General features: G+C 71.3%; 118 protein-coding genes, 3 tRNA genes and 1 pseudogene (2 of these 122 cut by a window edge). 63 read left to right on the top strand and 59 right to left on the bottom strand.

What is annotated here, in order from left to right; genetic code table 11:
* Positions 1–1,019 carry the 5' portion of an aldo/keto reductase gene (locus HD593_RS57895; RefSeq protein ID WP_185111316.1) on the bottom strand. The gene continues 31 nt to the left of window position 1, outside the view, so only the first 1,019 of its 1,050 coding nucleotides appear in the window; it begins with the start codon at positions 1,017–1,019; its stop codon lies beyond the left edge, outside the window.
* A 49-nt stretch (positions 1,020–1,068) separates the two neighbouring features.
* Between HD593_RS57895 and HD593_RS57890 the strand changes: the two genes are divergently transcribed.
* The 5 genes from HD593_RS57890 to HD593_RS57870 are packed head-to-tail and all read left to right on the top strand — an operon-like array spanning position 1,069 to position 4,061.
* Entirely contained in the window at positions 1,069–1,464 is a 396-nt protein-coding gene (locus tag HD593_RS57890; RefSeq protein WP_185111315.1) for a MerR family transcriptional regulator, read from the top strand.
* A gap of 10 nt (positions 1,465–1,474) precedes the next feature.
* Positions 1,475–2,368: a hypothetical protein gene (locus tag HD593_RS57885; RefSeq protein WP_185111314.1), complete on the top strand. Its 894-nt coding sequence runs from the start codon at positions 1,475–1,477 to the stop codon at positions 2,366–2,368.
* A gap of 46 nt (positions 2,369–2,414) precedes the next feature.
* A complete protein-coding gene (locus tag HD593_RS57880) occupies positions 2,415–2,771 on the top strand; it encodes a nuclear transport factor 2 family protein (RefSeq protein WP_185111313.1) in 357 nt (118 codons plus the stop codon).
* Positions 2,772–2,790: 19 nt separating this feature from the next.
* A complete protein-coding gene (locus tag HD593_RS57875; RefSeq protein ID WP_185111312.1) occupies positions 2,791–3,609 on the top strand; it encodes an alpha/beta fold hydrolase in 819 nt (272 codons plus the stop codon).
* Positions 3,588–4,061, top strand: a complete 474-nt coding sequence (locus tag HD593_RS57870; RefSeq protein WP_185111311.1) for a GbsR/MarR family transcriptional regulator — start codon at positions 3,588–3,590, stop codon at positions 4,059–4,061. The genes HD593_RS57875 and HD593_RS57870 overlap by 22 nt, the downstream gene beginning before the upstream one ends.
* A 38-nt stretch (positions 4,062–4,099) precedes the next feature.
* Here the strand turns inward: HD593_RS57870 and HD593_RS57865 are convergent, their stop codons facing one another.
* A complete protein-coding gene (locus HD593_RS57865) occupies positions 4,100–4,861 on the bottom strand; it encodes an SDR family NAD(P)-dependent oxidoreductase (protein WP_312904411.1) in 762 nt (253 codons plus the stop codon).
* A 57-nt stretch (positions 4,862–4,918) separates the two neighbouring features.
* On the opposite strand from HD593_RS57865, the gene HD593_RS57860 reads away from it, so the two are divergent.
* Complete coding sequence (locus tag HD593_RS57860) at positions 4,919–5,272, top strand: ArsR/SmtB family transcription factor (RefSeq protein WP_185111309.1); 354 nt, start codon at positions 4,919–4,921, stop codon at positions 5,270–5,272.
* A 51-nt stretch (positions 5,273–5,323) separates the two neighbouring features.
* Here the strand turns inward: HD593_RS57860 and HD593_RS57855 are convergent, their stop codons facing one another.
* From HD593_RS57855 to HD593_RS57840, 4 genes are all read right to left on the bottom strand, one after another.
* Positions 5,324–5,887 (bottom strand): carboxymuconolactone decarboxylase family protein, encoded by a 564-nt coding sequence (locus HD593_RS57855; protein WP_221525456.1) that lies wholly within the window; start codon positions 5,885–5,887, stop codon positions 5,324–5,326.
* Complete coding sequence (locus HD593_RS57850) at positions 5,884–6,483, bottom strand: TetR/AcrR family transcriptional regulator (protein ID WP_185111308.1); 600 nt, start codon at positions 6,481–6,483, stop codon at positions 5,884–5,886. Before HD593_RS57850 ends, HD593_RS57855 begins: the two co-directional genes overlap by 4 nt.
* Positions 6,484–6,559: 76 nt before the next feature.
* Positions 6,560–7,318, bottom strand: a complete 759-nt coding sequence (locus HD593_RS57845) for a class I SAM-dependent methyltransferase (RefSeq protein ID WP_185111307.1) — start codon at positions 7,316–7,318, stop codon at positions 6,560–6,562.
* Positions 7,319–7,326: 8 nt separating this feature from the next.
* On the bottom strand, positions 7,327–7,941 hold the full coding sequence (locus HD593_RS57840; RefSeq protein WP_185111306.1) for a TetR/AcrR family transcriptional regulator: 615 nt from the start codon (positions 7,939–7,941) through the stop codon (positions 7,327–7,329).
* Between the two features lie 82 nt (positions 7,942–8,023).
* Between HD593_RS57840 and HD593_RS57835 the strand changes: the two genes are divergently transcribed.
* Positions 8,024–9,175: a DUF418 domain-containing protein gene (locus tag HD593_RS57835; protein ID WP_185111305.1), complete on the top strand. Its 1,152-nt coding sequence runs from the start codon at positions 8,024–8,026 to the stop codon at positions 9,173–9,175.
* A 75-nt stretch (positions 9,176–9,250) separates the two neighbouring features.
* A complete protein-coding gene (locus tag HD593_RS57830) occupies positions 9,251–9,961 on the top strand; it encodes a hypothetical protein (RefSeq protein WP_185111304.1) in 711 nt (236 codons plus the stop codon).
* Positions 9,962–10,215: 254 nt separating this feature from the next.
* Here the strand turns inward: HD593_RS57830 and HD593_RS57825 are convergent, their stop codons facing one another.
* Together HD593_RS57825 and HD593_RS57820 are read right to left on the bottom strand one after the other, a co-directional pair.
* Positions 10,216–10,674: a GbsR/MarR family transcriptional regulator gene (locus tag HD593_RS57825; protein WP_185111303.1), complete on the bottom strand. Its 459-nt coding sequence runs from the start codon at positions 10,672–10,674 to the stop codon at positions 10,216–10,218.
* Between the two features lie 23 nt (positions 10,675–10,697).
* A complete protein-coding gene (locus HD593_RS57820) occupies positions 10,698–11,339 on the bottom strand; it encodes an FMN-binding negative transcriptional regulator (protein ID WP_185111302.1) in 642 nt (213 codons plus the stop codon).
* 35 nt (positions 11,340–11,374) lie between these two features.
* Between HD593_RS57820 and HD593_RS57815 the strand changes: the two genes are divergently transcribed.
* Positions 11,375–12,703, top strand: coding sequence for an aminotransferase class I/II-fold pyridoxal phosphate-dependent enzyme (locus tag HD593_RS57815; RefSeq protein WP_185111301.1), 1,329 nt, complete (start codon positions 11,375–11,377; stop codon positions 12,701–12,703).
* Positions 12,704–12,876: 173 nt separating this feature from the next.
* On the opposite strand, the gene HD593_RS57810 is transcribed toward HD593_RS57815, so the two are convergent.
* The 4 genes from HD593_RS57810 to HD593_RS57795 all read right to left on the bottom strand — a co-directional run bounded on the left by HD593_RS57810 (position 12,877) and on the right by HD593_RS57795 (position 16,679).
* Entirely contained in the window at positions 12,877–14,079 is a 1,203-nt protein-coding gene (locus HD593_RS57810) for a Dyp-type peroxidase (RefSeq protein WP_312904410.1), read from the bottom strand.
* Positions 14,076–14,612, bottom strand: coding sequence for a copper chaperone PCu(A)C (locus HD593_RS57805; RefSeq protein ID WP_185111300.1), 537 nt, complete (start codon positions 14,610–14,612; stop codon positions 14,076–14,078). Before HD593_RS57805 ends, HD593_RS57810 begins: the two co-directional genes overlap by 4 nt.
* A 97-nt stretch (positions 14,613–14,709) precedes the next feature.
* Complete coding sequence (locus tag HD593_RS57800) at positions 14,710–15,246, bottom strand: MFS transporter (RefSeq protein WP_185111299.1); 537 nt, start codon at positions 15,244–15,246, stop codon at positions 14,710–14,712.
* Between the two features lie 62 nt (positions 15,247–15,308).
* Complete coding sequence (locus HD593_RS57795) at positions 15,309–16,679, bottom strand: MFS transporter (RefSeq protein ID WP_185111298.1); 1,371 nt, start codon at positions 16,677–16,679, stop codon at positions 15,309–15,311.
* 135 nt (positions 16,680–16,814) lie between these two features.
* Here HD593_RS57795 and HD593_RS57790 point away from each other — a divergent pair, with 135 nt between their 5' ends.
* A complete protein-coding gene (locus HD593_RS57790; protein ID WP_185111297.1) occupies positions 16,815–17,534 on the top strand; it encodes a hypothetical protein in 720 nt (239 codons plus the stop codon).
* A gap of 5 nt (positions 17,535–17,539) precedes the next feature.
* Here HD593_RS57790 and HD593_RS57785 read toward each other — a convergent pair whose 3' ends face one another.
* The 3 genes from HD593_RS57785 to HD593_RS64920 are packed head-to-tail and all read right to left on the bottom strand — an operon-like array spanning position 17,540 to position 23,567.
* The gene (locus tag HD593_RS57785; protein ID WP_185111296.1) at positions 17,540–20,119 is read right to left on the bottom strand and encodes a LuxR C-terminal-related transcriptional regulator; all 2,580 of its coding nucleotides are present in this window, start codon (positions 20,117–20,119) and stop codon (positions 17,540–17,542) included.
* 50 nt (positions 20,120–20,169) lie between these two features.
* Positions 20,170–20,331: a hypothetical protein gene (locus HD593_RS57780; RefSeq protein WP_185111295.1), complete on the bottom strand. Its 162-nt coding sequence runs from the start codon at positions 20,329–20,331 to the stop codon at positions 20,170–20,172.
* A 35-nt stretch (positions 20,332–20,366) separates the two neighbouring features.
* Positions 20,367–23,567 carry an AfsR/SARP family transcriptional regulator gene (locus tag HD593_RS64920; protein ID WP_185111294.1) on the bottom strand — a complete coding sequence of 1,067 codons (3,201 nt, stop codon included), beginning with the start codon at positions 23,565–23,567 and terminating at the stop codon, positions 20,367–20,369.
* Between the two features lie 108 nt (positions 23,568–23,675).
* Between HD593_RS64920 and HD593_RS57770 the strand changes: the two genes are divergently transcribed.
* Complete coding sequence (locus HD593_RS57770) at positions 23,676–24,194, top strand: universal stress protein (RefSeq protein ID WP_221525454.1); 519 nt, start codon at positions 23,676–23,678, stop codon at positions 24,192–24,194.
* Here the strand turns inward: HD593_RS57770 and pdxR are convergent.
* Positions 24,150–25,538, bottom strand: a complete 1,389-nt coding sequence (gene pdxR, locus HD593_RS57765; RefSeq protein WP_185111292.1) for a MocR-like pyridoxine biosynthesis transcription factor PdxR — start codon at positions 25,536–25,538, stop codon at positions 24,150–24,152. The genes HD593_RS57770 and pdxR overlap by 45 nt on opposite strands.
* A gap of 67 nt (positions 25,539–25,605) precedes the next feature.
* Between pdxR and HD593_RS57760 the strand changes: the two genes are divergently transcribed.
* Positions 25,606–26,040, top strand: a complete 435-nt coding sequence (locus HD593_RS57760) for a carboxymuconolactone decarboxylase family protein (protein ID WP_185111291.1) — start codon at positions 25,606–25,608, stop codon at positions 26,038–26,040.
* 27 nt (positions 26,041–26,067) lie between these two features.
* Positions 26,068–27,087 (top strand): annotated as a pseudogene (locus HD593_RS57755) (MFS transporter); the annotation flags it as partial.
* Positions 27,088–27,213: 126 nt separating this feature from the next.
* On the opposite strand, the gene HD593_RS57750 reads toward HD593_RS57755, so the two are convergent.
* From HD593_RS57750 to HD593_RS57740, 3 genes are read right to left on the bottom strand one after another with little or no spacing between them, the layout of a single operon-like run.
* Positions 27,214–29,424 carry a heavy metal translocating P-type ATPase gene (locus HD593_RS57750; protein WP_185111290.1) on the bottom strand — a complete coding sequence of 737 codons (2,211 nt, stop codon included), beginning with the start codon at positions 29,422–29,424 and terminating at the stop codon, positions 27,214–27,216.
* Between the two features lie 25 nt (positions 29,425–29,449).
* Positions 29,450–30,361, bottom strand: coding sequence for a hypothetical protein (locus HD593_RS57745; RefSeq protein WP_185111289.1), 912 nt, complete (start codon positions 30,359–30,361; stop codon positions 29,450–29,452).
* The gene (locus tag HD593_RS57740; RefSeq protein ID WP_185111288.1) at positions 30,358–30,570 is read right to left on the bottom strand and encodes a heavy-metal-associated domain-containing protein; all 213 of its coding nucleotides are present in this window, start codon (positions 30,568–30,570) and stop codon (positions 30,358–30,360) included. The genes HD593_RS57745 and HD593_RS57740 overlap by 4 nt, the downstream gene beginning before the upstream one ends.
* 446 nt (positions 30,571–31,016) lie before the next feature.
* Here HD593_RS57740 and HD593_RS63085 point away from each other — a divergent pair, with 446 nt between their 5' ends.
* The 3 genes from HD593_RS63085 to HD593_RS57730 all read left to right on the top strand — a co-directional run bounded on the left by HD593_RS63085 (position 31,017) and on the right by HD593_RS57730 (position 31,971).
* Positions 31,017–31,136, top strand: a complete 120-nt coding sequence (locus HD593_RS63085; RefSeq protein ID WP_020542320.1) for a DLW-39 family protein — start codon at positions 31,017–31,019, stop codon at positions 31,134–31,136.
* Positions 31,137–31,151: 15 nt separating this feature from the next.
* Positions 31,152–31,880, top strand: coding sequence for an HAD-IA family hydrolase (locus HD593_RS57735; RefSeq protein WP_185111287.1), 729 nt, complete (start codon positions 31,152–31,154; stop codon positions 31,878–31,880).
* Positions 31,881–31,895: 15 nt separating this feature from the next.
* Positions 31,896–31,971 (top strand) — tRNA-Ala (locus HD593_RS57730).
* A 171-nt stretch (positions 31,972–32,142) separates the two neighbouring features.
* Here HD593_RS57730 and HD593_RS57725 read toward each other — a convergent pair.
* The gene (locus HD593_RS57725) at positions 32,143–32,685 is read right to left on the bottom strand and encodes a site-specific integrase (protein WP_185111286.1); all 543 of its coding nucleotides are present in this window, start codon (positions 32,683–32,685) and stop codon (positions 32,143–32,145) included.
* 310 nt (positions 32,686–32,995) lie between these two features.
* On the opposite strand from HD593_RS57725, the gene HD593_RS57720 reads away from it, so the two are divergent.
* Entirely contained in the window at positions 32,996–33,607 is a 612-nt protein-coding gene (locus HD593_RS57720) for a hypothetical protein (RefSeq protein ID WP_185111285.1), read from the top strand.
* Between the two features lie 81 nt (positions 33,608–33,688).
* Positions 33,689–33,801, top strand: a tRNA-OTHER gene (locus tag HD593_RS57715).
* 425 nt (positions 33,802–34,226) lie between these two features.
* Here the strand turns inward: HD593_RS57715 and HD593_RS57710 are convergent.
* Entirely contained in the window at positions 34,227–34,862 is a 636-nt protein-coding gene (locus HD593_RS57710) for an SMI1/KNR4 family protein (RefSeq protein WP_221525453.1), read from the bottom strand.
* 353 nt (positions 34,863–35,215) lie between these two features.
* On the opposite strand from HD593_RS57710, the gene HD593_RS57705 reads away from it, so the two are divergent.
* A complete protein-coding gene (locus HD593_RS57705; RefSeq protein ID WP_185111283.1) occupies positions 35,216–35,617 on the top strand; it encodes a DUF5655 domain-containing protein in 402 nt (133 codons plus the stop codon).
* A 256-nt stretch (positions 35,618–35,873) separates the two neighbouring features.
* Here HD593_RS57705 and HD593_RS57700 read toward each other — a convergent pair whose 3' ends face one another.
* Complete coding sequence (locus tag HD593_RS57700; RefSeq protein WP_221525452.1) at positions 35,874–36,584, bottom strand: DUF4240 domain-containing protein; 711 nt, start codon at positions 36,582–36,584, stop codon at positions 35,874–35,876.
* Between the two features lie 237 nt (positions 36,585–36,821).
* On the opposite strand from HD593_RS57700, the gene HD593_RS57695 reads away from it, so the two are divergent.
* The gene (locus HD593_RS57695) at positions 36,822–38,234 is read left to right on the top strand and encodes a hypothetical protein (RefSeq protein ID WP_185111282.1); all 1,413 of its coding nucleotides are present in this window, start codon (positions 36,822–36,824) and stop codon (positions 38,232–38,234) included.
* A 17-nt stretch (positions 38,235–38,251) separates the two neighbouring features.
* Here HD593_RS57695 and HD593_RS57690 read toward each other — a convergent pair whose 3' ends face one another.
* The 5 genes from HD593_RS57690 to HD593_RS57670 form a co-directional block, all read right to left on the bottom strand.
* Positions 38,252–38,623 (bottom strand): hypothetical protein, encoded by a 372-nt coding sequence (locus HD593_RS57690; RefSeq protein WP_185111281.1) that lies wholly within the window; start codon positions 38,621–38,623, stop codon positions 38,252–38,254.
* A complete protein-coding gene (locus tag HD593_RS57685; protein WP_185111280.1) occupies positions 38,620–39,141 on the bottom strand; it encodes a hypothetical protein in 522 nt (173 codons plus the stop codon). Before HD593_RS57685 ends, HD593_RS57690 begins: the two co-directional genes overlap by 4 nt.
* A 47-nt stretch (positions 39,142–39,188) precedes the next feature.
* Positions 39,189–39,986, bottom strand: coding sequence for a MerR family transcriptional regulator (locus tag HD593_RS57680; protein WP_246547305.1), 798 nt, complete (start codon positions 39,984–39,986; stop codon positions 39,189–39,191).
* 22 nt (positions 39,987–40,008) lie between these two features.
* On the bottom strand, positions 40,009–40,773 hold the full coding sequence (locus tag HD593_RS57675) for an alpha/beta fold hydrolase (RefSeq protein WP_185111279.1): 765 nt from the start codon (positions 40,771–40,773) through the stop codon (positions 40,009–40,011).
* 220 nt (positions 40,774–40,993) lie between these two features.
* The gene (locus HD593_RS57670) at positions 40,994–41,161 is read right to left on the bottom strand and encodes a hypothetical protein (protein WP_185111278.1); all 168 of its coding nucleotides are present in this window, start codon (positions 41,159–41,161) and stop codon (positions 40,994–40,996) included.
* 150 nt (positions 41,162–41,311) lie between these two features.
* Here HD593_RS57670 and HD593_RS57665 point away from each other — a divergent pair, with 150 nt between their 5' ends.
* Together HD593_RS57665 and HD593_RS57660 are read left to right on the top strand one after the other, a co-directional pair.
* A complete protein-coding gene (locus tag HD593_RS57665; RefSeq protein WP_185111277.1) occupies positions 41,312–41,899 on the top strand; it encodes an RNA polymerase sigma factor in 588 nt (195 codons plus the stop codon).
* The gene (locus HD593_RS57660) at positions 41,896–42,960 is read left to right on the top strand and encodes a CU044_5270 family protein (RefSeq protein WP_185111276.1); all 1,065 of its coding nucleotides are present in this window, start codon (positions 41,896–41,898) and stop codon (positions 42,958–42,960) included. Before HD593_RS57665 ends, HD593_RS57660 begins: the two co-directional genes overlap by 4 nt.
* A gap of 61 nt (positions 42,961–43,021) precedes the next feature.
* Here the strand turns inward: HD593_RS57660 and HD593_RS57655 are convergent, their stop codons facing one another.
* Entirely contained in the window at positions 43,022–43,417 is a 396-nt protein-coding gene (locus HD593_RS57655; protein ID WP_185111275.1) for a hypothetical protein, read from the bottom strand.
* A 61-nt stretch (positions 43,418–43,478) separates the two neighbouring features.
* Entirely contained in the window at positions 43,479–44,582 is a 1,104-nt protein-coding gene (locus HD593_RS57650) for an ArsR/SmtB family transcription factor (RefSeq protein WP_185111274.1), read from the bottom strand.
* Between the two features lie 71 nt (positions 44,583–44,653).
* Here HD593_RS57650 and HD593_RS57645 point away from each other — a divergent pair, with 71 nt between their 5' ends.
* Positions 44,654–45,844 carry an MFS transporter gene (locus HD593_RS57645; protein WP_185111273.1) on the top strand — a complete coding sequence of 397 codons (1,191 nt, stop codon included), beginning with the start codon at positions 44,654–44,656 and terminating at the stop codon, positions 45,842–45,844.
* Positions 45,845–45,907: 63 nt separating this feature from the next.
* Here HD593_RS57645 and HD593_RS57640 read toward each other — a convergent pair whose 3' ends face one another.
* The gene (locus HD593_RS57640) at positions 45,908–46,075 is read right to left on the bottom strand and encodes a hypothetical protein (protein ID WP_221525450.1); all 168 of its coding nucleotides are present in this window, start codon (positions 46,073–46,075) and stop codon (positions 45,908–45,910) included.
* A gap of 51 nt (positions 46,076–46,126) precedes the next feature.
* On the opposite strand from HD593_RS57640, the gene HD593_RS57635 reads away from it, so the two are divergent.
* The 5 genes from HD593_RS57635 (at position 46,127) to HD593_RS57615 (ending at position 50,682) form a co-directional block, all read left to right on the top strand.
* Entirely contained in the window at positions 46,127–46,594 is a 468-nt protein-coding gene (locus HD593_RS57635) for a hypothetical protein (protein ID WP_185111272.1), read from the top strand.
* 60 nt (positions 46,595–46,654) lie between these two features.
* Positions 46,655–47,356 carry a vWA domain-containing protein gene (locus tag HD593_RS57630; protein WP_185111271.1) on the top strand — a complete coding sequence of 234 codons (702 nt, stop codon included), beginning with the start codon at positions 46,655–46,657 and terminating at the stop codon, positions 47,354–47,356.
* Positions 47,357–47,439: 83 nt separating this feature from the next.
* Positions 47,440–48,435, top strand: coding sequence for a protein phosphatase 2C domain-containing protein (locus HD593_RS57625; RefSeq protein WP_185111270.1), 996 nt, complete (start codon positions 47,440–47,442; stop codon positions 48,433–48,435).
* 18 nt (positions 48,436–48,453) lie between these two features.
* Entirely contained in the window at positions 48,454–49,491 is a 1,038-nt protein-coding gene (locus HD593_RS57620) for a protein kinase family protein (RefSeq protein ID WP_185111269.1), read from the top strand.
* A complete protein-coding gene (locus HD593_RS57615) occupies positions 49,492–50,682 on the top strand; it encodes an FHA domain-containing serine/threonine-protein kinase (protein ID WP_185111268.1) in 1,191 nt (396 codons plus the stop codon).
* On the opposite strand, the gene HD593_RS57610 is transcribed toward HD593_RS57615, so the two are convergent.
* Positions 50,672–52,171 carry a type 1 periplasmic-binding domain-containing protein gene (locus tag HD593_RS57610; RefSeq protein ID WP_185111267.1) on the bottom strand — a complete coding sequence of 500 codons (1,500 nt, stop codon included), beginning with the start codon at positions 52,169–52,171 and terminating at the stop codon, positions 50,672–50,674. The two genes, HD593_RS57615 and HD593_RS57610, sit on opposite strands and share 11 nt — an antisense overlap.
* 227 nt (positions 52,172–52,398) lie before the next feature.
* On the opposite strand from HD593_RS57610, the gene HD593_RS63080 reads away from it, so the two are divergent.
* Both HD593_RS63080 and HD593_RS63075 read left to right on the top strand, forming a co-directional pair.
* Positions 52,399–53,079 (top strand): hypothetical protein, encoded by a 681-nt coding sequence (locus HD593_RS63080; protein WP_185111266.1) that lies wholly within the window; start codon positions 52,399–52,401, stop codon positions 53,077–53,079.
* A gap of 158 nt (positions 53,080–53,237) precedes the next feature.
* Positions 53,238–53,699 carry a GNAT family N-acetyltransferase gene (locus tag HD593_RS63075; protein ID WP_185111265.1) on the top strand — a complete coding sequence of 154 codons (462 nt, stop codon included), beginning with the start codon at positions 53,238–53,240 and terminating at the stop codon, positions 53,697–53,699.
* On the opposite strand, the gene sigJ is transcribed toward HD593_RS63075, so the two are convergent.
* Positions 53,656–54,564, bottom strand: a complete 909-nt coding sequence (sigJ, locus tag HD593_RS57595; protein ID WP_185111264.1) for an RNA polymerase sigma factor SigJ — start codon at positions 54,562–54,564, stop codon at positions 53,656–53,658. The two genes, HD593_RS63075 and sigJ, sit on opposite strands and share 44 nt — an antisense overlap.
* Before the next feature lie 144 nt (positions 54,565–54,708).
* On the opposite strand from sigJ, the gene wrbA reads away from it, so the two are divergent.
* Positions 54,709–55,317 (top strand): NAD(P)H:quinone oxidoreductase, encoded by a 609-nt coding sequence (gene wrbA, locus HD593_RS57590; protein ID WP_185111263.1) that lies wholly within the window; start codon positions 54,709–54,711, stop codon positions 55,315–55,317.
* A gap of 127 nt (positions 55,318–55,444) precedes the next feature.
* A complete protein-coding gene (locus HD593_RS57585; protein WP_185111262.1) occupies positions 55,445–56,419 on the top strand; it encodes a TAXI family TRAP transporter solute-binding subunit in 975 nt (324 codons plus the stop codon).
* Positions 56,420–56,451: 32 nt separating this feature from the next.
* Here HD593_RS57585 and HD593_RS57580 read toward each other — a convergent pair whose 3' ends face one another.
* Together HD593_RS57580 and HD593_RS57575 are read right to left on the bottom strand one after the other, a co-directional pair.
* Positions 56,452–57,846 carry a sensor histidine kinase gene (locus tag HD593_RS57580; protein ID WP_185111261.1) on the bottom strand — a complete coding sequence of 465 codons (1,395 nt, stop codon included), beginning with the start codon at positions 57,844–57,846 and terminating at the stop codon, positions 56,452–56,454.
* A gap of 6 nt (positions 57,847–57,852) precedes the next feature.
* A complete protein-coding gene (locus HD593_RS57575; RefSeq protein ID WP_185111260.1) occupies positions 57,853–58,536 on the bottom strand; it encodes a response regulator transcription factor in 684 nt (227 codons plus the stop codon).
* Positions 58,537–58,711: 175 nt separating this feature from the next.
* On the opposite strand from HD593_RS57575, the gene HD593_RS57570 reads away from it, so the two are divergent.
* From HD593_RS57570 to HD593_RS57550, 5 genes are all read left to right on the top strand, one after another.
* On the top strand, positions 58,712–59,740 hold the full coding sequence (locus HD593_RS57570) for a tripartite tricarboxylate transporter substrate-binding protein (RefSeq protein WP_185111259.1): 1,029 nt from the start codon (positions 58,712–58,714) through the stop codon (positions 59,738–59,740).
* Position 59,741: 1 nt separating this feature from the next.
* Positions 59,742–60,203, top strand: coding sequence for a tripartite tricarboxylate transporter TctB family protein (locus tag HD593_RS57565; protein ID WP_185111258.1), 462 nt, complete (start codon positions 59,742–59,744; stop codon positions 60,201–60,203).
* Positions 60,204–60,226: 23 nt separating this feature from the next.
* Positions 60,227–61,732, top strand: coding sequence for a tripartite tricarboxylate transporter permease (locus tag HD593_RS57560; protein WP_185111257.1), 1,506 nt, complete (start codon positions 60,227–60,229; stop codon positions 61,730–61,732).
* Between the two features lie 265 nt (positions 61,733–61,997).
* Positions 61,998–62,138, top strand: coding sequence for a hypothetical protein (locus HD593_RS57555; RefSeq protein WP_185111256.1), 141 nt, complete (start codon positions 61,998–62,000; stop codon positions 62,136–62,138).
* Positions 62,139–62,186: 48 nt separating this feature from the next.
* Positions 62,187–63,062, top strand: coding sequence for an NAD(P)-dependent oxidoreductase (locus HD593_RS57550; RefSeq protein WP_185111255.1), 876 nt, complete (start codon positions 62,187–62,189; stop codon positions 63,060–63,062).
* Positions 63,063–63,502: 440 nt separating this feature from the next.
* Here HD593_RS57550 and katG read toward each other — a convergent pair whose 3' ends face one another.
* Together katG and HD593_RS57535 are read right to left on the bottom strand one after the other, a co-directional pair.
* Positions 63,503–65,737, bottom strand: a complete 2,235-nt coding sequence (katG, locus tag HD593_RS57540) for a catalase/peroxidase HPI (protein WP_185111253.1) — start codon at positions 65,735–65,737, stop codon at positions 63,503–63,505.
* A 31-nt stretch (positions 65,738–65,768) separates the two neighbouring features.
* A complete protein-coding gene (locus HD593_RS57535) occupies positions 65,769–66,206 on the bottom strand; it encodes a Fur family transcriptional regulator (RefSeq protein ID WP_185111252.1) in 438 nt (145 codons plus the stop codon).
* 217 nt (positions 66,207–66,423) lie between these two features.
* Here HD593_RS57535 and HD593_RS57530 point away from each other — a divergent pair, with 217 nt between their 5' ends.
* Complete coding sequence (locus HD593_RS57530) at positions 66,424–67,446, top strand: protein kinase family protein (RefSeq protein WP_185111251.1); 1,023 nt, start codon at positions 66,424–66,426, stop codon at positions 67,444–67,446.
* Positions 67,447–67,449: 3 nt separating this feature from the next.
* On the opposite strand, the gene HD593_RS57525 is transcribed toward HD593_RS57530, so the two are convergent.
* Together HD593_RS57525 and HD593_RS57520 are read right to left on the bottom strand one after the other, a co-directional pair.
* On the bottom strand, positions 67,450–67,782 hold the full coding sequence (locus HD593_RS57525; protein WP_185111250.1) for a branched-chain amino acid transporter permease: 333 nt from the start codon (positions 67,780–67,782) through the stop codon (positions 67,450–67,452).
* Positions 67,783–67,789: 7 nt separating this feature from the next.
* Positions 67,790–68,572, bottom strand: coding sequence for an AzlC family ABC transporter permease (locus HD593_RS57520; RefSeq protein ID WP_185111249.1), 783 nt, complete (start codon positions 68,570–68,572; stop codon positions 67,790–67,792).
* A 63-nt stretch (positions 68,573–68,635) separates the two neighbouring features.
* Between HD593_RS57520 and HD593_RS57515 the strand changes: the two genes are divergently transcribed.
* From HD593_RS57515 to HD593_RS57495, 5 genes are all read left to right on the top strand, one after another.
* Complete coding sequence (locus HD593_RS57515) at positions 68,636–69,088, top strand: Lrp/AsnC family transcriptional regulator (RefSeq protein WP_185111248.1); 453 nt, start codon at positions 68,636–68,638, stop codon at positions 69,086–69,088.
* A 66-nt stretch (positions 69,089–69,154) separates the two neighbouring features.
* Positions 69,155–69,358, top strand: coding sequence for a hypothetical protein (locus HD593_RS57510; protein WP_185111247.1), 204 nt, complete (start codon positions 69,155–69,157; stop codon positions 69,356–69,358).
* Positions 69,359–69,361: 3 nt separating this feature from the next.
* Positions 69,362–70,600, top strand: a complete 1,239-nt coding sequence (locus tag HD593_RS57505) for a cytochrome ubiquinol oxidase subunit I (protein ID WP_185111246.1) — start codon at positions 69,362–69,364, stop codon at positions 70,598–70,600.
* Positions 70,600–71,538, top strand: coding sequence for a cytochrome d ubiquinol oxidase subunit II (locus tag HD593_RS57500; RefSeq protein ID WP_185111245.1), 939 nt, complete (start codon positions 70,600–70,602; stop codon positions 71,536–71,538). The genes HD593_RS57505 and HD593_RS57500 overlap by 1 nt, the downstream gene beginning before the upstream one ends.
* Positions 71,539–71,609: 71 nt before the next feature.
* Positions 71,610–72,065 (top strand): DUF5946 family protein, encoded by a 456-nt coding sequence (locus tag HD593_RS57495; protein WP_185111244.1) that lies wholly within the window; start codon positions 71,610–71,612, stop codon positions 72,063–72,065.
* Here the strand turns inward: HD593_RS57495 and HD593_RS57490 are convergent.
* A complete protein-coding gene (locus HD593_RS57490; protein WP_185111243.1) occupies positions 72,025–72,630 on the bottom strand; it encodes a TetR/AcrR family transcriptional regulator in 606 nt (201 codons plus the stop codon). The two genes, HD593_RS57495 and HD593_RS57490, sit on opposite strands and share 41 nt — an antisense overlap.
* Before the next feature lie 89 nt (positions 72,631–72,719).
* Between HD593_RS57490 and HD593_RS57485 the strand changes: the two genes are divergently transcribed.
* The 3 genes from HD593_RS57485 to HD593_RS57475 all read left to right on the top strand — a co-directional run bounded on the left by HD593_RS57485 (position 72,720) and on the right by HD593_RS57475 (position 74,743).
* Positions 72,720–73,508, top strand: a complete 789-nt coding sequence (locus HD593_RS57485) for an SGNH/GDSL hydrolase family protein (RefSeq protein ID WP_185111242.1) — start codon at positions 72,720–72,722, stop codon at positions 73,506–73,508.
* Entirely contained in the window at positions 73,505–74,227 is a 723-nt protein-coding gene (locus HD593_RS57480) for a hypothetical protein (protein WP_185111241.1), read from the top strand. The genes HD593_RS57485 and HD593_RS57480 overlap by 4 nt, the downstream gene beginning before the upstream one ends.
* Before the next feature lie 69 nt (positions 74,228–74,296).
* Entirely contained in the window at positions 74,297–74,743 is a 447-nt protein-coding gene (locus HD593_RS57475; RefSeq protein ID WP_185111240.1) for a protein-tyrosine phosphatase family protein, read from the top strand.
* Positions 74,744–74,875: 132 nt separating this feature from the next.
* Here the strand turns inward: HD593_RS57475 and HD593_RS57470 are convergent, their stop codons facing one another.
* From HD593_RS57470 to HD593_RS57460, 3 genes are read right to left on the bottom strand one after another with little or no spacing between them, the layout of a single operon-like run.
* On the bottom strand, positions 74,876–75,142 hold the full coding sequence (locus tag HD593_RS57470) for a hypothetical protein (RefSeq protein WP_185111239.1): 267 nt from the start codon (positions 75,140–75,142) through the stop codon (positions 74,876–74,878).
* Entirely contained in the window at positions 75,142–75,474 is a 333-nt protein-coding gene (locus HD593_RS57465; protein ID WP_185111238.1) for an ArsR/SmtB family transcription factor, read from the bottom strand. Before HD593_RS57465 ends, HD593_RS57470 begins: the two co-directional genes overlap by 1 nt.
* A gap of 46 nt (positions 75,475–75,520) precedes the next feature.
* Positions 75,521–76,849, bottom strand: coding sequence for a hypothetical protein (locus tag HD593_RS57460; protein ID WP_185111237.1), 1,329 nt, complete (start codon positions 76,847–76,849; stop codon positions 75,521–75,523).
* Between the two features lie 159 nt (positions 76,850–77,008).
* Here HD593_RS57460 and HD593_RS57455 point away from each other — a divergent pair, with 159 nt between their 5' ends.
* From HD593_RS57455 to HD593_RS57435, 5 genes are all read left to right on the top strand, one after another.
* The gene (locus tag HD593_RS57455; protein ID WP_185111236.1) at positions 77,009–78,811 is read left to right on the top strand and encodes a flavin-containing monooxygenase; all 1,803 of its coding nucleotides are present in this window, start codon (positions 77,009–77,011) and stop codon (positions 78,809–78,811) included.
* Positions 78,812–78,823: 12 nt separating this feature from the next.
* Complete coding sequence (locus HD593_RS57450; protein WP_185111235.1) at positions 78,824–79,267, top strand: hypothetical protein; 444 nt, start codon at positions 78,824–78,826, stop codon at positions 79,265–79,267.
* Between the two features lie 76 nt (positions 79,268–79,343).
* Positions 79,344–79,811, top strand: coding sequence for a hypothetical protein (locus HD593_RS57445; protein ID WP_185111234.1), 468 nt, complete (start codon positions 79,344–79,346; stop codon positions 79,809–79,811).
* Positions 79,812–79,874: 63 nt separating this feature from the next.
* Positions 79,875–81,038, top strand: a complete 1,164-nt coding sequence (locus tag HD593_RS57440) for a sensor histidine kinase (RefSeq protein WP_185111233.1) — start codon at positions 79,875–79,877, stop codon at positions 81,036–81,038.
* Between the two features lie 22 nt (positions 81,039–81,060).
* Positions 81,061–81,702 carry a response regulator transcription factor gene (locus tag HD593_RS57435; RefSeq protein WP_312904409.1) on the top strand — a complete coding sequence of 214 codons (642 nt, stop codon included), beginning with the start codon at positions 81,061–81,063 and terminating at the stop codon, positions 81,700–81,702.
* Here HD593_RS57435 and HD593_RS57430 read toward each other — a convergent pair whose 3' ends face one another.
* Positions 81,703–82,134, bottom strand: a complete 432-nt coding sequence (locus HD593_RS57430; RefSeq protein WP_185111232.1) for a VOC family protein — start codon at positions 82,132–82,134, stop codon at positions 81,703–81,705.
* Between the two features lie 44 nt (positions 82,135–82,178).
* Between HD593_RS57430 and HD593_RS57425 the strand changes: the two genes are divergently transcribed.
* Together HD593_RS57425 and HD593_RS57420 are read left to right on the top strand one after the other, a co-directional pair.
* Entirely contained in the window at positions 82,179–82,973 is a 795-nt protein-coding gene (locus HD593_RS57425) for an MBL fold metallo-hydrolase (protein WP_185111231.1), read from the top strand.
* Between the two features lie 9 nt (positions 82,974–82,982).
* Entirely contained in the window at positions 82,983–83,975 is a 993-nt protein-coding gene (locus tag HD593_RS57420; protein ID WP_185111230.1) for a GNAT family N-acetyltransferase, read from the top strand.
* Here the strand turns inward: HD593_RS57420 and HD593_RS57415 are convergent.
* Complete coding sequence (locus HD593_RS57415) at positions 83,919–85,325, bottom strand: sensor histidine kinase (protein ID WP_221525448.1); 1,407 nt, start codon at positions 85,323–85,325, stop codon at positions 83,919–83,921. The genes HD593_RS57420 and HD593_RS57415 overlap by 57 nt on opposite strands.
* Entirely contained in the window at positions 85,322–85,993 is a 672-nt protein-coding gene (locus HD593_RS57410) for a response regulator transcription factor (protein ID WP_185111229.1), read from the bottom strand. The genes HD593_RS57415 and HD593_RS57410 overlap by 4 nt, the downstream gene beginning before the upstream one ends.
* Positions 85,994–86,117: 124 nt before the next feature.
* Between HD593_RS57410 and HD593_RS57405 the strand changes: the two genes are divergently transcribed.
* Complete coding sequence (locus tag HD593_RS57405) at positions 86,118–86,588, top strand: hypothetical protein (protein WP_185111228.1); 471 nt, start codon at positions 86,118–86,120, stop codon at positions 86,586–86,588.
* Between the two features lie 28 nt (positions 86,589–86,616).
* Here the strand turns inward: HD593_RS57405 and HD593_RS57400 are convergent, their stop codons facing one another.
* Positions 86,617–87,693, bottom strand: coding sequence for an Rv3169 family protein (locus tag HD593_RS57400; RefSeq protein ID WP_185111227.1), 1,077 nt, complete (start codon positions 87,691–87,693; stop codon positions 86,617–86,619).
* 108 nt (positions 87,694–87,801) lie between these two features.
* Positions 87,802–88,239, bottom strand: a complete 438-nt coding sequence (locus HD593_RS57395; RefSeq protein WP_185111226.1) for a YtxH domain-containing protein — start codon at positions 88,237–88,239, stop codon at positions 87,802–87,804.
* A gap of 222 nt (positions 88,240–88,461) precedes the next feature.
* Here HD593_RS57395 and HD593_RS57390 point away from each other — a divergent pair, with 222 nt between their 5' ends.
* Both HD593_RS57390 and HD593_RS57385 read left to right on the top strand, forming a co-directional pair.
* A complete protein-coding gene (locus HD593_RS57390; RefSeq protein ID WP_185111225.1) occupies positions 88,462–88,998 on the top strand; it encodes a peptidylprolyl isomerase in 537 nt (178 codons plus the stop codon).
* Positions 88,999–89,089: 91 nt separating this feature from the next.
* Positions 89,090–89,956 carry a rhomboid family intramembrane serine protease gene (locus HD593_RS57385; RefSeq protein ID WP_185111224.1) on the top strand — a complete coding sequence of 289 codons (867 nt, stop codon included), beginning with the start codon at positions 89,090–89,092 and terminating at the stop codon, positions 89,954–89,956.
* 34 nt (positions 89,957–89,990) lie between these two features.
* Here HD593_RS57385 and HD593_RS57380 read toward each other — a convergent pair whose 3' ends face one another.
* A complete protein-coding gene (locus HD593_RS57380) occupies positions 89,991–90,236 on the bottom strand; it encodes a cell division protein CrgA (RefSeq protein ID WP_185111223.1) in 246 nt (81 codons plus the stop codon).
* Positions 90,237–90,381: 145 nt separating this feature from the next.
* On the opposite strand from HD593_RS57380, the gene HD593_RS57375 reads away from it, so the two are divergent.
* The 3 genes from HD593_RS57375 to HD593_RS57365 are packed head-to-tail and all read left to right on the top strand — an operon-like array spanning position 90,382 to position 91,722.
* Positions 90,382–90,993 (top strand): class E sortase, encoded by a 612-nt coding sequence (locus tag HD593_RS57375; RefSeq protein ID WP_185111222.1) that lies wholly within the window; start codon positions 90,382–90,384, stop codon positions 90,991–90,993.
* Between the two features lies 1 nt (position 90,994).
* Entirely contained in the window at positions 90,995–91,153 is a 159-nt protein-coding gene (locus tag HD593_RS57370; protein ID WP_185111221.1) for a hypothetical protein, read from the top strand.
* Positions 91,150–91,722: an anthranilate synthase component II gene (locus tag HD593_RS57365; protein WP_185111220.1), complete on the top strand. Its 573-nt coding sequence runs from the start codon at positions 91,150–91,152 to the stop codon at positions 91,720–91,722. The genes HD593_RS57370 and HD593_RS57365 overlap by 4 nt, the downstream gene beginning before the upstream one ends.
* 163 nt (positions 91,723–91,885) lie before the next feature.
* Here the strand turns inward: HD593_RS57365 and pknB are convergent, their stop codons facing one another.
* From pknB to HD593_RS57330, 7 genes are all read right to left on the bottom strand, one after another.
* A complete protein-coding gene (gene pknB, locus HD593_RS57360) occupies positions 91,886–93,745 on the bottom strand; it encodes a Stk1 family PASTA domain-containing Ser/Thr kinase (protein ID WP_185111219.1) in 1,860 nt (619 codons plus the stop codon).
* 83 nt (positions 93,746–93,828) lie between these two features.
* Positions 93,829–95,190: a serine/threonine-protein kinase gene (locus HD593_RS57355; RefSeq protein ID WP_185111218.1), complete on the bottom strand. Its 1,362-nt coding sequence runs from the start codon at positions 95,188–95,190 to the stop codon at positions 93,829–93,831.
* A 21-nt stretch (positions 95,191–95,211) separates the two neighbouring features.
* Positions 95,212–96,675, bottom strand: coding sequence for a peptidoglycan D,D-transpeptidase FtsI family protein (locus HD593_RS57350; protein ID WP_185111217.1), 1,464 nt, complete (start codon positions 96,673–96,675; stop codon positions 95,212–95,214).
* The gene (locus HD593_RS57345; protein WP_185111216.1) at positions 96,672–98,051 is read right to left on the bottom strand and encodes an FtsW/RodA/SpoVE family cell cycle protein; all 1,380 of its coding nucleotides are present in this window, start codon (positions 98,049–98,051) and stop codon (positions 96,672–96,674) included. Before HD593_RS57345 ends, HD593_RS57350 begins: the two co-directional genes overlap by 4 nt.
* Positions 98,052–99,356 (bottom strand): Stp1/IreP family PP2C-type Ser/Thr phosphatase, encoded by a 1,305-nt coding sequence (locus HD593_RS57340; protein ID WP_185111215.1) that lies wholly within the window; start codon positions 99,354–99,356, stop codon positions 98,052–98,054.
* Positions 99,353–99,823 carry an FHA domain-containing protein FhaB/FipA gene (locus tag HD593_RS57335; RefSeq protein WP_080044005.1) on the bottom strand — a complete coding sequence of 157 codons (471 nt, stop codon included), beginning with the start codon at positions 99,821–99,823 and terminating at the stop codon, positions 99,353–99,355. Before HD593_RS57335 ends, HD593_RS57340 begins: the two co-directional genes overlap by 4 nt.
* 17 nt (positions 99,824–99,840) lie before the next feature.
* Entirely contained in the window at positions 99,841–100,581 is a 741-nt protein-coding gene (locus HD593_RS57330; RefSeq protein WP_185111214.1) for an FhaA domain-containing protein, read from the bottom strand.
* A gap of 199 nt (positions 100,582–100,780) precedes the next feature.
* Between HD593_RS57330 and HD593_RS57325 the strand changes: the two genes are divergently transcribed.
* Positions 100,781–100,863 (top strand) — tRNA-Leu (locus HD593_RS57325).
* A 231-nt stretch (positions 100,864–101,094) separates the two neighbouring features.
* Here the strand turns inward: HD593_RS57325 and HD593_RS57320 are convergent.
* Both HD593_RS57320 and HD593_RS57315 read right to left on the bottom strand, forming a co-directional pair.
* Positions 101,095–102,099 (bottom strand): hemolysin family protein, encoded by a 1,005-nt coding sequence (locus HD593_RS57320; RefSeq protein WP_312904408.1) that lies wholly within the window; start codon positions 102,097–102,099, stop codon positions 101,095–101,097.
* Positions 102,100–102,101: 2 nt separating this feature from the next.
* Positions 102,102–103,451, bottom strand: a complete 1,350-nt coding sequence (locus tag HD593_RS57315; protein ID WP_185111212.1) for a hemolysin family protein — start codon at positions 103,449–103,451, stop codon at positions 102,102–102,104.
* A gap of 244 nt (positions 103,452–103,695) precedes the next feature.
* Here HD593_RS57315 and HD593_RS57310 point away from each other — a divergent pair, with 244 nt between their 5' ends.
* Positions 103,696–104,988 carry an LCP family protein gene (locus tag HD593_RS57310; protein ID WP_312904407.1) on the top strand — a complete coding sequence of 431 codons (1,293 nt, stop codon included), beginning with the start codon at positions 103,696–103,698 and terminating at the stop codon, positions 104,986–104,988.
* Between the two features lie 7 nt (positions 104,989–104,995).
* Here the strand turns inward: HD593_RS57310 and HD593_RS57305 are convergent, their stop codons facing one another.
* Positions 104,996–105,661: a GOLPH3/VPS74 family protein gene (locus HD593_RS57305; RefSeq protein WP_185111211.1), complete on the bottom strand. Its 666-nt coding sequence runs from the start codon at positions 105,659–105,661 to the stop codon at positions 104,996–104,998.
* A gap of 24 nt (positions 105,662–105,685) precedes the next feature.
* On the opposite strand from HD593_RS57305, the gene HD593_RS57300 reads away from it, so the two are divergent.
* Positions 105,686–106,291: a TenA family protein gene (locus tag HD593_RS57300; RefSeq protein ID WP_185111210.1), complete on the top strand. Its 606-nt coding sequence runs from the start codon at positions 105,686–105,688 to the stop codon at positions 106,289–106,291.
* 29 nt (positions 106,292–106,320) lie between these two features.
* Positions 106,321–107,199, top strand: a complete 879-nt coding sequence (locus HD593_RS57295; RefSeq protein WP_185111209.1) for an Fpg/Nei family DNA glycosylase — start codon at positions 106,321–106,323, stop codon at positions 107,197–107,199.
* Here the strand turns inward: HD593_RS57295 and HD593_RS57290 are convergent.
* A protein-coding gene (locus HD593_RS57290) for an MFS transporter (RefSeq protein ID WP_246547301.1) crosses the window boundary here: on the bottom strand, positions 107,192–108,307 show its 3' portion. It continues 255 nt past the right edge of the window; the window shows 1,116 of its 1,371 coding nt (coding positions 256–1,371); its start codon lies beyond the right edge, outside the window — the gene reads right to left on this strand; it ends in the stop codon at positions 107,192–107,194. The genes HD593_RS57295 and HD593_RS57290 overlap by 8 nt on opposite strands.

The following is a 108,307-nucleotide window of genomic DNA, read 5'->3' as shown; positions in this document are numbered from 1 at the left end:
CGGCGCAGGGCAGGGTCGGTCAGCGGGGCGGGGCTCCAGAGGCCGACGGGGTGGTAGACGTTGGTGCCTGGCGGCACGAGCTCGTCGATCCGGTCGAGCACGGCGTCGTCCAGCACCAGGGAGGAGCCCTTCAGCAGGCCGTCCAGCTGCTCCATCGTGCGCGGGCCGAGGATGACCGAGGTGACCGCCGGGTGTGCGGCGGCGAAGGCGACGGCGAGCGCCGGGAGGGTGCAGCCGAGCTCGTCCGCCAGTTTCACCAGCTCCTCGACGATCTCCAGCTTGGCCGCGTTCACCGGGATGGCGGGGTCGAACCGTTCAGGGGCGCGGGCGGCGCGGCCCTGTGACAGGTCGACCTGCTGCCCCTTGCGGTAGCGGCCGGTCAGGAATCCCCAGCCCAGCGGGCTGTAGGTGAGCACGCCCATGCCGAGGCGCTGCGCGGTGGGCAGGACGTCGCCCTCGATGCCGCGGGCCAGGATGTTGTACGGCGGCTGCTCGGTGCGGAACCGGTACAGGCCGCGCTGCCGGGCCACGTGGTAGGCCTCGACGGTCTCGTGCGCGGGGAAGGCAGAGCTGCCGAAGGCGCGGATCTTGCCCTGCCGTACCAGGTCGGTCAGGGCGGAGAGGGTCTCCTCGATGTCGGTCCGGTAGTCGGGGCGGTGGATCTGGTAGAGGTCGATCCAGTCGGTGCGCAGCCGCTTGAGACTCGCCTCGACCTCGCGCATGATCCAGCGCCGCGAGTTGCCGCCGCGGTTGGGGCCCTCCCCCATCTGGAAGTGCACCTTGGTCGAGAGCACCACCTCGTCGCGCCGGCCCTGCAGCGCCTTGCCCACGATCTCCTCGGACTCGCCCGCCGAGTACATGTCGGCGGTGTCGACGAAGTTGATGCCGTGGTCGAGAGCGGCGTGGATGATGCGGATGCTGTCGTCGTGGTCGGGGTTGCCCGCCGAGCCGAACATCATGGTGCCGAGGCAGTGGGTGCTGACCTCGATGCCGGTGCCGCCGAGGATGCGATATCTCATACTTCAGGAACCTAGAATCTAGAGCGGACTCTAAGTCAAACTGGGCGACATGTCGGGTCTGAGTATCGGCCAGGTCGCCGAGCGCACCGGGCTCAGCGTGCACACCCTCCGGTTCTACGAGCGGGAGGGGCTGCTGGCCCAGCCGGTACGGCGGGGCACCGCGGGCCACCGGATCTACGACGAGGGCGATGTCGACTGGCTGGGCGTGTGCATCCGCCTGCGAGCCTCCGGCATGCCCCTGACCGACATCCGGCGCTACACCGAGCTCGTCAGGGCGGGGCAGGGCAACGAGGTGGAGCGGCTGGAGGTGCTGCGCGAGCATCGGGAACGGGTGCTCGCGCAGATGCACGAGCTCGGCGAGTGCCTCAAGCTGATCACCCACAAGGTGGCCATTTACGAGGGCAGGCTGGGTCTGCGGGACCACGTCCCGGACTGCGCGCCCTGAGACTGTGGTGGTGCTGGAAGCTCTGGAGACGGTCGGCTGGGGTGGCCTCCACCACGCGTACGGCCCGGCCGCCGACGTGCCCGGCCAGCTCAGAGCACTTTCGTCGGCGGACACCGGGGAACGGCACCAGGCTCATTACCAGCTGCGCGGGAACGTCTACCACCAGGGAACCCGGTGGCAGGCCAGCTGTCATGTCATCCCGTTCCTGGCCGAGCTGGTGGACGATCCGGCAACCCCTGATCGGGCGGCCGTGCTGGACCTGCTCCGCATCGTCGCGCTCGGAGATCGGGACGACACCCATCTGCCCTTCAGGCCCGGCCGGGAGTTCGCCCGGGCCGAGAACGTGACCCGCGCCGACGTGGCGGCGGTCGTGGACTGGCTTCATGGCGATGGTGACGGCGACGAGCCCGAGAGCTGCGATGCGGTCGCGGTGTCCTGGGACCGCGACGCCTATCTCGCGGCGGCCGCGATCAGCGGTCGGTTCGCCGCCTGGACCGGGGATGGTGACCCGGTGGTCGCCGCGGGAGCGGCCGAGCTGCTGGCCTGGTTCCCGGCCACGCCGCCCGTGGTCTCGTGCCTGGTGGAGATGTCCGCGGCCGAGGGGCGCGAGGTGGCGCGTGCGAGCGCGAATCTCAGCCTCGGTTATCTCGTCCCGGACGAGCCTGCCGTCGATGGCCGGTTGGCGGCGTTGCTCGACGCCGGGGCCTTCGGTGTCCGGCTCACCGCGGCCGTCGCTCTCGCGCTCCGGCTCGGCGATCGGATTCCCGAGGCCGGGCTCGGGATCCTCGCCGAGGCTCGCGACCACGCCGATGAGATCGACGCGGCCGCGTTCCCGGTGCCCTGGGATCGATCGTTGCTCGGCTTCGCCGCCCTGGCGCTCTACCGGATCGGGCTGTCCCCCTAGCACCGGTCTCCGATGAGTTTTGGCTGCTCGTCCGGTCCAAGAGGTCATGAACACATCCAAGACTCCTGCCGAGATCGCCGTCGCGTTCATCGAGGCCTTCGGCCGCCGCGATCTGACCGCCGTGTCGCTCCACCTCGCCGAGGACATCGTCTTCGAGAGCCCGCGAGGCACCATCGAAGGAGCTTCCGCCGTCGTCGAGGCGATCGGGCAGTTCGCCGAGGTGGTCGCCGCGGTGAAGATCCTCTCTGTGCTGGGGAACGGCGAGGAAGCGATGATCATGTACGACATGGTGACCGGGCCGTTCGGGACGTTGCGGGCCGCCGATCACCTCGCGGTCCGAGACGGCAGGATCATCTCTGATCGGCTCGTGTTCGACACGTACGAACTCCGCAAGGCCACCTAGATTTTACTATATTTAGAATATGGTGAATTTGTCCGGCAAGCTCTCTGTCCGTGGGTGCGACCTGCGGTACGCCGACAGCGGGGGCGACGGCGTACCGGTGGTGTTCTCCCACGGAGCCGGGGCCGACCACGTGATGTTCGAGGCCCAATGGGAGCACCTGCGGGGCCTGGGGTGTCGCGTCGTCGCCTGGGACCTGCGCGGCCACGGCCTGTCGCGTCCGGCCGGGGTCCCGTTCACCGCCGAGCAGGCGATGGCGGACCTGTACGCGCTGATCGGCCACCTGGGGCTGGACCGGCCGGTGCTGGTGGGGCAGTCGCTCGGCGGCAATCTCGGCCAGGCCGTCGTCCGGCGGCAGCCCGGCCTCGCCCGGGCCCTGATCGTCATCGGGGCGACGCCGAACACGGCAGCGCTGTCCTGGAGGGAACGGCTGCTGGTGAAGGCCGCGGCGCCGATGTTGTCGGTGATGCCGGCCAAGGATCTTCCGCGGCTGATGGCCGAAGCCTCCGCGGTCACCCCGGAGGCGCGGGCGGACGCCCGGCGGGCCTTCGGCCAGGTGCCGAAGAGGGAGTTCGTCCAGGTGTGGCGGGCCACCGCCGGCTTCCTCTCCCCCGATCCCGCCTACCGCACGCCGGTGCCGCTGTGCCTGATCCGCGGCGAACGGGACGGCACCGGCAACATCGCCTCCGCCATGCCCCGGTGGGCCGCGGCCGAAGGCGTCGAGGAGGTCGTCATCCCCGGCGCCGGTCATATCGCCAACCAGGACGACCCGCGGGCCGTCAACGAGGCGATCGAGGCGTTCCTGCGTACGATCCCGGCATGGAAGCAAGCAGGGCGATGAGCGGGCGGGAGGCGTTCATCACCTCGGTCGGCGACCTGCTCGCCGCGTGGAACCTTCCGCACGCGACCGGGCGCGTCTACGGGCTGCTGCTCCTCAGCGAGGAGCCGATCTCGCTCGACACGATCGCCGCCGAGCTCGGGCTGAGCAAGGGGGCTGTGAGCACCGCGGTACGGCAGCTCGCTTCCTGGGGTCTGGCCAAGGTGATGCCGCAGCCTGGTAGCCGGCGGTTGCTCATCGAGGCGACGGGAGGGATCGAGTCGCTGCTGGAGGCCAGCCAGGCCCGGGCCAGGACCCTGATCGCCGCTCTGCGTGAGGGGCAGGATCTGGTGGATGCCGGGCCCGCGCGGGAGCGGCTGCACGAGGTGATCGGGTTGTTCGCCGGGTATGTCGAGGTCGGGAGCCAGTTGCTCAGCAGCTACCGCAGGCAGCGAGCCGAGGACTCGGCGACCTGACGGAGCGGCGTGCGTTGTAGATCGCTTGCGTGCCTGGGTCAGGTGAGTTCCAGGCCGCCGTCGATGGTGAGGACCTGGCCGGTGAGCCAGGTGGCGGCGGGGTCGGCGAGGTGGACGATCCAGGCGGCCACCTCCTCCGGGGTGCCGCGGCGGCCCAGGGGGATGCAGTCGGTCTCCTCCTGCTTGATCTGCTCGACGACGTCCTCCGGCAGGCCGGCGGCGGTCAGGGCCTCGCTCTCGGTGGGGCCGGGGGCCAGGGCGTTGACGCGGATGCCGTCGGCGGCCAGCTCCAGGGCCCAGCTGCGGGTGAGCTGTTCGAGAGCGGCCTTGGAGGCGGCGTAGTGGGCGGCGCCGGGCAGCGGGCGGTGGCCGTACGTGCTGGAGACGTTCACGATCGTGCCGCGACCGGCGCGCAGGTGCGGCAGCGCGGCCCTGGCGAGCAGGCTGGGGGCGGTGACGTTGAGCGCCAGGAGGTCGGCGACGCGCTGGGCGTCGGTGTCGGCCAGCGGCATGACGGCGGTGGCGCCGGCGTTGTTGACCAGGACGTCGAGGCGGCCCCAGCGGTCGGTCGCCGCGTCGACCACCGCCTGCGGGGTGCCGTCGCCGGTGATGTCGGCGGGGAGGACGGCGATGCCGGGGTGCTCGGCGGCGGTGTCCCTCAGGGCCTCGGCGCGGCGGCCCACGGCGAGCACGTGGGCTCCCGCGTGGGCGAGGGCGAGTGCGGTGGCGCGGCCGATCCCGGATCCTGCGCCGGTCACGATCGCGACCTGGTCCTGTAGTCGGGTGGGCGGGGTGGTCACGGCGGGACCTTCCTTCGTTCGATGTTCGTGAAACATCGAACAAGCTACCATGGGGAAATGAGGCAGGCACATCACCCCGAAGTGGGCGAGTTCACGCTGACCGGGGTGATGTCCGCCCTCAGCGATCCGATCCGGGTCGGAGTGGTGCGGGTGCTGGCCGACGGGCGTGAGCGCGGTTGGGGCGATCTGCAGGCGCCGGTGGCCAAGTCCACGCTCAGCCATCATCTGCGGGTGTTGCGTGATGCCGGGCTGACGCGTACCCGGCAGGAGGGCACCCGCTGCTTCGTGACCTTGCGGCGGCAGGAGCTGCGGGTGCGCTTCCCGGGGCTGCTGGAGGCGGTGCTGGCCGCGGCCGAGGACGAGGACGTCGGCCACCAGGTGAGCGTGAAGGACACCGCGCCACCGGCCTGAACGTGCGGCGCGATCAGGCCGGCTGAGCGGGCGGGCTGGGTGTGGGGCCGATCAGGCGAGCTGGTCGGGAGTCCATTCCTGGCCCTGCCAGGCCGGGTCCAGCGGGGTGTGGGCGAGGTGATTGGTGTAGTTCGACAGGGTTTTCATCCCGACGCCGAGCACGATGTCCAGCACGTGGCGGCGCGTGTAGCCGGCCGCGAGGAACGCCTCCAGCTCCGCGTCGTCCACCCATCCGCGCCGGGCCACCATCTGCTGCGTGAGCCGCCTGGCGGCCTCGAGAGCGGGGTCGGGGAGCGGCTTGCCCGTCCGCAGGGCCTCGACCACCTCGGCCGGTACGCGGGCACGCAACGCCAGGGTGGAGTGCGCGGCCACGCAGTACTCGCACCCGTTCTCCACGCTGGCGGTGATCCACACGACGTGCTTGGCCGGCCCGGGCAGCGAGGACCTGCCGAACTGCTCGGCCAGCGCGTTGTACCCGGCCAGCAACTCGGGGGATTCGGCCATCACGCCGTTCAGTGTGGTTACGAAGCCCATGCGCTTCTTGGCCGCTTCCAGCATCGGCCGGGCCGCCTCGGGGGCGTCGCTCTCGTCGTACACGCGGAAATCGATCATCATCTCTCCTCGGGGTGGGTGAAGCCGTCCAGTACGGCGCGCACGCCCGCCAGCAGGTCCTCGGCCCCGGCGCCGGCGCGGGAGCGCAGGTTGACCCCGTACGCCAGCAGCGCCAGCGTCTCGGAGCAGGCCCCCAGGTCCAGGCCGGGCCGTACCTGGCCGCGATTCCGCGCCGCCTCCAGCGCGGCATGCATCGCCGCCCGCAGCTCGGTGTGGTGGGCGTCCAGGACCTGCTGGATCTCGGGGATCGTGCGGGCGGCGCCGGTGTGGGTGTTGGTGACCAGGCAGCCCCAGCGGGCGTGCTCGCCGGTGCAGCGCGCCGCCACCAGCCGTTCGAAGAAGCCGGTGACGGCGGGCAGGCCGCGATCGTCGGCGGCCAGCGCGGCGAACACCGGGCGCGACTGCCGCTCCAGGTAGCGGCGCAGCGCGGCGGCCTGCAGCCGCTCCTTGCCGCCGAAGGTGGCGTACAGGCTGGACCGGCTCAGGCCGGTGGCCTGCACGACGTCGGCGATGCCGGTGACGTCGGCGCCGCGCTTCCAGAACAGGCGTACCACCTGGTCCAGTGCGGCGTCGGGATCGAAGTGCTTGACGTCGGGCATCAGCCCTCCTCCTATCCTGGAACGACTGTTCCAAGATAAGGGTACGCGGTGCGAAAGGGCAATCTCCGGCGGACGACTACCGGCTCGGCTTTCGCCGGGCGAGGGTGAGGTCGGTGACGAAGGACATCTCCACGCCGTCGCCCAGCACCGCGCCCAGCTCCCGCAGCACGGGCTCCTGGCGCTCGGGAGGCAGGATCCGGTAGGCGGAGATGGTGCGCACCAGGTCGAGGTAGCGGTCCGCGGTGTACCACTCCGTGCGGGAGTAGGAGCGTTCGTCCAGATCGGTGAAGCGCGGGTCGCCGGTCAGCAGGTGCTGGACCTCCTCGTTCCTGACCGGCGTGTCCTGGTGCAGGCTGTAGCTGGACAGGCCGTGGCGGTGGTCCACCTCGGAGAGGGCCGCCCGCAGGTCGGGGTCGGTGATGAGGTAGTGGTTCCAGAAGAGGGCGAGCGCGCCTGACGGGGCCAGCGCCTCGTACGCGAGGTCCCAGCGGCGCTCCGGGTCCACCCAGTGCCAGGCCTGGGCCGAGTACAGGAGGGTGAAGCGCCGGTCGGGGACGTAGTCCTCGAAGATCCCGCTCCACACCCGGACGCCGGGGCAGTTCGCCGCGAGTGCCGCGGCCATTCTGGGGTCGGGTTCGACGCAGGTCAGGTCCACGCCGCGGGCGGCGAAGGCGGCCGTGGCCTTGCCCGTTCCCGCCCCGACCTCCAGCGCCGGGCCGGCGGGGGCGTAGTTCAGGATGTCGGTGACGAGCCGGTCGGGGTAGCCGGGCCTGGCCGACTCGTACAGGTCGACCGCCTGGCCGAACACGACACTTCGCTCACGATCGACAGCCATGGCGCGATTCAATCACGCCCGGGATCGAAGCCTGGGCCGAGGCCGAGCGCGGGCAGGATCGCCTGGTCGACGATCGCTGCGAGGTAGTCGTCGCTCGGCGGTGTCCCGGCGTCGATCAGGTGCTTGGTGACCAGGGCCTCGCCGATGTCGGTGACGACCGGGGTGAGCAGGGTGGCGGGGAAGTGCCCGCGGTCGGCGTAGTGCTCCAGCACGGTGCGGGTGAACGTGCCGCCGCGGCTGGCGAAGACCCGTTCGAACAGGGCCTCCGACATCAGCGCGACGCTCTTCGGATCGGTGAGGATGGCCGAGACGGCGCGGCCCGCCGGGCTGAAGGCCCACTCCACCATGAGCCGCAGGGAGCGGATCAGGTCGCCGCGCAGGTCGGTGGCCCCCGGCGTGGGCTCCTCGACCGGGTGCTGGTGGTAGAGCGCGTCGAGCAGCACCTCGATCGGGTCCGACCAGCGGCGGTACAGCGTGCTGCGGGGGGTGGCCGCGCGCCGGGCGATGCCGTCCATGGTCAGCCGTCCCGCGCCGACCTCCACCACCTCTTCGAGCGCGGCGTCGTGGATGGCCTTGATCAGCTCTTCGCCCCGCCGGCGTGTCCGGGTGTTGCGGTCGTCCATATCCGCCCCTTGTTTAGCTACGCGGGTGTATTTTACCGTGGAGATTAGCTACAGTCGTGTATCTAGATTCGAGGGGACAGCCATGTCCATCGCTCCACCGGCTCCTGTTCATGGGGCCACTCCCGTCGCCCGGCGCGCGCTCGCGCCGGATCTCGCGCGCGGGCTGATGCTGCTGCTCATCGCGCTGGCGCACGCGCACATGTACCTGTCGGGTCACCCGGCCGGATTCCGCGGGTACGCGCTCGACGGCGGCGTGCTCGACCGGCTGGTCGCCGGGGTGCAGATCCTGCTGGTGGACGGGCGGGCGCTGCCCATGTTCGCCGCCCTGTTCGGCTACGGCCTGGTGCAACTCGCCAACCGGCAGCTCGCCACGGGCAGGAGCTGGCCGCAGGTACGCGCGGTGCTTCGGCGGCGGAGCCTGTGGTTGCTGGTGTTCGGGTTCTGCCACGCGCTGCTGCTGTTCTTCGGGGACATCCTCGGGGCGTACGGGCTGATCGGGCTCGTGCTCGTCGGGTTCGTCCGGCGCGAGGACCGGGTGGTGCTGCGGGCGGCCGTCGTGGGGCTGGTGCTGCATGTCGTGGTGCTGGCCGGCTTCGGGCTGCTCACGATCTCGGCGCCCAAGGGCGACACGCCCGCGGCGATGGCAGATCCGGTCGAGGCGCTGGTGATGCGGCTCATCGGGTGGTCCGGGATGACACCCACCTACTTCGCCGCCAGCGTGGTGCCCGCGTTCCTGTTCGGCATCTGGGCGGCGCGGCGCCGCGTGCTGGAGGAGCCTGCCGCGTACCGGCCGCTGCTCGTACGGGTCGCCACCCTGGGCACCGGGGTGGCCGTGGCCGGCGGGTTGCCGTTGATGCTGGTCGACACCCGGCTCTGGGAGCCGTCGGACCTGGTGGCGGTGTCGCTGTACGCGCTGCACAGCGTGACCGGCATCGCGGGCGGGCTCGCGTACGCGGCGATCATCGGGCTCCTCGCCGGGCGCCTGACCTCCGGCCCGGTCGTGAGGGCGCTCGCCGCGTGTGGTCAGTGGTCGCTGACCTGCTACCTCCTCCAGTCGGTGATCTTCGTGGCGGTGTTCGCGCCGTACGCGGGAGGGCTCGGCACCCGCGTCGGCGACGCGGCGGCGTCGGGAATCGCCGTGGTGACGTGGCTGGTCACCGTGGTGCTCGCGGCGTTGCTGGCGCCGCGCAGGGGGCCGGCCGAGGCCGCGCTGCGCCGCCTCACGTACGGGTGAACGTTCGAGGATTTTTGATGTGAGCCGGCGGGGCACGCGGGCGGCGCTACGGTGCTGCCGGTGATGAACCAGAGGATGAGGGCACGGTCCGTCGCCGTCGTGGGGGCGGCGGCGGTCACGGTGCTTGCGGGGCTGACGGCGCCCGCACAGGCGGCGGAGAACTACGGCCAGTACTCCCGGTTCGCCGAGCGCAGCGCCGGGCAGCACTGGGCGGACGGGCAGGCGGCCGGGCAGTGGACGTGGAAGCCGCTGTCGTCCACGACGTCCGAGATCAGCTGGGGCGACCCGAAGAGCTGGCCGCCGGACTACGCGGAGAAGTTCGTCAGGAGCGGCGACTGGCTGATGCTGGACGGGTGGCGGGACAACGGGACGTACTACACCGTCAGGGTCACCAAGGAGCAGATCGGTGACGGCAAGTGTGGAAATCTCCAGACGTTCGCCACCTCGGGGCGGCAGCACTACGTGAAGTGGAGCATTCCTCCCCAGGGGTACTGCCTGAAGGCGTGGGGGACGATCACCGAGCAGTCCTCGGGCAAGGTCGTCGACTTCGGGCACACCCAGATCTGGTCGCCGCCCGCGCCCTGCTCGAACGGGTACCTGGGCGGCCAGACCTGCATCAAGCAGTGGGAGTCGTGGTGGGACAACAACGGCAGCCCCGGCGAGCCGATCACCAGGAGGCTGGAGCGCGACCAGTACCTCGCGCGCGGCAAGGGCATGGCGTTCAAGATCCATCAGTACTTCCCCAAGGAGTGGAAGTCCGAGGCGCGGTCGTACTGGAACTGGTGAGTTCATCCACAGGCTGTGGGCTGTGGGCCGTGACCTGTTGACAGGGGTTCCGCGGTTGCGCGACAGAGGTGCCGAAGGTGTGGTATGAGTCGCCGGGCAGGGCCTGCTAGTAGGGCCTTGACCTGGTGAAACGCCTGTGAGCGGGCGTGCCGGGCGCGGGGGCCGCCCGTACCACGGGCGGCGCCTGTGCGGTGGTGGATTGCCGAAGAGTTATCCACAGGATGAGCGGGTTGTCCACAGGTTGTGAACAAGGCTCAGGTCGCGGCCTGATCTCCGAGCACCTCGGTCAGCGCCGCGATCGAACACCTGGCCGAACGGATGCGCGCCGCCCGCGTCTCGTCGGCCCAGCCCAGCTTCAGCCCCTCGGCCACCAGCTCGTCGAACGCGGTGAACGCGGCCAGCTTCTGCCGGATGACCTTCGACCAGGCGTCGTCCTCGATCTCGTAGTAGACGTTCCGCTCCCCCGGCCTGCGGAACCGGCGGATGAGCCTGATGGACGTCAGGAGCTGCAGATTCGTCGTCAGGGACGCGCGGCTCGCGCCGATGGCGCCGGCGATGTCGCCCGCGGTCTGCGCCGGCGGGTGGCAGGTCATCAGCCAGCCCAGGATGCGGCCGGAGATCGGCGCGAGCCCCCACTCCTCGGAGACGAACGTCGCCACCCGCTCGACCCAGGCGAGCACCTGCTCGCGATCGGGGCCGTCCTGCGCTGTCACACGACCACCTTAACCAGCGGTTTTCAGGCGCCCACCGCGGACTCCGCGGCGGCGCTGCGCCGGCGCTGCTGGGACAGGGCGCCGGCGTCGCCGGGCAGGCCGCGCTCGGCCAGCCCGCGCGCGACCCGCTCGCGCAGCTTCGCCGGGCGGTGGCCGTCGTACTTGAACTTGGCCCGTACCTCCTCCACCCGCAGCCGCAGCCCTCTGATCGCCGACAGGTTCCTGCGGTACGGCCCCGCGTCGGCGGCCACCACGCCGTGGTCGCCCCCCGGCTGGTGGTGGGCGAGCTGGCGGCGCAGGATCTCGGCCTTGCCCTCGCCGTCGTCCACGATCTCGGCCAGGCACACGAGCTGGACCGCGGCGTAGTAGCTGGTCGGCACGCCGGTCTCGGGGGAGTCGGAGCGCCAGGAGGTGGGGATGTAGGCGTAGTCGTCGTGCACGCTCACCACGGCCACCGGGTTGGCCTCCAGCGCCGCCCAGATCGGGTTGGGCCTGGCCAGGTGGAGCAGGACCTCGGCGTCCCCGTCGTAGAGGAAGTGCGTCGGCACCACCACGGGCGGCGCGCCGGCCACGCCGTTGACCGCGATCTGGCCGAAGTCACGGGTACGCAGCCAGCTCCGCCACTCCTCGTCGTCCAGAGCGGCGTCCCATGGATGGATAAGCACACTGACCACCTTTGTATTAGTACATAATGTATTTTGTGCTAGAAAAGTACACGATCGCGGGTGGGACGGCCAGCGAGATAGCGGCGGGCGTCGAGGCCGCCGTGTCCGAAGGGCGGCTGCCACCGGGGGCGGCGCTGCCGCCGGTACGCGAGGTGGCGGCGAGTGCCGGAGTCAGCCCGGGGACGGCGGCGGCCGCGTACCGGCTGCTGCGCGAACGCGGCGTCATCGAGACGGCGGGGCGGCGGGGGACCAGGGTCAGGGCGCGGCCGGCCAGCACGTTCCGCGAGGAGATCAGGATCGAGGTGCCGCCGGGCGTGCGTGACCTGGCCAAGGGCAACCCCGACCCCCGGTTGCTGCCGCCGCTGCACGACGCGCTGGCCGCCGCCGCCAGGGCGCACGCGGAGCGGCCCGCCATGTACGGGACCGGCGACGACGAGGAGCTGCTCGCGCTGGCCGGGCAGCGGCTGCGGGCCGACGGCGTGCCGGCCGCACCGCTGGCGATCACCTCCGGCACCCTCGACGCGGTCGAACGCGTGCTCACCGCCCACCTGCGACCGGGCGACGCGATCGCGGTCGAGGACCCGGGGTGGACGGCCCTGCTCGACCTGGTCGCCGTCCTCGGGCTGCGGCCGGTGCCGATGCGGCTCGACGACGAGGGGCCGCTGCCGGAGGAGCTCGCGCGGGCGTTGCGGGCCGGTGCGCGGGCCGTGGTGATCACCGCGCGCGCCCAGAACCCGACCGGCGCCGCCGTCTCCGCCGCACGCGCCGCCGAGCTGCGGGGGTTGCTGGGGGAGCACCCGGAGGTGCTGCTGGTCGAGGACGACCACGGGGCCGGGTTCGTGGACCTGCCGCTGCATCCGCTGGCCGGGGTCACGAGCCGCTGGATCCTCGTCCGCTCCACGGCCAAGTCGCTCGGGCCCGACCTGCGCCTGGCCCCGGTCACCGGCGATCCGGTCACGCTCGACCGGCTGCGCGGGCGGCAGCGGCTGGCCGCCGGGTGGGTGAGCCACCTGCTGCAACATGCCGTCGCCCACCTCTGGCGGACGAACGCGGCGGATCCGGCGGCCGTCGCCGCGTCGTACGCGCTGCGCAGGGACGGCCTGGTCGCGGCGCTGGCCGTGCGCGGCATTCCCGCGCACGGCCGCAGCGGCCTGAACGTGTGGATCCCCGTCGCCGACGAGTCCACCGCCATCACCCGGCTGCTGTCACGCGGCTGGGCCTGCGCGCCGGGCGCCCGCAACCGCCTCGGCTCGCCGCCCGCGCTGCGCCTGACCATCTCCTCGCTGGACGCGACGGAGATCGAGCCGCTCGCCGCCGACCTGGCCGCCGCCCTGCACCCGGCCCCGACCGGCCGCTACGGCTGACCTCCCGGGCCGGCGTGCTTGCTCCCGCCCGCGCCTGCCGGAGCGGGCGGCCTGGTAGGTGCGGGCGCAAGGATCGATCCGGCCGGAGGGGGGGCCTGGTAGGTGCGGCGCAACGGTCGACCTGGCCGGAGCGGTTGCCGTTTCCTGACCCCGGCCGGAGCGGTCGAGTCGGGTCAGCCCAGGAGCTCCTCCCCGATCCAGCCGCCGGGCGCGCACCCCGGCGGGATGGCGAAGACGGCCGAGCCGATGGCTGTGATCCACTCGTTGAGCAGGTCCCCCTCGGCCAGCATGCGCTGCACGGGCACGAACTGCCCGGCCACGTCCGCCTGGTAGGAGGCGAACAGCAGCCCCGAGTCCGACTCGCCCTCCGGTGACAGCCCCCCGTCGTAGTTGTACGGCCGCCGCAGCAGCCGCAGCGCGGGATCGGCCACGTGGGCCCGCCGGATGTGGGCGAACTCGGAGATCACCGGGAACCCGAGCCGGTTCTTCCTGGCGTAGTCGGCCGCGTCGGTCTCGGCCGAGCCGGTGAGCGGCGCCCCGCTGTCCAGCCGCCGCCCGATCGTGAACTCCCTGGCCACCCGGTCGGCGGCGTCCCACGTCTCCAGCTTCATCCGGATCCTGCGCAGCACCATGGTGGTGCCGCCGCGCAGCGGGCCCGCGCCGATCCACACCGCCCTGTCGAGGTCGGTGGCGTTCACCGTGCCCTCGATCTGGCCCATCAGGTTGCGCCGGTTCGTGCTGCGGAAGCCGCGTTGCGTCCACCGTACGCGGGCGAACGACCGCGCGTCCTTCACGATCATCCGTACGGCGTGCGCGACCGTCACGGTGTCGTCGGCGCAGATCTGGACGAGCAGGTCGCCCCCGCTCCACCGCTTCTCCAGCCGGTCCGTCGAGAACGCCGGCAGCTCCTTCACCGGCGAGTCCACCCCGGCCGCCTCGAACAACCCCTGCCCGAACCCGAACGTGATCGTGAGCCGGGCCGGGTTCGCGGCGAGCTCCGGCTCGGTGTCGGCGAGCGCTGGGCGGCCCTGGGTGAGGCGGGCCGCGTCGTCGGTGAGGAGCTGGAGCAGCCGGAGGACCGCCTCCTTGCGGGTGCCCTTCACCAGGTCGAAGCCGAGGAACACCGCGTGGGCCTGGGGCGCCGTGGCCACGCCCGCCTGGTGCGCGCCGTGGAACGGCTCGACCGCCGCGAGCTCCCCGCGTTCGGTTCCGCCACGTGCGGTTCCGTCGCGTTCCGCCCCGCCATGTTCCGTCCCGCCGCGTTCCGTCCCGCTGGGTTCCGCATCACGGCGTTCTGTCTCGCGGCGCACGAGGGCGCCGGCCGCCGTGGCGGCTGTGGCGGCGCCCCCGGCGAGCAGCCCTCTGCGGCTGATCACTTGTGCCCCGGCTGGTAGTCCTCCTCGCCACCGGCGAAGTCCTTGCCGATGGCGGTGAACTCCAGCGGCTCGCCGCCCTGCACCTGGAGCGTGAACGGGATCCTGGCACCCGGCTTCACCTCCTCGGTGACGCCCATCAGCATGATGTGGTCGCCGCCGGGCTGGAGCTGGTGGGTGCCGCGGGCGGGCACGACGAACCCGCCCTGCTTGGGCCGCATGACCATCTTGCCGCCGTCCTCGACCACCTCGTGCAGCTCGATGGTGGGGGACAGCGGCGAGGTGCCGGACGTGACTGTGACCGGTGCGTCGGTGTTGTTGACCAGCGTGCCGAACGCGGCGGTCATCCCCTCCTTGGTGGTCTTGACCCAGGGATCGGTGATGGTCAGCCCGGCGGCGGGCGTACTGGCAGGCGGGGTGGTGGCCGCCGCGACGGCGGCGGTGCCGGTGGCGGCGGGTTCGGGGGAGGAGGTGCCGCCACAGGCGGTCAGCGCCACGAAGGCGGACGCGAGCACGAGGGCATGACGAACGTACATGGTGGGTTGGCCTTTCTCCGCCCGGCGTGCCGAAGCAGCCCCTGCCGGGCGGCGGGGGTCGTCTGAAAAGGGGAAGACGTCTCGCCCGACCCGGAGGTCAGGCGGCGATGGCCCGCGGCGGGCCCCTCCCGCTGACGACGTGCCGCAGCACGGCCGAGCGCAGCACGGGCGGCTCGGTCGTACACAGGGCTGTGGAGAAAGGTGTGGTGAGCAGCGGCAGCCAGATGACCAGCAGCCGTACGGCCAGCCGGCGCAGCAGTGCCCAGAGGGCGGCCTCGCCCCGCGCCAGCCACAACGCGGTCATCCCGACCGCCAGGCCGTGCGCGACCAGCATGCCCAGGCCGGGAACCAGCCCCGAGTGGAGGTGACCGGCCAGCGCGCCCGGCGAGGCGGCATGGGACAGCGAGAACAGCAGGTGCAGGATCACCTGTAATCCGGCGAGCAGCGGCAGGATCGCCGCGAGCGACCGCTCGCGCCCCGACAGCGGGTACGCCGCCGCGAACGCCAGCCCCAGCGCCGCCGCCATGGCCGGCACCGGCACGGAAGCGCCGCCGAGCACGTGCGCCGCCACGCCCAGCCCGAGACACACCACGGCGAACACCGCGGTGCGGGCGAGACGGAACGGCAGCGTCACCCGCCTAGCATTCCACGCCACCCCGCCGCCCGGCACACCCGATCGGCCGGTGCGGCCGTGCTTCACGTGAAACTGCTCCTGGCCGCGCGCCTCTCGCGATCGGCACCGTGCGCCGGCCGGCGGGTCGCCGAGTGGGCCAGCACGCCCAGCGACGCCACGACCAGCACCGCGAGCCCGGCCCGCGCCGCCGCGTCCCACCCGCCGTCCAGAGCCGCGAAGAACACCGCCCCGGTGACCGTCCCGCCGAGCACTCCCCCGGCCTCCTGTACGGTCCCGAGCACCCCGGCCGCCGCGGCCGACCGCTCAGCACGTACGGCAGCCAGGACGGACGAGAGCAGCGGCGACATCAACCACCCCATCCCGGCCCCCGTCACCAGCAGCGCCAGCCCCAGCGGCAACGGCCCCGCACCCACAGCGTGATGCACCAGCACCAGCCCCGCGACCAGCACCGGCGCCCCGAACCGCCAGGGACGCAGCGAGGCCGCGAAGAAGCCGGCGTTCAGCGCCGTGCACACGGCCGCGGCGGCCAGCGGTGGCAAGCCCAGCCCGTCCTGCAAGTACAGGGCGAGCACGAACGACAACCCCGCCGACGTGCCGAACAGCAGCCCCACCGCCACCAGCCCCCAGGCGAACCCCTGCTCCCTGAACACCCCCAGATCCAGCAACGGCACCCGCCCCCGGGCCGCCAGCCGTCGCTGCCGCCACCCGAACGCCCCCAGCAGCAGCGGCGCGGCGGCCAGGCACGCCCACGTCCACCCGGGCCACCCCTGCTCCCGCCCCTCGGCCAGCGGCAGCACCACGGCCACCAGCCCGCCCGCGACCAGCGCCGCCCCGCCGAGGTCGAGGCCGCGGGGGAGCGGCGACGGCGTGGCGCGGGGGAGCAGGCGGCCGGTCAGGGCCAGGGCGGCCAGGCAGATCGGTACGTTGACCAGGAAGCAGGCCCGCCAGCCCAGCCCCATCGGATCGGCGGCCACCACCAGCCCGCCGATCACCTGGCCGCTCAGCCCGGCCAGGCCGACGGCGGTGCCGTACCAGGCGAAGGCTCTGGCACGCGCGGCCCCCCGGTACAGCAGGCCGAGCAGGGCCAGGACCTGCGGCGCGAGGAGCGCGGCGGCCACGCCCTGGGCGACCCTGGCCGCCACCAGCACGGACGTGCCGGTGGCCAGCCCGCACCCGGCCGAGGCCACGGTGAACAGTGCCAGCCCTGCGGCGAACAGCCGCCGGTGCCCGTACAGGTCGCCGAGCCGCCCGGAGACGACGAGCCCCGCCGCGTACGCCAGGCCGTACCCGGCGATCACGAGCTGTACCGCGGCGTCGTCCGCGCCGAGGTCGGCGCGGATGGAGGGGACGGCCAGGTTCGCGACGTAGAAGTCGAGCGTGGTCACGAACACCGCGACCAGCAGCACGGGCAGAGCGGCCCAGCGGGTGGACATGTGACTCCAGGAAGAGGAAGGCGAGAGGGGGCGGCGAGAAGAACACCGCCGCGCGCCGGACGGTTGACCTCACCCTGGAGCCGGGCCGTTACGATTCCCTGCGGATCCGCTATGGACCACCCCATAATCAACGCAATGCCGAAATTTCAGGACCTGTCGGAATTCGCGGCGGCCATCGCCCCGGTCATCGGCGCCGCCCAGGTCAACGTGCACGCCTCGGCCGCCAGAGCCGTCGCCGAACTCGCCGAGACCTCGGCCATCACCCCCGGCCTGCTCTCCGACCTGCGCTTCACGCTCCCCCTCCGCCCCCTGACCCGCGACGCCCTGGCCGTCATCGACCGCTACGGCGACGCCGCGGCCCGCGAACGCGACCTTCAGGAGCACCTGCGCCAGCGAACCCTGTCCGAGGACGGCGACGGCACGATCCGGCTGACGGACAGGGGCCTGGAGTTCGTCCACAGGCTGTACGACGTGCACGCCGCCACGGCCGAACGCGTCTGGGCGGCCCACGACCTGCCGGGCCTGGCCGGGCTCGTGGACCGGGTGCTCCAGGCGGCCGAGCGGCTGCCGGGCGGGGCGCTGGAGCTGGTGGCGCCGCCGTACGAGCCGGAGGGGGCGCCACCGGGGCTGCTGCTGTTCAACCGGCTCGCCGTCGTCCGCTACCACCGCGCCGACGCGCACGCCGCCGCCTGGCGGGCGGCGGGCCTGTCCGCGGCCGGGATCGTCGGCCTGCCGGACGGCCCGCTGCGCACCGGCATCGAGGCGGAGACGAACCTGCGGGCGTCCGCGCCGTACGGGGCCCTGACCGCCGGGGAACGGGAGACCCTGTACGACGAACTCCTCAAACTGGTCTGAATCCGCTACAACGCCTCCAGCAGGCGGCTCACCTGGGTGCGGTCGTTCACGCCGAGCTTGTCGTAGGCGGCCTGAAGGTGGTTCGCCGCCGTCCGCCTGGACAGCGTCAGCCGCTCGGCGATCTCCCTGTTCGTCAGCCCGGCCGCGGCGAGCTGCAGGATCTCCCGCTGCCGCGGAGTCAGCCCGGGCGTGGCCAGCTCGACCAGCGCCGGAGTCGAGACGCCCGTGCAGAGCCTGGCCAGCGCGCCCGCCCGGGCCCGCGCGCTCCTGGCCAGCCGCCCCCGGCCCGCGTCGTGGTGGGCGGCCGCCTCGTGCGCGGTGGCCTCGGCCGCGTACAGCACCATGCCGAGCCGCTCGTACTCCTCCGCCACCGCCCGCAACGCGACCGGATCGCCCAGCGCCCGCTCGTGCCGGGCCAGCAGCCGCACCAGCGGCCCCTCCACCTCCCCGGCCAGCTCGCCCAGCCCGGGGGCACGCTCGCCGAGCCGGACCAGGTCGTGCAGCGCGAACATCAGGTTGCCGCCCAGCTCGTGCCGCCGCGCGTGCGAGGCGGCCACCCGGCACAGCCGCACGGCCTCGTCCAGGTCGCCGCCCGCCGCCGCCACCCAGACCGCCGCGTGCAGCACGTGCTGCCGGGTGAAGGCCCACCGGGCGGCCAGCTCCCCGGCGTCCGCCAGCGACTCCCTGGCCTCGTCCAGCCGGCCGAGCAGCGCCAGCGCGTGCGCGTGCTCGGCCACCACCCGCCCCAGGTACGGCTCCCCCGCCGGCAGCCTGGCCATGTCGTCCCTGCACCAGCGCACCGCCCCGGCGGCGTCGCCGCGCAGCCTGGCCGCCATCGCCCGGTAGGCGCCGAACCCGGTCACCGACAGCTCCGCGGCGGGCAGCTCCATGCCGCGCCCGGCGGTCCGCGCCGCCTCCTCCAGCCGCCCGGAGAACGTCCGCGCGGCGCACTGCGCGTCCAGGAACGTGGGCAGCGCGTGCGGGGCGAGCTCCCGCCAGTCCTCGACGGTGGCCATCGTCCGCTCGGCCACGGCCAGGGCACGTTCGGTGCGGCCCGCGTACGCGTCCACCCACGCCTCCAGGGACGCCCCGTGCGCCGCGCCCCGCAACGTGCCGGGCGTGCACGCCCTGGCCAGCGCGAGTGCCCGCGCCGCGCCGGTCAGCCGCCCGGCCATGCAGTCGGTGACGGCGCGGTAGACGTACGCCTCCTGCCGCCACGCCGGGCCGGTGAGCGTGGCGATGGCCGTGTCGAGCACGTGGCACGCCTCCGCGTCGGCGCCCGCCCAGGCCAGGCTCACGCCCAGGCTGTAGGCGTGCTGGGCGCGCTCGCTCTCGGTCACCGCGTCCCGCGCGGCCTCCCGCAGCGCGGTCACCGCGGAGTCGGCGTCGCCGAGGACCATGAGCACCTCGCCGAGCACCGCGACCGCGGCCACGCCCGCCCCCGCGTCGATCGCGGCCCTGGCCAGCCGCGCGGCCAGCCGGGGGTCCTGCCTGCCCCAGGCCAGCTTGGCGGCCGAGGTCAGCACCGCCGGGTCGGTGACCGAGCCGCTGTCCAGCCGCCACACGGCGGCCCGCAGCTCGTCCTCGCGCCGCCGCAGCCCCGTGGCCTCCAGCGCCTCCGCCAGCATGCGCAGCCGCCGCCGCGCCCGCAGCGTGCCGCAGCCCAAGCGGACCACCTCGCCGTAGAGCGGGTGCCCGAGCCGCAGGTGGTCGCGCCGGCCGTCGTCCACGGTCACGATCAGGCCGCGGGACTCGACCCGTTCGACAGCGCCGGCCGAGGTCAGCTCGGCCAGCAGCGCCGCGCCCAGCGGCTCGCCGAACGCCACCAGCTCCAGTACCTCGCGCTCGTCCCCGTCCAGGTGGCCGATCCGGTCGCCCACCAGCTCGCGCAGCCGGGTCGTCACGGACAGCTCGCCGCGCCAGCGCCACAGGCCGTCCCGCTCGGCCAGGCAGCCCGAGGTGCGTCCCGCGTGCACGACCTCCCGCAGGTACAGCAGGTTGCCCTCGCTGACCCTGGCCAGATGCCGTACGGTCTCCGCCGCGACCTCGCCGCCGAGCGCCCCCGCCAGCACCTCGCCCACCTCAGCCACCGTCAGCGGCGGCAGCTCGATGCGCGGCAGCAGCTCGTCCTTCCACAGCGCGACCACCGGATCCGGCTGCGCCTCCCCCGACCTGACCGTCACCAGCAGCCGCGCCTCCCCCTTGGCGGCCAGGTAGTGCACCAGCGCCGCCGACGCCGGGTCGAGCCGGTGCGCGTCGTCCACGCTCACCAGCAGCTCCCTGCGCCGGGCCAGATCACGCAGGTGGCGTGCGGCCCAGCGCAGCAGGTTCTCGCCGGTACGCGGCGGCCCCGTCAGGACGTGCGCGAACGCCCCGAACGGGATCATCGACGCCGTCTCCGTCCCCAGCGCGTGCACGACCACGCACCCCTGCTGCCCGGCCAGCGCGTGCGCCGCCAGCCGGCTCTTGCCGACGCCCGCCGCGCCGGCGATCATCATGCCCGCCCCCGACCGCAGCGCCTCGCGCACGGCCGTGAGCGGCCCCCCTCGCCCGACGAACGGCCAACCGCTCCCCTGCTCGCCCATCGTGCCTCCTCTCCGTGCACTCATGGTGGCGATGAGGATTCGCGCGAGGTTCAGGCCGGATCACGCTTCAGCCCGGCGGCGGACAGCAGCAGGTCGATGACGGCTTCCGAGCCGCTGAACGGCACCGGTTCGCCCCCTACCTCTTCGAGCAGCCCGCGGAGCTGGCCGCCTGACTGCTCGGGCTCGACCAGCCGGACGATGACCGTTCTCATCCGAGCACGATCTCCCCGCCCGGTTCAGGTCTGGTTCAGGTCGGGTAGGGCGCGGGCTCGACCTCCAGCTCGCGCATCAGCTCCGCGTAGAGCCGGTACCGCCGGCGGGCGTCCCCCCTGCGGCCGGCCAGGTCGAGCACGCGTACCAGGCCGAGGTGGGCCCGCTCGTCGTAGCGGTCGCGCTCCAGCAGCCGCAGCCAGTAGCGGGCGGCTTCGTCATGGCGCCGCTCGCCGGCCCGCGCCTCCGCCAGCCTGGCCGCCGCCTGCACGTACGCCAGCCTGAGCTGCTCGCGCAGGCCCACCGCCCAGTCCGCGTACGGGTCCTCCTCGCAGAACTCGCCGCCGTACGCGCTCTCGGCCGCCGCCCACCGCGCCAGCGCCTCGGCCTGCCTGCCCGCCTGCTCCAGCCGTACGGCCTGGCCCACCAGCTCCATGAAGGACTCGACGTCGACCTCGACGTTGGACAGCTCCAGCCGCAGCGCGCCCTCGTCCGACACCACGAACTCGTCGGCCGGCCAGGCGTGCCCCGGATCCAGCACGGCACGCAGCGTGGAGACCATGACGTTCAGCCGCCGCAGTCCGACCGCCTCGTCCTCCTGCTCCGGCCAGAGGATCTCGACCAGGCGCTCCCTGCCGATCGCGCCGCCCCTGCGGCTGACCAGGATCTTCAGCAGGTCACGCGCCTTGCGCGACTGCCACGCCGTACGCGGGACGGGTGCCGAGCCGCGCAGCACCCGGAACGTTCCCATCGTCTCCACCACGAGCTTCGCCCCGCGCGGGGGACCGGCGCGGGCCACGAGGGCGTCGATCCGGTCGTCCAGCGCCCGGCAGCCGATCGTGTGCATGCGCTCGCGGACCTCGGCGGCCACCTCGCCACCGGTCGCCGGGTCGGCCAGGGCGGCCCTGACCAGCTCGGCCCTGGCCCGGCCGATCGGGTCGCCGACCGCCGCCCACCTGCGTACCGCCTCGTCGGCGAGCTTGGCGTCGCCGTCCAGCTCGGCGCGGAGCTCGGCGACGGCGGCCAGGGCGGCGTGGTCCCTGCGGCCGGCCGCCACCGGCTCGGTCTCGTCGAGCAGCGTCCTGGCGCGCTCGTGCTCGCCCGCGGCCAGTGCGACCCGGGCGGCGGCGACTCTGGCGGCCACCCCGGTGATGCCCTCGACATGTTCCAGGGCCCGCGCCGCGACCCGCGTGGCCTCCTCGGGGTCCTCGGCCGCCAGCAGCTCGGCGAGCCCGTTGAGCGCCTGCGACAGCGCCTGCACCTCGCCCGTCGGCTCGGACGCCGCGATGACCTGCCGGTAGAGCGCGGCGGCCGCCGCACGGTCGCCGCGCAGGGCGTGCACTGCGGCCAGCCGGTTCAGGCCGGCGCCGGTCAGCCTGGAGCCCATCGCCTCCCACCTGGCCGCCGCGTCCGCCGCCTCGGCCGCGGCCTCCTCCAGGCGGCCCAGGCCGATCAGGGCCTTGGCGCGGTTGGAGATGTTCAGGGCGGCGAAGGGGGCGAACGCCACCAGGTCCGACAGCCGGCCGGCGATCTCCGTCTCCGCCAGCGCCTCGGCGTACGCGGCCTCGTCCAGGTGGCGGGACGCCCGGTTCGCGTGGATGCGGATGAGCTGCACCAGGTCGCCGGCCCGCTCGGCGTAGGCCAGGGCACGCAGGTAGTAGGCGTCGTTGGCGCGGCGGTCGCCGTCGAGCGCGGCCAGCATGGCCAGGACCGTGTTCGCCATGGCCAGGGCGCTCGCGTCGCCGAGGCTCCTGGCCTGCTCCAGCGCCCGGTCCGCGAGCTCGGCGCAGGCCGCGCGGTCGCCCTTCAGCCAGTACACCGAGGCCATGGACGCGGCGCACATGGCGGCGTCTGCGGGCGGCAGGCCGTACGCGTGGCCCCGCTCGTACATGGGCAGGGCCAGGTCGAACTCGCCGCGCATGTGGTCGATGAAGGCCAGGCGCCTGGCCACGGCCGCGTCGAACCCCGGCCCCGCGGCGGCCTCGGCGAGCAGCTCGCGGGCGCGGGTCCAGTGGCCGCGGTTCTGCTCGGCGATGCCCGCCAGCTTGAGCATCGGGGGCGTGCGCCTGGCGGGCTCGGGTAACAGCTCCAGCGCGGCGAGCACGTCGCCGCGCTCGGCCAGCAGCGGGCCGTGCGCGTCGAGCAGCGTCGCGGCCAGGCCGGCGTGCGCGGTCGCGACGGCCGCGCGCAGGGCCAGCTCGGGGCGGTCGTGCTCGACGTACCAGCGGGCGGCGACCGCCGCCACGTCGTGGGCCTCGTGCCGGTCCAGGGGCAGGTGCCTGGCCAGGGTGGTGCAGGCGGTCGAGGTGAGCCGGTGGCCGCCGGGCTCGGCCGGTTCGAGGAACAGGCCCCGGCTCGCGAGCGCGTCCGGCGTGTCGGGTGGCGCGCCGAGCGTGGCGGCCAGGCCGGACGTCAGCACCGGCAGCACGGTGGCGGCGCGCAGCAGCTCGCGCATGGCCGCCGGCAGGTCCTTGAACGCGGCGAGCGTGAGGCGCTCGAGCGTGGCCGAGTTCGCCGTCAGGCCGGCCACGGTGCCCCGCCAGGTGGCCGGGTCCTCGCGGGCCAGCGCGTCGAGCGCCGCCTGCACGGCCGCCGGCCAGCCGCCGCACGTACGGTGCAGCTCGGCGGCGACGTCCGCGCCCGCCTCGCCCAGCAGCTCGCGGGCCCAGGCGGCGGTCTCGTCCGGGGTCAGCGCGAGGTCGCCGGCGTCGAGGTCGAGCACCTCGTGGTCCTGGCGCAGCCGGGCGGTGGGGAACGGCAGCGGCGCCCGCGACGCCGTCACCAGGTGCAGGTGCCGGGGTGCCACGCGGACCAGCGTCTCCACGTACCGCACGGGACCGGCCGCGCCCGCGATCGCCTCGATCCCGTCGAACACCAGCACCAGCCCCCGCCGCAACCGCGCGGCCAGCGCCTCGGCCAGCGCGCTCGCCAGCGCCGCCGCCCTTGACGGCTCGTCGGCGTCGGGCCCGAGCGGGGCCGCGGCGGCCGTCACCAGGTCGGCGGGCAGGCCGGGCACCTTCGCCGACAGCGCCGCGGCCACCGTGCCCGCCAGCGTGGGCAGGTCGCGGTCGGCGGGCCCGAGCCGGTGCAGCACCGCACCCACGGCCTGGCCCCAGCCGGCCAGCGCGGTGGACTTCCCGTAGCCCGTGGTCGCCACGAGGCAGGTGAGCCTGTGCGTCAGCGCCCCGTCGAGCCGCCGGTCGAGGGCGGGACGGGGGCGCACCCACCCGCGTTCCACCCCCGCATGCTATGCCCGCATTCGGAAGGGACTCCAGAGTTCGCAAAGTGCCACCTCCCGGTAACCAGCCGGGTGGCGCACTATGGTCGTACTTCGACAGGAGGCACCGTGGAACAGGATCTGCCCGGCGGTGCGCGGCTGATCGTGGGGGTCGACGAATCCCCGGCCGCGCGCTGGGCGCTGGCCTGGGCCATCGGCGCGGCCAGGCTGCACCGGATGGCTCTCGTGGCCGTGCACGTCAGTCGCGCCCCCGTTCATCCCTTCCCCGAGGCGCTGCCCGTGCAGCACGCGGTCAGGGTGGGCGAGGAGGCGCGCTGCACCGAGGTGATCACGAGCGTGTTCGAGGACGTCGCGGGCGGGGTGCCCGACGACGTGACCACGTTCGCGGTGGGCCGGGTCGGCGATCCCGGCTATCACCTCGTCGACCTGGCGCGGGAGGGAGACCTGCTCGTGCTCGGGCGGGGGCGCCGCGGCCTGCTCAGCCGCATCTTCCTGCCCTCGACCAGCATGTACTGCGCGCGGCACGCCCGCACGACCGTCGTGATCGTGCAGCAGCCCTCGCCACCCGACGACCCCGAGCTGTCAGGGGAGCGGGGCCGCCGGTTCTGGAGCCGCCGACATCCGTGATCTGAGCAGGCGCAGCCCTTCCGGGATGGCGTCCCTGCCGATCGCGCCGTAACCCAGCACCAGGCCCCGCTGCGGCGGGCTCTCGCCGCAGTACGCCTCCAGGTGCTCCACCGCGAGGCCGGGCGTGGCCCGTACGGACGCGCCCAGCGCGCACAGGTGCAGCCCCGCCGTGGACGGCACCAGCCGCACGCGCTCGTCCGCGTCCAGCGCCTCGGCGATCAGCGCGTGCCTGGCGGCGTACTCGCGGGTGGCCTTCCTGATGTGCCTGGCCAGCAGGCCCTCGTCGATGAAGCGGGCCAGCGCCGCCTGCGTCGGCACCTCACCGTGCCAGTCGGACAGGTACCTGGCCGCGGCCAGCGCCGGCGCCAGCGAGGCGGGCGCCACCAGGAACCCCAGCCTGAGCATGGGCAGCAGCGTCTTGGAGAACGAGCCCACGTAGATGACGCGCCCGGCCCTGTCCAGACTCTGCAGCGGCTCCAGCGGGCGCTCGCCGAAGCGGAACTCGCTGTCGTAGTCGTCCTCGATCACCACCGCCCTGCGGCGTTCGGCCCAGGCGAGCAGGGCGGCGCGGCGGGCCAGCGACATCGGCGTGCCCAGCGGGAACTGGTGCGACGGCGTCACGTACACGACCTTGGCCGCGCCGGGGATGGCCCGGACGTCGATGCCCTCCGCGTCCACCGGCACGCCCGCGACCCGCGCGCCGAGCGAGCGGAACAGCAGGCGGGCCGGGGGATAGCCGGGCTCCTCGACGGCCACGACCGTGCCCGGCTCGATCAGGACCCGGCCGATGAGGTCCAGCGCCTGCTGGGCGCCGTTCGTGATCAGCACGTCGGACGGGCTCGCGTGCACCGAGCGGCTCAGGCCGATGTGGCGGGAGATGGCCGCGCGCAGGGGCTCGTGCCCGGCGGGGTCGGCGTAACCGGCGACGCTCGTGCGCAGCTCCCGGGCCACCAGCCGGCGCCAGGTGTCCATGGGGAACAGGCGGGCGTCTGGGACGCCGACGCGGAAGTCGTACCGGGCAGGGGCCATCCTCGGCGGCGGCGCCAGGTCCTGCCAGAGCAGGCGCGGGCGTACGACGCCCTTCGGCGCGGCCCGCCCCCTGACCGGCTCTTTTGACACGAACGTGCCCGCCCCCGCCCGCCCCACCAGGAACCCGTCGGCGACCAGGCGGTCGTAGGCGAGGGCGACCGTGTTCCTGGACAGGTCGAGGCGGCGGGCCAGCTCCCTGGTCGGGGGGAGGCGCTCGCCCTGCCTGAGTCGGCCGTCGAGGATCGCGTCGAGAAGCTGACGGTAGACCTGTGCGGCCAGGTCACGGCGGCTGTCGAGGCTGATGTGAACGTCCATCTTGGCCCAATCATCTTGCCGGAAATTGGAGCTTATCCCGGGACAAGTTCGGGACGAGGATGAGCCCATGACCGAACGGATGAATCTCGGCGCGCTGGCGGGACCCGCGTACCAGGCGATGGCCGGCCTGGACGCGTTCGCCGCGCGCAGCACGCTGCCCAAGCCGCTGCTGGAGCTGGTACGGCTGCGGGCCAGCCAGATCAACGGCTGCGTGTACTGCGTGGACCTGCACAGCTCGGACGCCAAGGCGGCGGGGGAGAGCGACACCCGGCTGCACGCCGTCGCCGTGTGGCGCGAGGCGCCCTTCTTCGACGAACGGGAGCGGGCCGCGCTGGCCTTCACCGAGGCGGCCACGCGGCTGTCCACCCACGACGTCACGGACGAGGTGTGGGCGGCGGCCGCCGGGTGCTTCACGGAGGAGGAACTGGCGGCGCTGGTGGTGGCCGTGGCCGCGATCAACGCCTGGAACCGGATGGGCGTCGCCACCCGGATGACGCCCTGAAATTCCGCCACATCAGGAAGGTGCATCATGAAATATCGGCGGATCCTGGCACATGCGCAGCTGGTCAGTTCCATCGGGGACGGCGTCTACCTCGTCACCTCCGCGTTCTACTTCTCCGGCATCGTCGGCCTCTCTGCCGCCGAGATCGGGCTCGGCCTCACGCTGGGCTGGGGCGTCGGCTCCGTCGCCGGCGTACCGCTCGGCCACCTCGCCGACCGGCGCGGCCCGCGCGGCGTCGCGGTGCTGCTCGCGATCGCGACCGCCGTCGCGGTCGCCGGCTTCCTGCTCGCCCGCTCGTTCGCCGCGTTCGCCCTGGTCGCCTGCCTGTACGGCACCGCGCAGACCGGCCTGTCCGCCGCCCGCCAGGCCCTGCTCGCCGCCCTGATCCCGCCCGCCGAGCGCACCCGCGTACGGGCGGCACTCCAGGCCACCCTGAACGGCGGGCTGGCCACCGGCGCGGCGCTGGGCGGGCTCGCCCTGTCCCTCGGCACCCGGGAGGGGTATCTGGCGGTGTTCGCGCTCGACGCGCTGACCTTCCTGACCGCCGCCGCCTGGTTGCTGCGCCTGCCTGCCGTACGGCCCGCGCCCGCGCCTGCCGGGCCCCGGCTGGCAGTCCTGCGGGACCGGCCCTACGCGCTCGTCACGCTGATCAACGCGGTGATGCTGTTCTACATGCCGCTGCTCAGCGTGGTCGTGCCGCTGTGGGTGGCCTCCCGTACCGGCGCGCCCACCTGGGTGGTCTCCGTCCTGCTGCTGATCAACACCGGTGGCGTGGTGCTCTTCCAGGTACGCGTGGCCAGGCGGGTGAAGGGACTGCGGGACGCCTCGGCGGCGATGCGGCGGGCCGGGCTGCTGATGTTGCTGGCCTGCGCGGTGTTCGCGCTCAGCCCGTACGGGTGGGTGTTCCTGCTGGTGGCGGCGGCCTTGCTGGTGGCGGGGGAGATGCTGCTGGCCTCGGGGGGCTGGGAGATCGGGTTCACGCTGGCGCCCGACGATCGGCAGGGGCAGTACCAGGCCTTCTTCGGCACCGGGGTGGCGGTGGCCAGGATGCTCGGACCGGTCGTGCTCACGGCGCTCGTCCTCGGCGGCGGGACGCTGGGCTGGCTGGTGGTGGGCGGGATGTTCGTGACGGCCGGCGCCGTGATGGCGCCGGCCGTCAGGTGGGCCAGGGTTTCACGTGAAGCGGCGCAGGCGGAGGCTGTTGGTGACCACGAACACGCTGGAGAACGCCATCGCCGCACCCGCGATCATCGGGTTCAGCAGGCCGAGTGCGGCCAGCGGCAGCGCGGCCACGTTGTAGGCGAACGCCCAGAACAGGTTGCCCTTGATCGTCGATAGCGTGCGCCGGGACAGCCGGATCGCGTCCGCCGCCACCCGCAGGTCCCCGCGGACCAGGGTCAGGTCGCCGGCCTCGATCGCGGCGTCGGTGCCGGTGCCCATGGCCAGGCCCAGGTCCGCCTGGGCCAGCGCGGCGGCGTCGTTCACGCCGTCGCCGACCATGGCGACCACCTTGCCTTCGCCCTGCAGCTTCTTGACCACGTCCACCTTGTCGGCGGGCAGCACCTCGGCGATCACCTCATCGATGCCCACCTCGGCGGCGACGCTCTTGGCCACGGCTTCGTTGTCGCCGGTCAGCAGCACCGGGGTCAGGCCCAGGGTCCGGAGCCGGGTGATGGCCTGGCGGCTGGTGGGCTTGACCACGTCCGCCACCACCAGCACCGCACGCGCCTGCCCGTCCCAGCCGACCGCGACCGCGGTGCGGCCGGCCTCCTGCTCGGCCTGGAGTGCCCGCTGCAGGTTCTCCGGCAGGTGCTGCGACCACTCCTGCAGCAGCCGGGGGCGGCCGACCAGCACCGCGTGCCCGTCCACGATGCCCTGCACCCCGAGCCCTTCGACGTTGGCGAAGTCTTCGACGGTGGCTGTCGAGCGGGCCTCGCGGGCGATGGCCTGGGCGATCGGGTGCTCCGAGGCGTGCTCCAGCGCCCCGGCCAGCCTGAGCACCTGCTCGCGGGTCTCCCCCTCGGCCAGGTGCACGCCGGTCAGCGTCATCTTGCCCTCGGTGACCGTGCCGGTCTTGTCCAGCACCACGGTGTCGATCCGGCGGGTGGACTCCAGTACCTCCGGCCCCTTGATCAGGATGCCCAGCTGGGCGCCGCGGCCGGTGCCGACCAGCAACGCGGTCGGCGTGGCCAATCCCAGCGCGCACGGGCAGGCGATGATCAGCACCGCCACCGCCGCGGTGAACGCCGCTCCAGCCCCGTCCCCGCTGCCCAGCCAGAACCCCAGCGTGCCCACCGCCAGGGCGATCACGATCGGCACGAAGATGCCGGAGATCCGGTCGGCCAGCCGCTGCACCTGCGCCTTGCCGGTCTGCGCCTCCTCCACCAGCCGGGCCATCTGCGCCAGCTGGGTGTCCGCGCCGACCCGGCTGGCCCGCACGATCAACCGGCCGCCCGCGTTCACCGTCGCCCCGGTGACCGGATCGCCCGGGCGTACTTCGACCGGTACCGATTCGCCGGTCAGCATCGAGGCGTCCACCGCCGAGGTGCCCTCCTCGATCACCCCGTCGGTGGCGATCTTCTCACCCGGCCGGACGACGAACCGATCGCCGCTCTTGAGCTGCTCGACCGGGATGCGCCGGCCGCCGGCCAGCTCCACGTCCTTGGCGCCCAGCTCCATCAACGCTCGCAGCGCCGCCCCGGCCCGCCGCTTGGAGCGCGCCTCGAAGTACCGCCCGGCCAGGATGAACGCGGTCACCCCCGCCGCCGCCTCCAGATAGATGTTGCCCGACCCGTCGCTGCGCTCGATGGTGAACACGAACGGGTGCGTCATGCCCGGCGTGCCCGCCGTGCCGAAGAACAACGCCCACAGCGACCAGCCCAGCGCGGCGATGGTGCCCAGCGAGATCAGCGTGTCCATGGTGGCCGTGCCGTGCCGCAGGTTCGTCCAGGCCGCCTGGTGGAACGGCCAGCCCGCGTACACCACCACCGGCGCGGCCAGCACCAGCGACAACCACTGCCAGTTCGTGAACTGCAGCGGCGGCACCATCGCCATCGCGATCACCGGCACGGCCAGCACCACCGAGGTGATGAGGCGGTTGCGCAGCGGCCTGAGTTCGTCCTCCGGCTCATCCAGCACCGGCGCCGTCGTCCGGGGCAGCTCGGCCGTGTACCCGGCCTTCTCCACCTCGGCGATCAACAGCTCCGGGGCCACGCCCTCGGGAAAGGTGACCTTCGCCTTCTCCGTCGCGTAGTTGACCGTCGCCGTCACACCGTCCAGCTTGTTCAGCTTGCGCTCGATCCGGTTCGCGCAGGACGCGCACGTCATGCCGCCGATCGTGAGTTCGACGGCTCTGTCCTCGGTGGCTCCGCTCAGGGAAGACATCACCTCTCCTTTCTTCAGCGGGTTCTCAGTGGCTGTGGTCGTGGGTCGCGGAGGGGGCGTGCCCGTCCGACAGGGTGGCCGTCGCGGTGAAGCTCGCCGTGCGGACCTTGCCCTCGTGCTTGAAGTCCAGGAACAGACGGTAGTCGCCGCGGCTGGGCGCCTCGGCGTAGAACGTGATCTCGGGCCCCGCCTGCTCGCTCTCCTCCGGGTGTACGTGCAGGTAGGCCAGGTCGCCTGCACGCAGGGCCACCAGGTGACCGTACGCCCCAAGGTAGGGCTCCAGGTCGGTGACCGGCTCTCCGTCCTTGCTGACCGTCAGCGTGAGCTTGCTGGACCTGCCGGGGACCAGGTCGCCGGCCAGGTTGACCGTGTAGTCGTCGACGGCCGCCGTACGGCTGACGTGGGGCAGCGGCTCAGGCCGGTAGTCGCCCGCGGCCTGCAGGTCCGCGCCGAGCGTGAGCTTCTTCCCGCCCGCGGGGACGAAGTCGGCGAACGCCCGGTACGCGCCCGCCTTCGGCAGCGTCAGCTTGACCGACCAGGTGCCGTCGGGGGTCAGGTCGGGGTGGAGGTGCTGGAAGCTCGTCAGGTCGCGGGAGGCGACGATGAAGTGCAGCTTCTTGTCGTGCTCGACCTGGTAGTCGGTGACCGGCTGGCCGTCGGGGCCGATCACGGTGAACTGGAAGTCGGTCGGAACCCCGGTCGTGAGCGAGGTGATCGGGTTGAGTGTGTAGCCGTCCTGCGACACTTGGAGCCCCCCGGGGGTATTGCTGGTCTGGCTTGGCTGAGTGGTGGTGGTGTGGTCGTCGCCCGTGTGGCCTTGGTCGTGTGGGGTGTCGGTCGCTGCGGGCGGGTCCACCACCTGGCCCACGCCCAGGGCGCCGCCGAAGATGACGGCCAGGCCCAGGGCGTACGAGCCGAGTTTGGCGGCGGTGTTCATGATCTGCCCGCCAGCTCGTAGCCGGCCTCTTCCACCGCGGAGGCGATCCTCGCGCGGTCGATCGGGCTCTCGCTGGCTACGGTCAGCAGGCCGGTGGCCAGGTCCACCTCGACGCTCGTGACGCCGGTGACCTCGCCGACCTCCTCCTTGACCGAGCTCACGCAGTGGCCGCAGGTCATGCCGTTCACGGTGTAGGTGGTGGTGGTCATCGCCGTCTCCTTCTTCTGCATCGAGTCCAACGCCGTACCCCCCTAGGGTATCTGTGAGATTCGGGTCACTTATGGATACGGATGGCGGGCGTCCGGCGGCTTGCCTCGCTTTCCGGCATCCCTGGGGAGCGCTCGGAACCATATATACCCCCCAGGGGTATGTCAAGCTGTGGATGCGGCGCTCCTCTTCAGAACGTGCCCGGGCCTGGAGCCTTCGAGCCCGGCTGCCCCTGCAGACCCCTGGACACGCTTCACACCACCGGGAACTCCCTGCGCATCCGGGCTGGATATTTGGCATGATCGAGCTGTTGTCCCAGATGGGCCACACATTCGGCCCATCTGGTCAGTGCACGACACAGGGACCGCAGCCATACCTTGCTAGGCTGCTTGTCAACCGTTGGGTCTCACCCCGGCAGGTGAGGCCGTCGAAGAAGTGGGGTCACACCGTGAAGAAGCTGCTCGTTCTGGCGCTGATCGCCCTCGGGGGGTTGCTGATCTGGCGTAAGGTGCAGGCCGACCGCGCAGAGCTCGATCTCTGGACCGAGGCGACCGGCAGCGAGAACTAACCGACCGGCGAGGCGATGAGTGACGTCGTCCCCATCAAGCTGGCGTGCCTGGACCTGGCAGGCACCACAGTCGGTGACATCGCCATGGTCGAGCGCGCCTTCGCCGAGGCGATCGCGACCCAAGGCATAGTGCCCGGGACCGGAGCGTACGCGCGTGCCATGGTTCACGTGCACCGGTCCCGGGGCTGCCCCAAGATCGATGTCTTCCGTGGGATCTTCCCCGGCAACGAGGCCCAGGCCCAGGCGGCGAACCTGACGTTCGAACGCTCCTACGAGGGAGCGCTGGAGCGGGCAGGTCTCGTCCCCATGCCCGGAGTCCTGGAGGTCCTCGACAAGCTCCGCGGCACCGGCATCAAGCTGGCCCTGATCACCGGCTTCAGCCGCACCACCCTGAGCCGCATCCTGAGCGTCCTCGGCTGGCACGACAAGATCGACCTGGCCATCTCCCCCGAAGACGCCGGCGGCCGCGGCCGCCCCTGGCCCGACATGGTCCTCCACGCCGTACTCCGGCTGGAAGTGCCCGACGTACGCCAGGTGGCCGTCATCGGAGACTCGGAGAGCGACATGCTCTGCGGCAAGCGAGCCGGGGCCTCGATCGTGGCGGGGGTCATGACGGGCGTACACAGCCGGGAACGCCTGCTGAAGGGCGGGGCCACCCACATCCTCGACTCGATCGCGGACTTCCCGAACTTGATCCTGAGCGACGACCTTGGCACGACGCAGGTAGCTTCCTCGGCCCGGTAAGCTATCTTCGTCGAAGGGGCCTTAGCTCAGTTGGCAGAGCGCCTGCTTTGCAAGCAGGAAGTCAGGAGTTCGAATCTCCTAGGCTCCACCAGCTAAAACACCCCGTCACTGATCATGTGACGGGGTGTTCGTGCCATTCACGTGCCATTAGCTCGCGGGCACCAGCGCTCCCGCCATACCGTCGTCATCATCATCCTTCTTCGCCTTCTTCTGCTCTGCCTCCACATGGGCGCTGAGAGCGTCGGCGATCTTCTGGTCGGCGTCACGGGTCGCGTGCTGGTAGATGAGTGCGGCCCGGTCGCTGTCGTGCCCCCATCCGCGCCTTCAGGTCGGCAAGGCTCGCCCCTGACTGCACCGCCAGGGTGTTACCGGTGTGGCGGAGATCGTGGAAGTGCAGCCCCTGCACGCCCATCTCCTTGAGCGCGTCAGCCCACTTGGACTCGCGGCGGAAGTTGCTCCCTCGAAGGAACGCCCCGCGCTTGCCGAGGAACACGAAGGCGTCTTCGGCCTCGTCAACGTACGCCGCCAGGTGTTCGACGAGGACCGGGACGATCACCGAGGGGATGCTGACGGTTCGCCGCCCAGCCTTCGACTTCAGCGGCCCCAGCCGCATCTCGCCGTTGTCGAGTTCGAGGAGCTGTTCCCGTACCCGGACTGTACGGGTCTGAAGGTCGATGCTGGACCGCCGCAGCGCCGTCACCTCACCCCAGCGCAGACTAGCGAAGGTGGTCAGCAGGACCATGGCGCGGAAGCGGCGGTCTGCCATCCGGTCGGCCAGCTCGAAGACCTGGGAGACGGTGAGCACCGGGCGTGCGGCCTGGGGGCCGGTCCCGGACGGCGGCGGGACACCGGACCGGGCACCGCACGCGAGCCTCGCCGTACCAACCGAACGCTCCGACCGGGGTTGCCACGCCGCCGCACAGACGCAGCCCTACGATCGCCACTGCATGGCTGGACGCCGCACGTGCTTGGGGGCGATCGACGATGCAGGGTTCGTTCCTCACCCTGGCTCACCGAGCAACGTGGCTGATCTCGGTTCGGCGGCGGACGGTACGCGGATGCGCAAAGATCTTTGAGCGTGGCCCATGGCGGTGTCAGCCTGAGAGGAAACGTCCGTGATCGACTCAACCTACAGTCAGTGGTTTCGCCTGCACACTCAGCTGGTCGTCGACTTGACGTGGTGTTCTGCCACCAAGATTGACGACGTCCTGGCTGCGTATGGCATCTCACCCGAGAGCACTCAGCCGGCGCGCTTCCTCGCAGACGACGTCGACATGCTCATCGGGCGCCTCGGTAAGGGCACCGTCATCATGGACTACCGCGTCGATTCTGTCACCGAGGGTGCTCTTCCCATTCTGGCGCAGTACGGCCCCTGTCTGAGCGCTGTATGGATCGATGAAGCCCCAGCCTTGATCTCTTATCGGACGGAAAGCGGCCTGGTGGTCAAGTTCGACATGCTGGACTGGAGCTGGTATCCAATTCCTGATCTCGCCAGCGTCGAGCAATGGGTCGCCGCCAGCCCCGCGGGTCGGGAGACCTGGGAGAACAGTTGTGGTCTCGCCACGCTCATCACCGCCGAAGCGCTATGCCAGGCTGTGGTCGACGACGAATGGATGCGATCCGTACACACTGGCGTCACCTCACCGGGTCCACTGGGGGAGGAGATGCCGTCAGCCCCACGCTCTCTCAGCTCGATCATCGAAAAATACGGTGACCGCACACCGTAGAACAGAGGTCCGGCAGAACAGACCCCGTGTCCACACACGTGATCGCCGTGCCATTAGCGTGCCATTAAGGGCGGTCAACAGGGGTCAGTCACGGTCACGGGCGGACTGCCTGCCGCCCAGGTCAAGGCCGTAGTCCTCGAAGATCAGACCGATTTGCAAGCAGGAAGTCAGGAGTTCGAATCTCCTAGGCTCCACCCTGAGGGGGTGCGGGTAGGTGGGCCGCAGCTCACCCACCCGTTGCCCGTTTGAGTGGTTGCCTGTTGTGGCCCGCCCCGGTGGGCCTCGCTCTCGCTCGGGCTGTCTTCCTGGGCGCGCCTTCGGCGCGCGAAAGGTCTTCCCGTGCGGCGCTTCGCGCAAGAAGAGCTCAGGCGCCTTCATTGAGGCGCCTGCGGCGCACCCCCGCGCCTACGGCGCCATCGGAGCTGCGCGTCGCTTGACCATTCAACCGGCGCGAGAGGTTCGTTCCGAGGTGCGGTAGCCCCTGGCGATCCGGATTTCCATGGCTTCGCTTCCTGTATTCGGCTCTTGGCACAGGCGTGGGTGAAGCTGCGCCAGAAGTTGGATGGTCCGATCAGCCGGCCACTGGGGGCGAAACGGCACGCCCACGTGCCCGAGGGCATCAACGTGAGTACTGCATTCTCAGCTCGTCCATTGCGAGGTCCCAAAATGACCTGTAACGGTGAGCGCCGGGCAGCCATGGTGCGAGATACCAGGCTTCCCACTCACCTTCAGCGGTGCGGACGCAGGGATTGAGGAGCGCCACTCCGTCATCCCAGTATCCGATCAGAAGGGTGTCGGGTACGTACTCCCCTCTGTAACGGATGGAGTCCTGCTCCAGTCCATAGACGAAGTAGAGCTCGTCGGGCACGCTCCATGAGTTCACGGGCTTGGGTTCTGACCAGCTCTTGGCGATCGAGGGGTCGACGTCACGGAGCCAGCCGACTTCTTTGGCACGCAGCAAGCAGCAGTCATCGGCGTTGCCCCGCCCGTTGGCGACCAGGAGAAACTGCCGGTAACTCGGCGGCAGCTCCACATCTAACCGCTCTTCAAGCTCGCGGACCTCTGCTTCGGTAGCCGGAGGATACAGATCGCCGAGCGGGCTGACCGGCTGGTGAGCAGAACTTTGGGTCTCCGCATGTCTTGCAGGGAAGCGTTCAGACCATGCGTACTGGGGACTCATGGCGAGGAAGATATCTCGATTCGAGCGGCTTCTGCGCTGTGCGGCACAACGCATGTGCCGGGCCTCCGCGATCATGAGGTGCTCTTTGGGGGGCCGCGTGGTTTCCGCACCTCGGGCTGGGGCCCCGCGGTACGGGTCCACTCGCCATCGGATGATGGGGCGGGCCGCCGACCAGAGTCCTGTGTACAGCAACACCATCTCGCACGATCACACCCCACTGGGTGGCACCGACTACGTGAACAGGGCGACGACTTCTCTACACCGTGACCGGCTCCCGCTTGCAAGCAGGAAGTCAGGAGTTCGGATCTCCTAGGCTCCACGCGGGCCGGGAGCGCGCCGGCGATCTTCTCATCCGCGTCTTGGGTCGCGTGCTGGTATGCAGGTATGTGCTCCGCAAAGTGTCGTTTCCGTCTGCTACGTTCCGCCCCATGGACGAGAAGACATGGACGATTGACGATCACCTTGCAGGTAAGCCCGACAGCTCCGTAGCGCTCTACCACGAGTTCATCAGGTTGGTTGAGGCGTGCGGACCCTTCGCCTACGCAGTCTCGAAGAGCATGGTCACCGTTAAGGGGAAACGTCGAGGGTTCGCGGGAGCAAGGCCGGACGCTCGCGGACTCCGAGGTTACTTCGACGTCCAACGAATAGTAGGCGAAGATGCACGCATCACCAATATTTCGCCGTACACGAAACGGCTATACGTTCATGCCTTCCGGATCTCTGATCTGGCGGAGCTTGACGACGAGTTTGCTGGCTGGATCCGCGAAGCCTACGACGTCGGCCAAGGTGCACATCTGGGAGCTCGTGAGAACAAAACTGGGCTTACCTGAACGATCTCGGATAGCATGAAGCGGTGCGACCCTGCAATGTGAAGCCCGTTAGGACGCCATCGAAGATGGTTTTCGGACTTGGATCAGAAGGTGCATACTCGTCCAGGCGCCTTACGGCGAGCAAAGACCCGCTTTGAAGCTTTCTAACCTGCCGCGAGGTCGGGCTCTTCTAAAAATCCCGCGCCCGATACCGGGCGGGCGGTCGACCGCAAGTCGCGAGCCATCGTTCAATACCGGCGAGTCAGTGTGCGTGGCTTCAACCGGCCGGTGGTAGGAAGAGTGCCGACAGGCGGGGCAAGCGCTGACGCATCTGGGCGTCGTCGTCGAAGTCGAAGTCTTCCCCCATGTCGTCCCCTGCGGCCTGCTCCACCGCTTCCATGCGAACCTCCAAGGCCTCATAGAAGGCGTCGACATCGCCATCGGTGTGCCGGTCGTAGGCGGCGCCGGCCGCAATTCCGAGGTCTTCATAGAAGATGGCATCAAGGTCGCCTTGAGCTGCGGCTTCTATGACGACCGGATGGTCGGCCAGGCTGTCGGGGGACTGTGCCGCCTTCTCGAACCAGGAACGGCCCAATGCGACCAACCCTGCCCGGAAGTCGCTGAAGCTGTCATCCGAGCACCCGCCACCGATCAGATAAGCGGCAGCCCAGACATCCCACCGATGGACTGCATCCTGTACCTCATCGAACCGCATCTGGAAATCGAGAATCTCGTCCATCGTGAGGACTGCAAGCCGATCAACGAGTGCCTCATGGGTAGGCTTCGCATCCGTGCGGGCGGATTCGACGATGCTCCAGAATTCGTCCAGGTTCACGTGGACACTCTGCCAGAGCAGGCTGTCAAAAATTCGGACCGCAATACTCCACGCCGCAGGTGCTGCGGACAGCGGGTCCATTGGGTGTGCCGGCTCCAGGAAGGCCTCGTCCTGGCTCACCAGGCAAGCCGGCTGATCGCCGAGCTTGACCACCGGAACGGGCAAGCTACAGGGTGACGAACCATGGGCAGGAGGCGCTACGTCGCCAGAGGCGTTCCCGGCGGCTACCGGATGGGACAACAGGACGCGTTGCTGGTAGGGCGACCACTACGAGTTGTGCACTGATGACCTGCTCACCGAGCTGAACGGCGCGCGTGACCATGACAAGGTCACGGCGCTGCTCAAGCGGTACAGAGCGATGAAGCGATAGGCCAGTCGATACGGGGCACCATGTACGTGATTTATCGATCGTGGAATCAAGGGATTCTCGGCAAGGCGGTCCGGCAGCTGGCCGAGCCGACGGTACTGGATTGGGTGCGCAACGTTTGGAGTGAGGCTTCCACCCAAGACGCGTACGACTGGCTCACCCGAGAACTGGGCACGACCGTCTACGGCCTGGACTCGCTCTTCTCGGAGGGCGGCCCGGCCCCGGAGAGCATGCGGGAACTGCGCACTCTGGCCAGAACGCGACTCCCGGAGGTCTATCAGTGCAACGTCGACGAGCACAGCGTCCGCGTACTCGCCAACGGACTGGACTACGACGTGGCCTACTACCTCGTGGACGACGCCGCTGTCGCGGCCAATCCCGAGCGGTGGTCCTTCGCCGTACATGATGGGCCGTTGCCCGAAGTCGCAGGCACTCCGACGAGCACCACGGCGTTCGCGGCTCCGATCAAGGTCACCGAATTGGCTGAGCGCCCTCAATCGGGGGAAGGGGCCGTGTTCGCGGTCCTGCTCACCTGCAAGGCGAAGCATGACAGCATCGGCTGGAATTCCACTCATGCGTTACCCGGCGTACGGCTGCCGAAGTTCGGCGCGGCGTTACGTGACCTCTACGTTCCCACCAGCGAGTGGCCGTTGGAGCTGGAGGTCCTGCGCGTGCTGGTCGCGCCCGGCGAGGACGGCATCGCGGCCGCCTTGGAGCGCTGTAACCAATGGCCGGAGTACACGTGGAATTCCGGAGAGGAGCCCCACCCGCCCAGCTCCCACGAGGCGGCACTGCGTCTCCTTGAGGCACACCATCGCGAACGTACCGTCATCCAGGTGGCCGAGCACGTGGCCCAGATGTTCCTTCACGGTGGCCGCGACGATTTCGAGCAATGGTTCTTCTTCGACGACCTATGGGCCGGCGCCCACCCCGACCTGGCCTCTTCGCTGATCTGGTTCGCCTATCACTGGGATCCGCTCTGCTCGCGCCACCACCTGCTCCTCACGCCGTGCTCCGACAACCGGGTCCGGTACGTCGCCGTGGTCGGGGACGATGGCGGCACGACACAGGTACGCGAGGCCCAGCCCCACGACGAGCCACGCATTTGGGACCTGCGCCGATGGTCCTACGAGAAGCGGCCACCAGGTGATGTGACGGCCGGAGAAGTACTCGGCACCGTGGAGCTCCAGCTCCAGCAGCCGTCACCTGACACGTTCACCTTCACCGACTTCGAGATCACCCGCACCCGTCATGGCCGGGCCGTCGCCCGCAAGCTTGCCCGACACGTACGCCAGGACCTCCAGAAGGCCGGTCTCACCCACACCACCGGCTGGATTCCCGACAATGGCCTGCGTTCGCACGGCCGCCACTTCCTGCGCGCGCTGGGCCGGATCCATGAACCAGCCGGCGGGCCGAGCACCCTGTTTCTCGATTGATCCGTTTCCCGGCCGGCTCAGTAGCTGTCGTTCCATCGGTACCAATGGCCCTGGACGTGCTTGAACGACGAGGCGATCGACGGATGGGAGTCATCGACAGGTACGCGTGAGGGACTCCAGACGTACCCGTACGGATCCACACTGGGCCCGTTCCCGCCCAGCTGGAAATGGACGCGGTCACCCTCCCGATAGATGGCCTGGAATTCGGCGTCCCCGACTGTCCGCGGCCCGTCGATCAGGTCGTCCGGGGCGATCGCCCGGGCGACCTGCTCCATCTCGGCGAACGACCGCGTGACGCGTTGCTGCTCGACGTATCCGCAGGATGTCGATAACGCCAGTGCGACGCCGATCGCCAGAATTCTGACGCCTCCAGGGAAAAGCCTGCTCATGACGCTCCGTTCCGCCGCAGCGGCGGCGGCGGGTCGTAGTAGCCCGGTCCGGCGATCAGGACGCTCTCGAAACACGTGTAGCGGTCGATGGTCTCCTGATCGTCATCCGGACACGGGACCGTCGATCGCGACATTCCGACGGACAACCCCGGTACCACCAGGTCGCAGTCGCCCTGCTCGACCTCGACCTCGTAGCGGGCTCGCAGTTCCGTGATCACCTGCTCGGCGGGCGTCGAGAACACGTCCATGCCGAGCAGGAACACCCGAGCCCGAGGCTCCACGTCGAAGTCCCGGTAGATCACGATCGTCTGCACCACTCCCGCGGATCCGCAGAAGACGTGCACGTCGACTCCCGACCCCATCAGCCGCCAGTCCAGTGGCTCCGCACCCGGATACGGCGCGTACGGCCGTGGCGTCCCCCAGGCCGCCAGCATCCGTCCCGCCTCCTCGAACGAGGCCCCCAGCAGCACGGGGCCGGCGGCCCTCAGCGGATCCAACTCGATCACCAACGGTGACACGCCACCTCCACGACATCCGACAGACCCAACGAGACTCGCCACCTGCTCTACCGCGAATCAGGGGCAACGCGCTCGAGCTTGGTCCATCCCGTCCAGCCTCGCTGCTTCAGCAGCTCGATCAGCCGGCGCGCCGGCGGCACGGTGTCGAACGCCAGCGTGTCCATCAGCTTGGCGAGCGACGAGTCCATGTCGAGGTCGTCGACATAGCCCTCGCCCCGCTCCTCCGCCATCCGCGTGAGGTAGGCGGCCAGCTCGTCGGCCAGCCCGACCAGCCGCGGGTCATCGTCGGCCCGGTCGAGGGCCTGGCCGAGGGTGCGGTAGAAGTCGACGAGCCGCGGGTCGGCCAGTTGCTCGCGCTTGCGCGCCATCCACTCCGGGACCCGTTCGGGCGAGTGCGCGGCGAGCGGGATCCAGCCGTCGCGTTCGGCCTGGACGATCCGTTCGTCGACGCCGAGCGCCCGCAGCCGGTCGAGGTAGCCGACCACCTCCGGAGGCAGCACGAGGCCGTCCCTGGAGGTGAGCCGGGCGAGGCGTTCCCGGTGCCGCTGCCGCTGCCGGATCTCGGCGCGCAGCCGCCTGTCGATGTCCGCGATGGCCGCGGCGAACTCCTCCTCGCCGGCCTGCAGCAGCTCCCGCACCCGCGCCAGCGGGACCCCGGCCTCGGCCAGCGTCCGGATCCTGATCAGCTCGACCACCGCACCGCCGTCGTACCTGCGGTAGCCGAAGTGGTCCCGCTCCGGCTCCGGCAGCAGGCCCTTGGCGTGATAGTGCCGCACGGCGCGCACCGTCACTCCGGCGTACGCCGCCAGCTCGCCGATGGTCAGCATCGGGTCAGCCTTCCACATCTTGCGTATCCCGGATGAAAGGTCAGCCTTCCACTACTCGGGTATCCCGGATGATCCGGGCGACCTCCTGGGCGTGCGTGAAGACGAGCTGGTGGTCGGCGTCAAGCCAGGACGTGGTGATGTGCGGCTGCTCGCGGACCAGCCGCTCGACGCCTGCCCGCCAGTTCCGGTTGAACGACTGCGCGTGATCTACGCCGGCCATCGCGGTCGACATGATCATGTGGATGGGCCGGTCGATCTTTCTGTACTGGTCGAGAATCCCGGAGCGGATCGTGTCGATCTCCAGGTTCAGGTCGAGGATCTGCCGGCCGGTGAGCAGCACCTGGCGCGCGGTGCCTCGTTGGGTCTCCTGCTGCGCCGCCAGGTCGTCCCACATGGCGCGGAACTGGGGCAGGACGGACTCGCTGATGAACGGTTCGGGCGTCGGGTTCGCCCCGTCGATGAGAACGAGTCCGGCGACGGTGCCGGGGTGCCGGGAGGCGTGGTGCACGGCCAGGTCCGCGCCCAGGGAGTAGCCCACCAGCACGGGCGCCGCCTCCAGGTCCGCCATCACCGCGGCGAGGTCGCTGAGGAACGCCTCGAAGGAGTACCGATCGGCGGCCGAGGCGAGGCCGTGGCCCCGGAGGTCGAACGTCACCACGTCGTGGTCGCGCCGCAACAGCCCGGCCAGCTCGTGCAGGTGGGCCTGGGTCGAGTTCAGCCCGGGACACAGGACCAGCGCTCGCCCGTGGCCGCCCCGGGACACCGGGATCGTGACGCCGTCGTGGTGGATCGTGAAGTGCCGCATCGCCTGTCGCCTCTCTCGGCCCATACCCCGTCGCCACGGTCCGGCGACTCGCGTGGGCCATGCCGCCATGCTGAGGGGTTGCCCCTGCGTCAGGGGCAAACCCCCCGCGGACGCGACGGGTCAGGGCCAAGTCCCTCGCGGACGCGACGTGCCCACGTTCAAGGGCGAGCGGTCCTCAGACGTTCCGCCTCGGGTGTAGAACGGTGAGCAGCCGCCAGGGTCACGGCTTCAGGGCGATGGCGTGCACGGCCTCTTCGATCTTCTCCAGCCTCCGCCCGAGAACCTGCGCCTGGTACAAGGTCGCCCACACCTGAGCTGTGGACACGTCGCCCTTCTGCAGCGCCTTGCGGGCTTCGCTCTCGTAGTCGGTCTTCCCGAACGGCTCCATCGGCTCCTCCTGGGGGCAGTGGCTGACGTACGGCCACTGCCCCCAGGAACCCCGGCCCTCACCAGGCAGGGGCCATCGGATCGTGAAGAGGAACCGGGGGTTCGCCGAACTACGGGTGTTCCGACGTAACAGCCCGAAAGGCCGGCATGCATGACCGCTCCCCCTCAAGACGCGGCGCCTCCCAGCGAGGACACCGACGCGCAGGTGATAGAGGCGTCGTGGCGCGACCCTGACCGTTTCGGCGCCGTCTTCGACCGCTACTTCGCCGCCATCCACCGCTACGTGCACCTGCGCCTGGGCGAGTCGGCCGCCGACGACCTCGCCGCGGAGACCTTCCTGCGGGCCTTCCGCGGCCGGGACCGCTTCGACCTCACCTGCTCCAGCGCCCGCCCCTGGCTGTACGGCATCGCCTCCAACCTGGTCGCCGACCACCGCCGCGCCGAGGCACGCAGGTACCGGGCGCTGGCCAGGAGTGCCGAGGCGGAGGAGATCGCCGGCCACGACGAGCGGGTGGTGCAGCGGGTCTCGGCGGCGGTCATGCAGCCGCGGCTGGCCGCGGGCCTGGCCCGGCTCTCGTCCGGGGACAGGGACGTCCTGCTGCTGGTCGCCTGCGCCCAGCTCAGCTACGAGGAGGTGGCCACGGCGCTCGGCATCCCCCAGGGAACGGTGGGATCGCGTCTCAACCGGGCCCGCAGGAAGCTCCGCAAGATCATCGGCCCCGCCGGGGAGGCACTGTGACGAACGAACTCGAAACGATCAAGGCCCACCACGACAGCCTGCCGGCACCTTCGCCCGAGGCGACCGCCCGCGCCCGGGCGCTGATCACCGAAGAGACCGGGCGGGCCGGCAGCGGATTCCGGGGCAGGCGGTGGGTGGTGCGGGCCGGGGTGGCCGTGGGGCTGGCGACGGCGGTGAGCGCGGGGCTGGTCCTGGTGCGCGGCGGTGATGACTCCGTCCCGTTCGGGACGTCCCCGGCGAGCGCCGCCGAGTTGCTCCGGCACGCGGCCACGGTCGCGGCGCGGGAGGAGGTACGGCCGGGGCCGGGGCAGTTCGTGTACGTCGAGCAGAAGGACGTCACGTTCGCCTCCGGTTCCCAGGGCGAGTACAACCAGGACGTACGCCGGGAGGTGTGGATGCCGGGCGGCGATCCGGGCAAGGCCCTGACCCGCTCGACGTACGGGCGGACACACGTCATCAGCGGCGGCCGCCCGGAGCACGTGCAGGCCCCGGGAACGGTGGAGTACGAGCGGGCGGGGCAGTGCCGCGGAGGCTCCTTGGGCCTGCCGTTCCAGGCCGCCGATCTGCCCGCGGACCCTGACAGAGCCCTGGCGGAGATCCGCCAGGCGGCGGAGGAGTTCGTACGGTCGGACCAGCGCAGACGGGGCGAGACGAACCTGAGCCGGAACGAGGTGGACATGCGGGTCCAGAAGGTCGTCGCGAGCTCGTTGCTCGGGCTGGCGCAGAACCCGCTCACCTCCTCCCGGACCAGGGCCACGGTCTTCGGCGCGCTGTCGAGGATGCCGACGGTGACCGTCGTCCCGAACCTCACCGACCCGGCCGGACGGCAGGGAGTGGGAGCCTCGCTCAAGCTCGACGCCCCGGGCGGAGGCTGGGAGCGCGGGGAGCTCATCTTCGAGCCGGGAACGTACCGGTTCCTCGGCTACCGGAGCTGGATCGGACGGCAGCAGGGGGGACAGGTCAGGGAGACGCCGGGCGCGAGCACGGCGGTGCTGACGGTGAAGGTCGTGGACTCCGTGCCGGAGGTGCCGAAGGACGCGGGCAGGCCGCTGTTCTGCTGACCCGCGCCACGGGGGTCCGGGCGGGACCCCCGTGACGAGCCGGAGTCGCCGCGCATGGTGATCAGGCGGCGTCGAGGGCTTCGGTGATCTTGCGGGCCATCTCGGTCGTGGTGGGGTTCGGCCGGCCCTGCTGAGCGGCTTCGACGCAGACCAGGACGGTGCGGCGGAAGTTGTCCGCCTCCTCCGGAGCCTGCTGCTTGAGCAGGCCGATGGAGGCGGTCAGGGCGGGCAGGACCTGGTCGGCCAGCTCGGCGACGTTCTTGCCGTACTTGACGCCCTTGGGGGCCTTGGCCAGGACGTGCCCGACCAGGCCGGTGGCCGAGGTCAGGGCGATGGAGCCCTGGGTGCCGGCCTTGTGGGCCGAGCCGGCGGCGTCGGCGGCGGACATGAGGAAGACGGCGCCCCAGCCGGCGAGGCGGAGGGTGTGCTGGTCCTGGTCGGTGAGGGTGATGGTCATGATGGCAGTGCTCCTTCTGGGCGATCCGGTCGAGCGGCGGGTGCCGCTCCGTTCATGACCGTTACGATCGCGGGCCGGTCTGACGCGGCGCCGTCGCCGCGCTGACGCGGCCGCTGACACCACCCCCACCGGGGGCCGAAGCATCATCCACGGGCACCTCCCCGCCGGTGGCCGACGAGTCCACGAGCACCTCCCCGCCGGTGGCCGAAGCGTCCACGAGCACCTCTCCGGCCGCCGTCCGCAGGTACAGCACCGACCGCCCGGCCCGCCGCCGCTCCACCAGCCCCGCGTCCAGCAGCACCCGCAGATGCCGGCCCACCGACCCCAGCCCCTGACCGGTCACGGCGACCAGCTGGGTCGTGCTCATCGGAGTCCCCAGCAACAGCAGCACCCTGGCCCGCGCCGTCCCCATGAGCGCGCCGAGCCCGGCCGGGACGGGCCGCCGGTCGTGGTGCTCGGCGAGCACCCCGAGGCACGGGTAGACGATGGCGTACCGCTCCCGTTCCTCCCACGACACCCACCCGGCCTTCGGCGTCACCGGCATGAACAGCAGCTCGGCCCCGGCCGCGATCTCCCGCGGCGGAACCGCGTGCAGGTTGACCTGGAACCGGCTCTCCCCGATCCACCGCGTCCCCGGCCGCAGCGAGTCCAGCACGGCCGCCCAGCCGCCCTGGCTCACCTGCGCCGTCCGCGCGACCACGTCGGCCTCCAGGACGCGCCGCCGGCGCTCCCAGTACGGCCGCACGGTCTCCTCCCAGACGTACGTCAGCAGCATGGCCGCCCGCTCGGGCAGGTCGTCCCGCTCCAGGGCGGCGGGGAGCGGGCCACCGACGGACACGCGGAGGTCGGCCCGCGCCTGCGCGGCGCCGGTCGCCCGCACCCTGGCCACGGTCTCCGCGAAGCTCTCCCCCTCGTGCGAGGTGGCGCAGAAGAAGTCGGCGACCCACGACCTGCCGAGCGCCGCCCGTACGAGCAGCGCGGCCACCGGGTCGGTCGCGAGGTAGGCGCGGTAGCCGGGCAGGTGCGCGCGCAGCCAGGCCCCCTCGCCCGGATGGGCGCCGGTCCCCGTGTACAGCAGCTTCAGGCTCGCGAACGTCTCGGCGAACGGAGAGAGCACGAACCGGCTGCGGGCGAGCGTGTCGGTGTCGATCTGCCACAAGCCCATGCGTGTCCCGACCTTTCGCGTCCTGGCGAAACAGTAAACACGATCCCCCGACCGCTCGGAGACTGCGACGCATGCGCAGCTACCGAACCCTTGTCCGCACTCCTGAGTTCACCCCGTTCCTGCTGTCCTTCGCCGCCTTCGCCGCTGCCCAGACGATCGGCTCCCTGGCCCTGGGCACGCTGGTCTACCAGGCCACCGGCTCGCCGCTGCTGTCGGCGGTGAGCATGTTCGGCCCGCAGCTCGCACAGCTGGTGGGGGCCACGTTCCTGCTCTCGGGCGCCGACCGCCTGCCGCCGCGCGCGATCCTGTCCGGTCTCGCGCTCGCCTATGCGGCCGGTACGGCGGTGCTGGCGCTGCCCGGGTTGCCGGTCGCGGCGGTCCTCGGGGTCGTCCTGGCGCAGGGCCTGCTCGCGGCGCTGGGTGGGGGAGTGCGCTCGGGGCTGCTGACCGAGATCCTGCCGAGGGACGGCTATGTCCTGGGCCGTTCGGTGTTCAACATGTTGTGGGGCCTGATGCAGGTCGCCGGGTTCGCGACGGGCGGCGCGTTGCTGACGCTGCTGACGCCGGGGACGTGCCTGCTGCTGGCGGCGGCGCTGTACGTGACGTCGGCCCTGGCCACCCGGCTGGGGCTCACGGCTCGCCCGCCGCGCTCCTCGGGCCGCCTGTCCGTGTCGGCCACCTGGCGCACCAACGCCCTGCTGTGGTCCTCGCGCTCCCGCCGCCTGACGTACCTGGGGCTGTGGCTTCCCAACGGCCTGGTGGTCGGCTGCGAGTCGCTCTACGTCTCCTACGCCCCCGGGGCCGCCGGCACGCTGTTCGCCTGCGCGGCGCTGGGCATGTTCGTGGGCGACGTGGTGGTGGGGCGCCTGGTGCCGCCCGCTTGGCGGCCCCGGCTCGCGGTTCCGCTGCGGCTGCTGCTGGCGGTGCCGTATCTGCTGTTCGTCCTGCGGCCGGGGGTGGCGCCGGCGGCCGTGGCCGTGGCCGTCGCGTCCGTGGGGTTCGGCGCGAGCCTGGTCCTCCAGGAACGCCTGATGTCCCGCACCCCCGACCACCTCGCGGGCCAGGCCCTCGGGCTGCACTTCGTCGGCATGTCCACGATGCAGGGCGTCTGTGCGGCTCTCGCGGGCGCGGTGGCGCAGGTGACGTCGCCGGCCGCGACGATGACGATGCTGGCGGGCGGGTCGGCCGCCGTGACCCTGATCCTCGCGGTGCTGGACAGGCGCGGTGAACGAGCCGGCCGCCAAGAACCGGTGTTCAGCTGAGGGCGGCTGCCGCGGTGGTGCCCCTGGTGTCAACTCCGGCTCAGTGGTCGCGTCAGTTCCGCGTCACCGTCGGGGGAACCGCACGCCGGTCAGTACCTCGGAGGCCGTCCACAGGCGGCGGGCGAGCGCGCCGTCCCTGGCGGTCTTCGACCGGCCGACGAGTTTCGGCGCGCCGCGGCCCTCCAGGAACCCGCTCGGGCCCGCGTAGGCGCCGCCGGGGACGTCCGCCACTGCGGCGTAGAGGGTGGGCAGGGCGGGCCCCGGCGCGCGATCATGGCGGGCGTGGCGATGCTCCGGTTACTGGCGATCAGCCTGCTCTGCGGGGTCGTGGCGGTGCCCCTCCTGGGGGAGCCGCGCGGCGACGGCTTCGAGCACGCGAGGTACGCGGTGCTCGTGGCGCTGGTCATCGGCCAGGCCGTCACGGTGCCCATCGGGTCGGTGGCCGGGCTCGTGCTCGCCACCACGGGCTCGTGGCCCCGCACTCCCGGCTACGCCACGGGCGCGATCACGGCCGCGTTCGGAGTGGTCGTCGCCACCCAGGCGTGGGCCGCTTCGAGGTGGATCGACGGAAGCCCTCCCGGTCTCCGCGATCCGGAGGACAGTTCTCTCGTGGCCGCCGCGGCACTCCTCTCCGGCGTCTTCACGATCTGCCTCGGCATCTGCATCGCCGTGATGCGATGGTCCGGCTACGATCCGCGAACCGCTCCGATACGCCGCAGCAGGACCAGACGTAGGCCGCGAACCCCCTGAAGTCCCCCTTCAGTTCGCAACCTTGCCAAGACCAGCAATCCCCATCAGGATGAAAAGCCGATGAGATCGGCGAACGGGCGCCCCCGCGCCTTCCCCTTTTACATCGTCTGCGACGTCTCGCACTCGATGCACACCGCCCGCGAAGACGGACGGCCCACCCCGTTCGAGGTGCTCTCCAACTGCGTGGGCGAGCTGCTCTTCGAGCTGGAGGCGGGCGATCCGGGCGTCAGCGAGGCGGCGCACGTGGCCGTGGTGTCGTTCTCCGACAAGGTCGAGCTGGTGCTCCCGCTGACCAGGCCGTGTGACGCGATGCGGGTGCCGGCGCTGAAGCCGGGCAGGCAGACGGACTATCTGGCGGTCTTCAGCGAGCTGGTGAAGATCCTCGAGAAGGACTACCGGAAGCTCTCACGGCAGTTCGACGTGCGGGCGCCGGTCGTCTTCTTCATCACGGACGGCGAGCCGTACGTGGGCAAATCCCATCAGGACGTCGAGATCTGGGGGCCCGCGCGCGACCGGCTGGCGGGGCTGCAACCGGCACCGTACATCGTGGCGCTCGGGTTCGGGACGGTGCGGGAGGAGACGTTGCGGCGGGTCGCCTCCACGCTCAGGGGTGACGTGCTGGCGTTCGCGGGCGAGGTCGCGACGGGGGCGGCCACCGTGCTGCACGGCATCGCGCAGGCCGTCTCCGACAGCATCAGCGCCTCCGTCAACCGGAACACGGCCGTGCTGCGCGGACCTGACGGGATGCGGCAGCTGAGATGATCAGAGCGGTGCTGGCGGGGTTACTCCTGGTCATCGGGATGGGTCCGGTGGGAGTGCGGCCTGGTCAGGCGCCGGAGCCGACCGTGACGGTGACCGTGACGCCGGGCCAGCGGCAGGGCGGCGGGGAGCCGGGGTCGGGGTGGCCGTGGTGGCTCCTGTCCGGGCTCGTCGTGGGCGGCGGTGGCGTACTGCTCGGGCAGGAGCTGGTCCGGCGCAGGACCCGCGGCGCGGGCGACGGCAGGACACCGCTCGGCCCGCTGCCGCAGCCGCTGCCCGTGCTGCTGGCGGGCGGCGCGGACTCGCGTGCGCCCGGCGTCGCGCTCGACGGCGGCATGCTCGCCCAGACCACGGTCCGCGCCGTGAGCCTGCGCGGCCGGCGGCACCGCTACCGCGGCGAACCCCTTCAGGACGCCTACGCCGTGCGACTGAGCGCGGACGGCCGGTGGGTGATCGCGGCCGTGGCCGACGGGCTGGGCAGCACGCAGCACGCCGAGCACGCGGCCGCGGTGGCCGTACGCGCCGCCACGAACCTCTCCCTGACCCCCGGCCTCGGCTGGCACGCGGCCTTCGCCACCATCGCGGGCGAGGTCATGCGCGCCACCTCCAGGCTCGGCGACCGGCGCACCGGCAGGCACGGCGCCGGGGCGTCGGATCCGCCCGCCACGACGCTGACGATCGGGGTGGTCCCCGCGGACGGCAGGCGCGGGATCGCCGCCTGCGCCGCCATCGGCGACTCGCCCGCGTTGTGGCTCCATGACGGGACGTGGACCGAGCTCTTCCCGCCGGAGGGGCAGCGGCCTGGCAACGTCACGTCCGCCCTGCCGGACGACCTCGGCGAGCTGCGGGAACGGCAGATCGATTGGGGGCCTGGCGATGTGCTCGTCCTGTGCAGCGACGGGTTCGGAACGGCCATGGGCGGCGGCGGCAGCGTGCTCGCCCAGCGGCTCGTCACCTCGTGGAGCTCCCCGCCGGCGTTGCGCAGCTTCCTGTGCGACGTGGACTTCCACCTGTCGACCTATGACGACGATCGGACCGTGCTGGCGTTGTGGGCGGGCCGTCACGACACGGCCGTCCTGTGACAGGAGTACCGCGGCAGCATGAACCCCCCAGACGTGGTCGAAGAGGCGGATCTGACGCCTGCCGCGGACGCCGGCGGCTACCACCTGCGCCCGGGCGGCCAGGCGCGGAGCCTGGAACTGTGCGAGGTCGGCGGCTTGCCCGGCCGGTTCCTGTTCAAGCGGTACGACGAGGAGACGCTGGCGGGGCTGGACGAGGAGGCGCTGCTCGCCATGGTCCGCTGGCGGCGCGAACTCCCCCGGCAGGACCGGGTGACACTCGACCGGCGCTGCGCCTGGCCGGTGGCGGTGGTCGGCCGGGAGCGGGTCACCGGGATCCTGATCAGGCCCGCGCCCGAGGAGATGTTCGCCGAGCTGCGCGACCGGCGGGTGCCGCGGCACCTGGACGAGCTGACCCGCTCGCCCGAGCGGGTGAACGCGCTGCGCGACCACTACGGCACGCGTTACTACGAGCCGCCGTACAAGCTGGCCGTGCTCGGCCGGCTGCTCTCGACCGTGCAGTGGCTGCACGAGCAGGGGTACGTGGTGGGCGACCTGCAACTGCGCAACGCCGTCTTCACCATCGACCCGGCGCCCGCGGTGTACCTGCTGGACTGCGACTCCTGCCTGCCGGTCGGCGGGCGCGGTGCCCTGCCGGAGGCCGACCCCGAGCAGTGGAAGCTCCCCCGTGAAGGGGCATTCACCCCCGAAACGGACTATTACAAGTTCGCCTGGGCCGTCGTACGGTGCCTCCAGGAGAGCGCCGAGACGTGGTCGCTCGACGAGACCGCGCTCGCCCGGGTCCTGCCGTCGCGGCATCGCCGCCTGATCGGCCAGTGCGTGGACGGCGCGCCCGCCTCGGTGGACGTCGAGCGGTGGCGGGCGGCGGGCGAGTCGTGGCGCTGGCTCGTCACTCCCGAGCACATCTACGTCGAGACCGACTCCAACCTGCGCGAGGCGTGGCGGCGGGGGAGGTCCGCGGTCGGGGACGGCTCGCGCGCCCGGCACGGGGGAGTCGTGGTGCTGATCGTCGTCCTGGCGGCGATCGCCGTCGTCGCCCTGGTCACGTTGGGAGTCTGAATGAACACCGGCGATCCGCGGCGCATCGGGCCCTACGAGGTGCTCGGCCGCCTGGGGGCCGGCGGCCAGGGCACGGTCTACCTCGCGCGGGGCGAGGCGGGCCGGGTCGCGATCAAGGTGATCCACGCGCAGGGGGCGGCCGATCCGCGGGCACGCAGGCGGTTCGCGGACGAGGTGTCCATGGCGTCGCGGGTGCCCAGGGCGTACACGGCGATGATCATCGACGCGGCCATCGACCGGGACCAGCCGTACATCGTGAGCGAGTACGTGGAGGGGCCGTCCCTCCAGGAGCTCGTCGAGACGCACGGGCCGCTGTCGGGGTCCGCGCTGGAACGCCTGGCGACCTACACGGCCACCGCGCTGGCGGCGATCCACGGCGCGGGAGTCGTCCACCGGGATCTCAAGCCCGCCAACGTCATCGTCGGCCCGGACGGACCGCGGGTCGTGGACTTCGGCATCGCGCGCGCCCTGGAGGCGACCGCCGCGATGACCACGCCGGTGGGCACGCCCGCCTACCTCGCGCCGGAGCAGGTGGGAGGGGCCGACGCCGAGGTGGGCCCGCCCGTCGACGTGCACGCCTGGGCGGCGACGGTGTACTTCGCCGCCACCGGCAAGGCGCTGTTCGCGGGGAGCAACGTGGCCTTCATCATCAACCGCGTGCTGAACGAGACCCCCGACCTGAGGGTGATCTCCGAGCCGCTGCGGTCACTGATCGCCGACTGCCTGGCCAAGGACCCGGCGCGGCGGCCGGCCGCCATGGACCTGCTCGGCCGCCTCGTGGGACACCAGTCGGAGACCACGCAGCAGACGATGCCGCGTACCGTGATCCTGCCCGCCACCCTGGGGACGCTGAAGGAGACCACCACGCTGGGCAGCGGGCCCGCGGCCGACATCGTGATCCACGGGACCGGGATCGCTCCCGCGCACGCCACCGTGCGCAGGGTGAGCGCGGGTTACCGGCTGCACGATCACAGCGGCGGGCTGGGCACGTTCATCGACGGCCGTCCCGTCCTGTACGCGACCCTGCGGCCGGGCGACCGGTTCAGGGTCGGCACGGCGCTGCTCCACCTCACCGAGGAGGGAGAGCTGGAGCACGTACGCTTCAGCCGGATGTCCCCCGCGCTCTGGTGGCTGCTCCTCCTCGTCGCGGCGGTGGCGCTGGCGGCGGTGGTCGTCGTGGTCACGGGATAGTCACGGGCGTGGGCGTGGTGACGTTCACGCGTTCGCCGGTCCTGGAGTCGAGGGTGAAGGCGCCGCTGGCGCCGCGGATCACGTTCGTGCCGGTGAACAGGTAGAGCTGGCCGCGCACCGCCGCGGCCGAGGGCAGGCTGAGCTGCGACGGGTCCACGCCGATGGCGGCCTTCTGCACCGCGGTCGCCGCGGCCGTCACCGCGTCGTACGCCAGGATCGCCAGCCCGCTGCCGAGATGCCCCGCGGGGAACGTCACCCCGTGGTGCGGTGCCACGAACTCGTTGCGGAAGTCCCGGTAGAGCTGGCGGTGCGGGTTGTCCTCGTGGTCGAGCCGGTTGGGGTCGGCCAGCGGCACGAACATCACCTTGATGGGCGCCTCCGGGTCGTGCAGCGACGGGTCGCTCGGGTCCTGGTCCTGGGCGTCGTCACCGGTGACGACGGTGATGGGCGTGGACCGGCAGGGCCGGCTGCGCAGCAGCTTGAGGAAGGTCGGCATGAACGCCTGGCGGCCGGCGTAGAAGATCATGTCGGTCTTCGTGCCGCAGATCGTGTCGCTGATGGTCCGAAGGAGCGAGGGGCCGCCACGCGGGTCGAAGGGGAAGCTGAGCCCCGACCTGTCGACGTACGGCTTGAGCCCCAGCTTCGGGTCGAGGAAGGCGTCCTTCAGCGAGCGGGCGTACAGGTCCTTGGTGCCCTGCGGGGTCACGTCGGCCCACATCAGTGCCGCGTTCCCGCCGACCTTCTTCTTCTTGAACTCCTCGGCGATGGCGGCGAGCTGGCCCGACGTGCTGACCGCGGTGCGGGTGAGACCGGGGATGGGCCCGGCGGCGTCGATCTCGCCGGTGGTGTTGAACCCGGCCGCGGTGATGAAGTCGGCGACCATCGGGATCCCGGGGTCCTTGGCCAGGGCGCGGGCGGCGTCGATGCTCTCCTGCTGGCTGGGGCCCATCCCGGTGACCGCGACGATCTGGCCGGGGCTGCCCGTCGCGCCCGTCGCGGCGTTCTTCCGTACGGCCTGCACCGTCGTCCGCCACTGCGAGCCGTCGTGCCCCGTGTTGGCCAGCAGCAGCCGGATCTTGGGGAACGTCTCGGAGCGGTTCGCCCGGTACTGGCCGATGAACGCCCCTTCGAGCTGATGCAGCGCGCGCTCGCCGACCAGCCCGCGCGGGCCCGCCCCCATCGGGGCCATGAGCGCGATCGTGCTGTAGTCCTTGCCCTGGGCGACCTGGCGGTTCTCCGCCGCGATGGCCTCCAGGATCTGCTGGTACTGCTTGCCCAGCACCGTCGTCCCGTCGGCCGGATCCATCAGCCCGACGCATTCACCGTCGATGTCCACGACGTCGGCGCTCTTCGTCTCGCAGCCGCCCCACGGCCACCAGCCCTGGGTGTAGTTCACCAGCACGACCGTGGAGATCAGCACGGCGACGACCACGACGATCACCACCAGGCGCCGCCGGAAAAGAGCTCCGGCCTGGCGTAACAGGCTCAAGGCGCGGGCTACCGGGGAAGGGGCCGGTGCCGGTTCGTCATACATCGTGGACTCCAAGGCCGTCACTGATCCCGTGACCGTGCAGCGCTCGCACGCTTTCCCTCCCTGAAGCGGCGGGCGCCTAAACTCATCGTCATTAAAACGTGATCAACAGCGGCCGGACAACAGTCGGCATCACTGTTGGGACAGATGGGGCAGAAGGGGATGCTCTACAGCACAATCGAGACATGGGAAACCCTCGGCAGCCCGTCCCGCGGGACTACCCCGGTGTGGTCGCCATCCTGGTGGCGATCCTGGCCGTCCTCCTGCCGGGCGGCCTGGCGTTCAGCGTCTACAGGTACCTGAACGGCACCGCCCCGATCACCCTCGTCGCCCGGCCGGCCACGAACTCCACACCCGAGCCCGCCCGGCCCAGCCCCGGCAAGAAGGAACGCCGGGACCCGCTGATCAGCGACTCCGAGTTCGGCGACTGGAACTTCCGGATGGGCAGCGTCGCGTTCAAGGCCAAGAGGGTGAGCGGCTGGACGTACGACTCCTGCGTGCCGGTGGACAGGCAGGGCGTGCTGGCGGAGAACGGGTGCGAGCGCGCCGTCCAGCTCGCCTACTCCGCCTACAGCGGGCACCTCACCGCCGTCCAGGTCATCATGTCCTTCCCCAGCGAGCAGGCCGCCAAGGCGACGGCCAAGCACCTGGCCGGCTCCTCACGGGCCGTGAAATGGCGGCGGGACAGGATGCTCGACGAGTACGTCTACGGCAGGATCCGGTCGGGCGCGACCGGGCGTTACGTCGTCTACACGGCCGTCACCGCGGACAGGACGGCCCAGGCGAAGGCCGCGCGCTTCCACCAGTCCATGCAGGCGGACCACCTGAGCTACTTCCTCTTCAGAGACCCGGCCGTCACGGGCTGAGCACGCACCGCGAGGTCACGGGCGAGAGCGACCAGGTGGGGCAGGCGCAGGGTGCGGACTGCACCGACGGCTCTGTCCACAAGCTGCACCAGCGACCCCCGGGAGTTCGGCGAGACGCCGCTGCGGCCGGTCGGGCGTCGAACGCTAACATCGCGATTGTGGCAGATTGGGAGCTTCGTCCGGCTTTGGTGGCGGACGTCGAGGCGGTGGCGGAGCTGCGGGCCGTGGTGCTGCGCGAGGACCTCGAACGGCTGGGCCGCTTCGACGAGCATCGCGTGCGGCAGCGCCTGCGGGACGCGTTCGAGCCGGCTCACACCTGGACGATCGAGGTCGGCGGTGCCTTCGCCGGCTGCGTCGCGCTGCGGCCGGCGGCGGGCACGTACTGGCTGGAGCACTTCTACCTGGACGCGCGGCTGCAGGGCAGGGGTATCGGCACCGCCGTGCTGGGCCGGCTGCTGGAGCGCTGCGACCGCGAGAACGCCGTGGTCAGGCTGAACGTGTTGCAGGGCAGCCAGGCGCGCCGGCTGTACGAGCGGCACGGGTTCACCGCCGAGTCCGAGGACGAGGTGGACGTCTTCATGGTGCGGTCCCCGTCCAGGGACGGAGCTTCTCCGGGTTGAGCACCGCCCAGATGTGCTTGATGCGGCCGTCCGCGATGTCGAAGGCCAGCACCGACACGGTGACGCCGTCCAGCTGAGCCACCAGTCCCGGCTGGCCGTTCACCGTACGCTCGACGAGCTCCAGATCCGACCGCGCGTCCATCCGGTCGGCGAAGAAGCGCGCGATCGGCTCGGCGCCCCGGACGGGGTGGAGCACGGCCGTGACGAGGCCGCCGCCGTCGCCGGTCGCCGTGGCCTCGGGGTCGAGGATGGCGATGAGGGCGTTGATGTCCTTGCCCTCCCAGGCCTGCTTGAACGCCCTGACGACGCCCGCCTGCTGCGACGACGGCGCCGCGGGGACGTGCGAGTCACGGATCCGGCGGCGGGCCGAGGTGGCGAGCTGGCGGCAGGCCGCCGGGGTACGGCCGACGATCTGGGCCACCTCGGCGAACGGGTACCGGAACACGTCGTGCAGGATGAACGCCACGCGTTCCGCCGGGGTCATCGACTCCAGCACGACGAGGAAGGCCATGTTGATCGACTCGTCGAGGGTGACGCGGTCGGCGGGGTCGCCAGGCTGCCCGTCCGGCCACTCCGTACGCTCGGGCAGCGGCTCGGGGATCCACTCGCCCACGTAGCGCTCGCGCCGGGCGCGGGCCGAGCGGAGCAGGTCGAGGCAGATGCGGCCGGCGACCCGCGTCAGCCAGGCGGCGGGCGAGCCGATGGCCTCCTGCTGCTGCCGGGACATGGCGTACCAGCGGGCGTACGTCTCCTGCACCACGTCCTCTGCATCGGCCAGCGAGCCGAGCAGCCGGTAGGCGAGGTTGATCAGGTGACGCCGCTCGCTCATGATCGCGCTCAGCTCGGGGTCGGGTCGGGTGCCCATGGTGTCGCCGGCTCCTTCCGGTCGTCCTGCCTCCTACCCGGTTCGACGAGACACCGGCCCGGACTGTGAGGTCGGGTCGTCACCTCACATCGTGCGCGGCTGCGTCGTCGTACCGGCGAACCGAACGCCGAGAAGGGACCGATCATGGAACCCGTCAACGTCGCGATCATCTATTACAGTGCCACGGGCACCGTGCACGCCCTGGCGCAGGCCGCCGCAGAAGGCGCGGAGAAGGCCGGTGCCGACGTGCGGCTGCGCAAGGTCGCCGAGCCTGCGCCGCAGGAGGTGATCGACTCCAGACCGGAGTGGGCCCAGCACGTCAGGGACAGCTCCGGCGTCGCCGTGGCCGGGGCGGACGACCTGGAGTGGGCCGACGCGGTGCTGTTCGGCACGCCGACCCGCTTCGGGAACCCGGCCAGCCCGCTCAGGGTGTTCATGGAGAGCGTGGGCAGCCTGTGGTTCCAGGGGCGGCTCGCGGACAAGGTGTACTCGGCTTTCACCGCCTCCAACACCGCCCACGGAGGGCAGGAGTCCACCATCCTGGCGCTGGCGAACACGTTCTACCACTGGGGCGGGATCATCGTGCCTCCCGGGTACACCGACCCGATCCAGTTCCAGACGGGCAACCCGTACGGCACCTCGCACGTGGCCGGGGAGGGGCCGCCCAGCGAGGTCGCGCTGCAGGCGGCCCGCTACCAGGCCCGGCGCGTCGTCGACACCGCCGCCGCCTTCAAGGCCGGCCGCGCCGCCTGAGCCCGCTTCCGCTTCCAGGTCGGGCGCGCCGCCTGAGCCCGCTTCCGCTTCCGGGTCGGGCGCGCCGCCTGAGCCTGTGCACGCCGGTGGCCACCGCCCGTGCCGGGCCGTCCGTATCATCTCGGCCATGGTGCTGAACCTGGAGCCGCGCCTCAGCCGGCGGGCGGTGCTCCTGGCCGCCGGAGGGCTGCTCGCCGGCTGCTCCGCCCGGCAGCCCGAGCCGGGCGGGGCCCGGTTACGGCTGGCCACCGGGCCGGCGGGCGCGGTGTACCGGCGTATCGGCGGCTCCCTGGCCGAGCACATCACCGAGCAGGTGCCGGGCACCACGGTGACGACCGTGCCGAGCGGGGCGTCCACCGACAACATCCGCATGTTGCGGGCCGGCGAGGTCCAGCTCGGGCTGACGAGCCTGGACGCGCTGATCACGACCGACGGCCGCGCGCCCGAGGGGCTCTCGGCCGTCTGCCGGCTGTACGACAGCCACCTGCACCTCGTGGTCATGGCCGATTCGGCGATCGGCGAGTTCGGCGACCTCGAAGGCAAGCGGGTGTCACTCGGCGCCCGCGACTCGGGCACCGAGTTCACCTCGCTGCGGGTGCTGCGGCTGGCCCGGGTGCGGGCCGACGGGCGCTACCTCAGCCAGGCCGCCTCGGCTGCGGCGCTGCGCGACGGCGAGATCGACGCCATGTTCTCCCTGACCGGCGTCCCGACCCCGGCCATCACGGACCTGGCCCAGCGGCACCGCATCCGGCTGATCCCGCTGGACGAGCAGGCGGGCGCCCTCTTCACGGCCTTCCCCGGCCCCTACGCGCCGGCCAGGGTCCCCGCGACCGCCTACGCCGGCATCCCGGCCACCCGTACGGTCGCCGTGCCGAACGTGCTGCTCGCCCGCAACGACCTGCCCGACGACCTGGTGTACGCCATCACCGACACGATCTTCACGCACACCGGCACGATCACCTCCGCCGGCCGCGACGACACCGGCCCCGCCCCCGAGGACGTTCCCGAGGCGTGGCAGATCAACGTGCGCACCGGGATCGCGACCGCGTCGATCCCGCTCCACCCGGGCGCCGCCGCCTGGTTCCGCGCCCGCAAGCACTAACGCCCGCAAGCACTGATCCCCGGACGACCCGGCTAATCCCGGACGACCGGCAACGCGACCACCGCGGCGAACCCGTGCCCCGACCCGTCGGGACGCGGCAGCCCGTCCTCCAGCCGCAACTCACCCCCGGCGGCCCCGACCAGGTCGGCGCAGATCGCCAGCCCCAGCCCGGTCCCGGACACGTTCTGGTGCCGCGGCGACCGCCAGAACCGCCGCAACGCCTGCGCCCGCTCGGAGGCGTCGAGCCCCTGCCCGTCGTCCCGGACGGCGATCGTCACCACGTCCCCGCCGGTCCGGGCGCTCACCTCCACCACCTGCGCCTCCGACAGCCGCAGCGCGTTGCTGACCAGCTCGTCCAGGATGCTGCCGAGCCCTCCGGTGGGCTCCAGCAGCCGCAACCCCGGCGGCACGTCCACGGCCAGCGTCCGCCCCGAGGTCGCCGTCAGCGCCCGCCACCGGTCCACCCGGGTGGCCAGCACCGAGTCCAGCTCGACCGGCGAGGCCGTCCGGATGCTCTCCATCCGCGCGCTGGCCTGCAACGAGTTCAGCAGCCGCTGCATGGCCTTCACCTCGTCCACGGCCACCTCGTACACCGGCCGCCCGCTTCCCGCCAGGTGCGGCTCCATGCTCTCCACGGCGAGCCGGAGGCTGGTCAGCGGGTTGCGCAACTGGTGCGAGGCGTCGGAGACGAACGCCCGTTGCCGCTGCACGGCGTTCTCCACCGCGTCCATCATCGTGTTGAACGACCCAGCGAGCCGCCGCAGCTCGACCGGCCCCGCCTCGGCCTCCGCCCTGATCGTGAGGTCGCCCTGCGAGATCCGCGAGCTGGCGGCGTCCAGCTCCCGTACGGGACGCAGCACCCACGCCGACACCGGCCAGGCGACGGCGATCAGCGCGATCAGCGGCAGCAGCCCGAGCCCGGCGAGCTGGGCCCACTGCAGCAGGACGCGGGAGCGGGTCTTCGACAGGTCGGAGATGGTCACGACGGCGCCGACGACCTCGCTGTCCCGGCCCACGGGCTCCGCGACGACGAGCGCGGAGCCGTCCCACGGCGCCCACTCGCCGGACGGCTCCGAGCGGGTCCCGGCCAGCGCCGCGGTCACGATCCTGGGCAGGGCGGGCTCGGCGCGGGCCGCCTCCTGGTACGCGCGGGCCGGCCCGAGCAGCACCGCGCCCGAGGTGTCGATCACGGCGGCCGGGATGCCGTACAGCTCGTGGTAGCGGGCCAGCTCCTGCTGGAGCGCCTCCGTCCGCCCGCTTGACAGCGCGGTCTCGGCCAGCGAGGCGAATCGGCCGACGTCGCCGAGCCTGTCCACGTACGTCTCCTGCATCTCCCGCTCGGCCAGCGTGACGCTGTGCGGGACGCCCAGCGCGGCGACGAGCAGCACCGCGAGCGGCACCAGGACGACGAGCAGGCGGCGGCGCACGGCGCGTCAGCCGATCAGCTCCGGCTGGCCGGCCTGGAGCCGATAGCCGACCCCGTGGATCGTGCGGATGGGCACGGACGGGCCGAGCTTGTTCCGCAGCGCCGCGATGTGCGTGTCGAGGGTGCGGCTGGAGGACTCCCAGGTGGCGCCCCAGATCTGGTCGAGGATGACGTCGCGGCTGACGACGTTCGGAGCCCGGCGGGCCAGCAGCAGGAGCAGCTCGAACTCCTTGCGCGTCAGCGTCACGGGTGCGTCCCCGACGAAGACCTCGCGGGTGCCGACGCCGATCCGCATCGGGCCGAGCACGAGCGCCTCGTCCGGGTGGCTGAGGGCCCGGGCCACGCGGGTGCGCCGCAGCACGGCGTCGATCCTGGCCAGCAGCTCGGGCACGCCGAACGGTTTGACGATGTAGTCGTCGGCGCCGGCGCGTAAGCCGCGTACCCGCTCATGTTCCTCCGAACGCGCGGTCACGGCGATGACGGCGGTCTCCGGCCGGTCGCGCAGCCTGCGGATCACGTCGAGCCCGTCGCCGTCCGGCAGGCCCAGATCGACAAGCACCACATCGGACGGCGCGGCGCGCACGGCCTCCGCGGCGGTGGCGAGGCGGTGCACCTCGAAGCCCGCCTGGGCCAGTACGGTGACCAGGCCCCGCGCCACGCGGTCGTCATCCTCGATGATGGTGATCCGCATACCGGCGGATTGTACGGTGCGGGTCGGCGCTTGTGTTAGCCCTTCACTTCTTGGGATTCTTCTGACATCCAGCGCATTCCTTGAGATTTCTCTGACACCATCCGCGTCCCTGCCACCCGAGACTGAGGCCGCGCACTCACTGCGAACGGGCATGCGCTGACGAGGAGGTCGCCATATGAGATCGACCAGCAGGTACCGGGCCATCCGGATGATCACCGCGATCGGCGTCGTTTCGCTCGTCGCCGCCTGTTCCGGCAACGGTGGCGGCACCACCGCCACGGGAGGCGCCACGGGCGGAGGTTACCCGGACAAGAACATCACGTTCGTCGTGCCGTTCAGCGCGGGCGGCCCGACGGACACCGTCACCCGCATGATCGCCGAGCCGATGGCCGCCAAGCTCGGCGGCAAGATCGTCGTACAGAACGTCGAGGGCGCCGGCGGCACTGTCGGCGCCGGCGAGGTCGCGCGGGCCGATCCCGACGGCTACACCGTGCTCATGCACCACATCGGCATGTCCACGGCGCCCGCCCTCTACCAGAACCTCGACTACAAGCCGCTCGAGGACTTCCAGATGGTCGGGCTCGTCACCGAGGTGCCGATGACGGTCGTCGCCCGCAAGGACTTCGCACCCAAGACGCTCCAGGAGCTCGTCGCCCACGTCAAGGCGAACGCCGACAAGGTCACCCTGGCCAACGCCGGCATCGGCGCCGCGTCCCACCTGTGCGGCCTGCTGTTCCAGACCGCGGCCGGCGTCAAGGTACAGGAGGTCCCGTACGAGGGCACCGGCCCCGCGCTGACCGACCTCGTCGGCGGCCAGGTCGACTTCATGTGCGACCAGACGACCAACACCAGCGGCCAGATCAGCGCGGGCGAGGTCAAGGCGTACGCGGTGACCACGCCGGAGCGGGTCAAGAGCCTGCCCGACCTGCCCACCACGACCGAGGCCGGCCTGCCCCAGCTCCAGGTCAGCGTCTGGCACGGCCTGTACGTCCCGAAGGCCACGCCGCCGGACGTCGTCCAGAAGCTGACCGAGGCGCTGAAGGTGGCGCTGGCCGACCAGAAGGTGATCGACCAGATGGCCAAGCTCGGCACCGCGCCGGTCCCGGCCGAGAGCGCGACGCCCGAGGCGCACCGCGCCAAGCTCCAGGAGCAGATCGGCACCTGGGGCAAGGTGATCGCCGACGCCGGGGTCAAGGCCTCCTGAGGTGAAGCACCGCCGATCCTTCCCCGACGTCCTCGCCGGAGGCGTCTTCGTCCTAATCGGGGGCGCGTTCGCGGCGGGGTCGCTCGGCTACGAGCTGGGCACCCCGCTGCGGATGGGCCCCGGCGCCTTCCCGCTGCTGGTCGGCGCGGTCGTGGCCGCCCTGGGGCTGGCGATCGTCGTCAAGGGGCTGGTCGCGGGCGAGGTGGCGGCGTTCGGGCCGGTCCCCTGGCGGGCGGTCGCCGTCGTCGTGCTCGCGCTGCTGTTCTTCGGGTTCACCGTACGGGGGCTCGGGTTCGTACCGACGTCGGCGGTGACCGCCCTGCTCACGACGCTGGCCAGCACGCGCGTCCGCCCGCTCATGGCCCTGGCCGTGGCGGCCGGGCTCACCGTGGCCGCCACGCTCATCTTCGTCGTCGGACTCCAGCTGCGGATCCCGCTCGTGGGCCCGTGGCTGGGGTTCTGACACGGCATCCGGATTGAGAGGGCATGGAACTTCTCGACAACCTCGCGCTGGGCTTCTCGACCGCCCTCCTCGTCCAGAACATCCTGTACTGCTTCGTGGGAGTGCTGCTCGGCACGGCGGTCGGCGTGCTGCCCGGCATCGGGCCGACGGCCACGGTGGCGATGCTGCTGCCGATCACGTTCAGCTTCGAGCCGGTCACGGCGCTGATCATGCTGGCCGGCATCTACTACGGCGCCCAGTACGGCGGCTCCACGACCGCCATCCTGATCAACCTGCCCGGCGAGTCGTCGGCCGCGGTCACCGCACTCGACGGCCACGAGATGGCCAAGCAGGGCAGGGCCGGCGCGGCGCTGGCCACCGCCGCCGTCGGCTCCTTCATCGCCGGAACGATCGCCACCGTCGTGCTGGCCGTCGCGGCCCCGCCGCTGGCCAGGGTCGCGCTGCAGTTCGGCGCGGCCGACTACTTCTCGCTGGTGCTGCTCGGCCTGATCGTGTCGATCGCGCTGGCGCGCGGCTCGGCGCTCAAGGCCCTGGCCATGATCGGGCTAGGCGTCCTGCTCGGCACGGTCGGCCAGGACATCTACACCGGTACGCCCAGGTTCGTCTTCGAGCAGCGCGAGCTGTACGGCGGCATCGACTTCGTGTCGGTCGCCGTCGGCATGTTCGGCGTGGCCGAGATCCTGCGCAACCTGGAGAACGAGCAGACCCGCACGATGATCGTCAGCCGGGTGAAGAACCTCTGGCCGACCCGCGAGGACCGGCGCAGGATCGTCGGCCCCATCCTGCGGGGCACCGGACTCGGCTCCGCACTCGGCGTCCTGCCCGGCGGCGGCCACGTGCTGGCCTCGTTCACCTCGTACGCGGTGGAGAAGCGCATCTCCAAGCGGCGGCAGGAGTTCGGGCACGGCGCGATCGAGGGCGTCGCCGGCCCCGAGTCCGCCAACAACGCCGCCGCCCAGACCTCGTTCATCCCGCTGCTCACCCTGGGCCTGCCCGCCCACCCGGTGATGGCGCTGATGGTCGGCGCGTTCATCGTCCACGGCATCACCCCAGGGCCGAACGTCCTCACCGACGAGCCGGAGCTGTTCTGGGGCCTGATCGCGTCCATGTGGATCGGCAACGTGCTGCTCGTGCTGCTGAACCTGCCGCTGATCGGCATCTGGGTACGCATGCTGCACATCCCGTACCAGGTGCTGTTCCCGATGATCATCCTGTTCGCGGCGATCGGCACGTACTCGCTGTCGTTCAACGCGTTCGACGTCTACGCGATCGTCTTCTTCGGCCTCCTCGGGTACATCCTGATCAAGTGCGGCTGCGAACCCGCGCCCCTGCTGCTCGGCTTCGTCCTCGGCCCCCTGCTGGAGGAGAACCTGCGGCGAGCGATGATCATCTCTCGCGGTGACGCCACGGTCTTCGTCACCCGCCCCATCTCCGCCGTCCTGTTGCTGCTGACGGTGGCCGCCCTGGTGGTGGCCGTCCTCCCGGCGATCCGCAAGCGCCGCGAGGTCGTCTTCTCCGAGGACGACTAGCCCGCCCGCCCACCCGTTACGGTCTTCGGTGCTGTCCAGCACTCCCGGCGCCGTGCCCGATCGCCTACGGATTGGCGGGCCAAGCCGTACCCGTGCGGGGAGGTGCGGTGCGATGCCGAAGACCGTCCCCGCCAGAGTAGCCACCGAGCGGCATCGGCACCCTGCCGGCCCGGCCGCCTCATTCGTGGTGCATTGTCGGCCTCAGATCACCTACGTACGATTGTTCCGCCCAGCCCGGGTGAGACAAGGATGATCGGAGGCGATCGTGAAGATCAGGGCGAGAATAGTCGTCGTCGCGCTGGCGATGATCGGAGCGGGGATCGTGCTGGCCGGCCCGTCTCATGCTGACGGCGCGTCGTCGGGCGGAAGCCCGGTCTCCACGAACGGGTTCACCTGGTCCAACTGACTCGACCGGCTTGACCTCAAGTTAGGTTTATGTCGGACGATCGGCGCCATGACGGAAATCAAGAGTTCTGCGGATCAGGTGGCGGTGATCGGCACCGGTGCCGTCGGCGGCGCGGTGGTGCGCCGGCTGCTCGCCGGTGGTCATGACGTGGTGGTGTGGAACCGCACCGCGAGCCGTTCCGCCGGGTTGGTGGACGCGGGGGCGGTGCCGGCGGGATCCGTCAGGGAGGCGGTGTCGTCCGCCGGGCTGATCCTGCTCACTCTCACCGACCACACTGCCGTGCGGCAGGTCCTCGCCGAGCTCGACGGGGACCTGTCCGGGCGGACGATCGTCGCCATGAGCACCGGGACCGGTGATGACGCGCGGCGAGCGGCTCAGCGGGTCGAGGCGCTGGGGGCGTCCTATCTCGACGCGGGCATCCAGGCCTCACCCGAGACGATCGGGACCGCCGCGGCGAGCATCCTGTACAGCGGCTCCCGGACGGCGTTCGAGCGGCACCAGGCGACCCTCGGGCTGCTGAGCACGACCCGCTTCGTCGGAGACGCGCCGGAAGCGGCCGCGATCTGGGATCTCGCCCTGTTCGGCCTCTGGTACGACGCCCAGCTCGGGCTGTTGCGGGCCCTCGACACCGTGCGGGAGGCGGGCATCGACGTCGGCGAGTTCGCCGGCACCGCGGTCGAGCAGCTCGCCCATGTGGTCGACGGGGCTTCCGCCACGGCGTCCGAGGTGGCGCGGGCCGACTACCCGGCGGGGCCGGCCACGCTCCCCGAGCACCTCACGGTCATCCGCCACCTCATCGGGCTGCGGGCCGGCCAGGGTCTCGGTGACGGTGGGCTGCCGGCGGTGGCGGCCAGGATCGAGGCGCTGATCGCGGAGGGCCGCGACCACGAGGGCCTCACCGCCACAACCGCCCTGAGCGCGTGAGCGCCGCGACGGCGAGCCGCTCCTGCGCGACCGCGGGCGGGAGAAGACCTGCTCAGGATGGTCCGGTCGGGCCATCGCAGGTCGACGGAACGACGTGCGTTGCCGGGACCAGATCGCGTACGTACGATTGTCCCCGCCTGGCCGGGACGAGATCAGGATCGTCCGGGCCTCCATGATCGGAGGCGTTCGTGACTTCGAAGATCAGGGCAAGGATCATTGTCGTCGTGATGGCGATCATCGGCGCGGGTGTCGTGCTGGCGGGCCCGTCTCATGCCGACGACGGTTCGCCGGGCGGTGGCCCGGTCTCCACCAACGGTTACATCTGGTCCAACTGACCGGGAAGACGGCGCTGTGCGAATGGGCATGACGTCGCCCGCTCGCACAGCACCACCCTCTACGTCACGCGGGTTCCCCGACCGAACCCGCCCCACGCATCACGGTCAGACCAGGTCGAACCGGTCGGAGTTCATGACCTTGGCCCACGCCGCGACGAAGTCCTTCACGAACTTCTCCTTGGCGTCGTCGCTCGCGTACACCTCGGCCAGCGCCCGCAGCTCGGAGTTCGAGCCGAACACCAGGTCCGCCCGGGTGCCGGTCCACTTGAGCTCGCCCGTGTCGGCGTCGCGGCCCTCGAACGCGCTCTGGTCCTCGGACGTCGCCTTCCACGTCGTGCCCAGGTCGAGCAGGTTGACGAAGAAGTCGTTGGTGAGGACACCGGGGGTCGTGGTGAAGACGCCGTGCTGCGTCTGCTGGTGGTTCGCGCCGAGGACGCGCAGGCCGCCGACGAGGACGGTCATCTCGGGCGCGGACAGGTTCAGCAGGTTCGCCCTGTCCAGCAGCAGGAACTCGGCCGGAAGGCGGTTGCCCTTGCCGAGGTAGTTGCGGAAGCCGTCGGCGGTCGGCTCGAGCGCGGCGAACGACTCGACGTCCGTCTGCTCCTGCGTGGCGTCCACGCGGCCCGGCGTGAACGGCACCTCGATCTCGAAGCCGGCGTCCTTGGCCGCCTTCTCCACCGCCACGCCGCCGGCGAGCACGATCAGGTCGGCCAGCGAGACCTGCTTGCCGCCGGTCTGGGCGCCGTTGAAGGCCTTCTGGATGCCCTCGAGGGTGCCGAGCGCGGTGGCGAGGCGGTCGGGGTCGTTGACCTCCCAGCCGATCTGCGGCTGCAGGCGGACGCGGGCGCCGTTGGCGCCGCCGCGCTTGTCGCTGTTGCGGTAGGACGAGGCGGACGCCCACGCCGTGGACACGAGCTGCGACACCGGCAGGCCCGAGGCCAGGATCTGGCCCTTGAGCGCGGCGATGTCGTCGGCGTCGATGAGCTCGTACGTGCGCGCGGGCAACGGGTCCTGCCAGAGCAGCACCTCGGACGGGACCTCGGGGCCGAGGTAGCGCACGATCGGGCCCATGTCGCGGTGCGTCAGCTTGTACCAGGCCTTGGCGAACGCGTCCGCGAACTCCTGCGGGTTGTCGCGGAAGCGGCGCGAGATCTGGTCGTAGATCGGGTCGACGCGCAGCGAGAGGTCGGTCGTGAGCATCGTCGGCGCGTGGCGCTTGGACGGGTCGTGGGCGTCGGGGACGGTGCCCTCACCGGCGCCGTCCTTCGGCCGCCACTGGTGGGCGCCCGCGGGGCTCTGGAACAGCTCCCACTCGTACCCGTAGAGGATCTCGAAGAAGCTGTTGTCCCAGGTGATCGGGGTGTTGGTCCAGATGCCCTCGAGGCCGCTGGTGATCGCGTCGCCGCCCTTGCCGGTGCCGTACGTGCTGCTCCAGCCCAGGCCCTGCTCCGCCAGGGTGGCGGCCTCGGGGTCGGCGCCGACGTGGTCGGCGGGGCCCGCGCCGTGGGTCTTGCCGAACGTGTGACCGCCCGCGATGAGGGCGACGGTCTCCTCGTCGTTCATGGCCATGCGGCGGAACGTCTCGCGGATGTCCCTGGCCGCGGCGAGCGGGTCGGGGTTGCCGTTCGGGCCCTCGGGGTTGACGTAGATGAGGCCCATCTGGACGGCGCCCAGCGGGTTCTCCAGCTCGCGGTCGCCCGTGTAGCGCTCGTCGCCGAGCCACGTGGTCTCGGGGCCCCAGTAGACGTCCTCCTCGGCCTCCCAGACGTCCTCGCGGCCGCCGGCGAAGCCGAACGTCTCGAAGCCCATCGTCTCCAGCGCCACGTTGCCGGCGAGGATCAGGAGGTCGGCCCAGGAGAGGTTGCGGCCGTACTTCTTCTTGACCGGCCACAGCAGGCGGCGGGCCTTGTCGAGGTTGGCGTTGTCGGGCCAGCTGTTCAGCGGCGCGAAGCGCTGCTGGCCGGCGCCGGCGCCGCCGCGGCCGTCGCTGATCCGGTACGTGCCGGCGCTGTGCCAGGCCATCCGGATGATCAGCGGGCCGTAGTGCCCGAAGTCGGCCGGCCACCAGTCCTGGGAGGTGGTCAGCACCTCGGCGATGTCGCGCTTGACGGCGGGCAGGTCGAGGGCGAGGAACGCCTCGCGGTAGTCGAAGTCGTCGCCGTAGGGACGGGCGATGGCGGGGTTCTTGGCGAGGATCCTCAGGTTGAGCCGCTCCGGCCACCACTGACGGTTGCCGCCACCCTGGGTCGGGTGGGCAGCGCGCGTGTGCGCGACCGGGCAGCCGGCGGCTTCGCCGTCCGCCTTCGGGTCCGTGACGATCGCGTCATGGTTCTCGGTCATGGGAATCCTTCCAGGACTAGGGTTCAGCAGCTCACGCAGTGCGGTTGGTGGAGCAGTCGGGGCACCGGCCCCAGTAGATGACCTCGGCCTCGTCGATGGTGAAGCCGTGGTCGTCGGCGGCATGCAGGCACGGGGCATGACCGACCGCACAGTCGACGTCGGCGACCGCGCCGCACGACCGGCACACGATGTGGTGGTGGTTGTCCCCTACGCGCCCTTCGTACCGGGCCGGGCTGCCGGCCGGTTCGATCCGCCGTACGAGGCCCGCCGCGGTGAGCGCGTGGAGGGCTTCGTACACGGCTTGCAGGGAGACATGACCCACACGGTCGCGCACCCCGGAGGCGATCGCCTCGACGTCGAGGTGGTCGCCGTGCCGGACGGTGTCGAGCAGCGCGACCCGGGCGGCGGTCACCCGCAGTCCGGCGCCGCGCAACTCCTCGGCGGTGGTCGGAGTCCTGGGTGCGGTCATGGTGTCACAAGCTACCGTCCTAAACACGATTGATACAAGATAACGAACCGTCCCAGTTTTGTGCCGGGTCAGGTTTTTACCTTCCGCCCGGCCGCGCTTGACGGAACGGCCGCTCCGTACGTGGCCGCTCCGTACGTGGCCGCTCCGTACGTGGCCGATCCGTACGTGTGCGAGAGTGAGCGGACGTTCCGCCACGTCCCCCGGGAGCCGACAGCCCATGCCTTCCGCCGATCCGGGTCGCCTGTCCGCCTACGAGGCGGTGTCCACCGCGCTGGCCATGCTGAGCGACCGGGAGGTGGCCGGGCTCGTCGCGGGGGCCGAGCCGCTGGGGGCGGGCATCGGCGGGCGGTCGGCGGAGCTGGAGGTGGCCGGGGCCCGCGTGTTCGTCAAGCGCGTTCCGCTGACCGACCTGGAGTGCCGCCCGGAGCACGTACGCTCGACGGCCAACGTCTTCGGCCTGCCGACCTTCTACCAGTACGGCGTCGGCTCGGCCGGCTTCGGCGCGTGGCGGGAGCTGGCGGCCCACGTCATGACGACGAACTGGGTGCTGACCGGCGCCTTCGCCGGGTTCCCCATCCTGTGCCACTGGCGGGTGATCCCCGATGCCGCTCCCGATGGGTTCGCCGACGAGTTCGGCGGCATCGACGGGGCCGTGGCGCACTGGGAGGGCTCCGCCGCCGTGCGCGGGCGCCTGGAGGCCATCGCGGCCTCCTCGCGCAGCCTGGTCCTGTTCCTGGAGCACCTGCCGGGGACGCTGGCGTCGTGGTTGTCGGAGCATCGGGAGGGCGAGCCGTACGCGTGGGCCGAGCAGGCGCTCGCCCGCGGCACCGGCTTCCTGAGCTCGCAGGGGTTCGTGCACTTCGACGCCCATTTCATGAACCTGCTCACCGACGGCCGCGAGATCTACTTCGCCGATCTGGGGCTGGCGCTGAGCAGGCGCTTCACGCTGTCGGCCGAGGAGTCCCGCTTCCTCGACGATCACCTCTCCTACGACCGGTACTACACCACCAGTCACCTCCTGCGCCACCACCTGCCGGGCGGCACGCGGGACAGGCGGGAGCACATCCGGTTCCTGCGTGAATGGATGGCGGGCGGCCGGCGCGATCAGCTCCCCGAGGCCCTCGCCGGGCTCGTCGATCGGCACGCCGCGACCGCTCTCGTCTTCGCCGAGTTCGCCGAGCGGCTGGTCGGCGAGAGCAGGCGGACGCCGTTCCCGCGCGCGGAGCTGGAGCGCGCGTAGCGGTCAGCCGGCGTGCCAGAACGTCGACAGCACGACGTGCACGGCGGTCGCGCCCAGGACGCTGATCACCGCGTTGCGGGTCTTCAGGTGCAGCCCGACCGCGACGGCCAGGGCCAGGACGGCGGGCACCACGGCGGTCCAGGGCGTGGGGCGCAGGTCGCGCAGGGTGTAGAGGGCCAGGATCAGCATGATGCCGGTGGGCATCTGCACGGCCAGGAACTGCAGGACGGACGAGCGGCGCAGCGGGCCCAGCACGGCGAACGGCAGGGCACGCAGGCCCCACGTGATCGCGGTGCTGACGGCCACGACGGCGGTCAGGTAGAGCGGGGTGGGCACGGTGGTGCTACCTTTCCGGGCCCAGGCCCGAGATCGAGGCCGCCACAGGCGACGGGGATGCCGGGAGTGCCGCGGGTGACGAAGGCGACGGTGCCGGTGTCGGGGCGGCGGGGGTGATCGGGCGCCGGTGGCGCAGGGCGTACCGGATGAGCAGGCCGGCGGTGAACAGGCCCATCGCGACCGGGAGCAACTGGCCGGGCGTCAGGAGGGCGGCGGCGGCGAAGCTCGCCGCGGCCAGCAGCGGCGTCGGCAGGTCGCGCCGGTCCCGCCAGGCGTCGATCGTCAGCACCACGAACAGGGCGGTCAGCGCGAAGTCCAGCCCGTGCAGGGTGACCGGGACCAGGGCGCCGGCGAGCGCTCCGGCGGTGGCGCCGCCGACCCAGTAGGCCTGGCAGAGCGCCTGCATCCACAGGATGCGCGCGCCGCTCCAGCCACGGGCGCGCCCGCCGGCGGTCAGCGCGTACGCCTCGTCGGTGAGCGCGAAGGTCGCGTAGACGCGGCCGAGCGGGCGGACCTGGCGCAGCGGGAAGGACAGGGCGTAGAAGACGTGCCGCATGTTCACCAGCAGCGCCGTGACCGCGACCTGCCCCAGCGGCGTCGCGGCGGCGACCAGCCCGAGCAGCAGGAACTCCAGCGACCCCGCGTAGATCACGGCTGTGAACACCGTCGCCCACCACCAGTCCAGCCCGGCGTGCACCACCAGCACGCCGAAGCTGACCCCGAGGGGGAACAGGCTCAGCCCCACCGAGGCGGTGTCGGCCGCAGCCGCCCTGAAATCCCGCGTACGCATGAAAAGTAATTTTAGTGCGTATGTCGCATAATATGGTTTCACACGTTAGGAGAAATCGGGCAGATGGGTAATGGAATTATCCTCGATCACGTTGATCGTGAAATTTTGTTCCAACTGGCCCAGGATGGCCGGATGTCGAACGTGGAGCTGGCCCGCCGGGTGGGGTTGACGCCGCCGCCGTGCCTGCGCCGGGTCAAGCGGCTGGAGGAGGCCGGGGTGATCGCCGGGTACCGGGCGCAGATTTCCCCGGAGGCCATGGGGCGCTCGCTGGAGGTGGTCGTGTCGGTGGAGATCGCGGTCAACGACCTGCAGACCGTGGAGGAGTTCGAGTCGCGGGTGGCGGCGCTGGAGGAGGTGCTGGAGTTCCGGCGGATGTTCGGGCGGCCCGACTACTACATGCGCGTGGCGGTGGCCGACCAGTTCGCCTACGAGAAGTTCCTCAGCCAGCAGATCCTGCCGCTGCCGGCGGTCTCCCGCGTGGACTCCCATCTCACCATGAAGCGCATCAAGGATTAGCGGCCCGGTCCTCCAATATGTAGGCTGCCTACGTGTAGTGTGCCTACACCGATGAAGGAGACCCACATGGAACAGGTCAGAGGATCCGCCGGGCGGACGGTGCGGCTCGTCGTCCTCGTCATCGCGGGAATCGTGCTCGGGAACGTGCTGGTCACCCTGCTGATGACCCGGGACACCAGCCTCGGGGTGGACGAGCTCATCGCCTTCGCCGGAGGCGCCGCCCTGGGGCTCCTGGTCGAGTTCGGGCTCTTCCGGCGGTCCGGGCGCTGAGTCGTGAACGCGCTCGACCTGGCCCGGCTCGAGTTCGGGATCACGACGAGCCTGCACTTCCTCTTCGTCGCCCTGACGCTCGGCCTCGCCCCGCTGATCGCGCTCCTGCAGACGCTCTGGGTCGTCAGGGGCAACCCGCTGCACGAGCGGCTGACGAAGTTCTGGGGGCAGATCTACGTCGTCAACTACGGCCTGGGCATCATCTCCGGCCTGCTGCTGGAGTTCCAGTTCGCCCTCAACTGGAGCGGGCTGACGCACTTCGCCGGTGAGCTCTTCGGCGCACCCATGGCGATGGAGACGCTCTACGCCTTCTTCGTCGAGTCGACGTTCCTCGGGCTCTGGATCTTCGGCTGGGGCCGGCTGCCGAAGGTGGCGCACCTGCTGACCTTCTACGTCGTGACGCTCGCGGCGATCGGCTCGGCGTACCTCATCGTGGTCGCGAACGGGTTCCTGCAGAACCCGGTGGGCTTCGAGCGGGCCGGCGACGCGCTGCGCGTGGTGGACCTCGGCGCGGTGTTCACCAACCCCGCCGCGCTCCTCGCCGTGGGGCACATCCTGCCCGCCGCGCTCATGGTCGGCGGCTTCTTCATGGCCGGGGTCAGCGCCTGGCACTTCCGCCGGGGTACCGGCGAGGTGCCCTTCTTCCGCCTCTCCCTGCGCCTCGGCCTCACCGTCGGGTACGTCGCCACCTTCTTCACCATCGGCTTCGGCGATGCGTCGGTGTTGTGGGTGGTGCGCAACCAGCCGACCAAGCTGGGGAGCGGCGCGGAGGCCCTGCGCGTCGCGGAGCGGATGGCCGCCGAGCACGGCCCCGGCGACTACCTGGCGCCCGCGTGGGTGCCCATCGCGCTCACGGTGATGTTGTCGGTCGCCTACCTGTACGTGCTCTTCGCGCTCGTCCCCATCGTGCTGCTCGGCCAGGGGCGGATCGAGCGGCGGCGGTTCCTGCTCGGGGTCGGGGTCTGGACGATCCCGCTGCCTTTCCTGACGGTGATCCTCGGCTGGACGGTCCGCGAGATCGGGCGGCAGCCCTGGGTGATCTACGACGTCCTGCCCACGAGCCGGGCCGTCTCGGACGTCAGCACCGCGGGCGTGCTGGCCTCCCTGGTGATCTTCACGACGCTGTACGTGACGCTGGTCGTCGCCGGCTACCTGCTGATCGCCAGGATCGCGCGGCGCGGGCCGGAATCGCTGGTGCTCGGCGGCGTCCTGGGGGACGCGGAACCGGTCAGGGGGCGCTGATGGAGATCGTCTGGTTGCTCGTCGTCGGTTTGTTGCTGTCCGGCTGGTACGCGCTCGACGGGTTCGCGCTCGGCGCGGGCATGTTCCTGGCCGTGCTGCGCGGCGACGCCCGGGGCAGGCGCCGCGTGGTGGCCGCCATCGGGCCGTTCTTCCTGGCCGGGGAGGTCTGGCTGATCGCCTTCGCCGGGGTGCTGGCGGTGACGTTCCCCGGAGCCGAGGCGGCGCTGTTCACCGCGCTGTACCCGGTGATCGTGGTGATGGTCGCCGCGTGGTTCGTCCGGGATCTGGGGATGTGGTTCCGCGCGCGCAGGCCGGAGCCGGGCTGGCAGCGGCGGTGGGAGACGGCTCAGGCGGTCGCCAGTGCGGTCTTCGCCGCGGCGGCCGGGCTCTTCCTCGGCAACGCCGTCCAGGAGCCGGGGGGCGGGGTGCTCTGGTGGCTGAACCCGTACGCGCTGCTCGCCGCGCTGGCCACGGTGGCGCTGTTCGGCCTGCACGGCACGGCGTTCCTGGCGCTGCGCGCGACCGGGGAGCTGCGTGAGCGGGCCAGGCAGGCGGGCGGGCGGCTGGCGCCCGTCGTGCTGGTGCTCCTGGTGGTGCTCCTCGCCGCGGCTCCGCTCGCCTCCGCGTCCGGCTTCGCGCCCCTCGCCCTCGCTCCCGGTCTCGCCGGTCCGGCCGCCGTCGCCGTGGCCTGGCCGGCCTTCAGGAAGGGGCGCGACGGTGTGGCCTTCGCGGGGACGGCGCTCGCCGCAGCCTGCCTGCCGCTGACCGCCGGGGCGCTGACGGCCGGGCGGTTGCTCGAAGGGGTGGCGGGGGCGAGCACGATCGACCAGCTCGCGATGGTGGCGCTGCCGATCGTGCCGTTCCTGGTCGCGGCCCAGGCGGTGTTGTGGTGGGTGCACAGGCACCGGCTGAGCGACCGCTCGGTGACGTTCTTCTGAGAAAAGCAGGTGAGGGCCTGAGCGCGCGCCTGATACCGTGCCCGACCGCTGGGCGAAGCGAGGAGGACCCGATGTCCCGGTGCCCGGAGTGCGGCGCTCCCGACGATCCGCGGCCCTGCGAGGAGCTGTTCCACGAGCTGCTGACGCTGGACTACTCGATGCGGCCGCCGTGGGCGCCCGTGCACGCCGTCTCGGTGTCCTGCTACTACCTGCAGCACCCGTCCCGCGTCCCCGGCTCGGCCGCGCCGGCCCAGTGGGCGCTGCTGCACGTCTACCTGAGCGACGGGCTCGCCGCCCTCACCTCCATGACCCGGCGCGCCCGCCGGCTCAACTCCCACCGCCACGGCGGCCACACGCCCGGCGCGGACGACTTCCCCGGCGCGCCGCCCTTCCCGGCGGACGCCACGCCGCCGTCCGGGTACGCCACGACGATCACGGACGTCGCCCTGGACGGCACCTTCCCGGCCGAGGGGTACGAGGAGCGCGTCAGGCGCTGGGCGGCGGACACGGTGGCGGCGTGGGCGTGAGCGATTCGAGCACCGTGCCGACGAACGCGGCCACCGCCTCCTCGTCGTCCCGGAACCCGGCCTCCCACATGTGGCCCAGGAACGCGTACTGGAAGCAGGCTCCGAGCAGCAGCCCCGCCGCCGCCCGCACGTCCGCCCCGGCCCGCACCCGGCCCGCCCGCTGCTCGGCGCGCAGGTAGGCGGCCAGCGCCTCGTTCGCCCTGTGCGGCCCGGCGCCCTCCTGGCGTAGCTCCTCCGTGTGCGCGGCCAGGGTGGCCGGGTCGGCGAACACCGAGGCGAACATGGGGAACCCGGCCCGGTACAGCTCGATGGCCGCCCCGGCCACGGCGGTGAGAGCGTCCGCCAGGCCGCCTCCGCCGCGCAGCGCCCCCGCGAGCGGGGAGAAGTCGGGCGAACGCTCCCGCATCACGGCCACCATCAGGTCGGCCTTGCCGGCGAAGTGCTTGTACAGGGCCGCCTCGGTGAGGCCGGCGGCCCGTGCGATCTGGCGCGTGGTCACGTTGGCCAGGCCGCGCTCGGCCATGACCTCGGCCGCCGCGTCGAGGATCACGTCTCTGGTGCTCATGGTCGCCTCTCGGCCGGAGTTGACGTGGTTAGTAAACACTCACTAGCCTCCGATCTCGGTTAGTGAGTGTTTACCAACCAGGAGTCTAGATGAAGAGACCCATCGTCATCACCATCAGCCTGCTGCTCGCCGCCGCGCTCTGCGCCGCCGGGACCGTCGCCTACCTCACGTTCCTCCGCCCGGCGGACCACCCGCCCGCCGACGCCTGCGCGACGCCGGCCACCGGGCCGCGCGTCGTCGCGGCCGGGGCCAGCATGACGCAGGGCTCGCTCGGCGCCGACTGGGTGGCCTCGCTGCGCGCCTCGTTTCCCACGTACGAGTTCGTCAACGCGGGCAACAACGGCGACACCACCGCCGACCTGCTCAACCGCGTCGACACCGACATCGTGGCCTGCCGCCCTGCTGCGGTGACGCTCCTCATCGGCACCAACGACGTACGCAACGGCGTCCCCCTGGACGAGTACCGCGCCAACCTTCGCGCGATCGTGGACCGCGTCAAGGGCGGCACCGGCGCCCGCGTCGCCCTCATGTCCCTGCCCCCGCTCGGCGAGGACCTGAACGCCCCGATCAACCGCACCCTCACCGGCTACAACGCCGCCATCCGCGACCTCGCCGCCCGGACGGGCTCCGACTACCTGGCCCTGCACGAGCGCATGGCGGACATCCTCCGGCACGGCACCCGGACGCCGTACGGCTTCAGCTTCCCGCTCGCCTTCGCCGTCGCCGCCCAGCACTACCTGCTCAGCCGTACCTGGGACGAGATCGCCCGAGCGGGGGGCCGCGAGCTGCTCGTGGACCACGTCCACCTGACCGACCGGGGCGGCGCCCTCGTCACCGAGCTGGCCGGCGGCTGGCTGACCGGCATCATGGGAACATGACCGAGGAGCCTCTCGCGGGCGGGAACCGCGCGGAACAGGTCGTACGGGTCGGTGACACGGTCCGGCGCTCCCGCGACCCGGGCTCCGCCTTCGCCGCCCTGGTCCTGGTCCATCTCGAGTCGGCCGGTTACCCGTACGCGCCGCGCTACCTGGGCCTCGACGACCTCGGCTATTTGGCGTGGACCTGGTGCGTCCAGGCCCAGGGCCAGGTCCCGATCGCCGACCAGGCACGGCACCTGCGCGAGCTGCGCGACGGCTACGGCGACGTCGAGCCTGAGCCCCTGGTGGCGGCGATGATCCGCAACCAGGAGCGCGTCATCGCCGCCGAGACCCCGTACACCCGCACCCCGAACCTCCCACCCACCCAGCGGCCCACCGAACCAACCGACCGCACCCCCGCCCCACCCCGCCGCCCCGCCGAAGCGGCCGATCGTGCCGCCGGTCTGCCCGGCCGCCCCGCCGAAGCGGCCGATCGTGCCGCCGGTCTGCCCGGCCGCTCCACCGATGCGGCCGATCGTGCCGCCGGTCTGCCCGGCCGCCCCGCCGAAGCGGCCGCTCGCGACGTCTCGTCGGCTCGCGGTCAGGACGAAGCGGCTGATCGCGTCCCCGGTGTCTCGCCGGCCCGCCGACGTCACGTGGAGGCGGCCGTCGCCTGGGCCGCGGCCGATCGTGCTCTCGTCCTGCGCCATCGGGAGCTGCTGCTGTCCGCGTTGCGCTGACAGCGGAGCCGGTCCGCCGAAAGCGGAAGCCCGGTCCCGGCCGGGGGTGTGCTGGTTACGCTCGGCGTCGTGACCGAGACCTGGGATTCAGCAGCGGCGGGAGTGCTGCGCCTGCCGTCGGGCCGCCTGGTCCGCGGGAGGGGTCTGCGCCACCCGCTCCCGGCGGGCCCGCGACCCGCGTTCGCCCTCTACCTCCTGGGCAAGGAGCCGCCGGAGGTCGAGTGGGAGCACCGCTGGTTACGCTGGCCCGACTTCTGGCTCCCGTCCGACCGCGCGGCCACGGCCGAGGCGCTGCGCGAGGCGTGGAGCCGCGCCGCCTCCGAGCGCGTCGAGGTCGCCTGCGGCGGCGGCAAGGGCCGCACCGGCACCGCCCTGGCCTGCCTGGCCGTGCTCGACGGCGTCCCCGGAGACCGCGCGGTGGCCTACGTGCGCGAGCACTACGACAGGCACGCGGTCGAGACCCCGTGGCAACGCCGCTTCGTCACCCGCTTCGACCCCTCCCACGCCACCCCGTAGAACCCCCGAAGGAGGCCCACACCAAGGTTCATACCAGCGCCCACGCCCACGCCCACGCCAGGACCAGGGCCCACGCGAGCGCGAGGGCGCCGTGCGAGGGCCAGCGCCCGCGCGAGGGGCCCGCGCGGGGCGTCACTCCACCGTTCGTAAGATCCGCTCGATCGACTCCGTACGGGAGCGCAGCTCCGCCAGTTCGGCGGCCATGCGCTCCTGCGTCTCCACCGTGCTCCTGGCCAGCTCCTCGAACCGCTCCACGAGCCCCCGCAGCTCCTCGGCGGCATCGGCCTGCCGCCTGGACTTGCGCGACTCGAACATGCCCACGGTGAAGACACTGATCAGAAACGTGACGAGGATCAGCACCCCGAGGAAGAAGATCACCTCGGGCCAGGTGTACGACATCAGGAGCCCTCCTCGGGGTCCGGACTCGTGAGAGTCTTGGCCGCCTCGGCCAGTGCCGACGCGGTCAGGTGCAGGCTGAAGTCCGTGACCTCGTAGTACTTCATGGCCTTGCCGTCGTCCGACAGCTCCAGGCTGCCGGCGATCAGCCCGGCGGCCTCCAGCCGGCGCAGGTGCATGTGCAGCAGCGGGCGGCTGACGCCGATCTCGCGGGCCAGGTGGCTCACGTAGTCGCGCCCGGCCGCGAGCCGGGCGATGATGCGCAGCCGCAGCGGGTTGGCCAGTGCCGCGAGCATCTCGACCAGGTCGTCACCCGTCGGCCCGGCCTCCGTCATAGCTTCCCATCACCTGTAAGCGTCACCTTACGGGGAACCGTAACATTCAGGCGACCTTGACCGCTTCCCGCTCCGCCGCCGGCGCGGCCCGATCCCCCTTGGCCAGGGTCAGCCCGGCCGCCAGGCAGATCAGCGGGATCGCCGGGATCACGTACCGCACGTCGAAGGCCGCCAGGAACGGCGGCGAGGCGACCAGCGCGAGCGCGGCCAGCCCGGGCAGCAGCGCGTCCCAGCGCCGCCTGACCAGCGCCGCCGCCAGCGTCCCGACCAGGGCCAGCGTGAGCAGCGGGAACGGCACGTAGCCGAAGCGCTGGTAGGCGCGCAGCCACCCGGCGTACGGCTCCACCACCCGGGTCGCCGCCGGCCCCGCCTCGTACGCCTCGGCCACTCCGCGCACCGACTCGCTGATCGGCCGCTCGGCGGCGGGCAGCTTGTACGGCGTCTTCTCGTCCACCCCCGTGCGCTCCCAGCGCAGCAGCTGCCCGAGGTCGGTCACCACCGCCCCCAGGTACGCCCCCGGCTGGGCCAGGATGGCCTGCCTGGCGAACTCGCCGGCGAGCTGGTTCCTGTTGGCCGTCCCCGGCACCTTGAGCAGCGGCGAGAAGCTCTCCCACAACCAGTGCGGCGGGTACGGCCGCTGCTCGACCGGCATGTCCGGGCAGAGCACTGCCAGCCGCTCCGGCGGCTTGATGACCGCGCAGTCGGCGAAGCTCATGGTCCTGGACCACAGGAAGTTCCCGTCGGCCTCGGTCAGGCCGAACTTGCCCTTCTCCACCTTCATCCAGGTCGCGTACGCGCCGAGCGGGATCGCCCCGGCCACCAGCAGCGCCACCAGGGGGCGCCAGCCGTACCGCCGGATCAGCAGGTACGCGGCGGTCAGGATCAGCAGCGGCAGGCCGACGGTCCTGGTGATCCCGGCCAGGCCCAGCAGGACTCCGCCCACGGCGGCCGTGGCCGGGGTGACGCGCCAGACGATCAGCGCCATGGCCGCCGCGACGAGCACGACGAAGACGGCGTCCGCCATGATCATGTGTTCGAGCAGGATCATGAACTCGTCGTAGAGCAGCGGCGTGACCAGCAGCGCCGCGCCCCAGCCGGGCAGGCCGCGGCGGCGCAGCAGCGCGTACAGGGCCACGGCGAGCCCGAGCACCAGCAGGTGCTGCAGGACCGTCACCAGCGTCAGGCTGTGGGCGGGCCGCAGCAGCGCCAGCAGCAGGGAGTAGCCGGAGGGGCGGGCGGTCCCCGGGGTCAGCTCCTCCTTGAGGAAGGCGAAGGAGTCGCCGTAGAAGAGGATCGCGGGCGGGAAGCCGAGCACGGCGAGCACCCGCAGCCCGATCGCTGGCAACATGGCGATGACCAGTGCGCGATGGGCCAAGACAGATCCGCTTCCTCGTGTGTCCGGGCCCCCACAATAGTGGACATCCCGGTCATCGAGCGGGGATACCGCAGGTGTGCCCCCTTGTCGGCGCTATTACCGAATGACATTCTGGAATTCAGATCGTCAATCCGTCGTCGCCTCCCGCGGAGGACATCCATGACCATCGACAAGGAAGCCCTGCGCCGGAAATATCGCGAGGAACGCGACAAGCGGCTGCGTCCCGACGGCAACGATCAGTACCTCCGGCTCACCGGCCGCTTCGCCCACTACCTCGACGACCCGTACACCCCGCGCATGGAGCGCGACCCGAAGACCGACCACGTGACGGTCGCGTTCATCGGCGGCGGCTTCGCCGGGCTCGTCACCGGCGCCCGGCTGAAGGAGGCCGGGGTCGAGGACGTCCGCATCGTGGAGAAGGGCGGCGACTTCGGCGGCACCTGGTACTGGAACCGCTACCCGGGCGCGCAGTGCGACACGGCCTCGTTCGTGTACATGCCGCTGCTGGAAGAGACCGGCCACATGCCGACCGAGAAGTACGCGCACGCGCCCGAGATCCTGGAGCACTGCCGCCGCATCGGCAAGCACTACAGCCTGTACGACAACGCCCTCTTCCACACCGAGGTCACGGACCTGGCCTGGGACGAGGCCCGCTCCCGCTGGCTGATCAGGACCGACCGGGGCGACGCGTTCACCGCCCAGTTCGTCGCCATGGGCATCGGCCCGCTGCACGTGCCCAAGCTGCCCGGCATCCCGGGCATCGACGACTTCCAGGGTCATGCCTTCCACACCAGCCGCTGGGACTACGCGTACACGGGCGGCGACCCCTCGGGCGCGCCGATGGACCGGCTGGCCGACAAGCGGGTGGCCATCATCGGCACCGGCGCCACCGCCGTGCAGTGCGTGCCGCACCTGGCCAGGGCCTGCGCCGAGCTGTACGTCTTCCAGCGCACGCCGTCCTCCGTGGACGTGCGCGACAACCGGCCGACCGACGCCGACTGGTTCGCCACGATCGCCACGCCCGGCTGGCAGCAGCGCTGGCTGGAGAACTTCACCGCCAACCAGACCGGCGCCCCGGCCGACGAGGACCTGGTCATGGACGGCTGGACCGACATCTCCCGCCGCTTCCGCGCCAAGATCGCGCACCTGCGGCCCGAGGAGCTCACCCAGGAGAGCATGCTGGCCGCCTTCGAGGACTCCGACTTCGAGAAGATGGAGGAGATCCGCGCCCGGGTGGACACCATCGTCGAGGACCCGGAGACCGCGCGCCACCTGAAGGCCTGGTACCGCCAGCTCTGCAAGCGCCCCTGCTTCCACGACGAGTACCTCCAGGCGTTCAACGTGCCGGGCACCCACCTCGTCGACACCGGCGGCAAGGGCGTCGAGCGCATCACGGAGCGGGGCGTGGTGGTGGCGGGCCGGGAGTACGAGGTGGACTGCGTCATCTACGCCTCGGGCTTCGAGGTCGGCACCGACTACAACCGCCGCGCCGGCTACGACCTGACCGGCCGAGGCGGCGTCCGGCTGTCGGAGCACTGGGCCGACGGCATGCGCACGCTGCACGGCGTGCACGTGCACGGCTTCCCCAACGCCTTCCTCGTCCAGCCGACGCAGGGCGCCAACCTCATCTCCAACATCCCGCACAACCTGACCGAGTCGGGCAGGACCATCGCCGTCACCGTCAGGCACGCCCTCGACCACGGGTACGCGGAGGTCGAGCCCACCAAGGAGGCGGAGGACGCCTGGGTGGAGTTCCTCCTGTCGGGCGCCGGCCGCCTGCTGGGCTCCCAGGACTGCACGCCGGGCTACTACAACAACGAGGGCCAGGACCCCGGCAGGAAGAGCTGGCTCGGCGTCGGCCATCCGCACGGGGCGATGGCGTACTTCGCCTTCATCGACGGCTGGCGCGAGTCGGGCACGTTCGAGGGTCTGGACTTCCGCCGGGGAGGCCAAGATCGGTAGCCTTCGTCCACCATGAGCTACGACCTGTACTTCTACCGCCGCGACCCCGGCCAGTCCTGGGACGACGCGCTGGACGCGGCGCCCGGTGCCCTGGAGCCCGACCTGCGGGCCTGGGACGGCATCGTCGCCGGCGCCCGCGGCCTGCTCGGCGAGGTGCGCATCGTCGAGTACCCGCCGAACTGGGAGCTGGACCACGAGGGCACCGGCATCTCCGTGAACCACTGGGAGGGCGGCTGGGAGATGAGCGTGCCCTACCGGACCCACGGCGAGGAGGCCAGGCAGGTCGTCGGCCTGCTGTACGAGGTGGCGTCGGTGGTGGAGCGCGAGTCCGGGTTCGAGTGCTTCGACCCGCAGCTCGGGCTGCCGAAGGCGCAGGTCGCGGATCCGGGCGCGGCGGTGCCCGTGTTCGACGCCGTGGCCGACCAGTTCGGCCGGCGGGGCACCGCGAACGCCTGACCGCGGCGTGCGACAAGCCTGTCCGCAAGGTAGGCGTTTCGTGGGGCCGCCGGTCCGACGGGGTAGACCCAGCCATGTGACTCATGGAAGCCGCGAACCCCTGCGCGAAGGCGAAAGCGGCCCCTTCGTACGGTTCCAGGTCCGCTACTGCGGGCGGCTCGGCGTGCCCGTGGGCATCTTCGCCGCCTGTCACCATCTCCGCTCCGCCGGCCGGCTCGCCCCCGCGGACGACGAGCTGTTCACGAAGGTGGACGACTGGTTCATCGCGCGGTTGCCGTACCCGCCCTTCTACGCCGACGGCAACACCATCCGCGCCGTCCCCTGGTTCAAGCCCGGCGCGTCCTTCCTCATCGACGCGCTCGCGCCGCTGGAGGACCTGCTGCGCCGTTACGGGGTCGCGTACGACGTCGTACGCTCGCCCGATCCCGGCACGATCATCTACGAGGACGACTTCCAGATCGGGGTGCTGCCCTACGTCCGGAGGCCCGCGGGCAGCCAGGTCGGCGCGCCGGCGGTGTCCGGCGGGACCGGGCCGTACGCGTGACGCGGCGCGAAGCTATCCCTAGCACTACTGCGTGCCCCTGACCTCGGCCGATACGGTCACAGGGTGCTCAACAGGACCGCGCTCGAAGCCCTGACCCGGCATCCGCTGCCGTTCCTGGCCTCCGCCTGGCCGTGGCGCGGCGCGGCGTACCTGGCGGCCAGCGCCGTCCCCGGCGTGGCCGCGGGGCTCGCCGTGGCGGCCGCCGCGAGCGGCACGCTCGTCAGCCCGGCCCTGGGCGTCGTCGCGGGCCTGGCGGCCCTGGCCCTGGCCTGCCTGCTGATCGCCCCATACGAGCGCCTGCGCCTGCGCCTGGTGGACGTCGTCCCCGTGCCCGGCGCGCCGCACCGGCGCTGGCGCGAGGCCGGGCTGGCGGTCATGACGCTGCTCGTGTTGTGGTGGATCGATCTGATCATGCTGGCGTTCACGATCGGCGGCCCGCTGGTCCTGGCCCTGTCCCCGGTGCTCCAGGGCGAGCTGGCGCCGATCGTCGGCGTGGCGTCCACCGTCGCGGGCCTGCTCCTGCTGCCCGTCGCCGCGTACACGATCACCGCCTGGGCGGGCGCGCGCGGCGCGATGGCCCGCGCGATCCTGGCGCCGGCGCAGTCCGAGCTCACCGAGGTGCTGCGGTCGCGGGCGCGGCTGGTGGACGCGTTCGAGATGGAGCGCCGCAGGATCGAGCGGGACCTGCACGACGGCGCCCAGCAGCGGCTGGTCTCGCTGTCGATGTCGCTCGGCATCGCCGGCCTGGACCTGCCGGAAGGGTCGGAGGCGGCCCGCCTGATCCGGCTGGCGCACGACGAGGCCAAGCAGGCGCTGGCCGAGCTGCGCGAGCTGATCAGGGGCGTGCACTCCCAGGTGCTCACCGACCGGGGGCTGGCCGCGGCCGTGCAGGACGTGGCAGGGCGCTCGCCCGTGCCGGTGGACGTGGACGTCGACGTGCCGGGCCGGCTGCCCGCCCCGGTCGAGGTGACGGCGTACTACGTGGTCAGCGAGGCCCTGGCGAACCTCGCCAAGCACAGCGGCGCCACCAGGGGAGCCGTCACCGGCCGGATCGAGCGCGGCACGCTCGTCGTCGAGGTGCGCGACGACGGCGTCGGCGGGGCCGACCCGGGCAGGGGGACAGGGCTGACGGGCCTGGCGGACCGGCTGGCCGTGGTCGAGGGGAGACTGTCCCTGTCGAGCCCGCCCGGTGGCCCGACCCGGCTGCGGGCGGAGATCCCGTGCTGAGCGCGAGGAAAGGGAAGAGACCGTGCGCGTGGTGATCGCCGAGGACGCCGTCCTGCTCAGGGAGGGCCTGGCCGGGCTGCTCGAACGCTTCGGCCACACCGTCGTCGCCTCCGTCGGCGACGCGCCCGCCCTGGTCGAGGCCGTCGCCGAGCACCGCCCCGAGGCCGTGGTGACCGACGTGCGCATGCCGCCCGGCTTCGCCGACGAGGGCCTGCGCGCCGCGGTGGAGCTGCGCGCCCGCGACCCGGAGCTGGCGGTGCTGGTGCTCAGCCAGTACGTGGAGCAGACGTACGCGGCCGAGCTGCTGGAGTCCGGCGGCGGCGCGGGCGTCGGCTACCTGCTGAAGGACCGCATCGGTGACGTACGCGAGTTCGTCGACGCCCTCGACCGCGTGGCGGGCGGCGGCACGGTCGTGGACCCCGAGGTGGTGCGCCAGCTCCTGCGGCGGCGGCGCGACCCGCTGACCAGGCTCACCCCGCGCGAGCAGCAGGTGCTCGGCCTGATCGCCGAGGGCCGCACGAACGCGTCGATCGCCAGGGAGCTCTACGTCACCGAGGCGGCCGTGGCCAAGCACATCGCCAACATCTTCACCAAGCTCGACCTGCCGCCCGCCGCCGACGGGCACCGCAGGGTGCTGGCGGTGCTGGCGTACCTGCGAGGCTGATCAGGACACGCAGAACTCGTTGCCCTCCGGGTCGGCGAGCGTGACCCACCAGTTGGGCCCCTGGCGTCCCCGGTGCAGCTCCTTGGCGCCCCTGGCGGTCAGCCGCGCGACCTCCGCCTCGATGTTGCCTGCGCCGACCCGGATGTCCAGGTGCGAGCGGTTCTTGACCGACTTGGGCTCGGGCACGAGCTGGAACAGCACGCGCGGAGCACGTTCGAGGCCGTCGGGATGCCTGATGGCCGCGCCCGCCTTCCACACCAGCGCGCCGTTGTGCGTGGTCGTGTCGTCCTCGGAGGCGTGACCCTTCCCGATCAACTCCCTGATGAACGACTCGTCCTGCGCCTCCACCTGCCAGCCGAGCGCGTCGGCCCACCAGTCGGCCAGGGGGTGCGGGTCGACCGAGTCGATGACGACCTGGAAGTCATATGCCATGCGACGATCCTAAAAGTCGGGTTCAAAAGTTAGAGTCGGGTGCCATGAACGAGCAGTGGCAGGAGGTAGGCGACCGGGTATACGTCCGGCGTCATCAGTCGTACGACCTCAACACGGGCCTGATCGTGGGTGACGGGCACTGCCTGGTGCTCGACACCCGCAGCTCGCACCGGGAGGCGCGGGACCTCGTCGAGGCGGTCCGTACGATCACCGCCTACCCCTGGACGGTCGTCAACAGCCACTCCCACTTCGACCACTACTTCGGCAACGCGATCTTCCTGCCCGCCGAGATCTGGGGCCACGCCAGGTGCGTCGAGGAGATCGAGGCCGACGGGGAGAGTCAGCGCGCCGCCCTGATCGAGCGGCGGCCGGAGCGGCGGGAGGAGCTGGAGGAGGTGACGATCGTACCGCCGGACCACACGTTCACCGTGGCGGCCAGCCTCGACATCGGCGGGCGGATCGTGCACCTGCGGCACTTCGGGCTCGGGCACAGCAGCAACGACGTGGTGGCGCACGTGCCCGACGCGGGGGTGGTGTTCGCCGGGGACCTGGTGGAGGAGGGGGCGCCGCCGGCGTTCGGCGACTCGTACCCGCTCGACTGGCCCGGCACCCTGGCGGCGATGCTCGGCGGGATGCCCGAGCCGGTGATCGTGCCGGGGCACGGCGCGGTGGTGGACCGGTCGTACGTGCTGGCGCAGCACGACGAGCTGGCCCTGGTGGCCGACCTGGCCAAGCGGGCGCACGTGGAGGGGCTGCGCGACGTGATCCGCTCGTTCCCCTACCCGGAGGACGTCTCCCGGCTGGCGATCTCCCGTGCCTTCATGCAGCTCGACGCCTAGGCTTTCGCCATGGAGTGGGGACCACTGACACTTGACGACGCTCCCGCGCTGGCCCGGTTCTGGGCCGACGTGGAGGCCGCCGACCGCGCCGACGAGCGGTACAGCGTGGACGACGTGCGCGAGCAGCTCACCCACCACCTGATCGACCTGCCCGAGGGCACGCTCGCGGCCAGGGACGGCGACCGGATCGCGGCCTTCGGCTACCTGCCGGTCAGGCAGTCGGCGGAAGGCGGAGTGCACGTCCTGCGCCTGTGGGGCGGGGTGCACCCGGCCTATCGCAGGCAGGGGTTCGGCCGGCGGATCGTCGCCTGGGCCGCCGGCGCGGCGGGCGGGCTCAGCGAGCGGGCGTTCCCCGGCGTCCCCGCGGAGATCCATCTCGGCGCGTACGACGGCGACCCGGGCGCCAACGCGCTGGCCGGGCAGGCGGGGTTCACCGCCGTCCGCAGGTTCGCCACCATGCGGCGGGACCTGGCGGACGGCCTGCCCGCGGCCAGGACCCCGGCAGGGGTGAGCATCGCCACCTGGACCCCCGAGCTGGACGACGGGGCCCGGCACGTACGCAACGAGTCGTTCCGCGACCACTGGGGCTCCGTGCCGCACACCAGGGAGAGCTGGGCCGGCCACATCGTCGGCACGCACAACTTCCTGCCGCGGGCCTCGTTCCTGGCCCTGGCGGAGGGCCGGGCGGTGGGCACGCTCATCACCCACGCCGCCCCCCACGCCCCCAACCACGAAGGTCACGCCAGGATCCAGATCATCGGCACGCTGAAGGAGTGGCGCGGCAGGGGCGTGGCCGGCGCGCTGATCGCTCACGCGCTGGCCTCCTTCGTCCGCCAGGGGTACAGCAGCACCTCGCTGGGCGTGGACCTCGACAACCCGACGGGCGCCGTCGGCGTGTACGAGCGGGCGGGCTTCACCGTCACCAGGAGCAGCACGAACTACGCGCTACCCGTCACGCAGCGGGAAACACGCGACGAACCCGCGGTCGCCGTACACGAGTGACCCCTCGTGCAGGTGCGCGATGTCCCGCGCGATCGGCAGCCCCAGCCCGGCGCCGCCCGCGTCCCTGGCCCGCGCCTCGTCCAGCCGGGTGAACCGGCCGAACACCGCCTCCCGCTGGTCGGCCGGGATCCCCGGCCCGTCGTCGCGCACCTCCAGCACCGCCTGCCCGCCGTCGGCGGCCACGCGGACCCGCACGGTCGAGGCGGCGTGCCGTACGGCGTTGTCGGCCAGGTTCGTCACCAGGCGGTCCAGGTGCGCCCTCGACCCCGTCATCACCACGTCGGGCTCGATGTCCAGCTCCACCCGCACCTCCGGCCGACGCCTGGCCCGCAACGCCGCCTCGGCGGCCACCTGGCCCAGGTCCAGCTCGGCCGCGCGCAGCGGCTCGCCGGCGTCCAGCTTGGCCAGCATGAGCAGGTCGGCCGCCAGCGACTGCAGGCGCTCGACGTCGGCCAGGGCCTCCTCGGTGAGCTCGCTGGGCTCGGCCAGCTCCAGCCGGGCCCGCAGGGTCGCGATGGGGCTGCGCAGCTCGTGCGCGGCGTCGGCGACGAACCTCTTGTGCCGCTCCACGGCCGTCTCCAGCCGGTCGAGCGTGCCGTTCACGGTGGTGGCCAGCGCGGCGATCTCGTCCTTGGAGCGCGGTACGGGCACCCGCTGGTTCAGGTCGCGGGCCGTGATGTCGGCCACCTTGGCCCTGATCGCCGCCACGGGGCCGAGCGCCCTGCCCACCGAGAACCAGGTCACCCCCGCCACCACGAGCAGCAGCGCCGGCACGCCGGGCAGCAGCGCCTGGTACAGCGTCTGCAACGCCTGCTGCACGCTGTCCAGGGAGACCCGGGCCAGGAGCATGGCGGGCCCGGTCGCGGTGACCACCTCGACGCCGGCGACCGCGTACTTGCCCGGGGCGGCCCAGTCCAGGGCCGCGGCGGCCTTCTGCTTGGTGACCAGGAGGTCGGGGTCGGCGACCCGTTCCACCTTGCCGTCGCTCAGCCGGATCTCACCGGCCTTGCCCTCCGCGACCCTGTCCCCGGCGACCCTGTCATCGGCGACCCTGCCCTCGCCGGCCTTGCCCTTGACGAGCGGGGCGGTCTCCGCCGGCGTGGGGGGTGTCACCGGCTGGAACTCGGGGTCGTCGGCCTGCTTGATCTCCACCGTCTGCGCGTACGGGACCGCCGCCATGGCCTTCTTGGTCGCCTCCGCGTCGGCCACGCTCACCAGGCTGCCGCGCAGCGCCAGCACCAGGATCAGCGCCGCCAGCCCCAGGGCCAGCGCCACCACGAGCGTGGCCGCCACGGTCGCCCGCACCCGTACGGAGGCCAGCCCGGCCACCATCCACTCCCAGCGGCTCATGCGGCCTCCAGCCGGTACCCGGCGCCGCGCACCGTCATCAGCGTCGTCCTGCCGAACGGCACGTCGATCTTGCGGCGCAGCGCGCTGATGTAGACCTCGACGATGTTCGGGTCGCCGTCGTAGGAGAAGTCCCACGCCTGGGCCAGCAGGTCCTGCTTGGAGACCACCTCCCCGGGCCGGCGCGCGAGCGCGTGCAGCACCGCGAACTCCTTCGGCGTGAGCTGGATGTCCGCCTCGCCCCTGCGGCAGCGCAGCCCCGCCGGGTCGATCACGAGGTCGCCCACGCTGATCGACACCGGCCGCTCGCGGCCGCCCCGCCGTACCAGTGCGCGCAGCCTGGCCAGCAGCACCACGTACGAGAAGGGTTTGGCCAGGTAGTCGTCGGCCCCGTTGTCCAGGGCCTCGGCCTCGTCGTAGATGCCGTCCTTGGCCGTGAGCATCATGATCGGCGTCCAGTCGCCCGCCTCGCGCAGCCTGGCGCAGACCGCGTACCCGTTCAGCCTGGGCAGCATCACGTCCAGGACGATCACGTCGTAGGCGTTCTCGGTGGCCATCCACAGGCCGTCGCGCCCGTCGTGGGCCACGTCCACCGCGAAGCCCTCGCCCGCCAGCCCGCCCTTGACCAGGTCGGCCAGCCGCTCCTCGTCCTCCACCAGTAACACTCGCACGCCGTCCAGGGTGCCTCAGGGCACCTAAAGCCAACCTGAAGATCATTTAGGTGCTCTTCAGGATCACTTCAGGTACGGGCGGCCATGCTCGGGGTCGTTCGGTTGTCCCCAGTGAGGAGAATCCATGTTCAAGCGTCGTCTCGCGGTGCTCGGTGCGGTCGCCGTGCTCGCCATCACCGGTATGGCGGGCTCCGCCCTGGCCGACGAGCCCGCCCCGGCCGCGGGCGCGAAGGTCACCTGCATGACGGCCGACGGCAAGCCCGTCGAGGTGGCCCAGGCGCTGCCGGCCAAGCCGGGCACGCTGGTCGGGCCGGACGGAAAGGTGGAGCGCCTCGACGCGGACGGAGCGGTGAAGGTCGAGCGGCTGCCCGACGGGGGCGTGGCGGTCAAGAAGGCCGAGCCGCTCTCGCCCGAGGAGATCGAGAAGTTCTCCAAGGTGAAGGAGCTCTCGCCGGAGGAGGCCGAGAAGCTCTCGTCGGAGGACTTCGTGAAGGCGGTGCCCGCCCTGCCGGCCGAGGACACCGAGGGCGTGACCCTGCCCGAGGGCGACCCGGCCAAGACCGTCAAGATCATCTGCAAGAAGCCCGCGGAGTAGGCGGGCTCATTCCGGGCTCACTCCGGGCTCACTCCGGGAACGTCGGGTGCGGCCCCAGCGCCCAGTACTCGAAGAGCCCGTGGCCCACGAGCCCGTCGTACTCGAACCGCCCGACGGCGTCCACCAGGCCCCACATCCTGGCGGCGTCGTCGGGCAGCCGGTACGTCACGCCCTGCACGACGGGCCCGGCGCCCTGGTACATCCCGTGGCGCCACTCCTGCTCCAGCCCGTACCCGGTGCCCACCATGAGATGGACGGGCAGCAGCGGCGTGCAGCGCACGTCGAACGGCTTGCCGCCGGGCGGCGCGAACGTGATCGTGGCCTCGACGACGTCGCGGGTGCCGGGGGCGTAGACCGGGCGGTACTCCGGTCTGCCGAGGTACTCCTCCTCGCGGCCGTCGGGCCACACGCGCACGGCCTCCTCCAGCAGCCGGCGCCCCCGCTCGTCCTCCTGGACGATGCAGAGGATGGCGTGGTCGTCGAAGCGCATCGGCGCGTAGAGCCAGTAGAACGTCCCGGAGTTCCTGGCCATGATCCCGGGCGGCTCCGGCTCGCCGACCGGCCTGATCCCCCATGACCGGTCCCTGGTGCCCATCCAGCGGTCCGGTGTGACGGGGATCTCCCTCTCCCCGATCCGGATGTGTCCGGACCAGCGGCCCGTCTGCGCCATCCGTACCGAGTCGAACACCACCCGCTCCTGCCACCGCAGGAAGTGCCGCGGCTCCAGCACGGCCGGGATCGTCCCCTCCCACAGGAGGTCGAAGGCGAGGCCGTGCTCGTTCGGCTCCAGGATCACCCTGAGCCGCTTGAGCCCCTTCACGACCTCGACCCGGAACGGGCCCACCCGCGTGTCCATGCGGTCGGTGCCCAGCTCGCGCGAGGCGCGGACCACCCGGTGCAGGTCGGGGGTGCGGACGCAGGCGAAGGCGTCGGTGACGCCCAGGTTGGGGTACTGGCCGAGGCCGACGATGAGCATGAGCTCGTCGGAGGCGGCGTGGCAGTTGAAGTAGTAGCGGTCGTAGAAGTTGCGGTCTCCGGTGGTCACGTGCCGCATGACCTGGGCGGCCTGGTGGACGGGGTAGTCGTCGAGCGGTGACAGCGCCATGCCCGGCTTTCTAACAAGCGCTTGGTCGTACGTCAACGCCCGCCTGGACAGAGCGCGCCCCCGTGACGGAGATCGTCACGGGGGCGCGCTTCCGGCGTGCCGGGGTCGTCACGGTGTCCTGCGTGACGCCTCGTCAGCCTTGTCCGACATCTTGGCCGCCATGCGGTCCGCGGACTCGGATGCCCTGTCAGCCTTCTCATTGACCCAGCGTGAGGCATCGGAGGCGGAGTCCTTCATGTGCTCGGTCCACTGCTGCGCGTTGCGGCGGTAGAACATGTAACCAATCGCTCCTACCGCACAGCCGGTCAGCAGAACGAGCATCGGCCACCGTCGCGAGCGCGACGGCTTGGGATCGATTCGCCTGGCCGCGTTGGTCAGCATGGTGCTGACCTTGGGCGCGATCTGGTCCTCGAACCCGTGAGCCGCGGACTCCAGCCGCGGCGCCGCCCAGTATCGGGCGTCTTCGATCCGGTGGGCGGCGGCCACCTTGGCCTGGTCCGCCATGGGCTGCATCCGGCGGCCGGTTCGTACGGCCTGGTCCTTCATGCGACCCACCCACGTGGCAGGTACTTCTATGGCCACGCGGCGTCTTCTCATTCTCAGGGACACGACAACCTCCCCTGTCGTTGGGGCCCCGCAGCCTGACCTGCCCTGGACAAGGCGGCTCAATCATCGCCGTCCATGGGAGGATGGCTCTGGAGGCCGTACGGCCATAGTCCTCAAAACACCACAAAACCAACCCTGTGCATAGAGGGGGGCAGCTGTCTCGTGGCTGAGAAGCTGATCGCAAACCTGCAGACGAACCGCGGCAATATCAAGGTAGAACTCTTCCCCACCAAGGCCCCGAAGACGGTGCGCAACTTCGTGGAGCTGGCCGAAGGCTCCCGTGAGTGGACGCATCCGGGCACCGGTGAGAAGAGCACCGCCCGCTACTACGACGGCACGATCTTCCACCGGGTGATCTCCGGCTTCATGATCCAGGGCGGCGACCCGCTCGGTCAGGGCATCGGCGGCCCCGGCTACGAGTTCGACGACGAGATCCACCCGGAGCTCTACTTCAACCGCCCCTACCTGCTCGCCATGGCCAACGCCGGCGTCCGCTTCGGCAAGGGCACCAACGGCTCGCAGTTCTTCATCACGGTCGTGCCGACGCCGCACCTCAACGGCAAGCACACGATCTTCGGTGAGGTCGTGGAGGGTCAGGAGGTGGTCGACGCCATCGCCAAGACCCGCACCGACCGCCGCGACCGCCCGGCGGAGGACGTCATCCTGGAGTCGGTCACCATCGACCGCGTCCAGGCCTGACGGCCCCACTCGTCGCCCGCCCCGCCCCCGCTCCGCCGGGGGCGCCGGCCGGGCCCACGCGGCATGGTCGCGCAAGCCTTAGGCTTCGGTCATGACCAGCCAGCCGCCGAGCCCGCCCCCGCAGCCCGAGCAGCCCGCTGAGGCGGTGCCCACGTGCTACCGGCACCCCGACAGGGAGACCTGGGTCCGCTGCCAGCGTTGCGAGCGTCCCATCTGCCCCGACTGCATGCGTGACGCCGCGGTCGGCTTCCAGTGCCCCGAGTGCGTCGCCGAAGGCAACAAGGGCATCCGCCAGGCCAGATCCACCTTCGGCGGCAACGTCGTCCGCACGCCGTTCGTCAGCTACGCCCTACTGATCATCAACGTGCTGGTCTTCGGCGCCCAGTACCTCATCGGCGACCGGATCACCGGCGAGCTGGCGATGTGGCCGGCCGGCGTGGCCGTGTACGGCGAGTACCACCGCCTGATCACCGCGGCTTTCGTGCACGGCGGAGTTTTCCACATCCTGTTCAACTGCTGGGCGCTCTACGTGGTCGGCCCCTACCTGGAGCGCGCCTTCGGGCACGTCCGCTACGCGGCCCTGTACCTCATCAGCGCGCTCGGCGGCTCGGTGCTCGGCCTCTGGCTCGACCCGCTCGGCCAGCCCACGGTGGGCGCGTCAGGGGCCATCTTCGGCCTGTTCGGCGCGGTGTTCGTGGTGGGCCGCAAGCTCAACATGGACGTGCGCGGCATCGCCGTGCTCATCGCGCTCAACCTGGCGATCACGTTCCTGGTCCCCGGCATCAGCTGGACCGGGCACGTCGGCGGCCTGATCACCGGATCACTGCTGGCGGGGGCGCTGGCGTACGCCCCCAAGAACAGCAGGACCCTCTGGCAGGTGCTGGCGATCGCGGCCGTGCTGGTGCTGCTGGCCGTGCTCGTGCTGGTCAGGACGTCGGCCATCCTCACCGCGCTCTGACTTCCCCAGGCTGTGGAAAAGGCTGTGGAAAGAACTAACGCCAGCGGGTGGAAAGAACCACACCGAAGATGATGAAAACAAACCCGATCAACAGGTTCCAGTTCTGGAGGTCGCTGAAGAACGGCGCCTGCGGTGCGACGTAATAGATCGCGATCCACAGGATGCCGATGATCCACGCGGCGACCATCGTGGGGGCCAGCCAGCGCGGGCTGACCTTGATCTGCTGAGACCTCTGCGGCGGCGTGTAAACCGCCTTCTTGCGAGCCTTGGACTTGGGCACTGGATAACTCCTGCTGAGGGCCTGGGCATCCGGATCGTCCACAGGCTCTTCGATTTAGCGTAGTTGAAGCGTGCCCCAGGATAGTCGCCACGCGCACGACATGGCGATCCCCGGGGCCCGCATCGTGGCGGAATACGCTGATCGCATGCGGGCCACGCTCCGGGCCGTGGGGGAGCTCAGCATCACCGCGGGCCTGATCCTCACGCTGTTCTGCGCGTACCTGCTCTGGGGCACCGGCGCCTACACCCAGAGCCAGCAGTCGCTGCTCAGGAGCGAGCTGGCCGCCGCGAAGAAGCAGCTCCCGGAGAAGGTCCGGACGGGCCAGGCACTCGCCATGCTGCGCATCCCCAGGCTGGGCCGCGACTACGAGTACGCCGTGGTCGAGGGCGTCGGAGCCGAGCAGCTCAAGAAGGGCCCGGGCCACTACCCCGACAGCGCCATGCCCGGCCAGGTCGGCAACTTCGTGCTCTCCGGGCACCGCACCACGTACGCGGCCCCGTTCAACGAGATCGACGAGCTCGAACGCGACGACGAGATCGTGGTCGAGACCGGCGACGCCCGCCACACCTACCGCGTCACCTCGCAGGACATCGTCGAGCCCGACGAGATCGACGTGCTCGCCCCCGTGCCCGGTAAGCCCGACATCCGCCCCATCCGCGCCTTCATCACGCTGTCCACCTGCCATCCCGAATATTCGGCCGCCGAGCGCCTGATCGTCTACGGCGTGCTGAAGGAGAGCGAACCACGCGAGGAGTGACATGTACGCCTGGCTCTGGCGCAAGCTGCCCGGCCGCCCGCGCACCCGGGTCCTGACGGCCGTCGCGCTGGCCGCCGCCGCGGGGGCCGTACTCTGGTATGCGGTGTTCCCGCTCCTGGAGCCCGTGGTGACGCTGGACGAGGTGACCGTAAGGAAATGACCCGCGTGCTGGTCGTGGACAACCACGACAGCTTCGTCCACACGATCGTGCAGTACCTGCGCGAGCTCGGCGCCGACTGCGACGTGCGGCCGCGCGACGACGTACGCGTGCACGACGCCGACGGCTTCGACGGCGTGCTCATCAGCCCCGGCCCCGGCACCCCCGAGGCGGCCGGTGTGAGCGTCCCCCTGGTGCACCACGCGGCGGGCAGCAACCGGCCGCTGCTCGGCGTCTGCCTCGGCCACCAGGCCATCGCCGTGGCCTACGGCGCCACCGTGACCCGCGCGCCCGACCTCTTCCACGGGCGGACCAGCGCCATCACGCACGACGGCAAGGGCGTGTTCGAGTCGTTGCCCTCACCCGTGAGCATGACCCGCTACCACTCGCTGGCCGTGCTGCCCGAGACAGTGCCCGCCGTGCTCGACGTGACCGCCCGCACGGAGGACGGCGTCATCATGGGCCTGCGGCACCGGGTGGCGCCCATCGAGGGCATCCAGTTCCACCCCGAGTCCGTGCTGTCCGAGCATGGTCATCGGCTGCTCGGAAATTGGCTGCGCGGAATCGTGTAACAAACGTCTCGCGCAGAGCGACGTACAAGTGAGCGTCCCCGCCGTTGCCCCCGAGCGGCGGGGGCGTTCTCTGCTTTCCCACGACGTTTCCCGCGACACAAACCCCCGTACATGCGGAAGGGCCGCCCCCGGAGGGGCGGCCCTTCGCCGTGCGTGCGGGGTCTCAGCCGCCGAAGTCACCGCCGAGGCCGTCGTCACCGATCGGGTTGTCGTCGGTGGGTTCGTCGGTCGGGAAGTCGTCCGTCGGCTCGTCGGTCGGGAAGTCGTCCGTCGGCTGGTCCGTCGGGAACCCGTCGGTCGGCTCGTCCGCGGGGCCGGTGGAGACCACGATCGTGACGGTCGTGCCCGCCGTGAACTTCTCCCCCTCACCGGGGTTCTGCTGCACCACGGTGCCCTCGGGGGCGGCGTCGGCCTGCCGGACGACCTTGGGCTTGAAGCCCGCGCCCGAGAGCTGCGCCTTGGCGTCCTCCTCGGTGAGGCCGATCACGCTGGGCACCTCGCTGAGCGCCTTCGGCACGAACAGGGTGACGGAGCCACCCTCCTCGATCTCCGTGCCCGCCTTGGGATCGGTGGCGACGACCGTGCCCTGCGGCTTGGTGGAGTTCCGCGTCTTGACGACGCCGGTCAGGCCCGCCTTCTCCAGGGCCGCCTCCGCGTCCGCCTGGGACATGCCGACGAGGTCGGCGGGCACCTTGACCTTCTTGGGCCCGCTGGAGACGATCAGCTTGACCGGGGAGTTCTTCTCGACCTTGGTGCCGGCCTTGGGATCCGTCCGGATGACGGCGTCCTTCTCGACCTCGGTGCTGGCCTCCTGCACCACCTCGACCTTGAGCTCCAGGTCGGTGAGCTGTCCCTCCGCGTACGACCGCTCCTGCGAGGCGAGATCGGGGATCTGCACCTGGGAATCGGTCGGCGTGCCGCCACCGCCGCTGAACACCACGTAGCCGACCGTGATGAACCCGCCGATGATGAGCAGCGGGATGATGATCCACAGCGCGGTCTTGAGCGCGTTGCCGCCGCCCGAGGCCCTGCGCCGGCCGCCGCGCCCGCCGCCCTCGTCGTACTCGTACGGCGGGACCGCGGTGGTGCGCTGCGTGGCCGGGCCCTGAGCCGCCTGCGTGGCGGTCATCATGCGCGTGCCCTGGTTGTAGTTGCTCGCCACCATCGTCTGGGCGTCGACCGGCATGCCGGACATCGCCCGCTGGATGTCGGCGCGCATCTCGCCCGCGTTCTGGTAGCGGTGCGCCGGGTCCTTCGCCATGGCCTTGAGCACGATGGCGTCGGCCCACTGCGGGATCTCCGGGTCGATCTGGGACGGCGGGATGGGATCCTCGCGCACGTGCTGGTAGGCGATCGCGACCGGGGAGTCGCCGGTGAACGGCGGCTGGCCGGTCAGCAGCTCGTACAGCAGGCAGCCGGTGGAGTAGATGTCGCTGCGGGCGTCGACCCGCTCGCCGCGCGCCTGCTCGGGCGACAGGTACTGGGCGGTGCCGATCACCTGGGCGGTCTGCGTCATCGTGGCCGCGGAGTCGGCCATCGCGCGCGCGATGCCGAAGTCCATCACCTTGACGTCGCCGGCACGCGTGATCATCACGTTGGCCGGCTTGATGTCGCGGTGCACGATGCCGCCGCGGTGGCTGTAGTCGAGCGCGCGCAGGATGCCGTCGACCAGCTCGACCGCCCGCTCGGGGAGCAGCCGCCGGTCCTGGCGCAGCAGGTCGCGCAGCGTCCTGCCGTCGACGTACTCCATCACGATGTACGGCACGGGGGTGCCGTCGGTGACATCCTCGCCGGTGTCGTAGACGGCGACGACGGCCGGGTGGTTCAGGGAGGCCGCCGACTGCGCCTCACGGCGGAACCGGGCCTGGAAGGTGTGGTCGCGCGCCAGATCGGAGCGGAGGGTCTTGATCGCGACTATGCGGTCCAGCCGGATGTCTCGGGCGCGATACACCTCGGCCATGCCGCCGCGCCCGACGACGCCGTCGAGCTCGTAGCGACCTCCGAGTAGCCGAGGCTGAGTCATTTCCTGCACTGTCCCTTACCGTTCATCTTGGGTACCGGCCTGCTCGGGGGGCCGCCGGTGTCCATCATCGACCCCATGGCGCATCACGTCTCCTCCTTGGGCGGGTTCGTATCACCCGGGTCCGGCGAGGCGGTGGGTGTCGGAGTTGTCGGGGTAGTGGTGGGCGTTGGGGTCGGGGTGGGCGTAGGGGTTCGGGTCGGTTTCGGGGTCGGTTTCGGGGTCGGCTTCTTGGTAGGAGTAGCCGACTTGCTTACCGTAGCCGACCGCGAGGGTATAGGCTTCGGCGACTTGACCGGAACCACCGGCGGCCGACGCGTTCGATTCTTCGTCTTCGTCGGCTTGACCTGATCCGGGGTCAGCGTCGCCGTGGGAGTCTGCGACGGCTCGGCCACCTCGGGCGGCCGCCCCGGCGGCTCCCGGTCGGCGAGCGTCACCGCGGTGAGCCCCACGGCCGCCGCACAGCCCGCCGTGGCCACCAGCGCCAGCGTCCTGGCACCCCTCCGCTTGCGCGGCGGCTGCTCCTGCACCGTGGTGGCGGGGGCGAGGTCGTCCGTCTGCCGCTCGTCCTCGGGGGCCGGCTCGCGTACGCGGAAGCCTCCGGGGTCGGTGAGCATGCTGAGCTCGGGCACGTGCTCGACGCCCGCCAGCGACTCCCGCAGCACGTACGCCCGGTCGGCCGCCTCCAGCGCCGTCGCGGGCCGCTGCGCGGGCTCCTTGGCCAGCAGCGCCATGACCAGCTCCCGCACCTGCGCCGGCACGTCCACGCCGAGCGGCGGCGGCTGCTCGTTGAGGTGCTGCAGCGCGATCGCCACCTGGCTGTCACCGCGGAACGGCGTGCGACCCGACAGACACTCGTAGGCCACCACGCCCAGGGAGTACAGATCCGTCGCGGGCGTGAGCGGGAAGCCCTGCGCCTGCTCGGGGCTGACGTACTGGGCGGTGCCCAGCACCGTGCCGGTCTGCGTCACCGGCGCCGCCTCCAGGGCGCGCGCGATCCCGAAGTCCGTCACCTTGATGGTGCCCTCGGGGGTGACCAGCAGGTTGCCCGGCTTGATGTCGCGGTGGATGATGCCCGCCGAGTGCGCGGCGTGCAGCGCCTTGGCCGTCTGGTGCACCACGTCGAGCGCCACCTCGGGCCCGATGGCGCCGTTGCGAGCCAGGATGGCCGACAGTGGCTCGCCGTGCACCAGCTCCATGACGAGATAGGCCAGCTCGCTCTGCTCGCCGTAGTCGAAGATCTGCGCCACGCCGGGGTCCGCCAGCGCGGCCGTCAGCCGCGCCTCGTTGCGGAAACGTTCGCGGAAGGTGGGATCGGCGTAGATGTGGCTGCGCAGGATCTTCACCGCCACCTCGCGCCCGAGCAGTTCGTCACGGGCACGCCACACCTCTCCCATACCGCCCGTGGCGATGCGGGAGACCAGGAGGTAGCGGTTACGGAGCCGCATGACCCAGCAGGTTACCGTCACTCACTTGTTCAGCACCGCCTCCAGCACGGCCTTCGCGATCGGCGCGGCGGTGTGGCCGCCGGTCGCCTCCGCCCCGACGTTGGCCGCGCCGGACTCGACGATGACCGCCAGGGCCACCTTCGGGTCCTCGGCGGGCGCGAAGGAGATGAACCAGGCGTGCGGCGGCGCCCCGTCGAGGGTCTCCGCCGTGCCTGTCTTACCCGCTACTTGGACGCCTGGGACCTGCGCCAGGTTGGCGGTGCCGTTGCTCACGACGCTCGCCATCATCTCGCGCAGCTTGGCCGCCGTCTCGGAGCTGACCGCATCCGTCTTCAGCTCGTCGGGCTCGGCCTCCTCGATCGCGTCGCCCTTGGCGTCGGTGATCTTGTTGACCAGGTACGGCTTCATCACCGTGCCGTCGTTGGCGATGCCCGCCGCGATCATGGCCATCTGCAGCGGCGTCATCCGGTTGTCACGCTGCCCGATCGAGGCCATGGCCAGCGCGGCCTTGTCGTAGTCCTTGCCGAAGTCGCTCTGCGCCGCGGCCATCGGCACGGACACCGGCGTGCCCATGCCGAACTTCTCCGTCTGCTCCTTCATCGCGTCGAAGCCCAGCTCCATGCCCATCGACGCGAAGGGCGTGTTGCAGGACTTCTCCAGCGCGTACACCAGCGTCACCTGGCCGCTGCCGCAGGCGGCGCCGCCGTAGTTGGGCAGGCTGATGTTCGTCTGGGGCAGCGGCAGCCGCTGCGGCGCCGCCACGGTCGTCTGCGGGCCGCGCGAGGAGTCGGCCTCCAGGTAGGCCGCCATGGTCACGACCTTGAACGTGGAGCCCGGCGGGTACGTCTGCGAGATCGTACGGTTGAGCAGCGGCTGGCTCTTGTCGGCGTCCAGCTCGTCGTACCTCTTGAAGACCGTGCCCTTGTCGGTGCCCGACAGCTCGGCCGGGTCGAACGTGGGCAGCGAGACCATCGCCAGGATCGCCCCCGTCTTGGGGTCCAGCGCGATCACGGCCCCGCGCTTGCCGCTGTTGCGCAGCGCGTCGTAGGCCGCCTTCTGGGCCTTGGGGTTGATCGTGAGATCGACGCTGGCGCCCCTGGTCGGCTCGCCCGTGAACAGGTCGATGCTGCGCCGCAGCAGCAGGTCCGCGCTGGAGCCGTCGAGCAGGGCGTTCTCGCTGCGCTCGATCGCGCTCTCGCTCTCGGGCGAGAAGTAGCCCGTGACGTGCGCGTACAGCTTGCCGTCGGTGTACTTCCTGACGAACTTGAAGTCGCTGTCCTTGGTCTCGACGGACTGCGCGAGCACCTTGCCGCCGGCGGTGATGCGGCCCCGCTCGATGGCGTAGCGGTCGTAGTAGTTGCGGGTGTTGCGCGGGTCCGTCCGGTACTCCTCCGCCCGTACGGCCTGGAGGAAGTTCACATTGATCATCAGGAGCGCGAACATGGCCAGGCACGCCACGGCCACGCGCTTCAGAGTGCCGTTCATCGCTGGAACACCTGCGTCAGTCCTTCGTTCTGGATCGCTTGAGGCGGGGGGCGTCTGGCGGCATCTGACGTTCGTACCAGCAGCGCGATAAGGATCCAGTTAGCCAGGAGGGCCGAGCCGCCCTGGGACATGAACGGCGTCACCAGGCCGGTCAGCGGGATGAGGTTCGTCACGCCGCCGACGATGATGAAGACCTGCCAGGCCAGGATGAACGACAGGCCGCCCGCCAGCAGCTTGGAGAACGGGTCGCGGGCCGCCAGGGAGGTGCGCAGGCCGCGCTGGACGATCAGCGCGTAGATCATCAGGATCGCCATCAGCCCGGTCAGGCCGAGCTCCTCGCCGGTGGCGTTGAAGATGAAGTCGGAGAAGGCCAGCGGGATCAGCTCGGGGTGCCCCTGGCCGAGCCCGGTGCCCAGGATGCCGCCGGCACCCAGGCCGAACAGGCCCTGCATGATCTGGTAGCTGCCGCCGAACTCCCGCTCGTAGAACTCGGCAGAGCTGGGGTTGAGCCAGACGTCGAAGCGGTCGCCCACGTGGGAGAAGAGCTGCCCGGCCAGGAACGCGCCGCCGACGAACAGCAGGATGCCGATGAGCACCCACGACGTGCGCTGGGTGGCGATGTAGAGCATCACCACGAAGCCGCCGAACAGCAGCAGCGACGAGCCCAGGTCCTTCTGCAGCACCAGGACGCCGATGGCGACCGCCCAGGTGATCAGCACCGGGCCGAGGTCGCGGGCCCTGGGCAGGTCGATGAAGAGCAGCCGGCGCCCGGCCAGCGCCAGCACGTCGCGCTTGGCGACGAGGTAGCCGGCGAAGAAGACGACCAGCGCGATCTTGGCGAACTCGGCCGGCTGGATGGTCGCCGAGCCGAACCCGATCCAGATCCGCGCGCCGTTGATCTCCTTGCCCAGCCCCGGCACCAGCGGCGAGATGAGCAGCACCACGCCGACCAGCCCGGCGGTGTACGTCAGCCGCTGCAACGCCCGGTGGTCGCGCAGGACCAGCAGCGTCACGGCGAACAGCACCACGCCGATCCCGGTCATGATGATCTGGTTGGTCGCGGACGCGCCCTTCATGGGAGCGCTCTCCAGCCGGTAGATCACGACCAGGCCGATGCCGTTGACCAGCGTAACCAGCGGCAGGATCAGGGGGTCGGCCCACGGCGCGAACTTGGCCAGCACCAGGTAGGCGGCCAGCATCAGGCCGCCCAGGCTCAGGCCGTACGTCAGCATGCCCGCGGGCACCTGCCCGTCGATGGCCAGGCCCACGTTGGCGTACGCGCCCATGACGATCAGCACCGCGAGCGCGAGCATGATCAGCTGCGCCCCGCGCCGCTTGGCCGGCATCGGGACGGGGGAGACGGCGACTTCGCTCATCTACTGCTGTTTCGACTTGGTGGCGGTGGCTGACACGGTCGGCGTGGGGGTGGAGGTCGCCTCCGCGGTCGCCTCTTCCTTCGGTTCAGTGTCGGCGAACTTCAAGCTGTTGATCCTCGTTATGCCTTCGGCCTCGGTGGTGACCGGGATGCCACCCTTGATCAGAGCCTGGTCCGCCTCCGACAGGCTGGAGAGCTTCTTGCCTGTGGGCTTGGAGACGTGGAACAGCGGGATCGGCCCCAGCTCCCTCTGGATCCCCTGGAACACGACCACCTCGTCGCCCCTCGCTCCGACGAAGAACTGGTCCTGGGTCCACTGATATCCAAAGTAACCGCCGACGCCGACGGCCACGACGCCAATGCCCAACACGGTGACCAGCACGGGCCACACACGACGGCGCCTGCCCGACCGCCGGGACGCCTGAGGGGCGTCCGGCTCGTCGAACTCACCGTCGGTGATCACCGGCTGGGGTGCGGTCACCGCGTTGACTCGCCCCGGCGAGGTGTCCTGTGGATTACCGTGCAGCCGGCTCATGCCCGCGGCGCCGACGACGGCGGCCTCGGCGGGCACCTGCTGCCCATCGGTGATCTCCAGCACATCGGCCAGCACGCACGTGATGTTGTCCGGCCCGCCCCCTCTGTTCGCCAGGTCGATGAGCTGGCGGACGACCTCTTCCGGGTCGTCGATGTTGGTGAGCGTGGCGTGCAGCGTCTCGGCGCTCACCACGCCCGACAGGCCGTCGGAGCACAGGAGGTAACGATCGCCCACCTGCGCCTCGCGGAGCGTGAGGTCGGGATCGACCTCGCCACTGCCGTCGAGCGCGCGCAGCAGGATCGAGCGCTGCGGATGCGTGGCCGCCTCTTCCGGCGTGATGCGCCCGTCGTCGACGAGCTGCTGCACCAGCGTGTGGTCATGCGTGATCTGGTAGAGCTCCCCGCGTCTGAGCAGGTAGGCGCGTGAGTCGCCCACGTGCACCAGCGCGACCTGGGTGCCGTTCCAGAGCATGGCCGTGAGAGTCGTGCCCATGCCTTTGAGGCTGGGATCCCGCCCCACCATTTCGTGCAGCTTGCGGTTGGCGTCGCGTACCGCTGCCTCGATGGCGTTGAGCAGGTCACCCCCCTGTTGGGCCTCTTCCAGAGAGGCCATGGCGGCGATGGCGACTGAGCTCGCCACCTCGCCGTGTGCGTGCCCGCCCATGCCGTCGGCGACGGCGAGCAGGCGGCCGCTAGCGTACGCCGAGTCCTCGTTCCCTTCGCGGAGGAGGCCGACGTCCGAGCGGGCGGCGTAGCGGAGTGCGATGGTCATTTGCGCAATTCAATGACTGTCTTGCCGACGCGGATCGGAACACCGAGCGGCACCGGGGTCGGGCGGGTGACTTTCGAGCGGTCGAGATACGTGCCGTTGGTGGACCCAAGATCTTCCACGATCCATTGACCGTCCTGAGGAAAGAGCCGGGCATGCCGGCTGGAAGCGTAGTCGTCGGTGACTACCAGCGTGGCGTCATTGGCCCGGCCAATGGTGATGGGCGTCTCCGTGAGGTCGATGGTGGTGCCTTGGAGTGGGCCACCGGTGACGATGAGCTGGCGTGGCTCGCCCTTCTTGCTCTTGGGCTTGGCCACGGGTTTGGCGGGTTTCGCGGCCTTACGTGCGCCCGCGGGAGCCGTGCGTGAGCCGAACAAGTCAGTCCGGATCACGCCGACTGCGGCAATGACGAAGAACCACAGCACCGCCAGGAAAGCGAGCCGGATCAGCAGCAGCGTGAGCTCGGACATGGACCGTCTGTCTACCCCTAATCGCGCCGGAACACCAGAGTCGTGCGCCCCAACGTCACTCTTGTGCCGTTCTGGAGCTCGATCCTGCGTACCGGCTGGCCATTGACGAAAGTGCCGTTCGTCGATCCGAGATCCACGAGAACCACGGTCTGGCCCTCGACGCGCAGCTCCGCATGGTGCCGCGAGACTCCTGGATCGACGAGACGAAGATCGCAGTCGGTGCCCCTGCCGAGCAAGGTCACCGGAGTGGTGAGCTCGTAGGAGCGGTCGCCCTGCGGGTCATCCTGGGTGGAGACGAGCAGCCGCGGCCGCCCGTTGAACGCGCCGGGCCTCGACGGAGGCAGGTCGCTCGCCGGCTGACGGATCTCGTCCTGCTCGACCGTCGCGCCACGGATGACGCCCGATCTGATGCGGAACAGACCCACAGCCAGGTCGCCGGCGGTCTCGAAGCGGACCCGGACCGGTCCCACAAAGGAGTAGCCCTGTTCCTTGGCGTACTCCCTGGCGAGGTTGGCCAGTTCGTGGCTGATGCTGTCGGCGTAGACCTCAAGCCTCTCGCTGTCGGTCGTGGACAGCTCCACCACGAAGTCGTTGGGCACGAGCGTGCGACCTTGAGCGACGATCGCCGCACGCTCATCCATCTCCCGCTGAACCGCGCTGGCGACCTCGACCGGCTGAAGGTCAGATTTGAACGCCCGCGCAAAGGCTCCCTCCACCAGGCCTTCGAGCCTTCGCTCGAAGCGCTGAAGGACTCCCACCGGGTACCTCCCTTCCTCCGTGCATATGATCGCGGCCCCGAGACGCTATCGGCGCCCGGTCTCCGCTCGTTCCACGTCACGGTCGTCCAGGCGCTCGTCGGCCCTCGCGCCCAGCTCCTCCGCTCCCGTGTCTTATGCGATCGTATCCGGGTTCAGTACCAGTGGCTGTTCCGTGCTAATGTTCTTTCCGCACCCACAAGGGCGGGTGGCGGAACGGCAGACGCGCACGGTTCAGGTCCGTGTGTCCGAAAGGACGTGAGGGTTCAAATCCCTCCTCGCCCACTCGGGGTCACCGATGAAATCGGCAGACCCACACTGACGAAACAAGCCCCGGTTCGCAAGAGTCGGGGCTACTTCTTTGTCGCGACCTTGTCAGTACGGGCTGTGCTCCGCATGGAGACCCTAGATGCCCTCACTTGCAGATCACTTTCGAATGGCTTGAGTGATTTAGCTCACACCGCCGTCCCGGGTGAAACGGGGGCGCACCGGATTCGGCGCCCCCGCCCGCCCGGATCACGCCGCTCTGGTGTCCAGCAGCTCGCCGACCAGATCGGTGAGGCTCACCATGCCGATGACCTCCTGCGCCGCGTTCGTCACCAGGGCCAGGTGGGACCTGGCCTCCTGGAGGGCCGTGACGGCCTCGGGCACCTGGGTGGTGCACTGGAGCCTGGGCAGCGGCCTGATGAGGTCCGACGCCTTGCTCTCCGGCTTCAGCAGGGCCTCCCGTACGTGCAGGGCGCCCTCCACGCCGTTCGGGCCCTCCACCAGGAGCCTCAGGTGGGCACTGCCCGCCGCGGTCGACCTGATCTCCGCGGCCGTCGCCGTCGCCCTGACCTTGACCACCCGGTCGATGGGCACCATGAGGCGCTCGATGCCCTCGTCGTCCAGGCGCAGCGCCCTGGTCAGGAGGTCGTGCTCCTCCCGGTCCAGCAGGCCCATCCGGCCCGACTCGCCCACCAGCATGGCGAGCTGGCGCGGGGTCCTGGTCGTGGCCAGCTCGTCCCTGGCCTGGACGCCGAAGAGGTGCAGGATCAGGTTCGTCAGCCCGTTCAGCGCCGAGAGCAGCGGGCGCATGACCGTGGTGAACGCCCTGAACGGGAAGGTCAGCAGCAGCGCCGCCCGCTCGGGGTGGGTCAGGGCCCACGACTTCGGGGCCATCTCGCCGATGACCATGTGCAGGAACGTCACCAGGGCCAGGGCGATCACCAGCGCGATCGGCAGCCGCATGGCCTCCGGCACGCCGATCGCCGCGAAGACCGGCTCCAGGTAGTGCTCCAGCGCGGGCTCCGTCACCTGGCCGAGGCCCAGGGTGCAGAGCGTGATGCCGAGCTGGGCGCCGGCCAGCATCAGGGAGAGCTGGCGGCTGCCGCCCGCCGCCGACCTGGCCGCGATCCTGACGAGCCGGTTGCCGCCCGCCGCCATCTCCTCCAGCCGGTGACGCCGGGAGGAGACGAAGGCGAACTCCGCCGCCACGAAGAGCGCGTTGAAGGCCAGCAACGCGAGGCTTAGAATGATCATGGTCATCGGGACGTCGCCTCCGCGTGCCGCAGCGGCGTCAGGCGCACCCATTCGGGCACCCGCCGGTTGAGCGAGATCACCGTCAGCTCCGCCCGGTGCTCCTCAACGTCCTCAGTGAAGGGATCGGTGTTGGCGTCGATCGGTACGGTCACCGTGTCGCCGGGGTCGGGCATCCTGCCCAGCCTGGCCAGGACCAGGCCGGCGAGGGTGTCGTACTCGTCGCTCTCCGGCAACGCCACCCCCGTCGCGCGCTCGACCTCGTCGAGCCGGAGGCTGCCCGGGATCTCCCAGATACCGCCCGGGTGCTCGACGGCGCCCACCGGCTCGGGGTCGTTCTCGTCCACCAGCTCGCCGACCAGCTCCTCTGCCAGGTCCTCGATGGTGATGACGCCCGCCAGGCCGCCGTACTCGTCGATGACGCAGACGATGTCGTCCTTGGCCGCCCGCATCCTGTCGAGCACGGCAGGGAGTGGGACCGAGTCGGGCACCAGCAGGGCGGGCCGCGTGATCGCGGAGATGCTGCCCTCCTCCAGGCCGGAGGCGAGCAGCTCGCGCACGCCCGTGACGCCGGTCACGTCGCCGTCCTGGCCCACCACGGGGTAGCGGGAGTGGCCGCATTCGCGCATGACCTCGAGGAGGTCGCTGATCGGCTGCGAGGCACGCAGGACCACCACCCGGGGGCGGGGGACCATGATCTCCTCCGCCGTGCGGTCGCCGAACTCCAGCGCCCGCTCCAGGAGGTCGGAGAGCCTGGGCGGCAGCTCACCCGCCTGGGTCGACTCCGCGATGATGCGGGACAGCTCCTCGGGGGTGGCGCCGTGCTCCACCTCCTCCACGGGCTCGACGCCGACGCGCCTGAGCAGGCCCGTCGCGGCCGAGTCGAACAGCCTGACCACCGGGCCCACGACCGCCAGGTAGATCAGCGTCGAGCGGGCCAGGAACTTGGCCACCTGCTCCGGCCTGGCGATGCCCAGGTTCTTGGGCGCCAGCTCGCCGAGCACCATCTGCACCACGGTCGCCACGAAGACGCCGGCCGCGACGGAGATGCCTGTGATCATTCCGTCGGACAGGCCCGTGCCGGCCAGCCACGGCCGTACGAGCGTGGCGATCGCGGGCTCGGCCAGGAAGCCGACCAGCAGCGCTGTCACGGTGATGCCCAGCTGGGCGCCGGAGAGCATGAAGGACAGGCGGGAAGTTACTTGGAGCGCCTTCTCGGCGGAGGTGTCGCCGGCGGCGGCCTGCTCGCGCAGCGCCCCCCGGTCGGCGGCGACGAAGGCGAACTCCTGGGCGACGAAATAGCCGGTCGCCGCGGTGAGAAGCAAGAGGGCCAGCAGCCCGAGATAGGCGCTCACCGCAGTGAGCCCTCAGAGGAACCCGTGCCCGTGCACGGGCGAAGACTCCACGGGTCCGGATCGGACACGATCATCCCTTCGATAGAGGTCGTCCATAACCGTAACGATGCAGGTGGCATCTATGTTTCCGCAGTGACTCTCAGCTAGTTCCGCGTACTTTTCCGTGGAGAAACCTTGGCGGAACGTCTTCACTGCTGGGGGGTTGGACGTAGCGTCTATGACAAAGCGAAGGGAAGAAGGCGAAGTGACCGAGGACGACCGGACCCGGGCCATGCGCTCACCAGGCGACGGCCGCCCGCTCCCGCCACGGCCCAGTGACGGCCTGCGCTCGGGGGGCGCGCCCGCTCACCACCTTCCCTCGGGAGGGCCGGGAGCGCCGACTCACAAGCTTCCCGCCGCTGCCCAGGTTCCCGAGTCGCCGCGGGTCGACGAGCCCGTGCGGGGGAGCTCGCGGGTCTACGGGCGCGAACGTTCGGGCAAGAGCCCGGTCAGGCCGTTCAAATCGCGCGGCCAGGAGCCGCCCAGAGGGCCGGGAGGCCCTGCCGGGCGTGGCGGAGGGCCCAGGGGCCCGCGCAGGAGGATCTCCTGGAAGGCGGTCGTCGCCGTGGTCGCCGGGCTCCTGGTGGTGCTGCTGGTCGCGGCCGTGGCGCTGTTCTTCGTGATCGACTCGCGGCTCTCGGGCATCGACGGGGTGCTCGACGACTACGAGGGCCGGCCCGCCGACACCCCGGGCACCAACTGGCTGCTCGTCGGCTCCGACAGCCGCAAGGGCCTGACCGCCGCCCAGCGCAAGAAGCTGGCCACCGGGCAGGCCGCGGGGCAGCGTACGGACTCGATGATGCTGCTGCACATCCCCGAGGGCAGCGACAAGCCCACGCTGGTCAGCCTGCCGCGCGACTCGGCCGTCACCATCCCCGGCAAGGGCCGCGACAAGCTCAACTCCGCGTACGCCATCGGCGGCCCCAAGCTGCTCGTCCGCACCGTGGAGACGGTCACGGGGGTGCACGTGGACCACTACATGGAGATCGGCTTCGCCGGCTTCGTGGACATCGTGGACGCCATCGGCGGGGTCGAGATCAACGTGCGCGCGGCCGTGAACGACCCCAAGGCGGGCCTCAACCTGAAGAAGGGCGTCCAGGAGCTCAACGGCTCGCAGGCGCTCGGCTACGTACGCACCCGCAAGGGCGGCGCGCTGCCCGACTTCGAGCGGACCAAGCGGCAGCGGCAGTTCCTCGGCGCGGTGGTGAAGAAGGCCGCGAGCCCGGGCGTGCTGCTCAACCCGTTCACCTCGATCCCGCTGGCGTTCAGCGCCACGGACGCGGTCGAGGTCGACTCGGGCACGGGCGCGTTCAACATGCTCTCGCTGGGGCTGGCCATGGGTGACAGCCCGGTGACCACGGTGGTGCCGTTCGGCGGCAACGAGGTGATCCCGGGTGGCGGCACGGCGGTCAAGTGGGACCGGGCGAAGGCGCTGGCGCTGTTCGACGCGTTGAAGTCGGACCAGCCGGTGCCGAAGGAGGTCGTGGACGCGAGCTGAGGTGTCCTCAGCCGCCGTCGCCTCCCTCACCGCCCGCTCCTCCGGAGGAGGACGCCTTGACGGCCGAGTTGATGGAGGCGACGGTGGACGCCACCGGCCCGGACGCCCAGGCGCCCGCGGCGAAGTGCTTGAAGCGCCTCCTGTCGGCGCCGGGGAAGGCCTTGCGGGTGAGGCCGGCGGAGTGGACGAGGCCGATCAGCGCGGCGGTGCGCTCGTCGTGATGGGCGCCCGCCAGGGCCGCGGACACGCGTTGCCGCACGGCGGCCTCCACGCCGGGGAAGGCCGTCGGCCAGGTGGTGACCGTGAAGATGCCCAGCGCCTTGTCACGCTGCTCCCTCAGCACGCCCATGGCGGCGAGCCGGGAGAGCAGGCGCATGCGCCGGTCGTGCTTCTCCAGCCTCTGCAGCCACCAGGACGGGCTCCTGTCGCTCCGCTTGGCCATGTGGTTCAGCACGCCGTCGAGCAGCTCGTCGCGGAGCGGCCTCGGGTCCCTGACGGTCAGCTTTCTGCCCGTCAGCGTCCTGCCCGTCAGCTCCACCCGGCCGCGGACGGCCAGCTCGGCCAGGAGCGCACCGGCCACGGCGTGGTCGAGGCGGCTGTCGGCGATGAGCGGCTTGCCCTTGTCGTCGCTGTAGGCGAGCAGCAGGAGTTCCTCGGCGATCGTCACCGTCATGTCAAGAACACTAATCTCCCGATCATGAGCATGTCGGAAAGACTTCACGCCATCGGCCGCCCGCTGCTGCAGGCCCAGCTCGGCCACGCCACCGTCGCCGGGATCGGGCGCGGGGACCTGCCGGAGCCGGTGTTCCGGTCGTGGCTGGAGCAGGACTACCTGTTCCTGCTGGACTATGTACGGGTGTTCGCGCGGCTGGCCTGGCAGGCGCCGGACGCGCACCTGGGCGACCTGGTGGATCTGGCGCACACCACCTTCCACGACGAGCTGAGCCTGCACCGGTCGATGTCGGCGGAGTTCGGGGCCGATCTGGAAGGGGCGGTGAAGGGGCCGGCGTGCGCGGCGTACACGGAGTTCCTGCTGGAATCGGCCGGTTCGTACGGGGAGGGGCTGGCCGCGCTGTACCCGTGCATGTGGGGATATTCGAACCTCGGGCGGATCCTGGCGGAGGACCCGCCCGAGGAGCCGCGCTACCGGGCCTGGGTGGACACGTACGCGGATCCGGGGTTCGCCGCGCTCACCGTGCGGATCGGGCAGATGATCGACGAGGCCCGGCCGGATCCGGCCCGCGCCGAGGAGCTGTTCGCCGAGGGGATGAGGCACGAGCTGGCGTTCTGGGACGTGCCGTGACGGCCGGGTGAGGCACGTACCCTGGTGGCATGCCCGAACTTCCCGAAGTGGAGTCACTCACCCACTTCCTGCGCGAGCGGGCGGTGGGCCGCACGATCCTCGGCGTCGACGTGGTCGCCTTCCAGGCGCTCAAGACGTTCGATCCGCCGGTCACGGCGCTCGGCGGGCTGACCGTCACGGGCGTGGCCAGGCACGGCAAGTTCCTCGACCTCGACTGCGACGGCCTGCACCTGGTCATCCACCTGGCCCGCGCGGGGTGGCTGCGCTGGCGTGACGACCTGTCCGGCGCCAAGCCGGTACGGCCTGGCAAGGGGCCGCTGGCGGTCCGGGTCAGGCTGGCGCCCGACGACGAGGGGCTGGCGCCGGGCTTCGAGCTGACGGAGGCGGGGACGCAGAAGCGGCTCGCCGTCTATGTCACGAAAAATCCGGACGATGTGCCTGGTGTTGCCGCGCTCGGCCCCGACCCGCTCGCCGAGTCCTTCACCGTCGAGGCGCTCAAGCGCATCGTCGGCGGCAACCGTACCCAGATCAAGGGCCTCCTGCGCGACCAGAAGGTGATCGCGGGCATCGGGAACGCCTACTCCGACGAGGTGCTGCACGCCGCGAAGATGTCCCCGTTCAAGATCGCGGCCACGCTGACCGACGCCCAGATCGCCGACCTGCACGAGGCCATCGTCACCACGCTGAGCGACGCCGTCGAGCGCGCGCACGGGCTGGCGGCCAAGGACCTCAAGGCGGAGAAGAAGTCGGGCCTGCGCGTGCACAACCGCACGGGGCAGCCCTGCGACGTGTGCGGCGACACGATCAGGGAGGTCTCGTTCGCCGACTCGTCGTTGCAGTACTGCCCCACCTGCCAGACAGGCGGCAAGCCGCTGGCCGACCGCCGCCTGTCCAAGCTGCTCAAGTAGCGCTCAGCACCTCGTCCCCGGCGGGCTTGCGGGCTCGCGTACGCAGGCCCGCGACGCCGATGAGCGCGGCCAGCAGCGTGGCCGTGACCGGCACGACCAGGGCCGTGCGCATCGCCTCCAACCCGGCCTCGGCGCCCGTCGCCGCGCCCAGGGCCGCCACGTTCACAGCGGTCACCATCGACAGGCCGAGGGCCGCGCCGAACTGGAACGAGGAGTTGATCAGGCCGCCTGCCAGGCCCTGCTCGTGCTCGGCGATGCCGTCCGTGGCCACGATCGTCAGCGGGCCGTAGACGAAGGCGAACATCAGGCCGATCAGCAGCATCGACGGCAGCATGGCCGCGTACGTCCAGTCCAGGCCCACCCCGAGGAACAGCGCGTACGCCAGCAGTCCCGACACCAGGCCGCCGAGCACGACCTTGGCGTTGCCGAACCGGTTGACCAGCCACGGCGTGAGCGTGGGGGCCAGCACCACGTCCGCGGCGGCCGCCAGCAGGGCCAGCCCCGTCTGGATGGTGGACCAGCCGCGCAGCTCCTGGAGGTACAGCGTGACCAGGAACTGGAAGCCGAAGAACGAGGCCGTGAGCAGCGCGGCCATGACGTTCGCGCGGACCAGCGGGCCCGAGCGCAGGATCCCGAGCCGGACGAGCGGGGCGGCGGAGCGGCGTTCGACGGCGACGAAGATCGCCAGCAGGGCCAGGCCCCCGGCGAAGGCCGCGGCCGTCAGGAGCGGGCCGTCGGAGAGGTGCTCCAGGCGGACGACGCCGTAGACGAGCAGGATCATCGCGCCGGTGACGCTGATCGCGCCCGCCACGTCGAAGCCGCCCGCCGCCCGGCGCTCCCCCTGGTCCTTGATCAGGGGGATGGCGGCGACCAGGATGACCAGCGCCAGCAGCACGGGGGCGAAGAACACCCAGCGCCAGCCGATCGCGGCCAGCAGCCCGCCGATCACCAGCCCGAGCGCGAAGCCGCCCGCGGCCGTGCCGGCGTAGATGAGCAGGGCCCTGTTGCGCTGGGGGCCCTCGGGGAAGTTCGTGGTGATCAGGGACAGGCCGGCGGGCGTCATGAACGCGGCGGCCACCCCGGTGACGAACCTGGCCACCAGCAGCAC

Source organism: Nonomuraea rubra (assembly GCF_014207985.1).
GTDB lineage: Bacteria > Actinomycetota > Actinomycetes > Streptosporangiales > Streptosporangiaceae > Nonomuraea > Nonomuraea rubra.
The sequence above is the reverse complement of the archived record's forward strand: the minus strand, read 5'-3'. Positions and strand labels throughout refer to the sequence as shown.

Excerpts from the sequence above, each read along its gene's own strand:
- HD593_RS57890 (WP_185111315.1), top strand. The coding sequence starts at position 1,069 with ATGTCGGGTCTGAGTATCGGCCAGGTCGCCGAGCGCACCGGGCTCAGC.
- HD593_RS57880 (WP_185111313.1), top strand. The coding sequence starts at position 2,415 with ATGAACACATCCAAGACTCCTGCCGAGATCGCCGTCGCGTTCATCGAG.
- HD593_RS57875 (WP_185111312.1), top strand. The coding sequence starts at position 2,791 with ATGGTGAATTTGTCCGGCAAGCTCTCTGTCCGTGGGTGCGACCTGCGG.
- HD593_RS57870 (WP_185111311.1), top strand. The coding sequence starts at position 3,588 with ATGGAAGCAAGCAGGGCGATGAGCGGGCGGGAGGCGTTCATCACCTCG.
- HD593_RS57860 (WP_185111309.1), top strand. The coding sequence starts at position 4,919 with ATGAGGCAGGCACATCACCCCGAAGTGGGCGAGTTCACGCTGACCGGG.
- HD593_RS57855 (WP_221525456.1), bottom strand. The coding sequence starts at position 5,887 with ATGATGATCGATTTCCGCGTGTACGACGAGAGCGACGCCCCCGAGGCG.
- HD593_RS57850 (WP_185111308.1), bottom strand. The coding sequence starts at position 6,483 with ATGCCCGACGTCAAGCACTTCGATCCCGACGCCGCACTGGACCAGGTG.
- HD593_RS57845 (WP_185111307.1), bottom strand. The coding sequence starts at position 7,318 with ATGGCTGTCGATCGTGAGCGAAGTGTCGTGTTCGGCCAGGCGGTCGAC.
- HD593_RS57840 (WP_185111306.1), bottom strand. The coding sequence starts at position 7,941 with ATGGACGACCGCAACACCCGGACACGCCGGCGGGGCGAAGAGCTGATC.
- HD593_RS57835 (WP_185111305.1), top strand. The coding sequence starts at position 8,024 with ATGTCCATCGCTCCACCGGCTCCTGTTCATGGGGCCACTCCCGTCGCC.
- HD593_RS57830 (WP_185111304.1), top strand. The coding sequence starts at position 9,251 with ATGAGGGCACGGTCCGTCGCCGTCGTGGGGGCGGCGGCGGTCACGGTG.
- HD593_RS57805 (WP_185111300.1), bottom strand. The coding sequence starts at position 14,612 with ATGTACGTTCGTCATGCCCTCGTGCTCGCGTCCGCCTTCGTGGCGCTG.
- HD593_RS57795 (WP_185111298.1), bottom strand. The coding sequence starts at position 16,679 with ATGTCCACCCGCTGGGCCGCTCTGCCCGTGCTGCTGGTCGCGGTGTTC.
- HD593_RS57790 (WP_185111297.1), top strand. The coding sequence starts at position 16,815 with ATGCCGAAATTTCAGGACCTGTCGGAATTCGCGGCGGCCATCGCCCCG.
- HD593_RS57785 (WP_185111296.1), bottom strand. The coding sequence starts at position 20,119 with ATGGGCGAGCAGGGGAGCGGTTGGCCGTTCGTCGGGCGAGGGGGGCCG.
- HD593_RS57780 (WP_185111295.1), bottom strand. The coding sequence starts at position 20,331 with ATGAGAACGGTCATCGTCCGGCTGGTCGAGCCCGAGCAGTCAGGCGGC.
- pdxR (WP_185111292.1), bottom strand. The coding sequence starts at position 25,538 with ATGGACGTTCACATCAGCCTCGACAGCCGCCGTGACCTGGCCGCACAG.
- HD593_RS57760 (WP_185111291.1), top strand. The coding sequence starts at position 25,606 with ATGACCGAACGGATGAATCTCGGCGCGCTGGCGGGACCCGCGTACCAG.
- HD593_RS57750 (WP_185111290.1), bottom strand. The coding sequence starts at position 29,424 with ATGTCTTCCCTGAGCGGAGCCACCGAGGACAGAGCCGTCGAACTCACG.
- HD593_RS57745 (WP_185111289.1), bottom strand. The coding sequence starts at position 30,361 with ATGAACACCGCCGCCAAACTCGGCTCGTACGCCCTGGGCCTGGCCGTC.
- HD593_RS57740 (WP_185111288.1), bottom strand. The coding sequence starts at position 30,570 with ATGACCACCACCACCTACACCGTGAACGGCATGACCTGCGGCCACTGC.
- HD593_RS57735 (WP_185111287.1), top strand. The coding sequence starts at position 31,152 with ATGAGTGACGTCGTCCCCATCAAGCTGGCGTGCCTGGACCTGGCAGGC.
- HD593_RS57710 (WP_221525453.1), bottom strand. The coding sequence starts at position 34,862 with ATGATCGCGGAGGCCCGGCACATGCGTTGTGCCGCACAGCGCAGAAGC.
- HD593_RS57705 (WP_185111283.1), top strand. The coding sequence starts at position 35,216 with ATGGACGAGAAGACATGGACGATTGACGATCACCTTGCAGGTAAGCCC.
- HD593_RS57695 (WP_185111282.1), top strand. The coding sequence starts at position 36,822 with ATGTACGTGATTTATCGATCGTGGAATCAAGGGATTCTCGGCAAGGCG.
- HD593_RS57690 (WP_185111281.1), bottom strand. The coding sequence starts at position 38,623 with ATGAGCAGGCTTTTCCCTGGAGGCGTCAGAATTCTGGCGATCGGCGTC.
- HD593_RS57680 (WP_246547305.1), bottom strand. The coding sequence starts at position 39,986 with ATGTGGAAGGCTGACCCGATGCTGACCATCGGCGAGCTGGCGGCGTAC.
- HD593_RS57675 (WP_185111279.1), bottom strand. The coding sequence starts at position 40,773 with ATGCGGCACTTCACGATCCACCACGACGGCGTCACGATCCCGGTGTCC.
- HD593_RS57670 (WP_185111278.1), bottom strand. The coding sequence starts at position 41,161 with ATGGAGCCGTTCGGGAAGACCGACTACGAGAGCGAAGCCCGCAAGGCG.
- HD593_RS57665 (WP_185111277.1), top strand. The coding sequence starts at position 41,312 with ATGACCGCTCCCCCTCAAGACGCGGCGCCTCCCAGCGAGGACACCGAC.
- HD593_RS57655 (WP_185111275.1), bottom strand. The coding sequence starts at position 43,417 with ATGACCATCACCCTCACCGACCAGGACCAGCACACCCTCCGCCTCGCC.
- HD593_RS57650 (WP_185111274.1), bottom strand. The coding sequence starts at position 44,582 with ATGGGCTTGTGGCAGATCGACACCGACACGCTCGCCCGCAGCCGGTTC.
- HD593_RS57645 (WP_185111273.1), top strand. The coding sequence starts at position 44,654 with ATGCGCAGCTACCGAACCCTTGTCCGCACTCCTGAGTTCACCCCGTTC.
- HD593_RS57630 (WP_185111271.1), top strand. The coding sequence starts at position 46,655 with ATGAGATCGGCGAACGGGCGCCCCCGCGCCTTCCCCTTTTACATCGTC.
- HD593_RS57620 (WP_185111269.1), top strand. The coding sequence starts at position 48,454 with ATGAACCCCCCAGACGTGGTCGAAGAGGCGGATCTGACGCCTGCCGCG.
- HD593_RS57615 (WP_185111268.1), top strand. The coding sequence starts at position 49,492 with ATGAACACCGGCGATCCGCGGCGCATCGGGCCCTACGAGGTGCTCGGC.
- HD593_RS63080 (WP_185111266.1), top strand. The coding sequence starts at position 52,399 with ATGGGAAACCCTCGGCAGCCCGTCCCGCGGGACTACCCCGGTGTGGTC.
- sigJ (WP_185111264.1), bottom strand. The coding sequence starts at position 54,564 with ATGGGCACCCGACCCGACCCCGAGCTGAGCGCGATCATGAGCGAGCGG.
- wrbA (WP_185111263.1), top strand. The coding sequence starts at position 54,709 with ATGGAACCCGTCAACGTCGCGATCATCTATTACAGTGCCACGGGCACC.
- HD593_RS57585 (WP_185111262.1), top strand. The coding sequence starts at position 55,445 with ATGGTGCTGAACCTGGAGCCGCGCCTCAGCCGGCGGGCGGTGCTCCTG.
- HD593_RS57575 (WP_185111260.1), bottom strand. The coding sequence starts at position 58,536 with ATGCGGATCACCATCATCGAGGATGACGACCGCGTGGCGCGGGGCCTG.
- HD593_RS57570 (WP_185111259.1), top strand. The coding sequence starts at position 58,712 with ATGAGATCGACCAGCAGGTACCGGGCCATCCGGATGATCACCGCGATC.
- HD593_RS57560 (WP_185111257.1), top strand. The coding sequence starts at position 60,227 with ATGGAACTTCTCGACAACCTCGCGCTGGGCTTCTCGACCGCCCTCCTC.
- HD593_RS57550 (WP_185111255.1), top strand. The coding sequence starts at position 62,187 with ATGACGGAAATCAAGAGTTCTGCGGATCAGGTGGCGGTGATCGGCACC.
- katG (WP_185111253.1), bottom strand. The coding sequence starts at position 65,737 with ATGACCGAGAACCATGACGCGATCGTCACGGACCCGAAGGCGGACGGC.
- HD593_RS57535 (WP_185111252.1), bottom strand. The coding sequence starts at position 66,206 with ATGACCGCACCCAGGACTCCGACCACCGCCGAGGAGTTGCGCGGCGCC.
- HD593_RS57530 (WP_185111251.1), top strand. The coding sequence starts at position 66,424 with ATGCCTTCCGCCGATCCGGGTCGCCTGTCCGCCTACGAGGCGGTGTCC.
- HD593_RS57520 (WP_185111249.1), bottom strand. The coding sequence starts at position 68,572 with ATGCGTACGCGGGATTTCAGGGCGGCTGCGGCCGACACCGCCTCGGTG.
- HD593_RS57515 (WP_185111248.1), top strand. The coding sequence starts at position 68,636 with ATGGGTAATGGAATTATCCTCGATCACGTTGATCGTGAAATTTTGTTC.
- HD593_RS57510 (WP_185111247.1), top strand. The coding sequence starts at position 69,155 with ATGGAACAGGTCAGAGGATCCGCCGGGCGGACGGTGCGGCTCGTCGTC.
- HD593_RS57500 (WP_185111245.1), top strand. The coding sequence starts at position 70,600 with ATGGAGATCGTCTGGTTGCTCGTCGTCGGTTTGTTGCTGTCCGGCTGG.
- HD593_RS57495 (WP_185111244.1), top strand. The coding sequence starts at position 71,610 with ATGTCCCGGTGCCCGGAGTGCGGCGCTCCCGACGATCCGCGGCCCTGC.
- HD593_RS57490 (WP_185111243.1), bottom strand. The coding sequence starts at position 72,630 with ATGAGCACCAGAGACGTGATCCTCGACGCGGCGGCCGAGGTCATGGCC.
- HD593_RS57485 (WP_185111242.1), top strand. The coding sequence starts at position 72,720 with ATGAAGAGACCCATCGTCATCACCATCAGCCTGCTGCTCGCCGCCGCG.
- HD593_RS57480 (WP_185111241.1), top strand. The coding sequence starts at position 73,505 with ATGACCGAGGAGCCTCTCGCGGGCGGGAACCGCGCGGAACAGGTCGTA.
- HD593_RS57470 (WP_185111239.1), bottom strand. The coding sequence starts at position 75,142 with ATGTCGTACACCTGGCCCGAGGTGATCTTCTTCCTCGGGGTGCTGATC.
- HD593_RS57465 (WP_185111238.1), bottom strand. The coding sequence starts at position 75,474 with ATGACGGAGGCCGGGCCGACGGGTGACGACCTGGTCGAGATGCTCGCG.
- HD593_RS57455 (WP_185111236.1), top strand. The coding sequence starts at position 77,009 with ATGACCATCGACAAGGAAGCCCTGCGCCGGAAATATCGCGAGGAACGC.
- HD593_RS57450 (WP_185111235.1), top strand. The coding sequence starts at position 78,824 with ATGAGCTACGACCTGTACTTCTACCGCCGCGACCCCGGCCAGTCCTGG.
- HD593_RS57430 (WP_185111232.1), bottom strand. The coding sequence starts at position 82,134 with ATGGCATATGACTTCCAGGTCGTCATCGACTCGGTCGACCCGCACCCC.
- HD593_RS57425 (WP_185111231.1), top strand. The coding sequence starts at position 82,179 with ATGAACGAGCAGTGGCAGGAGGTAGGCGACCGGGTATACGTCCGGCGT.
- HD593_RS57420 (WP_185111230.1), top strand. The coding sequence starts at position 82,983 with ATGGAGTGGGGACCACTGACACTTGACGACGCTCCCGCGCTGGCCCGG.
- HD593_RS57415 (WP_221525448.1), bottom strand. The coding sequence starts at position 85,325 with ATGAGCCGCTGGGAGTGGATGGTGGCCGGGCTGGCCTCCGTACGGGTG.
- HD593_RS57405 (WP_185111228.1), top strand. The coding sequence starts at position 86,118 with ATGTTCAAGCGTCGTCTCGCGGTGCTCGGTGCGGTCGCCGTGCTCGCC.
- HD593_RS57400 (WP_185111227.1), bottom strand. The coding sequence starts at position 87,693 with ATGGCGCTGTCACCGCTCGACGACTACCCCGTCCACCAGGCCGCCCAG.
- HD593_RS57395 (WP_185111226.1), bottom strand. The coding sequence starts at position 88,239 with ATGAAGGACCAGGCCGTACGAACCGGCCGCCGGATGCAGCCCATGGCG.
- HD593_RS57385 (WP_185111224.1), top strand. The coding sequence starts at position 89,090 with ATGACCAGCCAGCCGCCGAGCCCGCCCCCGCAGCCCGAGCAGCCCGCT.
- HD593_RS57375 (WP_185111222.1), top strand. The coding sequence starts at position 90,382 with ATGCGGGCCACGCTCCGGGCCGTGGGGGAGCTCAGCATCACCGCGGGC.
- HD593_RS57370 (WP_185111221.1), top strand. The coding sequence starts at position 90,995 with ATGTACGCCTGGCTCTGGCGCAAGCTGCCCGGCCGCCCGCGCACCCGG.
- HD593_RS57365 (WP_185111220.1), top strand. The coding sequence starts at position 91,150 with ATGACCCGCGTGCTGGTCGTGGACAACCACGACAGCTTCGTCCACACG.
- pknB (WP_185111219.1), bottom strand. The coding sequence starts at position 93,745 with ATGACTCAGCCTCGGCTACTCGGAGGTCGCTACGAGCTCGACGGCGTC.
- HD593_RS57355 (WP_185111218.1), bottom strand. The coding sequence starts at position 95,190 with ATGCGGCTCCGTAACCGCTACCTCCTGGTCTCCCGCATCGCCACGGGC.
- HD593_RS57350 (WP_185111217.1), bottom strand. The coding sequence starts at position 96,675 with ATGAACGGCACTCTGAAGCGCGTGGCCGTGGCGTGCCTGGCCATGTTC.
- HD593_RS57345 (WP_185111216.1), bottom strand. The coding sequence starts at position 98,051 with ATGAGCGAAGTCGCCGTCTCCCCCGTCCCGATGCCGGCCAAGCGGCGC.
- HD593_RS57340 (WP_185111215.1), bottom strand. The coding sequence starts at position 99,356 with ATGACCATCGCACTCCGCTACGCCGCCCGCTCGGACGTCGGCCTCCTC.
- HD593_RS57335 (WP_080044005.1), bottom strand. The coding sequence starts at position 99,823 with ATGTCCGAGCTCACGCTGCTGCTGATCCGGCTCGCTTTCCTGGCGGTG.
- HD593_RS57320 (WP_312904408.1), bottom strand. The coding sequence starts at position 102,099 with ATGATCATTCTAAGCCTCGCGTTGCTGGCCTTCAACGCGCTCTTCGTG.
- HD593_RS57305 (WP_185111211.1), bottom strand. The coding sequence starts at position 105,661 with ATGACGGTGACGATCGCCGAGGAACTCCTGCTGCTCGCCTACAGCGAC.
- HD593_RS57300 (WP_185111210.1), top strand. The coding sequence starts at position 105,686 with ATGAGCATGTCGGAAAGACTTCACGCCATCGGCCGCCCGCTGCTGCAG.
- HD593_RS57295 (WP_185111209.1), top strand. The coding sequence starts at position 106,321 with ATGCCCGAACTTCCCGAAGTGGAGTCACTCACCCACTTCCTGCGCGAG.